This window comes from Aeromonas sp. R5-3 (assembly GCF_040908225.1).
In the GTDB taxonomy this organism is placed as follows: Bacteria; Pseudomonadota; Gammaproteobacteria; order Enterobacterales; family Aeromonadaceae; genus Aeromonas; species Aeromonas dhakensis.
In genome coordinates this window covers 57,672-170,565 of the sequence record NZ_JBFODH010000024.1, presented here as the reverse complement: position 1 = coordinate 170,565, position 112,894 = coordinate 57,672, and the positions used below count along the sequence as shown (strand labels likewise).

The 112,894-nt window shown below is 61.5% G+C and carries 101 protein-coding genes, 1 tRNA gene and 2 pseudogenes (2 of these 104 only partly in view); 48 read left to right on the top strand and 56 right to left on the bottom strand.

Annotated features, from left to right (window positions below; all coding sequences use genetic code 11):
* The 3 genes from argF to arcA form a co-directional block, all read right to left on the bottom strand.
* Positions 1-951, bottom strand: the 5' portion of a protein-coding gene (argF, locus tag AB5Y95_RS17550; RefSeq protein ID WP_005306471.1) for an ornithine carbamoyltransferase. It extends 54 nt beyond the left edge of the window; the window shows 951 of its 1,005 coding nt (coding positions 1-951); the start codon lies at positions 949-951; its stop codon lies off the left edge, out of view.
* A gap of 79 nt (positions 952-1,030) precedes the next feature.
* The gene (arcC, locus tag AB5Y95_RS17545) at positions 1,031-1,957 is read right to left on the bottom strand and encodes a carbamate kinase (RefSeq protein WP_010635806.1); all 927 of its coding nucleotides are present in this window, start codon (positions 1,955-1,957) and stop codon (positions 1,031-1,033) included.
* Positions 1,958-2,019: 62 nt separating this feature from the next.
* A complete protein-coding gene (gene arcA, locus AB5Y95_RS17540; RefSeq protein ID WP_017764826.1) occupies positions 2,020-3,240 on the bottom strand; it encodes an arginine deiminase in 1,221 nt (406 codons plus the stop codon).
* 746 nt (positions 3,241-3,986) lie between these two features.
* Here arcA and AB5Y95_RS17535 point away from each other — a divergent pair.
* The 3 genes from AB5Y95_RS17535 (at position 3,987) to AB5Y95_RS17525 (ending at position 5,279) form a co-directional block, all read left to right on the top strand.
* A complete protein-coding gene (locus AB5Y95_RS17535) occupies positions 3,987-4,163 on the top strand; it encodes a hypothetical protein (protein WP_368161714.1) in 177 nt (58 codons plus the stop codon).
* A 98-nt stretch (positions 4,164-4,261) separates the two neighbouring features.
* A complete protein-coding gene (locus tag AB5Y95_RS17530; RefSeq protein ID WP_005306480.1) occupies positions 4,262-4,909 on the top strand; it encodes an AAA family ATPase in 648 nt (215 codons plus the stop codon).
* Position 4,910: 1 nt separating this feature from the next.
* Complete coding sequence (locus AB5Y95_RS17525) at positions 4,911-5,279, top strand: hypothetical protein (protein WP_005306483.1); 369 nt, start codon at positions 4,911-4,913, stop codon at positions 5,277-5,279.
* Positions 5,280-5,880: 601 nt separating this feature from the next.
* Here the strand turns inward: AB5Y95_RS17525 and AB5Y95_RS17520 are convergent.
* From AB5Y95_RS17520 to AB5Y95_RS17495, 6 genes are all read right to left on the bottom strand, one after another.
* A complete protein-coding gene (locus tag AB5Y95_RS17520) occupies positions 5,881-7,614 on the bottom strand; it encodes a methyl-accepting chemotaxis protein (protein WP_368161713.1) in 1,734 nt (577 codons plus the stop codon).
* A 51-nt stretch (positions 7,615-7,665) separates the two neighbouring features.
* Positions 7,666-8,676, bottom strand: a complete 1,011-nt coding sequence (mglC, locus tag AB5Y95_RS17515; protein ID WP_005306488.1) for a galactose/methyl galactoside ABC transporter permease MglC — start codon at positions 8,674-8,676, stop codon at positions 7,666-7,668.
* A 16-nt stretch (positions 8,677-8,692) separates the two neighbouring features.
* On the bottom strand, positions 8,693-10,213 hold the full coding sequence (gene mglA / locus AB5Y95_RS17510) for a galactose/methyl galactoside ABC transporter ATP-binding protein MglA (RefSeq protein WP_017781206.1): 1,521 nt from the start codon (positions 10,211-10,213) through the stop codon (positions 8,693-8,695).
* A 52-nt stretch (positions 10,214-10,265) separates the two neighbouring features.
* Positions 10,266-11,252, bottom strand: coding sequence for a galactose/glucose ABC transporter substrate-binding protein MglB (mglB, locus tag AB5Y95_RS17505; RefSeq protein WP_005306494.1), 987 nt, complete (start codon positions 11,250-11,252; stop codon positions 10,266-10,268).
* Between the two features lie 234 nt (positions 11,253-11,486).
* Positions 11,487-14,564, bottom strand: coding sequence for a beta-galactosidase (locus AB5Y95_RS17500; RefSeq protein ID WP_368161711.1), 3,078 nt, complete (start codon positions 14,562-14,564; stop codon positions 11,487-11,489).
* A gap of 218 nt (positions 14,565-14,782) precedes the next feature.
* Complete coding sequence (locus AB5Y95_RS17495) at positions 14,783-15,787, bottom strand: substrate-binding domain-containing protein (RefSeq protein ID WP_017764831.1); 1,005 nt, start codon at positions 15,785-15,787, stop codon at positions 14,783-14,785.
* Positions 15,788-15,992: 205 nt separating this feature from the next.
* On the opposite strand from AB5Y95_RS17495, the gene galE reads away from it, so the two are divergent.
* The 6 genes from galE (at position 15,993) to bacA (ending at position 22,467) form a co-directional block, all read left to right on the top strand.
* Entirely contained in the window at positions 15,993-17,006 is a 1,014-nt protein-coding gene (galE, locus tag AB5Y95_RS17490; protein WP_368161709.1) for a UDP-glucose 4-epimerase GalE, read from the top strand.
* 107 nt (positions 17,007-17,113) lie between these two features.
* On the top strand, positions 17,114-18,160 hold the full coding sequence (locus AB5Y95_RS17485; RefSeq protein ID WP_368161708.1) for a UDP-glucose--hexose-1-phosphate uridylyltransferase: 1,047 nt from the start codon (positions 17,114-17,116) through the stop codon (positions 18,158-18,160).
* Positions 18,157-19,305 carry a galactokinase gene (gene galK / locus AB5Y95_RS17480; RefSeq protein ID WP_368161706.1) on the top strand — a complete coding sequence of 383 codons (1,149 nt, stop codon included), beginning with the start codon at positions 18,157-18,159 and terminating at the stop codon, positions 19,303-19,305. The genes AB5Y95_RS17485 and galK overlap by 4 nt, the downstream gene beginning before the upstream one ends.
* 52 nt (positions 19,306-19,357) lie before the next feature.
* Positions 19,358-20,350 carry a galactose-1-epimerase gene (gene galM, locus AB5Y95_RS17475; RefSeq protein ID WP_010635795.1) on the top strand — a complete coding sequence of 331 codons (993 nt, stop codon included), beginning with the start codon at positions 19,358-19,360 and terminating at the stop codon, positions 20,348-20,350.
* A gap of 98 nt (positions 20,351-20,448) precedes the next feature.
* The gene (locus tag AB5Y95_RS17470; protein WP_368161705.1) at positions 20,449-21,459 is read left to right on the top strand and encodes an aldo/keto reductase; all 1,011 of its coding nucleotides are present in this window, start codon (positions 20,449-20,451) and stop codon (positions 21,457-21,459) included.
* A gap of 192 nt (positions 21,460-21,651) precedes the next feature.
* Positions 21,652-22,467 (top strand): undecaprenyl-diphosphate phosphatase, encoded by an 816-nt coding sequence (bacA, locus tag AB5Y95_RS17465; RefSeq protein ID WP_005306519.1) that lies wholly within the window; start codon positions 21,652-21,654, stop codon positions 22,465-22,467.
* A gap of 59 nt (positions 22,468-22,526) precedes the next feature.
* Here bacA and AB5Y95_RS17460 read toward each other — a convergent pair whose 3' ends face one another.
* The 3 genes from AB5Y95_RS17460 to AB5Y95_RS17450 form a co-directional block, all read right to left on the bottom strand.
* On the bottom strand, positions 22,527-23,192 hold the full coding sequence (locus AB5Y95_RS17460) for a ChrR family anti-sigma-E factor (protein ID WP_368161703.1): 666 nt from the start codon (positions 23,190-23,192) through the stop codon (positions 22,527-22,529).
* Entirely contained in the window at positions 23,185-23,754 is a 570-nt protein-coding gene (locus tag AB5Y95_RS17455; RefSeq protein ID WP_201892757.1) for a sigma-70 family RNA polymerase sigma factor, read from the bottom strand. The genes AB5Y95_RS17460 and AB5Y95_RS17455 overlap by 8 nt, the downstream gene beginning before the upstream one ends.
* A 133-nt stretch (positions 23,755-23,887) precedes the next feature.
* Entirely contained in the window at positions 23,888-24,454 is a 567-nt protein-coding gene (locus tag AB5Y95_RS17450; RefSeq protein WP_368161702.1) for an LON peptidase substrate-binding domain-containing protein, read from the bottom strand.
* A gap of 313 nt (positions 24,455-24,767) precedes the next feature.
* Between AB5Y95_RS17450 and argS the strand changes: the two genes are divergently transcribed.
* The 4 genes from argS to hslU all read left to right on the top strand — a co-directional run bounded on the left by argS (position 24,768) and on the right by hslU (position 29,497).
* Positions 24,768-26,513, top strand: a complete 1,746-nt coding sequence (gene argS / locus AB5Y95_RS17445) for an arginine--tRNA ligase (protein WP_368161700.1) — start codon at positions 24,768-24,770, stop codon at positions 26,511-26,513.
* A 3-nt stretch (positions 26,514-26,516) separates the two neighbouring features.
* Positions 26,517-27,356 carry an SPOR domain-containing protein gene (locus tag AB5Y95_RS17440; protein ID WP_017787082.1) on the top strand — a complete coding sequence of 280 codons (840 nt, stop codon included), beginning with the start codon at positions 26,517-26,519 and terminating at the stop codon, positions 27,354-27,356.
* 186 nt (positions 27,357-27,542) lie between these two features.
* A complete protein-coding gene (gene hslV, locus AB5Y95_RS17435; RefSeq protein ID WP_005306539.1) occupies positions 27,543-28,076 on the top strand; it encodes an ATP-dependent protease subunit HslV in 534 nt (177 codons plus the stop codon).
* Positions 28,077-28,168: 92 nt separating this feature from the next.
* A complete protein-coding gene (gene hslU, locus AB5Y95_RS17430; RefSeq protein WP_368161699.1) occupies positions 28,169-29,497 on the top strand; it encodes an HslU--HslV peptidase ATPase subunit in 1,329 nt (442 codons plus the stop codon).
* An 87-nt stretch (positions 29,498-29,584) separates the two neighbouring features.
* On the opposite strand, the gene AB5Y95_RS17425 is transcribed toward hslU, so the two are convergent.
* Positions 29,585-31,009 carry an MFS transporter gene (locus AB5Y95_RS17425; RefSeq protein WP_368161697.1) on the bottom strand — a complete coding sequence of 475 codons (1,425 nt, stop codon included), beginning with the start codon at positions 31,007-31,009 and terminating at the stop codon, positions 29,585-29,587.
* 168 nt (positions 31,010-31,177) lie between these two features.
* Between AB5Y95_RS17425 and AB5Y95_RS17420 the strand changes: the two genes are divergently transcribed.
* The 6 genes from AB5Y95_RS17420 to mgtE all read left to right on the top strand — a co-directional run bounded on the left by AB5Y95_RS17420 (position 31,178) and on the right by mgtE (position 39,103).
* The gene (locus AB5Y95_RS17420; protein ID WP_368161696.1) at positions 31,178-32,089 is read left to right on the top strand and encodes a LysR family transcriptional regulator; all 912 of its coding nucleotides are present in this window, start codon (positions 31,178-31,180) and stop codon (positions 32,087-32,089) included.
* Positions 32,090-32,394: 305 nt separating this feature from the next.
* Positions 32,395-34,941, top strand: a complete 2,547-nt coding sequence (gene nirB / locus AB5Y95_RS17415) for a nitrite reductase large subunit NirB (RefSeq protein WP_368161694.1) — start codon at positions 32,395-32,397, stop codon at positions 34,939-34,941.
* Positions 34,941-35,258, top strand: coding sequence for a nitrite reductase small subunit NirD (gene nirD / locus AB5Y95_RS17410; protein WP_017787078.1), 318 nt, complete (start codon positions 34,941-34,943; stop codon positions 35,256-35,258). The genes nirB and nirD overlap by 1 nt, the downstream gene beginning before the upstream one ends.
* Positions 35,259-35,315: 57 nt before the next feature.
* Positions 35,316-36,128: a nitrite transporter NirC gene (gene nirC / locus AB5Y95_RS17405; protein ID WP_368161693.1), complete on the top strand. Its 813-nt coding sequence runs from the start codon at positions 35,316-35,318 to the stop codon at positions 36,126-36,128.
* Positions 36,129-36,140: 12 nt separating this feature from the next.
* The gene (cysG, locus tag AB5Y95_RS17400) at positions 36,141-37,547 is read left to right on the top strand and encodes a siroheme synthase CysG (RefSeq protein ID WP_368161692.1); all 1,407 of its coding nucleotides are present in this window, start codon (positions 36,141-36,143) and stop codon (positions 37,545-37,547) included.
* 131 nt (positions 37,548-37,678) lie between these two features.
* The gene (mgtE, locus tag AB5Y95_RS17395; RefSeq protein ID WP_041203041.1) at positions 37,679-39,103 is read left to right on the top strand and encodes a magnesium transporter; all 1,425 of its coding nucleotides are present in this window, start codon (positions 37,679-37,681) and stop codon (positions 39,101-39,103) included.
* Between the two features lie 57 nt (positions 39,104-39,160).
* Here the strand turns inward: mgtE and AB5Y95_RS17390 are convergent, their stop codons facing one another.
* Positions 39,161-41,014 (bottom strand): methyl-accepting chemotaxis protein, encoded by a 1,854-nt coding sequence (locus AB5Y95_RS17390; RefSeq protein WP_206866061.1) that lies wholly within the window; start codon positions 41,012-41,014, stop codon positions 39,161-39,163.
* A gap of 146 nt (positions 41,015-41,160) precedes the next feature.
* Here AB5Y95_RS17390 and rraA point away from each other — a divergent pair, with 146 nt between their 5' ends.
* Positions 41,161-41,646 (top strand): ribonuclease E activity regulator RraA, encoded by a 486-nt coding sequence (gene rraA / locus AB5Y95_RS17385; RefSeq protein ID WP_005306574.1) that lies wholly within the window; start codon positions 41,161-41,163, stop codon positions 41,644-41,646.
* 270 nt (positions 41,647-41,916) lie between these two features.
* Here the strand turns inward: rraA and AB5Y95_RS17380 are convergent, their stop codons facing one another.
* The 3 genes from AB5Y95_RS17380 to AB5Y95_RS17370 all read right to left on the bottom strand — a co-directional run bounded on the left by AB5Y95_RS17380 (position 41,917) and on the right by AB5Y95_RS17370 (position 44,449).
* Positions 41,917-42,591, bottom strand: coding sequence for a 7-cyano-7-deazaguanine/7-aminomethyl-7-deazaguanine transporter (locus AB5Y95_RS17380; protein ID WP_368161690.1), 675 nt, complete (start codon positions 42,589-42,591; stop codon positions 41,917-41,919).
* Positions 42,592-42,723: 132 nt separating this feature from the next.
* Entirely contained in the window at positions 42,724-43,011 is a 288-nt protein-coding gene (locus AB5Y95_RS17375) for a DUF3630 family protein (protein ID WP_368161689.1), read from the bottom strand.
* Positions 43,012-43,021: 10 nt separating this feature from the next.
* A complete protein-coding gene (locus tag AB5Y95_RS17370) occupies positions 43,022-44,449 on the bottom strand; it encodes a YdiU family protein (protein ID WP_368161687.1) in 1,428 nt (475 codons plus the stop codon).
* A 103-nt stretch (positions 44,450-44,552) separates the two neighbouring features.
* Here AB5Y95_RS17370 and AB5Y95_RS17365 point away from each other — a divergent pair, with 103 nt between their 5' ends.
* The gene (locus AB5Y95_RS17365) at positions 44,553-44,852 is read left to right on the top strand and encodes a c-type cytochrome (RefSeq protein ID WP_005306588.1); all 300 of its coding nucleotides are present in this window, start codon (positions 44,553-44,555) and stop codon (positions 44,850-44,852) included.
* Between the two features lie 89 nt (positions 44,853-44,941).
* Here AB5Y95_RS17365 and recQ read toward each other — a convergent pair whose 3' ends face one another.
* On the bottom strand, positions 44,942-46,777 hold the full coding sequence (gene recQ / locus AB5Y95_RS17360) for an ATP-dependent DNA helicase RecQ (RefSeq protein WP_368161686.1): 1,836 nt from the start codon (positions 46,775-46,777) through the stop codon (positions 44,942-44,944).
* Between the two features lie 133 nt (positions 46,778-46,910).
* On the opposite strand from recQ, the gene AB5Y95_RS17355 reads away from it, so the two are divergent.
* Complete coding sequence (locus AB5Y95_RS17355; RefSeq protein ID WP_029306122.1) at positions 46,911-47,375, top strand: thioesterase family protein; 465 nt, start codon at positions 46,911-46,913, stop codon at positions 47,373-47,375.
* A gap of 124 nt (positions 47,376-47,499) precedes the next feature.
* On the top strand, positions 47,500-48,027 hold the full coding sequence (locus tag AB5Y95_RS17350; RefSeq protein WP_005306599.1) for a hypothetical protein: 528 nt from the start codon (positions 47,500-47,502) through the stop codon (positions 48,025-48,027).
* A gap of 289 nt (positions 48,028-48,316) precedes the next feature.
* Here AB5Y95_RS17350 and AB5Y95_RS17345 read toward each other — a convergent pair.
* From AB5Y95_RS17345 to AB5Y95_RS17305, 9 genes are all read right to left on the bottom strand, one after another.
* Positions 48,317-48,393, bottom strand: a tRNA-Pro gene (locus tag AB5Y95_RS17345).
* 155 nt (positions 48,394-48,548) lie between these two features.
* Positions 48,549-49,253, bottom strand: coding sequence for an MOSC domain-containing protein (locus AB5Y95_RS17340; RefSeq protein ID WP_368161685.1), 705 nt, complete (start codon positions 49,251-49,253; stop codon positions 48,549-48,551).
* Between the two features lie 49 nt (positions 49,254-49,302).
* Positions 49,303-50,145, bottom strand: coding sequence for an ABC transporter permease subunit (locus AB5Y95_RS17335; RefSeq protein WP_024942068.1), 843 nt, complete (start codon positions 50,143-50,145; stop codon positions 49,303-49,305).
* On the bottom strand, positions 50,145-51,050 hold the full coding sequence (locus tag AB5Y95_RS17330) for an ABC transporter permease subunit (RefSeq protein ID WP_010635771.1): 906 nt from the start codon (positions 51,048-51,050) through the stop codon (positions 50,145-50,147). The genes AB5Y95_RS17335 and AB5Y95_RS17330 overlap by 1 nt, the downstream gene beginning before the upstream one ends.
* Positions 51,047-52,201 carry a polyamine ABC transporter ATP-binding protein gene (gene potA, locus AB5Y95_RS17325; RefSeq protein ID WP_005306611.1) on the bottom strand — a complete coding sequence of 385 codons (1,155 nt, stop codon included), beginning with the start codon at positions 52,199-52,201 and terminating at the stop codon, positions 51,047-51,049. Before potA ends, AB5Y95_RS17330 begins: the two co-directional genes overlap by 4 nt.
* A gap of 75 nt (positions 52,202-52,276) precedes the next feature.
* Complete coding sequence (locus AB5Y95_RS17320) at positions 52,277-53,362, bottom strand: polyamine ABC transporter substrate-binding protein (protein ID WP_017764857.1); 1,086 nt, start codon at positions 53,360-53,362, stop codon at positions 52,277-52,279.
* A 116-nt stretch (positions 53,363-53,478) separates the two neighbouring features.
* Complete coding sequence (locus AB5Y95_RS17315) at positions 53,479-54,576, bottom strand: polyamine ABC transporter substrate-binding protein (protein ID WP_005306618.1); 1,098 nt, start codon at positions 54,574-54,576, stop codon at positions 53,479-53,481.
* Between the two features lie 54 nt (positions 54,577-54,630).
* Complete coding sequence (locus AB5Y95_RS17310; protein WP_005306621.1) at positions 54,631-55,992, bottom strand: aspartate aminotransferase family protein; 1,362 nt, start codon at positions 55,990-55,992, stop codon at positions 54,631-54,633.
* Positions 55,993-56,166: 174 nt separating this feature from the next.
* Positions 56,167-57,498, bottom strand: a complete 1,332-nt coding sequence (locus tag AB5Y95_RS17305) for a glutamine synthetase family protein (protein ID WP_005306624.1) — start codon at positions 57,496-57,498, stop codon at positions 56,167-56,169.
* Positions 57,499-57,966: 468 nt separating this feature from the next.
* Here AB5Y95_RS17305 and AB5Y95_RS17300 point away from each other — a divergent pair, with 468 nt between their 5' ends.
* The 12 genes from AB5Y95_RS17300 (at position 57,967) to AB5Y95_RS17245 (ending at position 69,881) form a co-directional block, all read left to right on the top strand.
* Positions 57,967-58,353: a TraR/DksA C4-type zinc finger protein gene (locus tag AB5Y95_RS17300; protein WP_010635769.1), complete on the top strand. Its 387-nt coding sequence runs from the start codon at positions 57,967-57,969 to the stop codon at positions 58,351-58,353.
* 173 nt (positions 58,354-58,526) lie between these two features.
* Positions 58,527-59,384: a hypothetical protein gene (locus tag AB5Y95_RS17295; RefSeq protein ID WP_024942065.1), complete on the top strand. Its 858-nt coding sequence runs from the start codon at positions 58,527-58,529 to the stop codon at positions 59,382-59,384.
* Positions 59,385-59,437: 53 nt separating this feature from the next.
* Positions 59,438-59,884, top strand: a complete 447-nt coding sequence (locus AB5Y95_RS17290) for a DUF962 domain-containing protein (RefSeq protein ID WP_368161683.1) — start codon at positions 59,438-59,440, stop codon at positions 59,882-59,884.
* 21 nt (positions 59,885-59,905) lie between these two features.
* The gene (locus tag AB5Y95_RS17285) at positions 59,906-60,385 is read left to right on the top strand and encodes a CreA family protein (RefSeq protein ID WP_252376243.1); all 480 of its coding nucleotides are present in this window, start codon (positions 59,906-59,908) and stop codon (positions 60,383-60,385) included.
* A 77-nt stretch (positions 60,386-60,462) separates the two neighbouring features.
* A complete protein-coding gene (locus AB5Y95_RS17280) occupies positions 60,463-61,452 on the top strand; it encodes a 2-hydroxyacid dehydrogenase (protein WP_010635765.1) in 990 nt (329 codons plus the stop codon).
* A gap of 106 nt (positions 61,453-61,558) precedes the next feature.
* Positions 61,559-62,920 (top strand): molecular chaperone, encoded by a 1,362-nt coding sequence (gene yegD, locus AB5Y95_RS17275; protein ID WP_368161682.1) that lies wholly within the window; start codon positions 61,559-61,561, stop codon positions 62,918-62,920.
* 176 nt (positions 62,921-63,096) lie between these two features.
* Positions 63,097-63,516 (top strand): META domain-containing protein, encoded by a 420-nt coding sequence (locus tag AB5Y95_RS17270; RefSeq protein ID WP_017787065.1) that lies wholly within the window; start codon positions 63,097-63,099, stop codon positions 63,514-63,516.
* Positions 63,517-63,596: 80 nt separating this feature from the next.
* Positions 63,597-64,445, top strand: a complete 849-nt coding sequence (locus AB5Y95_RS17265; protein ID WP_017764864.1) for an HDOD domain-containing protein — start codon at positions 63,597-63,599, stop codon at positions 64,443-64,445.
* A 5-nt stretch (positions 64,446-64,450) separates the two neighbouring features.
* Positions 64,451-66,280, top strand: a complete 1,830-nt coding sequence (gene malZ, locus AB5Y95_RS17260) for a maltodextrin glucosidase (protein WP_368161681.1) — start codon at positions 64,451-64,453, stop codon at positions 66,278-66,280.
* Positions 66,281-66,502: 222 nt separating this feature from the next.
* Positions 66,503-67,507, top strand: coding sequence for a UDP-N-acetylglucosamine 4,6-dehydratase (inverting) (gene pseB / locus AB5Y95_RS17255; RefSeq protein WP_043170578.1), 1,005 nt, complete (start codon positions 66,503-66,505; stop codon positions 67,505-67,507).
* On the top strand, positions 67,504-68,667 hold the full coding sequence (pseC, locus tag AB5Y95_RS17250; RefSeq protein ID WP_368161680.1) for a UDP-4-amino-4,6-dideoxy-N-acetyl-beta-L-altrosamine transaminase: 1,164 nt from the start codon (positions 67,504-67,506) through the stop codon (positions 68,665-68,667). The genes pseB and pseC overlap by 4 nt, the downstream gene beginning before the upstream one ends.
* Entirely contained in the window at positions 68,664-69,881 is a 1,218-nt protein-coding gene (locus AB5Y95_RS17245) for a class I SAM-dependent methyltransferase (protein WP_368161679.1), read from the top strand. Before pseC ends, AB5Y95_RS17245 begins: the two co-directional genes overlap by 4 nt.
* On the opposite strand, the gene AB5Y95_RS17240 is transcribed toward AB5Y95_RS17245, so the two are convergent.
* From AB5Y95_RS17240 to AB5Y95_RS17175, 14 genes are all read right to left on the bottom strand, one after another.
* Entirely contained in the window at positions 69,878-70,642 is a 765-nt protein-coding gene (locus AB5Y95_RS17240) for a phosphocholine cytidylyltransferase family protein (protein ID WP_368161677.1), read from the bottom strand. The two genes, AB5Y95_RS17245 and AB5Y95_RS17240, sit on opposite strands and share 4 nt — an antisense overlap.
* A gap of 6 nt (positions 70,643-70,648) precedes the next feature.
* Positions 70,649-71,278, bottom strand: a complete 630-nt coding sequence (locus AB5Y95_RS17235) for a gamma-glutamyl-gamma-aminobutyrate hydrolase family protein (RefSeq protein WP_368161676.1) — start codon at positions 71,276-71,278, stop codon at positions 70,649-70,651.
* Between the two features lie 5 nt (positions 71,279-71,283).
* The gene (locus tag AB5Y95_RS17230) at positions 71,284-73,674 is read right to left on the bottom strand and encodes a PEP-utilizing enzyme (RefSeq protein WP_368161674.1); all 2,391 of its coding nucleotides are present in this window, start codon (positions 73,672-73,674) and stop codon (positions 71,284-71,286) included.
* A complete protein-coding gene (locus AB5Y95_RS17225) occupies positions 73,671-74,393 on the bottom strand; it encodes a formyltransferase family protein (protein ID WP_368161673.1) in 723 nt (240 codons plus the stop codon). Before AB5Y95_RS17225 ends, AB5Y95_RS17230 begins: the two co-directional genes overlap by 4 nt.
* The gene (locus AB5Y95_RS17220) at positions 74,390-74,965 is read right to left on the bottom strand and encodes a hypothetical protein (protein ID WP_368161671.1); all 576 of its coding nucleotides are present in this window, start codon (positions 74,963-74,965) and stop codon (positions 74,390-74,392) included. The genes AB5Y95_RS17225 and AB5Y95_RS17220 overlap by 4 nt, the downstream gene beginning before the upstream one ends.
* Positions 74,962-75,486, bottom strand: a complete 525-nt coding sequence (locus AB5Y95_RS17215) for an adenylyl-sulfate kinase (RefSeq protein WP_368161669.1) — start codon at positions 75,484-75,486, stop codon at positions 74,962-74,964. The genes AB5Y95_RS17220 and AB5Y95_RS17215 overlap by 4 nt, the downstream gene beginning before the upstream one ends.
* Before the next feature lie 2 nt (positions 75,487-75,488).
* Complete coding sequence (locus tag AB5Y95_RS17210; protein ID WP_368161668.1) at positions 75,489-76,550, bottom strand: CDP-glycerol glycerophosphotransferase family protein; 1,062 nt, start codon at positions 76,548-76,550, stop codon at positions 75,489-75,491.
* Positions 76,551-76,641: 91 nt separating this feature from the next.
* Positions 76,642-78,219: a glycosyltransferase family 61 protein gene (locus AB5Y95_RS17205; RefSeq protein ID WP_368161667.1), complete on the bottom strand. Its 1,578-nt coding sequence runs from the start codon at positions 78,217-78,219 to the stop codon at positions 76,642-76,644.
* Between the two features lie 28 nt (positions 78,220-78,247).
* Positions 78,248-79,429, bottom strand: a complete 1,182-nt coding sequence (locus AB5Y95_RS17200; RefSeq protein WP_368161666.1) for an acyl-CoA reductase — start codon at positions 79,427-79,429, stop codon at positions 78,248-78,250.
* The gene (locus tag AB5Y95_RS17195) at positions 79,426-80,484 is read right to left on the bottom strand and encodes an acyl-protein synthetase (RefSeq protein ID WP_368161665.1); all 1,059 of its coding nucleotides are present in this window, start codon (positions 80,482-80,484) and stop codon (positions 79,426-79,428) included. The genes AB5Y95_RS17200 and AB5Y95_RS17195 overlap by 4 nt, the downstream gene beginning before the upstream one ends.
* Positions 80,484-81,854: an AMP-binding protein gene (locus AB5Y95_RS17190; protein WP_368161664.1), complete on the bottom strand. Its 1,371-nt coding sequence runs from the start codon at positions 81,852-81,854 to the stop codon at positions 80,484-80,486. Before AB5Y95_RS17190 ends, AB5Y95_RS17195 begins: the two co-directional genes overlap by 1 nt.
* Positions 81,854-82,603 (bottom strand): SDR family NAD(P)-dependent oxidoreductase, encoded by a 750-nt coding sequence (locus tag AB5Y95_RS17185; protein WP_368161663.1) that lies wholly within the window; start codon positions 82,601-82,603, stop codon positions 81,854-81,856. Before AB5Y95_RS17185 ends, AB5Y95_RS17190 begins: the two co-directional genes overlap by 1 nt.
* Complete coding sequence (locus AB5Y95_RS17180; protein WP_005306726.1) at positions 82,603-82,836, bottom strand: acyl carrier protein; 234 nt, start codon at positions 82,834-82,836, stop codon at positions 82,603-82,605. The genes AB5Y95_RS17185 and AB5Y95_RS17180 overlap by 1 nt, the downstream gene beginning before the upstream one ends.
* Positions 82,833-83,369, bottom strand: coding sequence for a GNAT family N-acetyltransferase (locus AB5Y95_RS17175; protein ID WP_117405386.1), 537 nt, complete (start codon positions 83,367-83,369; stop codon positions 82,833-82,835). The genes AB5Y95_RS17180 and AB5Y95_RS17175 overlap by 4 nt, the downstream gene beginning before the upstream one ends.
* Before the next feature lie 164 nt (positions 83,370-83,533).
* Here AB5Y95_RS17175 and pseF point away from each other — a divergent pair, with 164 nt between their 5' ends.
* The 5 genes from pseF to AB5Y95_RS17150 are packed head-to-tail and all read left to right on the top strand — an operon-like array spanning position 83,534 to position 88,073.
* Positions 83,534-84,229: a pseudaminic acid cytidylyltransferase gene (gene pseF, locus AB5Y95_RS17170; RefSeq protein ID WP_010635737.1), complete on the top strand. Its 696-nt coding sequence runs from the start codon at positions 83,534-83,536 to the stop codon at positions 84,227-84,229.
* Positions 84,219-85,475 carry a UDP-2,4-diacetamido-2,4,6-trideoxy-beta-L-altropyranose hydrolase gene (gene pseG, locus AB5Y95_RS17165; protein ID WP_368161662.1) on the top strand — a complete coding sequence of 419 codons (1,257 nt, stop codon included), beginning with the start codon at positions 84,219-84,221 and terminating at the stop codon, positions 85,473-85,475. Before pseF ends, pseG begins: the two co-directional genes overlap by 11 nt.
* A 6-nt stretch (positions 85,476-85,481) precedes the next feature.
* On the top strand, positions 85,482-86,528 hold the full coding sequence (gene pseI, locus AB5Y95_RS17160; RefSeq protein WP_368161661.1) for a pseudaminic acid synthase: 1,047 nt from the start codon (positions 85,482-85,484) through the stop codon (positions 86,526-86,528).
* A complete protein-coding gene (locus AB5Y95_RS17155) occupies positions 86,521-87,816 on the top strand; it encodes a motility associated factor glycosyltransferase family protein (RefSeq protein WP_368161660.1) in 1,296 nt (431 codons plus the stop codon). The genes pseI and AB5Y95_RS17155 overlap by 8 nt, the downstream gene beginning before the upstream one ends.
* Positions 87,813-88,073 carry a hypothetical protein gene (locus tag AB5Y95_RS17150; RefSeq protein ID WP_368161659.1) on the top strand — a complete coding sequence of 87 codons (261 nt, stop codon included), beginning with the start codon at positions 87,813-87,815 and terminating at the stop codon, positions 88,071-88,073. The genes AB5Y95_RS17155 and AB5Y95_RS17150 overlap by 4 nt, the downstream gene beginning before the upstream one ends.
* 123 nt (positions 88,074-88,196) lie before the next feature.
* On the opposite strand, the pseudogene AB5Y95_RS17145 reads toward AB5Y95_RS17150, so the two are convergent.
* The 4 genes and pseudogenes from AB5Y95_RS17145 to AB5Y95_RS17130 all read right to left on the bottom strand — a co-directional run.
* A pseudogene (locus AB5Y95_RS17145) lies at positions 88,197-88,493 on the bottom strand (winged helix-turn-helix domain-containing protein); the annotation flags it as partial.
* A 20-nt stretch (positions 88,494-88,513) separates the two neighbouring features.
* A pseudogene (locus tag AB5Y95_RS17140) lies at positions 88,514-88,708 on the bottom strand (FkbH domain-containing protein); the annotation flags it as partial.
* Between the two features lie 96 nt (positions 88,709-88,804).
* Entirely contained in the window at positions 88,805-89,338 is a 534-nt protein-coding gene (locus AB5Y95_RS17135) for an ATP--cob(I)alamin adenosyltransferase (RefSeq protein WP_005306761.1), read from the bottom strand.
* Positions 89,339-89,428: 90 nt separating this feature from the next.
* On the bottom strand, positions 89,429-90,571 hold the full coding sequence (locus AB5Y95_RS17130) for a DUF5610 domain-containing protein (RefSeq protein ID WP_362850115.1): 1,143 nt from the start codon (positions 90,569-90,571) through the stop codon (positions 89,429-89,431).
* Between the two features lie 170 nt (positions 90,572-90,741).
* Between AB5Y95_RS17130 and trmA the strand changes: the two genes are divergently transcribed.
* The 4 genes from trmA (at position 90,742) to AB5Y95_RS17110 (ending at position 94,419) form a co-directional block, all read left to right on the top strand.
* Positions 90,742-91,875 carry a tRNA (uridine(54)-C5)-methyltransferase TrmA gene (trmA, locus tag AB5Y95_RS17125; protein WP_368161658.1) on the top strand — a complete coding sequence of 378 codons (1,134 nt, stop codon included), beginning with the start codon at positions 90,742-90,744 and terminating at the stop codon, positions 91,873-91,875.
* Between the two features lie 153 nt (positions 91,876-92,028).
* Complete coding sequence (rstA, locus tag AB5Y95_RS17120) at positions 92,029-92,739, top strand: two-component system response regulator RstA (protein WP_019840333.1); 711 nt, start codon at positions 92,029-92,031, stop codon at positions 92,737-92,739.
* 117 nt (positions 92,740-92,856) lie between these two features.
* On the top strand, positions 92,857-94,182 hold the full coding sequence (gene rstB / locus AB5Y95_RS17115; protein WP_368161657.1) for a two-component system sensor histidine kinase RstB: 1,326 nt from the start codon (positions 92,857-92,859) through the stop codon (positions 94,180-94,182).
* A gap of 54 nt (positions 94,183-94,236) precedes the next feature.
* The gene (locus tag AB5Y95_RS17110) at positions 94,237-94,419 is read left to right on the top strand and encodes a hypothetical protein (RefSeq protein ID WP_010635722.1); all 183 of its coding nucleotides are present in this window, start codon (positions 94,237-94,239) and stop codon (positions 94,417-94,419) included.
* A 76-nt stretch (positions 94,420-94,495) separates the two neighbouring features.
* On the opposite strand, the gene AB5Y95_RS17105 is transcribed toward AB5Y95_RS17110, so the two are convergent.
* The 3 genes from AB5Y95_RS17105 to rpmE form a co-directional block, all read right to left on the bottom strand.
* A complete protein-coding gene (locus AB5Y95_RS17105) occupies positions 94,496-95,752 on the bottom strand; it encodes a malic enzyme-like NAD(P)-binding protein (RefSeq protein WP_126880753.1) in 1,257 nt (418 codons plus the stop codon).
* 180 nt (positions 95,753-95,932) lie between these two features.
* Positions 95,933-97,366 (bottom strand): DUF2867 domain-containing protein, encoded by a 1,434-nt coding sequence (locus AB5Y95_RS17100; RefSeq protein ID WP_095591668.1) that lies wholly within the window; start codon positions 97,364-97,366, stop codon positions 95,933-95,935.
* A 127-nt stretch (positions 97,367-97,493) separates the two neighbouring features.
* The gene (gene rpmE, locus AB5Y95_RS17095; protein ID WP_005306787.1) at positions 97,494-97,709 is read right to left on the bottom strand and encodes a 50S ribosomal protein L31; all 216 of its coding nucleotides are present in this window, start codon (positions 97,707-97,709) and stop codon (positions 97,494-97,496) included.
* Positions 97,710-97,857: 148 nt separating this feature from the next.
* On the opposite strand from rpmE, the gene priA reads away from it, so the two are divergent.
* Complete coding sequence (gene priA, locus AB5Y95_RS17090) at positions 97,858-100,065, top strand: primosomal protein N' (RefSeq protein ID WP_368161656.1); 2,208 nt, start codon at positions 97,858-97,860, stop codon at positions 100,063-100,065.
* Between the two features lie 79 nt (positions 100,066-100,144).
* On the opposite strand, the gene AB5Y95_RS17085 is transcribed toward priA, so the two are convergent.
* Both AB5Y95_RS17085 and AB5Y95_RS17080 read right to left on the bottom strand, forming a co-directional pair.
* Positions 100,145-101,269: a hypothetical protein gene (locus AB5Y95_RS17085; protein ID WP_368161655.1), complete on the bottom strand. Its 1,125-nt coding sequence runs from the start codon at positions 101,267-101,269 to the stop codon at positions 100,145-100,147.
* 52 nt (positions 101,270-101,321) lie between these two features.
* Positions 101,322-101,876, bottom strand: coding sequence for a TetR/AcrR family transcriptional regulator (locus tag AB5Y95_RS17080; RefSeq protein WP_368161654.1), 555 nt, complete (start codon positions 101,874-101,876; stop codon positions 101,322-101,324).
* Between the two features lie 137 nt (positions 101,877-102,013).
* On the opposite strand from AB5Y95_RS17080, the gene AB5Y95_RS17075 reads away from it, so the two are divergent.
* Entirely contained in the window at positions 102,014-102,412 is a 399-nt protein-coding gene (locus tag AB5Y95_RS17075) for an HPP family protein (protein WP_185450496.1), read from the top strand.
* A gap of 50 nt (positions 102,413-102,462) precedes the next feature.
* On the opposite strand, the gene ompA is transcribed toward AB5Y95_RS17075, so the two are convergent.
* The 6 genes from ompA to ilvG form a co-directional block, all read right to left on the bottom strand.
* The gene (gene ompA / locus AB5Y95_RS17070; RefSeq protein WP_368161653.1) at positions 102,463-103,602 is read right to left on the bottom strand and encodes a porin OmpA; all 1,140 of its coding nucleotides are present in this window, start codon (positions 103,600-103,602) and stop codon (positions 102,463-102,465) included.
* Between the two features lie 246 nt (positions 103,603-103,848).
* Entirely contained in the window at positions 103,849-105,369 is a 1,521-nt protein-coding gene (gene ilvA, locus AB5Y95_RS17065) for a threonine ammonia-lyase, biosynthetic (RefSeq protein WP_011707857.1), read from the bottom strand.
* Positions 105,370-105,473: 104 nt separating this feature from the next.
* Positions 105,474-107,315, bottom strand: a complete 1,842-nt coding sequence (ilvD, locus tag AB5Y95_RS17060; RefSeq protein WP_368161652.1) for a dihydroxy-acid dehydratase — start codon at positions 107,313-107,315, stop codon at positions 105,474-105,476.
* Between the two features lie 146 nt (positions 107,316-107,461).
* Positions 107,462-108,406, bottom strand: coding sequence for a branched-chain amino acid transaminase (locus AB5Y95_RS17055; RefSeq protein ID WP_010635712.1), 945 nt, complete (start codon positions 108,404-108,406; stop codon positions 107,462-107,464).
* A 12-nt stretch (positions 108,407-108,418) separates the two neighbouring features.
* Entirely contained in the window at positions 108,419-108,670 is a 252-nt protein-coding gene (gene ilvM / locus AB5Y95_RS17050) for an acetolactate synthase 2 small subunit (RefSeq protein ID WP_005306810.1), read from the bottom strand.
* Positions 108,667-110,313: an acetolactate synthase 2 catalytic subunit gene (gene ilvG / locus AB5Y95_RS17045; RefSeq protein ID WP_368161651.1), complete on the bottom strand. Its 1,647-nt coding sequence runs from the start codon at positions 110,311-110,313 to the stop codon at positions 108,667-108,669. Before ilvG ends, ilvM begins: the two co-directional genes overlap by 4 nt.
* Positions 110,314-110,697: 384 nt before the next feature.
* Here ilvG and AB5Y95_RS17040 point away from each other — a divergent pair, with 384 nt between their 5' ends.
* On the top strand, positions 110,698-112,212 hold the full coding sequence (locus AB5Y95_RS17040; protein ID WP_274181847.1) for a YifB family Mg chelatase-like AAA ATPase: 1,515 nt from the start codon (positions 110,698-110,700) through the stop codon (positions 112,210-112,212).
* 115 nt (positions 112,213-112,327) lie between these two features.
* Positions 112,328-112,894 carry the 5' portion of an acyltransferase gene (locus tag AB5Y95_RS17035; RefSeq protein WP_010635709.1) on the top strand. Its footprint extends 348 nt past the window's final position, so only the first 567 of its 915 coding nucleotides appear in the window; it begins with the start codon at positions 112,328-112,330; its stop codon lies beyond the right edge, outside the window.

Here is a 112,894-nt window from a genome sequence, read left to right as displayed (position 1 = left end):
GGCCTCGTCGAACACGATGCTGTGCTCGGATTCGAACACGTCCTCGGTCACTTCCAGGCCTTTCATGCCGTATTTGTCTGCCACTTCCTTGCCCATGGTGGTCTCGTCGTTGTGGAACGCCGGCAGGCAGTGCATGAACTTCACATCCGGGTTCTTGGTGGCGTTGATGACGTCCATGTTGACCTGATACGGGGTCATCAGTTTGACGCGCTGATCCCAGGCTTCTTTCGCTTCACCCATGGAAACCCAGACGTCGGTGTAGAGGAAATCGGTACCCAGCACACCCTCTTTCACATCTTCGGTCAGGGTGATGCGTGCGCCTGTCTCTTCGGCGATCAGGCGGCACTTGGCAACCAGCTCTTCTTCCGGCCAGAAGGCTTTCGGCGCGACCAGGCGGATGTCCATGCCCATCTTGGCGGCACCGACCATCAGGGAGTTACCCATGTTGTTGCGGGCGTCCCCCAGGTAGGCGAACTTGATCTGATCCAGGCGTTTGCCCTTGCCGTGCTCCAGCATGGTCATGAAGTCGGCCAGGATCTGGGTCGGGTGGAATTCGTTGGTCAGGCCGTTCCAGACCGGGACGCCGGCGTGGGCACCCAGCTCTTCGACGATCTCCTGGCCATAGCCACGGTATTCGATGCCGTCATACATGCGGCCCAGTACCCGGGCGGTGTCTTTCATGGACTCCTTGTGACCGATCTGGGAACCGCTCGGGCCGAGGTAAGATACTTGCGCGCCCTGGTCGAAGGCCGCCACTTCAAACGCACAACGGGTACGGGTGGAGGTCTTCTCGAAGATCAGGGCGATGTTCTTGCCGGTCAGGTGTTTGCGCTCATAGCCACCGTATTTGGCTTTCTTCAGGTCGATGGCCAGATCGATCATGTATTGGATTTCGCGCGGGGTGAAGTCCAGCAGTTTCAGGAAGTTACGGTTACGCAGATTAAAAGCCATGATGAGTTCTCTCTATATTTGTTTCAGACCAATTCAGGCAGTAGTGTTGACTACGCATTCTCAGTACAGATGTAGGTAATTACGCATTCACGGTACGGGTGGCGACGATATTGGTGCCGGCTTCGCCCTTGAGGATGGCCAGGCCATCGTCCAGTGCACCTATGCCGACCATGCCGCCGGTCGCCTTGACGAATTCGCAGGAGGCTTCGACCTTGGGCCCCATGGAGCCTGCGTCAAACTTGACCCCGGCCAGCTCGTCCGGGCTGGTGATCCGCAGCGGACGCTGGGTCGGTTTGCCCCAGTCCAGGTAGACGGCATCGGCATCGGTCAGGATCAGCAGGGCGTCGGCCTTGATCTGCTTGGCCAGGTAGGCGGCAGACATGTCCTTGTCGATGACGGCTTCGATGCCGGTCAGGCTCTGGCCATCCCAGGTCACCGGGATGCCGCCACCACCGGTACAGATGATGAGGTGGCCCTGGGCGATCAGGGTTTCGATGGCGTCGCCTTCGACGATGCGCTGGGGCAGCGGAGACGGCACCACGCGGCGGAAGAACTTGCCATCGGCCTTCACCACCCACTGCTTCTCTGCAGCTAGGGCGCGGGCTTCTGCCTCTTCGTAGACGGGACCGATGAATTTGGTCGGATTGACGAAGGCCGGATCTTGCGGGTCAACCTGCACCTGGGTCAGCAACGCGGTGACGTTGCGGCTCGGCATCAGGTTCTTCAATTCCTGGATCAGCATGTAGCCGATCATGCCCTGAGACTCGGCACCCAGCACATCCAGCGGATAGGGGGATACCTTGGTGTAGGCGCTGTTCTGCAGAGCCAGCAGACCGACTTGCGGGCCGTTGCCATGCACCAGCACCACGTTGTACTCCTGAGCGATCAGGGCGATGGTCTTGGCAGCGGTGGCGATGTTCTTGCGCTGGATATCTGCTTCGAGCGGCTCGCCACGACGGAGCAGGGCATTGCCACCCAGGGCGACGACGACAGTTGGTTTTTTCATGAGTGTTACTCTCGAGTTTGGTGCTGTGTGGCGCCAGCCTCTGCCGGCGCCACGCCGTCTTGTTAGATGCCGTCGCGTTCCATCGGGCAGCTCATGCAGCGGGCGCCGCCGCGGCCACGTCCCAGCTCTTCACCCGGGATGGGCAGCACAGTGATGCCGGCCTTGTCGTACTTCTCGTTGGTGTAGGTATTGCGCTCGTAACCCACCACCACGCCGGGGCGCACGGTCAGCACGTTGTTGGCATCGTTCCACTGCTCGCGCTCGGCCTCGAAGGTGTCGCCACCTGTGGTGATGAGCTTGAGCTGATCGACCCCCAGTGCCTTCTCGATGGCGGTGACGAAGTAGCCCTCTTCCTTGATGTTCATGCCGGTGGCACCGCCCGGAGTCAGGCTCCAGCAGTTCACATCCTTGCGGATGACTTCCGGATAGACGGAGAAGGTGTCTATGTCCATGTGGGTCATGACGGTATCCAGGTGCATGCAGCTGCGGTGTTTCGGCAGTTGCATGGCGATGACCTGTTTGGCCTGGCCGTGCTTGAACAGGCCGCGAGCCAGGTGCTCGACCCCTTGCGGTGTGGTGCGCTCGGACATGCCGATGAGCACGGCGCCACGACCGATGACCAGTACGTCACCCCCTTCGATGGTGGAGTTGTCGTAGTCGCGATCCTCATCACCGAAGTACTTGATGAAATCCTGACCGGCAAACTGCGGGTGCCAGCGATAGATGGCCTTCACGTGGTTGGTTTCGCGACGGCGGGCCGGTTTGGCCATCGGGTTGATGGAGACGCCGCCATAAACCCAGCAGGAGGTGTCACGGGTAAAGAGGTGGTTGGGCAGCGGTTCGATGATGAAGTCGGTCGGTGCGTGCATGCCCACTACCATGTTGACGCCGCTGTAGGGCATCTCGGAGTAGGTCAGGCCACCGGAGAGAATGCGGGCCAGCTCGCGGTGTGGCATGTCAGCCAGGAAGCAGCGTACGTCGTTGGCAAAAGAAGTGCCGAGGCGATAGTCGGAGACCTGATGTTGCAGCAGCCAGGTTTTGGCTTCCGGCACGTCCAGGGTTTCCGCCAGCAGATTGGTCAGCAGGAAAACTTCGACATTCTGATCGCGCAGTACCTGAGCGAATTTGTCGTGCTCCTGACCGGCACGTTCAACGGACAGGACGTCATCGAACAACAGATCCTGGCAGTTGGAAGGAGTCAGACGCTTCAGACTGAGGTTGGGGCGGTGCAACATGACACGGCGCAATTGGCCAACTTCAGAACCTACATAAAATTTGCTCATGATTATATTCCGTCTAGCAGTGGTCCCTGCGAGTGATTGAATAGATTCCTTCTATTCATGCTCGTGGCTAAGGCGGGATATTCTTTATGTAGGGTAATCAGCTTGTGTTCTATCCTGCCCTTGCCTTTCGAGACCGAGGTTAGACCTGCCAATCACGATAAACTTAGACATTGATCACATTCACCCAGAACTGAATAATTTCACGGTTTATTCTTTGATAGGGGTAACAGAACTGACAATCTCCCATTCACCTATCCCGTTTAAATACGCACTTTCTTCGGCACATATTTCATATTTTACCTTGTTTCATTCACGTCAAATATCTACAAAGGGATAAACACAAAAACAAAAATCCTTTAATTTCATGAAGATAAAAACGCAACAAACACAGAGTGAATTTTATATGCAGATATTTGAATTTTCCGCGCTCTTTACGAGGCGCTCGCAGCAAATAAAAAGTCACGGCCAGGCTTCGCGCTGAATAATCTGTTTGTTGTTCCAGATCATGGCATCGCGTCTGTTCCGCTTGCCGGGCCAGACTACAGGCAGTGTTGCCTCTTCACCTCTTATATGGATATGCACGAATTGCGCATCTTGGCCGGCCAATTTTCAACTGGCCGGCGCAGGGGCTTTTTCAAACTTTTTTCATTAGTTGAATTTATTTCAGCAGCTTGCACCGCAAGCCGGCTCGGCTTAACTCAGAAAGTGATCAGGATCACACCTGTTATGTCACCAAGGAGATAGCCATGAAGATGAAGTCACTGCTGCTGCTTTCCACTCTGCTGCTGCCCATGACCCCGGCACTGGTCCATGCGGAGGGTGCCCCTGCCATGCCATTGGTGGTGTGCCATGTCGATCAGGCCCCACAGATGCTGGTACCCGCCTACCTGTGTCAGTGGCATGGCGGCAGCCAGCACTACTGAACGAAACTCCGGGAGGAGGTCTTCTCCTCCTGGCTTGTCATGGCCCAACCCCCTCCTATACTCAATGCAGCTGTTTTTCATAGGGATAGGAGACGGTCATGATCCTGCTGGTCGGTGGTGAGAAAGGAGGGAGCGGCAAGAGTTGCCTGGCCCAGAATCTGGCGGTCTACCTCAGAACCCAGTTTCACGGCGAAGTGCTGTTGGTGGACTGCGATCCGCAGCGCACCACCTCGGACTGGATCCAGGAGCGCAACGACAATCCGGATCTGCCCCAGATAAACTGCGTCCAGCTCTACGGCAACATCCGCAACGATCTGCTCAGCCTGAAGAACCGCTATGACTACCTGATCGTCGACTGTGGCGGCCAGGACAACCGGGCACTGCGTTCCACCATGGCCGTCGCCACCCATGCCCTGATCCCGCTGCGTCCCAAGCGCCGCGATCTCAAGACTCTGCCGCACATGGAAGACCTCATCACCACCTGCAAGATGGTCAACCCGACCTTGCGGGCTGCCGTGGTACTGACCCAGTGCCCCGCCCTACCCAACCAGGCGAAGCGGATACTGGAAGCCAAGGAGGTCTGCTCCTCCTTCGGTGTCGACGTGCTCAATTCCATCACCTATGGCCGCAACGTCTACGACGACAGCGAGGAGAAGGGATTGTCGGTGATGGAGATAGAGCCGGATGGCAAGTCTGCCGAAGAGATCCGCGCCATCGCCAAGGAGTTTCTGGAGCTGGGGGTATGAGATGGGACTTGCCGACCTGAAGAAGAAACACAATCTGCATCACCAAAAGAAGTTCACCATAGACGAGTTCATCGAGGACGCGGATTTTTATGCCAAGGGCAAGCCCAAGGTCGTCAGCCTGGAGCTGACTCTGCATCGGGACGAGGCTCTGACCGCACTCGCCTTCATCGAGAGCGGTGAACATCTCAAACCCAGCTTCAAGAAAGCCACCTTCTCGCTCAGCACCACGGCCATCGATGAGCTTGGCAACCTGACCCAGCAAGACGGCATGAACAAGTCCCTGCTGCTGCGGTTGTTTACCCACTACTTCTCCTCCCTGAGCCCGGAAGAACGCCAGACCATCTATGAGCGGCTGCAGGCACACAACTGACGCTATCTTCCTCCAGCCATGCTTCGTTGCCAGCATGGCCCTTATCTGTTCGTCTCCCCTTTCTGAATCCCAGTTGAACAAGGTGTAAGACATTCGCCATAGCGGATGTAGGCAAAGCGCTAGAAAAGATCCCGCGATAGTCGGAAGGTAAGATCGTAAAACATGAACAAAAAACACCTATCACAATGAAAGTAAAGGATAAATATTGAAACAAGTTTCCTTCGTAACGAGATGCGTAAAAACGTTTTTCACTCTGCAGTTGTCCCGCCCCATGAAATCCTTATAGTTACTCCTGCACGGACGCAATGAAGTCGGTCAGGAAGACTGGCTGCCAGGGTTGGGCAAATGGACTCACCACAGGATGTGGTAAAGGACACCTCCCAGGACGGAGAAAGTGCGACGGGAACGGATGACTCGTCAGGCCATGATGGCTAAAGGACACCCCAAAGGATTGGGAAGGGGAAACCTAAAGGAAGAGGTATAGTCAGGGATTGCAGGGAGCAACTTCGTTCAAGGATATGAGCGATAAGACTATCGGGGGCGACGCAAGTCGCCCCCATCTTTTTTGGCCATTTTTACCCCGGCCTACCTTTCTATCCGCTCATTCCAACCGGAAGTGCCCCACAATCTCCCGCAGCCTGTCATAGGTCTGCTGCATCGAGCCGGCACTGGCCACCGTCGCCTCGCCGTTGTGGGTCAGCTGGCTGATCACCTCGGCAATGGCGCTCATGTTGCGATTGATCTCCTCGGCTACCGCACTCTGCTGCTCCGCAGCCGTGGCGATATGGCTGATGAGATCGTTGATCTCCACCACCTCGCCCGCCATCAGATCCAGTGACTCGTTGACTCGAGTGGTGTTCTCGGCGGCACCCTGACAACTCTGCTTGGTATTGCTCATGGCATTCACCACGGTCCGGGTCCCCTGCTGCAGGCTGGCCAGCATGGTCTGGATCTCTGCCGTACTCTGCTGGGTACGGGCGGCGAGTGAACGCACCTCATCGGCCACCACCGCAAAACCGCGCCCCTGCTCGCCGGCGCGGGCGGCCTCTATGGCAGCATTGAGGGCCAGCAGATTGGTCTGCTCGGCTATGCTGCCGATGACCCCGAGCACCGAGCCAATCTGCTGCACATCCTGCTGCATCGCCTCGATGGAGCGGGCGGTGGTTTCCACCTCATCTACCAGCGCCATCACGCTGGCCATGGCCTGATCGACCACCTGACGGGACTGGCTCGCCAGTTGCTGGCTCTGGCCGGTGAGCTGGGCCGTGCTGGCCGCGCTCTCCGAAACTGAAACCGCGGTGCGGCTCATCTCGTTGATGGCAGTCACCACCTGCTCGGTCTCTCGCACATGATCCGCCAGCAGGGACTGGGCAGCACCGGTCTGGCTGGCCAATCCGGCAATGCCGCTATTGAGCTGGTCGCTGGCCTGGCGTACCTCGTCCATCATCTCCTGCAGCCGCTCGATGAAGCGGTTGATACCGGCCGAGATCTGACCGAGGTCATCCTTGCTGGTCACCGCCAGTCGGCGGGTCAGATCGCCGCTACCGCGAGAGAGCTCCAGCACCAGGTCCCGCAGCGAGAGTATCGGGCGATAGGCCACATTGAGCGCCTGCACGGCGAGCGCCATCACCACCACGGCCACCCCGAGCAGCGCCATGATGATCTGGCCGTTGAGTGCTTGGGTCATGGTGCGGATGTAGTCGAGATCAATGTAGCCGGTCAGGGTCCAGCTGCTGCCGCGAATATCCAGCGAATTGGGGCGCGCTTCGTTCTCCCCCTGCGGCTTGCTGCTATAGAGCTCATTGCCCTGACCATCGGTCAGGGAGAAGTAGCGCCCCTCGCCACTCACCTTCTCCAGCAGGCTCTTGAACTCGCTCATGTCGAGGTAATAAAGGTAGGCAGAGTCGGCACCGCGCGGCACAAGAATCGAGATGACGGGCTTGCCGTCCACCTGCTGCAGTGGGCTGACGGTGATCTGGTTGTTGGCGGCTGGGATAAGCTTGCGCAACGCGTCAACCTTGGCCGCGTCGTTGATGACGCCGCTCACGTCGAACGCCATGTCGCCGATCACTTTGACGATGTTGTGAAAGCCGGTCTCTTCCAGCGTCTTCTTGACGTTGGTCACCCCGAAGTTGAGGTTGGCTGCCAGCAGAATTTTCTGATTGATGTCACCGGCCAGCTTCTCTTTGACCAGAGAGATCTGTTCGTTGATGTTCTTGGTCGCCTGGGTGCGGATGTAGGTGCTGATGAAGTGATTGACGCTGAACCAGGCGGTGCCGATGGTGACCAGGATGGCCAGCAGCAACAGGACGTAAATCTTGACCTTGAATGGCATGGGATCCCTCCAGAAGAGAGGGCCGGCACTGCCAGCCCTCCCTGCCAATCGTTATTTCTTCTTGGCGTACTTCATGGAGTCCAGTGCCACCGCCAGAATGATGATGCCGCCCTTGATGATGAACTGCCAGTAAGGGCTGACGCCGATATAGGTCAAACCATAGTTGATCAACGTGAAGATGAGCACGCCGGTGATCACCCCGGCCACGGTACCCACGCCACCCGCAAACGACACCCCGCCGACCACGCAGGCGGCGATGGCATCGAGCTCGTACATGAAGCCCAGGTTGTTGGTGGCGCTGCCGATCCGGCCCGCTTCCAGCATGCCGCCGAAGGCGTAGAAGACCCCCGCCAGCGCATAGATCATCACCAGGTTGACCGCCACGTTGACACCGGAGACCTTGGCCGCTTCCGGGTTGCCGCCGATGGCGAAGATGTTCTTGCCAAAGCGGGTCTTGTTCCACAGCACCCAGACAAAGACACTGGCGATGGCGGCATAGAAGGTCAGATAGGATAGCTTGAACCCGCCCAGCTTGATGAACCCCTGCGCGAAGCTGGAGAAACGGGGGTCAAAACCGGCCACCGGCGAAGCCCCTACCGAGTCAAAGTAGAGGGAGTTGATGCCGTAGACGATGATCATGGTGCCCAGGGTGGTAATGAAGGGGGTGACGTTCAGATAGGCCACGATGAGGCCGTTAACCAGGCCAATCAGGGCCCCCACTGCGCACACCAGCAGGATCACCACCGGGATGGGCACCTCGCCCAGACTGGGGAACACCTTGTTGACGTTGGTCAGCGCCTGCAGCATGGTCGCCGCGATAAGCGCCGCCAAGCCGACCTGACGACCGGCCGACAGATCCGTCCCCTGGGTGATGATGATGCCAGCCACCCCGAGCGCGATAATGACCCGCACCGAAGACTGGGTCAGGATGTTGCTGAAGTTGGTGAGACTCAGGAAGGAGGGTTCCTTGATCACGATGATCATGAGCAGCACCAGCAGCACCACGTAGATGCCGTTCTCCTTGAGCGCCCGCATCAGATTGAAATTTTTAGCCGACTCCATAAATGTCTTCCTGTCTCTAGAGGTACAGAGATGCCAGGCGCAGTATCTCGCTCTGGTCAGTTTCTTTGGTATTGACGATCCCGGCGACCCGGCCATTGCTCATCACCATGATGCGATCCGTGATGCCGAGCAGTTCGGGCATTTCCGACGAGATGATGATGATGCCCTTGTCCTTCTTCGCCAGCTCCAGGATGAGCTGGTAGATCTCGAACTTGGCCCCCACGTCGATGCCGCGGGTCGGTTCGTCCAGCATCAGGATCTCCGGCTGGGTCAGCAGCCAGCGGCCGATGATCACCTTCTGCTGGTTGCCCCCCGAGAGGGAGCCGATCTGGGTCTGCTGGGTCGGTGTCTTGACCCGCATGGAGTCGATGACCCACTGGGTGTCGCTCTTCATCTTGTTGTCGCTGAGCAACCCCATGGAGCCCTTGTAGTTGTCCATGTTGGCGATCAGGGAGTTGAAGGCGATGTCGAGGCGCGAATAGATGCCGGTGGAGCGGCGCTCCTCGGTCACCAGCGCAAAGCCGTTGCGGATCGCCTCGTGGGCGTTGTGGTTGGCCACCTCTTTGCCGTGCAGCTTGATGGACCCCTCGCTGCGGTCACGAATGCCGAACAGGGTCTCGACGATGTCGGTCCGCTTGGCCCCCACCAACCCGGCCACCCCGAGGATCTCCCCCTTGTGCAGGTTGAAGGTGATGTCCTGTATGGAGGGCTGGTTTTTCGCCGTCAGGTGCTCGACCTCGAGGATCACCTCTTTCGGCTGGTTGGTCTTCTCCGGGAAGCGCTGGGTGAGCTCGCGACCGACCATCATGCCGATGATCTGATCCATGGTCATGCCCTTGAGCGGCTGGGTCGCCACCCACTGGCCATCCCGCAATATGGTGATCTCATCACAGAGCTGGAAGATCTCTTCCATCTTGTGGGAGATGTAGACGATGCCGCACCCCTTCTCCTTGAGCTTGTTGATGATCTTGAAGAGGTGGCTCACCTCTTTCTCGGTCAGCGAGGAGGTGGGTTCGTCCATGATGACGATCTTGGCATCGTAGGAGAACGCCTTGGCGATCTCGATCATCTGCATCTGGGAGACGGAGAGGGTACCGACCTTGACCCGCGGGTCTATGTCGATGTCCAGCTCGTCGAAGATATGCTTGGTGTCCTGATACATCTTGCCGTGGTCGACGAACAGCCCCTTGGTGGGATAGCGACCGAGCCACATGTTGTCCATCACGGAGCGCTGCAATACCAGGTTCAGCTCCTGATGCACCATGGAGACACCGTTCTCCAGCGCCTCCTTGGAGGAGGTGAAGTTGATCTCCTGCCCCTTGAAGAAGATCTTGCCCTCATCCTTCTCGTAAATGCCGAACAAGCACTTGAGCAGCGTCGATTTTCCTGCCCCGTTCTCGCCCATCAACGCATGCACAGAATGAGGACGGACCCGTAAATTGACATTATCGAGTGCCTTGACGCCAGGAAAGCTCTTACTGACGCCAATCATCTCCAACAGCCATTCTGATTGTTGCTGTGTTGTCATATCAGCCATCACATCTGGTTGAAAAAAGGGCAAGGGATCTCCCTTGCCCTGGAGGAGGGAATTATTCGAATTTGGACAGGTTGTCTGCGTCTACGCCGACGTAGGGAACACGCACGACCTTGTTGACGATGTTCCAGCTGGTGCCTTCACCAGCCGGTTTGCCTTCAGCCAGGTTCTTGGTCAGCTCGTAGGTCGCCTTGGCCTGGTTGGCGGCATCGTTCAGCACGGTACCGGCCATGGCACCGCTTTTGACCAGCGCCAGCGCTTCAGGCAGTGCGTCCACGCCGAACACCGGGATGGCGGTCTTGCCCTGAGCCTTCAGGGACTCCACGGCGCCCATCGCCATGCCATCGTTGTTGGCGATGACCACTTCGATCTTGTTGGCGTTCGGGCCGGAGATCCAGGCGTCCATCTTGTCCTTGGCCATGGCGGTATCCCACATACCAGTATCCATGTGCAGCTGCTCGGTCTTGATGCCGCCATCGTTCAGGGTCTTGATGACGTAGGTGGTACGGGCTTCGGCATCCGGGTGACCCGGCTCGCCCTTCAGCAGCACGTACTGGATGACGCCGTCCTTGTTGAGATCCCAGGCCGGGTTGGCTTTCCAGTGCTTGGCGATCAGCTGACCCTGGATGATGCCAGACTCCTTGGAATCGGTACCCACATAGTAGGCCTTGTCATAACTGGCCAGATCGGCGGCATTGGGCTCCTTGTTGTAGAACACCACGGGCACGTCCTCGCCACGGGCTTTCTCGATCACGACCGGGGCCGCCGCCGGGTCAACCAAGTTGATGGCCAGCGCCTTCACGCCTTTGGCCAGCAGTACGTCGACCTGATCGTTCTGCTTGGACTGGTCATTCTGGGAGTCATTCATCAGCAGCTCCACCCCCGGGTTGGCCGCCGCTTCCTTCTCGATTGCCTTGCGCACCACCGCCATGAAGTTGTCGTCGTATTTGTAGACGGTCACCCCGATGCGGGTTTCGGCATGGGCGGTGGCTCCTGCCATCAGGCTCATCAGTACGGCGGCAATGGTCGTGATCTTTTTCATTGTTATGCTCCGATCTCTCTATCTGTTTTTGTAGGGAATGCTGTACACCAAGTGAACTGGCGCCAGCCTAATGTAATCAGTTTGTTGTATATCGATCTGTGATCATGACAACAAAATGAAAACGTTTACACTCTGTTACATAGCAACAAATCAATTAAAAATCATGTAGTTATATTTAACTGGTGACAGCACGGCTCTGAACGGGGCTCTTTCTTGTTAAGCAATCGCTCAGGTTCAGCGTAGAACACAGTTCCAATAGTAGCTGCCTGGTTGCAGCCAATATTCCGGTCGTACGCTCTGGCTCCAGGAGTCATCGCCCCCAATCCCCATATGAAAACCATCAAGACAGAGATGGAGTCCGCCTGCGGCCACCAGATCGGTCTGGTGACGAGCCTGGGCCAGCTGCTGCTGGCTGAAACGGCTCAGGCTGAAATGAAACAGTCCCTCGACCTCGATGGAGCCGAATCGCAGCTGACGGGTGTCACAGCGCAGCCCGTTGTCGGTCGGGAACACATACGCGGTGTGCAGCGCATCGAGCGACGACTGCCAGCGACCGAGGTCGGCAGCCAGCAGGCGATCCGGATAGTTCTCGTGCGGACCACGCCCCAGCCAGCTCACCTCCTCCCCTGCCGCCAGCACCTCGTCGGTCAGCCAGAGCAGGGCGCCGATGCGCGGCAGGGAGGGCATCTCGGCTGCCACCTCCACCTCGATGGCGAGGTGCATGGCCCCATCCTGATCGAAGGAGTGGCGCCAGCAAGTCAGTAGCTTGAGCGCCTCGCCGACGAAGTAGCCGTGGCGTACCGTCACAACCCCTTGGTCAGGGCTCACTACCAGCTCGAGACAGCGGTGCTGCAACTCATTGAGCCCGGCCGCCTGCCAGCGGGCGATCCAGGCGTTGGGATCGGCGTGGTCCGCCTCGCTGGTGCCGATGTCGTTGTCGAGCGGTGCCCGATAGAAGTGATCGGCGATGGCCTCTTTCAGCTGCTCGCGGCCCAGCTTGCACCAGCTTTGGACGCGGCCGCTGGCCTTGTCCAGCAGCCACTCGCTGTTGGCCGCCCGGATCTGCCAACCATCCGCCAGCTCGATGAAGGTGGCCGGCGTGCGGGCGACAGGCAGTGACAGGGGGACAGGCAACATGCATTGCTGGCGCGCCACCTCGTGACCGGCCGCTGACCAGGCCGTGGCGGCGGGCTGCACGATGGCGAGGTCCAGCCAGGCGAACGCCCCCGGCGCAAAGGCCGGCAACCGCTCCAGCAGGGTCAACGTCACGCAGCCCTGCGGTGCCAGGGTGAGTGGGCATTCACCCTGGCTCACCACCACGCCGTCTTCGCACAGCCGCCACTGCAGCCGCTCGTTGTCCGTCTCGCGAAACAGGTATTCGCTGCGGATCTCGACCGTCAGCGGCTGGCGGTGTTGCAAGGTCAGCACGAACGGCTGCTGGGCACGTTTTGCCTCAAACAGGGCGGGATGGGGGGTGCGGTCGGGGAACAGCAGACCGTTGCAGCAGAACTGGCGATCATTCGGGGTATCGCCGAAATCACCACCATAGGCCCAGAAGTGGCGGCCGTCATCGGTCAGCTTGTCCAGCCCCTGATCGACCCAATCCCAGACGAAGCCACCCTGCAAGCGGGGGTGATCGCGAAATGCCTGCCAGTAGTGGGCATAGCCCCCCAGGCTGTTACCCATGGCGTGGGCGTATTCACACAGGATCAGCGGGCGGGTCTCCCCCGGCAGGCCAATCCACTTGGCCAGCGCCCACTTGGGTACCGCCGGGAAGGGTTGATCCTGATGGGTGCGGGCATACATGGGGCAGATGATGTCGGTGGCCGGCGTATCGGCACCACCCCCTTCGTATTGCACCAGGCGGCTCGGATCCGCCCCCTTGACCCAGCCATACATGGCATCGTGGGCCGGGCCGTAGCCCGACTCGTTGCCAAGGGACCAGATGATGATGCTGGGGTGGTTGAAGTCGCGGGCCACCATGCGGGTCACCCGCTCCAGGAAGGCGTTGCTCCAGGCTGGGTCCCGTGCCAGCCGCCCCATCGGAGTCATACCGTGGGTCTCCAGGTTCGCCTCGTCCACCACGTAGAGGCCGAGCCGGTCGCACAGCCGATAAAGCTCGGGGTGATTGGGGTAGTGGGAACAGCGCACCGCGTTGAAGTTGTGCTGCTTCATCAACAGCAGATCCTGCTCGATGGCGGCGGGGGTCACCACGTGCCCCGTTGCGGGGTGATGCTCGTGGCGGTTGGCGCCACGGATCAGCAGCGGCTGGCCGTTCACCCGCAGCAGGCCACCACGGATCTCTACCGCCCGAAAGCCCACATCACAGGCTTCGCTCTCGATGGGCTCTCCCTGCTCGTCCAGCAGGGTCAGGGTGAGGCGATAGAGGTGGGGGGTCTCGGCGCTCCATTTGCGCGGGGTCGCCACCTCGAGCCAGCACTCGGCGCGATCGTCATACGCCCCTTTCTCGTCAATGGCTTGCGTGCCGATTTGCTGGCGCAGGGTCGCCACCCGCTCGCCGCCGTCATAGAGATTGGCCACCACCGACAGGCCGGTCCCATTGGCCACCTGCAATGCGATCTTGAGGCGGGCATCCCGGTAGCAGGCGTCGAGCTCGGGCGTTACCCGGATATCCATCAGATGACGAGCCGGTTTGTGCAGCAGGCTGACGGAGCGGAAAATGCCGCTCATGCGCCACATGTCCTGATCTTCCAGATAGGAGCCGTCGGACCAGCGCAGCACCAGCACTGCCAGCCGGTTGTCGCCGGCCTGCAGGAAGGAGGTCAGATCGAACTCGGCGGGCAGCCGGCTGTCCTGGGAGTAACCGACCCAGCGACCGTTGCAGAAGAGGTGAAAAGCGCTGTCCACCCCGTCGAAGATGATCCGGGTCTGACCGCTGGCAAGCCAGTCGGCTGGCACGCTGAACTCGCGGGAATAGCAGCCGGTGGGATTCTCGGCCGGCACCCGCGGTGGATCGCACGGGAAGGGATACTTGATGTTGGTGTAGATGGGTACATCCGTCGCAGGCCGCAACCCTGGGTAGGCCGCATCCAGCTGCCAGTTGCCCGGCACCTGGATGGGACAGGCATCCGGCAGATCCTGCGCCAGCCACTGCTCCGGCACCCGCTCGGGCGCCGCGAAGAAGGAGAAACGCCACTCCCCATCCAGCAGGGCGCGCGATGGCGAGGCGTGATCATCCCGCGCCGCGGCCTCGCTGCGCCAGCTGAACAAGGGGGTATGGGCGGGCAGCCGATTCACTGCGGTAATCGCCTGGGTCTGCCAGTCCTGACGGGCCACTATCTCCCTGAGCATTCGTCTCTCTCCCTGCATGAACGCCGAAAACGTATGCAGTGTAGGGGAGATTTGCCCGGTGATCGGCGATCCCGCTCACACAGATGTAAACGATTACACTGAATTTGTTAAGTAAAACAGGGTAAAAATGCGCTAAATGCAGGTAAAAGACCAAGGCTCCGGATCGAGCGCCTCAAAAACGGCGATCCGGAGCGATAAACGGAGGTAAATGAAAGGGATCAGCTTCGAACGGGCGCCACCGAGTGGCGGTTGATCAGAGTTGGGGTGTAAATGCGGCTCTGTACCACCTCGCTTTCCCCCGCTGCCAGCTGCAGGGCCAGCTTGGCCGCCTGGGCTGCCATCAGTTCAACCGGGTAGCGCATGGTGGAGAGCTTGGGGCGCAGGTATCTGGCATAGATGATGTCATCGAAGCCCACCACCGACACCTCCTCCGGCACCTTGAGGCCGTTGTCCGCCAGCACCGAGATGGCCCCCGCCGCCATGGCATCGTTGTAGGCCACCACGGCCGTGATGGGCAGCCCCTTGGCCAGCAGGTTGAGCATGGCCCGCTCGCCGCCCTCCTCGTTGGGCATGCCGCTCTCCACCAGCTCGGGGTCGGCGCGCACGCCCGCCTCGGCCAGCGCATCCTGATAGCCCTGCAGCCGCAGGATGGCATCCTCGATGGCGTGATCGGAGCTCAGGAAGGCGATGTGACGGTGGCCCAGCTCCAGCAGATGCCGGGTCGCCGTGGCGGCCCCCTGCCGGTTGTTGAGGGCGATGCAGCGCCCCTTGAGTGCCGGGATGTCGCGGTTGATCAGCACCATGCCGGGTACCCGCAGCGCATAGTCGATCAACTCCTCATCGCTCAGCGCCTTGCTGTGCACCACCAGCGCCTCGCAGCGCTTGCCGATCAGCAGCTCGATGGATTCGCGCTCCTGCCGTGCCGTGTGAAAACCATTACCCATCAACAGGTGCAGCCCCTGTTCCACCGCCACCGCGGCGACCCCCTTGACCAGGGCGCCGAAGAAGGGATCCGCCACATCGCCCACCAGCACGCCCATGGTGTCGCAGGTCTGGCTGACCAGCGCCCGTGCGTTGGCATTGGGGGTGTAGCCCAGTTCGGCCATGGCTTTCAACACCACCTCGCGGGAGGCGGCACTGGCCTTGGGTGAGTTGTTCATCACCCGTGAAACCGTTGCCACCGATACGTTGGCCAAACGGGCGACATCCTTGATGGTACTCATGTTGTTTTCACTTATTTCACGGTTCGGGACGAGGCCATTATACCGAGCAATGTCACTGATAACAGGGGGAAAAACCATATTGCTGAAATGATGACCACCAAAACAAGTGTAATCGTTTACACATATTTGTTAGCCAGTTCACAGTTTGCCCGCCAGCCCCTCGGCTAGACTCCTTCACAGGCTTTTTTTGAGCGTGGAGATGAGGATGAAAGTACTGGTCACCGGCGGCTGCGGTTACATCGGCAGCCACACCTGCCTGGCACTGCAGGCGGCCGGCATGGAGCCCGCGGTGGTGGACAACCTCTGCAACAGCAAGGCCGGCGTGCTGGCCCGCATTGCCGCCATCAGCGGGCGCGAGCCCCGCTTCTATCGGGGGGACATCCGTGACCCGCTCCTGCTGGATCGCATCTTCAGCGAGCAAAGGATCGATGCCGTGATCCACTTCGCCGCCCTCAAGGCGGTCGGCGAGTCCACCCGCATCCCCCTCGACTACTACGAGAACAACCTGAGCGGCACCCTGGTATTGCTGCAGGCGATGAAGCGGGCCGGCGTCCACAACCTGGTGTTCAGCTCGTCGGCCACCGTCTATGGTGACCCGGCCAGCACGCCCATCCGGGAAGATTTCCCGCGCAGCGCCACCAATCCCTACGGCCGATCCAAGCTGATCATCGAAGAGATCCTCGAGGATCTGCAGCGGGCCGAGCCGCACTGGAGCATGACCCTGCTGCGCTACTTCAACCCGGTCGGCGCCCACGAGTCGGGCACCATGGGGGAGGATCCCCAGGGGATCCCCAACAACCTGATGCCGTTTTTGACCCAGGTCGCCATCGGCCGGCGCGACTGCCTCTCGGTCTTTGGTAACGATTACCCCACCGTCGACGGCACAGGTGTGCGTGACTACATCCACGTGATGGATCTGGCCGAAGGGCACGTCAAGGCGTTGCAGCACTGCGCCAGCAAGGGCGGCGTGCACGTCTACAACCTGGGTACGGGCCAGGGCCAGAGCGTGCTGCAGATGGTGGCGGCGTTCGAGGCGGCCAGCGGTCGCCCCTTGCCCTATCGCATCGAACCAAGACGCCCCGGCGACATCGCCGAATGCTGGGCCGATCCCGCCAGGGCCGAGCGCGAGCTGGGCTGGCGTGCCCGGCGGGATCTGGCCGCCATGTGCGCCGACAGCTGGCGCTGGCAATCCGCCAACCCCCAGGGGTACGAGGCGTGATGTCCGTTTTGCTCCCTTCTCCCTTTAGGGGGAAGGGTCACAGATGAGAGGCGCACCCGCCCTCATCAACTGCCCGCATTTTCTTTTATTGAGCTTGAGGAGTGATGATGTTCAACCCGGTTGATCACCCCCACCGTCGTTTCAACCCGCTGACAGGCCAATACGTGCTGGTCTCCCCTCACAGGGCCAAGCGCCCCTGGCAGGGCCAGGTCGAGAAGGTGAGCCAGGCGCCGAGCCAGGCCCATGACCCCGACTGCTTCCTCTGTGCCGGCAACAAGCGCGTCACCGGCGACCAGAATCCCGACTATCGGGACACCTTCGTCTTTACCAACGACTTCGCCGCCCTGATGCAGGACACCCCGGCCGCCAGTGGCGAGCAGGATCCCCTGCTCAAGCTGGAGGCCGCCCGCGGCACCAGCCGGGTCATCTGCTTCTCGCCGGATCACGGCAAGACTCTGCCCGAGCTGCCTCTGCCCGCCATCGAGAAGGTGATCACCACCTGGATGGAGCAGGTGACCGAGCTGTCGGCCCAGTGGGAGTGGGTGCAGGTGTTTGAAAACAAGGGCGCCGTCATGGGCTGCTCCAACCCGCATCCCCACGGTCAGCTGTGGGGCAACGACTTCCTGCCCAATGAAATTGCCCGCGAAGAGCAGCACCAGCGCGCCTGGCTGGCGGAGCACGACCGCCCGCTGCTGGTCGACTACGTGGAGCGGGAGCTGCAGGATCGCTCCCGCATCGTGGTGGAGACCGAACACTGGCTGGCGGTAGTGCCCTTCTGGGCGGCCTGGCCGTTCGAGACCCTGCTGCTGCCCAAGCGCCATGTCCCCTCTCTGCTCGACCTCACCCCCGAGCTGCAGCAGGATCTGGCCATCGCGCTCAAGGAGCTCACCAGCCGCTACGACAACCTGTTCGAGTGCAGCTTCCCCTACTCCATGGGCTGGCACTTTGCGCCGCCCCGCTCCGACTGCCCAGAGGCGTGGCAACTGCATGCCCACTTCTATCCGCCCCTGCTGCGCTCCGCCACGGTGCGCAAATTCATGGTGGGCTTCGAGATGCTGGCCGAGACCCAGCGCGACCTTACCCCGGAGCAAGCCGCGGAGCGCCTGCGTACCCTTTCCCCCGTTCATTACAAAGCCAATGAGGTGACCCCATGACCCCGAGCCAGCGCGTCAGCGCCGTGTTTGCCGAGCAGTTTGAGCAACAACCCGACCTGCTGGTGCGGGCCCCCGGCCGCGTCAACCTCATCGGCGAGCACACCGACTACAACGACGGCTTCGTGCTGCCCTGCGCCATCGACTACGAGACCTGCGTCGCCATCGGCCTGCGCGATGACAGCCTGGTGCACGTGGTCGCCGCCGACTACGGCAACCAGCGCGACCTGTTCGATCTCGGCCAGCCCATCAATCATCATGCCGACCAGCGCTGGAGCGACTACATCCGCGGGGTGGTGAAGTACCTGCAGGAGCGCGGCTATCCCCTGCGCGGCCTCAATCTGGTAGTCTCCGGCAACGTGCCGCAGGGGGCCGGCCTCTCCTCTTCCGCCTCGCTGGAGGTGGCCATTGGCCAGGCCTTCAAGGAGGCGCTGGGGCTCACCATCAGCCAGGCCGAGATTGCCCTCAACGGCCAGCAGGCGGAGAACCAGTTCGTCGGCTGCAACTGCGGCATCATGGACCAGATGATCTCCGCCAGCGGCAAACAGGATCACGCCCTGCTGCTCGACTGCCGCTCGCTGGAGACCCGCCTCATCCCCATGCCCACCGACCTGGCGGTGCTGATCGTCAACTCCAACGTCCGTCGCGGCCTGGTGGACAGCGAATACAACACCCGCCGCCAGCAGTGCGAAGCAGCCGCCCGTCACTACGGGGTCAAGGCGCTGCGCGATCTCGATCTGGCGGCGCTGGAAGCGGGCAAGGCCGGGCTGGATGAGGTCTGCTACCGCCGTGCCCGTCACGTAGTGGGCGACAACAGCCGCACCCTGGCCGCCGCCGATGCGTTGGCGCAGGGGGATCTGGTGCGCCTCGGTGAGCTGATGGCCGACTCCCACGCCGCCATGCGCGATGACTTCGAAATCACCGTGCCCGCCATCGACGGTCTGGTGGAGATCATCAAGGCCAGGATCGGCACCGAGGGCGGCGTGCGGATGACCGGCGGCGGCTTCGGTGGCTGCGTGGTCGCCCTGCTGCGCCCAGAGAAAGTGGCCGAGGTGATCGCCGAGGTCGATGCCGAGTACCCGGCCCGCTTCGGCCTCAAAGCCGACAGCTACGTCTGCCGCGCCAGCGCGGGGGCGGGAAAACTATGAGCCCATGTATGATGCAGGCCTGCCGGATCGGCAACACAGGTACAGGCAGACTATGAACGACGCCATGATTCCGTTCGAGCTGGAAAACGAGGAGGGGCTGCGCCTGCGCGGCCTCGACTTCGGCGCCACCCTCACCTCCCTCACCCTGCCAGTGGCAGGCGGGCGCCGTGAAGTGCTGCTGGGCTGCGCCGATGAGGCCTACCCCGCTCAGCAGGTGTGGCTGGGTGCGGTGGCGGGACGCTTTGCCAACCGCATCGGCAACGCCGAGCTGCTGCGCGATGGCCAGCGCTGGCCGCTGGATGCCAACCAGCCCCCCCACTGCCTGCACGGCGGACGGGCGGGGTTTCATCGCCAGCACTGGCAGATCAAGGAGCGGGAGGCGGACCGGGTCAGACTGACCCTGCTCTCCCGAGCGGGGGATCAGGGCTTTCCCGGCAACCTGCGGGTCACGCTGGAGTACCGGCTGGAGCAGTGCGATCTGGTGGTAGATTTCGTCGCCAGCACGGATGCACTGACCCCGGTCAGCCTCACCAGCCACACCTACTTCAATCTCGATGGACAAGCCGGCGATGGCGATGTGCGCAACCACCTCATCCGCCTCAACGCCGACCGCTTCCTGCCCACCGACCAAAGCGGCCTGCCGCTCGCGATCGCACCGGTGGAGGGGCCGTTCGATCTGCGCCACGAGCGCCTGATCGGACAAGATTGGCTGAGCCATCCCCAGCAGCAACAGGCCAAGGGGTATGACCACGCCTTTGTGCTCAACGGGCCGAGCGCCGAGTGGGCGGCGCGGGTGGTCTCGGGGGATCGCCAGCTGGCCATGGAGGTCTACACCAACCAGCCCTCGCTGCAGTTCTACAGCGGCAACTGGCTGGCCAATACGCCGGCACGCGATGGCCAGCTCCATCGGGATCACGCCGGTTTCTGTCTGGAGGCCCAGCAGCTGCCAGACAGCCCCAACCGCCCCGAGCTGGGCGATCCCTGGTTGCTGCCGGGGCAGACCTATCGCCATCAGACCCGTTACCGCTTTATCGCCACCAGCTGACCCCGGCCCCCTCTTCTCCCACCCAGACATGCCGAGCGAAGAGGGACCGGGGTCACCCCTCGCCTCTGCTCGCAAACAAGTCCACGCAAGGAGTCGTTATGGATGATCACTACCTCGCCGCCCCCGACCGTTACCAGCGCCAGCCCTATCGACCCGCCGGTCGTCACGGCCTGCGCCTGCCCGGCATAGCTCTCGGCCTCTGGCACAACTTCGGCGCCGAGAGCGATCCCGCCACCGCGAAAGCCATGGTGCACCAGGCGTTCGATCTGGGTATCACCCACTTCGATCTGGCCAATAACTACGGGCCGCCGCCGGGGTCGGCCGAGCAAACCTTCGGCAAGCTGCTCAAGGGGAGCCTGGCCCCCTATCGGGACGAGCTCATCATCGCCAGCAAGGCGGGATACATCATGTGGGATGGCCCTTACGGTGACGGCGGCAGCGCCAAATACCTGTTTGCCAGCCTGCACCAGAGCCTGCGCCGGCTTGGCCTCGACTATGTGGACATCTTCTATCACCACAGGCCGGACCCGCGCACCCCGCTGGAGGAGACCTGCCAGGCGCTAGCGCTGATGGTGCGTCAGGGCAAGGCGCTCTACGTCGGCCTCTCCAACTACCCGGCCCCGCTCGCCGCGCAGGCCGCCGCCCGGCTGGCGGAGCTGGGCACCCCCTGTCTGGTCAATCAGCTCAAATACTCCCTGTTCCAGCGCGATATTGAAGCCGAAACCCTGCCGGTCTGCCGCGAGCACGGCATGGGGGTGGTCGCCTTCTCCCCGCTGGCGGGCGGGCTGCTAAGCGACCGCTACCTGGCGGGCATTCCAGCGGATTCGCGCGCCGCCAGTGCCAGCCCCTTCCTCAAGCCCGAGCAGATCACCGCCGGCAAGCTGGCCACCATCCGGGCCCTGCACGCGCTGGCGCAGCAGCGGGGCCAACCACTGTCACAACTGGCGCTGCAGTGGGTCCTGCGCGACTCTGTGGTGAGCTGCGCCCTGATCGGCGCCAGCAGCCCCCAGCAGATTGTCAGCGCGGTGGAGGCCCAGTCCCACCCCCCGCTGGATGCGGCGCTGCTGCAGCAAATCGAGGGGATCCTGGCCGGGCAGGGTCCCGCCTGATCGGAGCCGCTGAGCGCCGAACACTATATAGGCCCGAATGAAAACCAACGACCTCGCCGTCGATCCCGCCGGCGGGGCCTGGCGCCAACACAATATTCACTGGTTGCCTGCCCGATTTTCCTCCATCATTGGTCGCCCCCGGCTCGGCTCGGGGCCGACTTCAACCGGACCAATAATCAAGAGATCTGAAACATGACAGAGTCTTACGCCCTGTTTGTCGCCTTCGTGCTGGGCATAGTGGAGGGCCTGACCGAGTTCCTCCCCGTCTCCTCCACCGGCCACATGATCATCGTCGGCCACCTGCTTGGCTTCGACGGCCCCAAGGCTGCCACCTTCGAAGTGGTGATCCAGATGGGTTCCATCCTGGCGGTGGTCGCCGTGTTCTGGCGCCGCCTGTTTGGCCTCATCGGCATCCACTTCGGCCAGAAGCCGGCGCAGGGACACGCCACCCTCTCGCTGGTGCACATCATCCTCGGCATGCTGCCCGCCGTCGTCATCGGCCTCGCCATCCACAGCTGGATCAAGGCTCATCTGTTTGGCCCGCAGACCGTGATGTACGCCCTGGTGGCCGGCGGTATCCTGCTGATCATCGCCGAGAAGTTTCGCCCGGCGGTACGCTCCGAAACCCTGGACGACATCAGCTACAAACAGGCGTTCGGCATCGGCCTGTTCCAGTGCCTGGCGCTCTGGCCCGGCTTCTCCCGCTCCGGTGCCACCATCAGCGGCGGCATGCTGATGGGGATCAGCCGCCAGGCGGCGGCCGAGTTCTCCTTTATCCTGGCGGTGCCCATGATGGTGGCGGCCAGCGGACTGGATCTCTACAAGAGTCGCGACTTCCTCTCCATGGCCGACTTCCCCATGTTCGCGGTGGGTTTCGTCACCGCCTTCGTGGTGGCCATGATCGCCATCAAGACTTTCCTGGCGCTGATCCGTCGCCTCGACTTCATCCCGTTCGCCATCTACCGCTTCGTGGTGGCCTTCGCCGTCTACCTGGTGTTCGTGGCCTGATGGCCGCGACACCATGCAAAAAGGGACCCGAGAGTCCCTTTTTTTATTGCTTTGTCGGCTCAGTAGAGGCGATGGCTGATGCCGTTGAGCAGCCGCGACAGTCCCTTGGTGAACTGTACCGGCGCGTCCTGCACCGTGTAGCAGAGGCAGCCGTCCGGCGTGTGCGGACTGTGGGCGTGGCTGGCATCGCGCCAGATGAAGTCCCCCGCCTGATAGCGGGTGTCGCCATCTTCGATGGTGCCAGCCAGCAGCAGGGTCAGCTCGTAACCCTTGTGGGTGTGCTCAGGGATGCGGCCGCCCGCCTCTATGTGCAGCAGGCTGGCACGGGCCCCCTGCTCGTCAAGCGGCAGGCTCACCTGCCGGATGGCGCCGATGTGGCGCCAGCTGGGGGCGTGGTGACGGGCCAGTACCCGTGGCAACCGATACGACTGGCCCGCCACCTGCAGCTCGGGCTGAACCGCCGCCGACTGACTCAACGCGGCCGCAGTGGCCACCGGCTGCTGCAGGATGCCGGCCAGCATGGCATCGAACTCTGCCGACAGTGGCTCGCTCTCTTCGGCCGGGGTCAGGTATTGCCGGGCCAGCTCCTCTTCGCAGGCCCGCAACCGGGCCGCACAGTCGGGGCATAGCTCGCAGTGGGCGGATACGCCGACGGCCAGCGGCAGGGGCAGTTCGTCGGCAGCAAAGGCGCGCAACATGGCCTGAACGGGATGGGCTTTAATCATGGCCTTGCTCCACTTGTTCCTTCAATTTCTGTAACGCCAGTCTGAGGCGGGATTTGATGGTGCCGAGCGGCACGCCGAGCCGGTCTGCCAGCTCCTGCTGGGAGAGCTCCTGCAGGTAGATGCCGCGCACCACCTGCTGCTGTGGTTCCGGCAGGGTGCCGAGGTAATGGGCCATCTGACGGGTCAACACGGCGTCTTCGCCGCCGCTCAGGTGCTCCTCTTCCGCCCTGTACTCCAGCATGGGCCACAGCTCCTCGGCGCAAAGCTCCTCTTTGCTGGCGCGGCGCCGGCGTAGCATGTCGAAGCCCTGGTTGCGCATGACGGTGTAGATCCAGGTGGTGGCGGCTCCCTTGTCGGGGTGGTAGAGACGGGCCTTCTGCCACACCAGCAGCATGGTCTCCTGCACCAGCTCCATGGCGTTGGCCTCGCTGCCGAGGTGGCGCAGCCCATAGCTGCGAATACGCGGCGCGAAGTGCTGGAACAGAGCGGCAAAGGCGACCTTGTCGCCATGTTCGGCAACCCTGACGAGCAGGGACTTGAGATCGCCGGCTGGGTCATCCATGGGGGGCGATATCCTGTACGGAGTCGATTGTGATTGGCCAGTATATGCCATTGCGCCATGCCTTGAAGAGGGTGGTGAGTGCCAATACGTGCGGCGCGGCAAAAGGATCACCGGCGCTGCCATCAAGAACGGCTCAGTGACTGGCGACCAGCAATCCGCTCAGCAGGGAGAGTGCCGGCTGGTTGTCTTCCGCCGCCACCAGCCACTGCTTCTGTTCAACGGGGATGGGCAGCACTTCCAGCCAGCGCTGGGCCACCCAGCTGGCATCGTCCCAGTCGGGGTTGCGGTAGAGGGCCGCATATTCCGGGTAGTCGTTGAACACCTCCTGCAGCGCCCTGGCCAGCGAGTGCTGGTCGGCATTGAGCCGGCCGGTGCGCCAGGGGGGCAGCACGTCCACCTCCCCGACCCGCAAGCCGTCCGACTCCTGCCACAGATCGGTGACCCTGACCCGCTCCATGCCGAGCACCGTGATGCCGAGCAGACCGTCCGGCAGCTGATCGAAGTCGACGATCCGTACCCGGGTGGCGATGGGGTACATGTTGCGCAGCGCATCGGGCTGGCGGGGATCCAGCATGCAGATAGCAAAACCCTGCTCTCCCGCCTCGGCGATCATGCGCTGATATCTGGGCTCGAAGATGCGCAGCGGCATGATGCCACCGGGCAGCAGGTGGGCCGAGAGGGGAAACAGCGCCAGTTTCATCGACAGATTCCTCGGTAAAAGGTACCTGTTGATACGACCGGGGCGGCGGGGCAGATCATTCAGAACGAGTTGGAATAAAAAACCCCTTAACAATCAGGGGAAAATAGCCTGGACAAGCCGCTTCAATATGCAGTAGAAATGGATAAGCACCGTAATTTCCGTCCAATATTCTGGGATCTGGTGCCAAATGCAGTGAAATATCCGCCCGACCGCGAGCGGCGGGTCATCCCTATAGTTTTCTCGGGCCGATGCGGGTAAAATTCACGCCCTTATATATCAGTCATTTTTCGACGCGCAACCTTGGTGGTCAGTTATGAAAGAGCATATTCATCATCTACTTGAACAAACGGTAGCCAATCTCAAGTCAGCGGGCATCCTGCCGGCGGACCTGGAAGCCCGCGTGCAAGTAGACCGATGCAAGGAGAAGGCTCACGGTGACCTGGCCACCAACCTGGCCATGCTGCTGGCCAAACCGGCCCGCAAGAATCCCCGTGAGCTGGCCGCTGCCATCATCGAGCACCTGCCCGCCTCCGACCTGATCGCCAAGGTCGAGATCGCCGGCCCCGGCTTCATCAACTTCTTCTTCGACCCGAGCTGGCTGGCCGGTCAGGTAGAGGCCATGGTGACCTCCGCCAACGCCAACGTGAAGCAGCCAACCCCGCAGACCGTGGTGGTGGACTACTCCGCCCCTAACGTGGCCAAAGAGATGGCGGTGCATCACATCCGCTCCACCGTCCTCGGTGACGTGGCTGCCCGTGCCCTCGAGTTCCTGGGCCACAAGGTGGTGCGTGCCAACCACATCGGCGACTGGGGTACCCAGTTCGGCATGCTGATCGCCTATCTGGAGAAGATGGCCAACGAGCACGCCTCCGACATGGAGCTGCGCGATCTGGAAGCCTTCTACACCCAGGCCAAGCGTCACTACGACGAAGACGAAGCGTTCGCCGAGCGCGCGCGCAACTACGTGGTCAAGCTGCAGGGTGGTGATGAGTACTGCCGCACCATGTGGAAGAAGCTGGTCGACATGACCATGGAGCAGAACCAGCGCAACTACGACCGCCTGAATGTCTCTCTGACCAACAAGGACATCATGGGCGAGTCCATGTACAACGACATGCTGCCGGAAATCGTCGCCGATCTGAAAGCGCGCGGCCTGGCGGTCGAGAGTGAAGGCGCCACCGTCGTCTTCCTGGACGAGTTCAAGAACAAGGATGGCGAGCCCATGGGCGTCATCATCCAGAAGAGCGATGGCGGCTTCCTCTATACCACCACCGACATCGCCTGTGCCAAGTATCGTTACGAGACCCTGGGCGCCGACCGGGTGATGTACTTCATCGACTCCCGTCAGCACCAGCACCTGATGCAGGCCTGGACCATCACCCGCAAGGCGGGCTATGTGCCAGAATCCGTGCCCCTCGAGCACCACGCCTTCGGCATGATGCTGGGCAAGGATGGCCGTCCCTACAAGACCCGCTCCGGCGGCACCGTCAAGCTGGTCGATCTGTTGAATGAGGCGGAAGAGCGCGCCGCCGCCCTGCTGGAGAGCCGCAACAGCGACCTCTCCGCCGAGGAGAAGGCCCAGGTGGTGCACGCCATCGCCATGGGTGCGGTCAAGTATGCGGATCTCTCCAAGAACCGCACTACCGACTACATCTTCGACTGGGATCTGATGCTCTCCTTTGAAGGCAACACCGCGCCCTACCTGCAGTACGCCTACACCCGGATCCAGTCCATCTTCCGCAAGGCCGGCGTCGATGCCGACACCCTGGGCGGCAAGGTGGTCCTGAACGAAGAAGCGGAAGAGACCCTGGCCCAGAAGCTGATCCAGTTCTCCGACGCGGTCAACGGCGTGGCGGACAAGGGCATGCCGCACCTGCTCTGTACCTATCTGTACGAGCTGTCCGGCAACTTCATGACCTTCTACGAAGCCTGCCCGATCAACAAGGATGGCGTGGACGAGGCGACCCGTCAGAGCCGTCTGCTGCTGTGCGCCGCCACCGCCAAGGTCCTCAAGCTGGGCCTGGGCGTACTGGGCATCCACACCCTGGAGCGCATGTAATAGATGGCGACCCGGGATTATGTCGGCAGCCGCCCGCGACGTCGGGCGGGTGGTCGCAACACCAAGAAAGCGGCACCTCGCCGCTTTCCTGTTATCCCGGCCCTGCTGGCCGGGGTGTTGCTGGCGGGGTTCGGCGGCTTCCTCTACATGATCAGTGGCAAGGGCAACGACGCCCCCACCATTGAAGAGCAGGTGAAAGCCAACAAGCCCAAGGCCCAGAGCAACGGCCTGCCGCAGGAGAAATGGAGCTATATCGAACGGCTGGAGAACAAGCAGGTCGACATCGTCGAGCCGCCGCCCCAGCCGGGCGTGCTGCCGCCACCGCCGGCGGAAACCATGACCCTGCAGCCGGAGAAGCTGCCGCAGCCGGTGCCGACCAATATTCCCCAGCCCGGAACCCCCATCGGCCAGGTGCAGCCCTACAAGCCGCAACCGGTACAACCGGCCAAGCCGGCGACCGGCGCACCGGTAGCCAGCGCCCAGGAGCAGGTGATCGACCGCAAGGCCGAACGGGATCGGATGGAGCGGGAGCTGCGCGCCGAACTGGAGCGGGAACGGGCCGAGGCCGCCAAGGCCAAGGCGGCGACCCCGCCTGCCGCGGCCGACAACGAGCGCTACATGATGCAGTGCGCCGCCCTGCGTTCGCAGGATTCCGCGGAATCCCTCAAGGCGCGCATCGCCTTCACCGCCGGGCTCTCCTCCAGCCTGCAGGTGGTGAACGGGGCCGGTGGCGCCGTCTACAAGGTGATGGTGGGCCCCTTCAGCGGCAAGGCGGCGGCCGATGCGGCCAACCGCAAGCTGCAGGGCTCAGGCATCAGCGGCTGCATCCCCAAGAAAGGGTGATGGCAGCGTCCATAAACAGGGCCGGGTGGCAACACCTGGCCCTGTTTCTTTTGGTGCCAGTCGCCACCACTCCCAGCCAACCCCGTTGGCCGCGCCAGCGCGCAGGCTTGAAAAGCCGGTTTGCCATCCCCATCTCTCTTGCCATGCACAGTCAGGCCGTCATTCGGCTCAAGCGAGGTAAGTAAAGTGACTACCATAGTTTCAGTTCGCCGCAATGGTCAGGTCGTCATCGGTGGCGATGGCCAGGTTTCTCTTGGCAACACCGTCATGAAGGGCAACGCCCGCAAGGTTCATCGCCTCTACAACGGCAAGGTGCTGGCAGGTTTTGCCGGCGGCACCGCCGACGCCTTCACCCTGCTCGAGCGCTTTGAGGCCAAGCTGCAGGCCCATCAGGGCAACCTGGAGCGCGCCGCCGTGGCGCTGGCCAAAGACTGGCGCACCGATCGCGCCCTGCGCCGCCTCGAGGCGCTGCTGGCCGTCGCCGACGAGCACAAATCCTTCATCATCACCGGCAACGGTGACGTGGTGCAGCCGGAGCACGATCTCATCGCCATCGGCAGCGGCGGCAACTTCGCCCAGTCCGCCGCCATCGCCCTGCTGGAGAACACCGAGCTGGATGCCAAGAGCATCGTCGAGAAGTCCCTCAAGATTGCGGGCGACATCTGTGTGTTCACCAACGGCAACCACACCATCGAAGTGCTGGATTATTCAGCCAAATAAGTCGGCGAAATAGGGCCGCCAAATAAGGCCGCCAGCCAAACCCCATTTTCCAAGGGGTGGGCCCTGCCCGCCCCGGATACAGGAACACCATCATGTCCGAGATGACCCCGAGAGAAATCGTCCACGAGCTGGACAGACACATCATTGGTCAAGCCGACGCCAAGCGTGCGGTGGCCGTGGCCCTGCGCAACCGCTGGCGCCGGATGCAACTCTCCGAGGAGATGCGCCACGAGGTGACCCCGAAGAACATCCTGATGATCGGTCCGACCGGTGTCGGCAAGACCGAGATCGCCCGTCGCCTGGCCAAGCTGGCCAACGCCCCCTTCATCAAGGTCGAAGCGACCAAGTTCACCGAAGTGGGCTATGTGGGCAAGGAAGTGGACAGCATCATCCGCGATCTGACCGATGTCGCCATCAAGCTGGTGCGCGAGACCGAGATGGAGAAGATGAAATACCGCGCCGAAGAGGCTGCCGAAGAGCGCATCCTCGACGCCCTGCTGCCCAACCCGCGCAACAGCTGGGGCGAGGAGGAGAAAGCCGACAACTCCAACACCCGCCAGATCTTCCGCAAGAAACTGCGGGAAGGTCAGCTGGATGACAAGGAGATCGAGCTGGAGCTCTCCGCCTCCCCGATGGGCGTCGAGATCATGACCCCGCCGGGCATGGAAGAGATGGCCAACCAGCTGCAGGGGCTGTTCCAGAACCTGGGCCAGAACCAGAAGAAGAAGCGCAAGATCAAGGTCAAAGAGGCCATGAAGGCGCTGATCGAAGAGGAAGCGGCCCGCCTGGTCAACCCGGAAGAGCTGAAGCAGAAGGCCATCGCCTCGGTCGAGAACAACGGCATCGTCTTCCTCGACGAGATCGACAAGATCTGCAAGCGCGGCGAGAGCTCGGGCCCGGACGTTTCCCGTGAAGGGGTTCAGCGCGACCTGCTGCCGCTGGTCGAGGGCTGCACCGTCAACACCAAGCACGGCATGGTCAAGACCGATCACATTCTGTTCGTCGCCTCCGGCGCCTTCCAGATTGCCAAGCCGTCCGACCTCATCCCCGAGCTGCAGGGCCGTCTGCCGATCCGGGTCGAGCTGACCGCGCTGACCACCGAAGACTTCGAGCGCATCCTGACCGAGCCGAACGCCTCCCTGACCGATCAGTACCAGGCGCTGATGGCCACCGAAGGGGTCAACATCGAGTTCACCCAGGACGGCATCCGCCGTCTGGCCGAAGCGGCCTGGCAGGTCAACGAGCGCACCGAGAACATCGGCGCCCGTCGTCTGCACACCGTGATGGAACGCCTGATGGAAGATATCTCCTACGATGCCTCCGAGAAGTCCGGCGAGACCTTTGTCATCAACACCGACTACGTCAACGCCCACCTCGGCAAGCTGATTGAAGACGAGGACCTGAGCCGCTTTATCCTGTAACAGCTTGATCGAAGACGAGGATCCGAGCGGTTTAATATCCTGCTAACCCCGTAGCAAGACGCCTCCCCTGTGGAGGCGTCTTCGTTTTCAGCGCTCTCTCAGCTCGCAGCCTTCCCGGGTCGCATTGCCCGGCACGTCGCGTTCACCTCTTCCCGCCAGCCAGAGTGCGCTCATCAGCAGCAGAGCCGTCAGGGCGAAGGTGGCCTGCATGGAGAACGCCAGCTCGCTCGCACTGGCGACGGCCGGATTGCCGCCTCCCGCCAGGGCGGCAAACAGGGCCCCCAGCCCCGCCGCCCCCGTCAGCTGGCCCAGATTGCGCGCCAGGGTCAGCAACCCGGCCACGGCACCACGGGTCTGTTCGTCGGCGGCGCCGATCACCAGGCTGTTGTTGGCGGTCTGGAACAGGGCGTAACCGGCAGTCAGCAGCAACACGGGCAGCAGGTATCCCACCGGGCCCCCGCCGCTGCCCAGGGTGGCCAGCAGCACCACCGCCGCGCTCATCACCAGCAAGCCCAGTCGCACCACTGTGGTGGCGCCGACCCTGTCCACCAGCCAGCCGGCTGGCATCCCGCTCAGTGCCGCCAGCAGGGGTCCACCCGAGATAAGCAGCCCGCTGGTCAGCGGGTCGAGCCCGAATACCCCCTGCAGATAGAAGGGACCGATCAGCAGGGTCGCCACCATCACCCCGGCCACCAGCGCACTGGCCGCCAGAGCGCCGCGCAGCCGCCGGGTTCGCAGCAACGCCAGCGGCAACAGAGGGGCGGGGGAGCCCAGTTCGCTGCGCACCAGCCAGGCGGCGGCCAGCAGCGCCCCGCCCCCAAGCCAGAGGGCTGGGACGCCTGTCGTAGTGAGCGCCAGCCCGTAGCCCAGCAGCGTCACCAGCAGCCACCCCAGGCTGGCCAGGTTGAGTCGTGCCCCCTGCCCGCTCGCCCCGTCATCGGGCAGACCGGCACGGGCACAGAGCAGCGCCAGCAGGCCGAGGGGTAGCAGCGCCAGGAAGGCAGCCTGCCAGCCCGCCACCTCCAGCAGCAGGCCGCCAAACGAGGGGCCCAGCGCCGTGCCACAGGCCGACAGGGTGCCGAGCAATCCCATGCTCCAGCCCCGTCTGGCCGGCGACACCAGCTGCCCCACCATGGCCAGCGACAGCGTCAGCATGCAGGCCGCACTCGCCCCCTGCAGCGCCCGGGCGGCGATCAGCCAGCCGATGGTCGGCGCCAGCGCGCAGAGCAGGGAGGCCAGCGCAAAGCCCCCCATGCCACAGAGCAGCAACCGACGCCGGCCGAACCTGTCACCCAGCCGGCCCGCCACCAACGTCAGGCAGGTGAGTCCCAGCAGGTAAGCCACCAGCACCCATTGCAAGGTGGCGAAGGGCAGATGAAAGGCCGCCCCCAATGCCGGCAGCAAGATGCCGCCCATGCTGGCCGCCAGCATGGGCAACAGGGTGGCGAGGCCAAGCGCCAGCAGACCGAGACGAGGCGCCGCCAGGGGCGGGAAATGGGTTGGTGTTGACATGAGCTGGGCTCCACATAGGGGTGATGACGGCAAGGCTAGTGGGGTCGGTGAGCAGGCGGAAGACGCACCAGTTGCAGCTTATCAATGCAGCGGACGCCATATGAGGGTGCCCGTTCTCGGGTATGATGAAGCTGGCCCCTCTGCTCACACTCCGATGAAGGCATGCACATGAGCACTCCCGACCTCAACCTGCTGATCACCCTGGATGCCCTGCTGGACGAAGGCAGCGTGGCGGGCGCCGCCAGACGACTGGGCTTGAGCCCCTCCGCCATGAGCCGGGCCCTGGCAAGATTGCGGGAGACCACCGGCGACCCGCTGCTGGTGCGGGCCGGCCGCGGCCTGGTGCCCACTCCCAGGGCGTTGCTGCTACGCGAACAGGTCGGCCGGCTGGTGCAGGAAGCCGAGGAGGTGCTGCGCCCCCGGCAGGAGGCCGACCCGGCACGGCTGGAGCGCACCTTCACCCTGCGCGCCAGCGAGGGGCTGGTGGAACTGTTTGGCGCCGCCCTGCTGAACCGGCTCGCCACCGAGGCGCCCGGAGTACGGCTCCACTTTCTGGCCAAGCCGGACAAGGAGAGCGGCCCCTTGCGCAGCGGCGAACTGGATTTCGAGACCGGGGTCATCAGCGCCACCACGGCGCCCGAGCTGCGTACCCAGGCCCTGTTTCAGGACCACTTCGTCGCCGTGCTGCGCCCCGGTCATCCGCTCTGCGACAGCCCGCTCACCGCCAGCTGCTACGCCGGAGCGCGCCACGTGCTGGTATCCCGCCGCGGCCAGCCCCACAGCCCGGTCGATGAGGTGCTGGCCAAGCAGGGGCTCTCGCGCACCGTCGCCACCCTGGTGCCCGGCTTTGCCACCGCGCTGGCGCTGGTGCGCGGCAGCGATCTGGTGGCCACTGTGCCTGAACATCACTGCGCCGCCCTGCTGGGGGATCTGGTTGTTCGTCCCCTGCCCTTCGCGCTGCCAGCTATCCGGGTCGCCCTGCTCTGGCACCCCAGGCTGGATGCCGACCCGGCCCACCGCTGGCTGCGCACCCTCATCCGCAATATCTGCGCCCAGGAGCCTTACCGCCCCCTTCCCTGACGCCCCCCGGTTCTGCTGGCAACCCATGGCTGCCGCCATCCCATGAAGGAATTTTTCACGCTTTTTGACGGTACGGGCATTTCTTTGCAGGGTCAGCCAGGCAGCCCCTGCAGCGGTGGCTCCGATCCCCACGCCATAACCAATTGCACCACTGGCATACCTATTTATGTATAGCTTTGAATTATCAGGAATTACCCCTGAGGAGATATATAAATAGACACTTGATTTGCATCAATCGCCCGCCCCTGCCGACTGGGTAGCCTAGCCTCAGAATGATGTTTTATTACTCCAAACTAGAGGCAATCATGAGCAAAGTCAGACTGGTCGTTGTGGGCAACGGCATGGTGGGGCACCGCTTCATCGAAGAGCTGATCGAGCGGGCCGACCCGGGCCGCTACGAGATAACCGTCTTCGGTGCAGAACCCCGTCCCGCCTACGATCGCGTCCATCTCTCCTCCTACTTCTCCCACCACACCAGCGAAGATCTCTCCCTCGTCAAACCCGGTTTCTACGACAAGCACGGCATTCGGTTGCTGCTCGGTGAAGCGGTGAAAAAAATCGACAGGGCCAACCGCGAAGTGCACTCCAACAAGGGCACTGTGGTCGGTTACGACAAGCTGGTGCTGGCCACCGGCTCCTACCCCTGGGTGCCGCCCATTCAGGGCAGTCAGCACCACGAGTGCTTCGTCTACCGCACCATCGAGGATCTCAAAGCCATCCGCAGCGCGGCCAAGAGCGGCAAGAGCGGCGTGGTGATCGGGGGCGGCCTGCTTGGCCTGGAAGCCGCCGGCGCCCTCAAGGCACTGGGCCTCGAGACCCATGTGGTGGAGTTTGCCCCGGTACTGATGGCCGAGCAGCTCGACGGTCAGGGCGGCCAGCTGCTGCGCCGCAAGATCGAATCCATGGGCGTGCAGGTGCACACCAGCAAGAGCACCAGCGAGATCCTGATGCATGGCGGCGAACAGGCGAAACACCGCCTCGCCTTCGCCGACGGCAGCCAGCTTGAAGTGGACGTGGTGGTCTTCTCCACCGGCATCCGCCCGCAAGACACCCTCGGTCGCTACGGCGATCTGGCCATCGCCGAGCGCGGCGGCATCGTCATCGACGATCACTGCCTCACCTCCGATTCCGACATCTATGCCATCGGCGAGTGCGCCGCCTGGCAGGGTCGCTTCTTCGGCCTGGTGGCACCGGGCTACAAGATGGCCCAGATCACCGTCGACCATCTGCTCGGTGGCGACAGCCGCTTCGAAGGGGCGGACATGAGCGCCAAGCTCAAGCTGCTCGGCGTCTCCGTCGGCTCCATCGGCGATGCCCATGGCCGCACCCCGGGCAGCCACAGCTATGTGTTCCAGGACGACCAGGCCGGCGTCTACAAGAAGATCGTGGTGAGCGAAGACAACAGCCGCCTGCTCGGCGCCGTGCTGGTGGGTGACGTGGATGACTACGGCAACCTGCTGCAGATGATGCTCAACGCCCTGCCGCTGCCGAGCCACCCGGACACCCTGATCCTGCCCGCCTACGCCGGCGCCAAACCGACCCTGGGGGTGGATGCCCTGCCAGAGAGCGCCCAGATCTGCTCCTGCTTCGACGTCTCCAAGGGCGACATCGCCCAGGCCGTCGCCGAGGGTCACACCACGCTGGCCGCCATCAAGCAGCACACCAAGGCCGGTACCGGCTGCGGCGGCTGCGTGCCCCTCATCAGCCAGGTGCTCAACGCCGAACTGGTGAAACAGGGCATCGAGGTCAACAACCACCTCTGCGCCCACTTCCCCCACTCCCGTCAGGAGCTGTTCCACCTGGTCAAGGTGGAGGGGATCAAGAGCTTCGACGAGCTGCTGGCCAAACACGGCCAGGGCCATGGCTGCGAGGTGTGCAAACCGACGGTCGGCTCCATCCTCGCCTCCTGCTGGAACGACTACGTGCTGAGCCCGCTCAACACCCAACTGCAGGACACCAACGACATCTTCCTCGGCAACATGCAAAAGGACGGGACCTACTCCGTCATCCCGCGCATGGCCGGTGGTGAAGTGACTCCGGAAGGGCTGCTGGCAGTGGCCGAAGTGGCCCGCGACTACAAGCTCTACACCAAGATCACCGGCGCCCAGCGCATCGGCCTGTTCGGGGCCCAGAAGGATGATCTGCCCGCCATCTGGCGCAAGTTGCTGGCTGCCGGCTTCGAAACCGGTCAGGCCTACGCCAAGGCGCTGCGCATGGCCAAGACCTGCGTCGGCAGCACCTGGTGCCGCTTCGGCGTGCAGGACAGCGTCGGCCTCGGGGTCTTCCTCGAGAACCGCTACAAGGGCATTCGTACCCCCCACAAGATGAAGTTCGGCGTCTCCGGCTGCACCCGTGAATGTGCGGAAGCCCAGGGCAAGGACGTCGGCATCATCGCCACCGACGCGGGCTGGAACCTCTATGTGGGCGGCAACGGCGGCATGAAGCCGCGCCACGCCGATCTGCTGGCATCTGACCTCGACCGCGAGAGCCTGATCAAGCTGATCGACCGCTTTATGATGTTTTACGTCACCAGCGCCGACAAACTGCAGCGCACCTCGGTCTGGCTCGGCAATCTGGAAGGGGGCGTCGACTACCTGCGCGAAGTGATCGTCGACGACAAGCTGGGACTGGCCGAGACCCTGGAGCGCGATATCCAGACCCTCATCGACAGCTACGAGTGCGAATGGTCGCGCACCCTCAACGAAGAGCAGGCGCTGCAGCGCTTCAGCCACTTCATCAACAGCGACAAGCGCGACCCGGACGTCCAGTTCGTCGCCGAGCGTGACCAGCACAGACCGGCGACCCCGGCCGAGCGCATCCCCGTCTACCAGATCGAGGTGGAAACCAAATGATGAAACTTGCCTGCCAACTCAACGACATACTCCCTGGCACCGGCGTCTGTGCGCTCATTGAGGGTCGCCAGATCGCCCTGTTCCGCCCGAGCGCGGCGGCCGAGGTATTCGCCATCGACAACCGGGATCCCTTCTTCGCCGCCAACGTGCTGTCGCGCGGCATCGTAGGTGAACACGAGGGTGAGCTCTGGGTCGCCAGCCCGCTCAAGAAGCAGCACTTCCGTCTGCGCGACGGCCACTGCCTCGAGAACGCCGCCATGTCGGTGCAAAGCTATCCCGTTGAAGTACGCGACCAGCAGGTCTGGGTCGCCGTCTAAAGCCGATTTCACTCTCTTTCGGGCTGCCTGCGGGCGGCCCTCTTGAAGGAAACAAAGATGTATACCGAAACCATCAACAAGTGCGCCGCCAACGCGGCCCGCATCAACCGCTTCGAGCGCAGCGACAAGCTCGGCTTCTGGCTCAGCTCCGCCATGGCAGGGGCCTATGTGGGCCTTGGCATCATCCTCATCTTCACCCTGGGCAACCTGGTGGATCCGAGCATCCGTCCGCTGGTGATGGGGGCCACCTTCGGCATCGCCCTGACCCTGGTGATCATCGCCGGTTCCGAGCTGTTCACCGGCCACACCATGTTCCTCACCTTCGGGGTGAAGACAGGCAAGATCGCCATGGCCGACCTGCTGCGCATCCTGCCGCAAACCTGGGCTGGCAACCTGCTCGGCTCCATCGCGGTGGCGCTCATCTACTCCTACGGCGGCAGCCTGCTGCCGGACGCAGGCAGCCTGGCCCACAAGGTGGCGCTGGCCAAGACCCAGGCACCGGCCCTGACCCTGTTCATGAAAGGGATCCTCTGCAACTGGCTGGTCTGCCTCGCCATCTGGATGGCACTGCGCACCGAAGGTGCCGCCCGCTTCATCGCCATCTGGTGGTGCCTGCTGGCCTTTATCGCCTCCGGCTACGAGCACTCCATCGCCAACATGACCCTGTTCGCCCTCTCCTGGTTCGGCGCCCACTCCGAGGCCTACACCCTGGGCGGCATCGGCCACAACCTGTTGTGGGTGACCCTGGGCAACACCGTCTCCGGCGCCCTCTTCATGGGTCTGGGCTACTGGTATGCCACCCCCAAGACTGAGCGCCCGGTCGCGGTGAGCGACGCCACCAGCACCACCAGCCAGACCCAAACCGCCTGATCAGGAGGCCCCATGGACTACTTGCCCATCTTCTGCAGACTCGACAACAAACCCGTGCTGCTGGTCGGCGGCGGCGAGGTAGCACAGCGCAAGGCGCGCCTGCTGCTGGATGCCGGTGCCCAGCTCACAGTAGTAGCTCCCGAGCTCGACCCGGAGCTGGCGGAACTGGCTGCCAACGACAGCATCGAGTGGCTGGCCGGTGAATTCGCGCCGCAGCAACTGGCGGGCAAGTGGCTGGTGGTGGCCGCCACCGATCGGCGCGAGGTAAACGCCCTGGTCTACCAGAGCGCAAATCAGGCGCGGATCTTCGCCAACGTGGTGGATGACCCGAAGCGCTCCAGCTTCATCATGCCGTCCATCATCGACCGCTCGCCGCTGATGGTGGCCATCTCCTCCGGCGGCAAGGCCCCGGTGCTGGCCCGGCTGCTGCGGGAAAAACTGGAAGCCCTGCTGCCCCAGCACTTGGGCGCCGTGGCGGCCTTTGCCGGCAGCCTGCGGGATCGGGTCAAGGCGCGCTTCGCCACCATGGGGGAGCGGCGCCGCTTCTGGGAGCGGCTGCTCGGGGCCGATCGCCTCGGTCAGGCGCTGGCGCGGGGGGATAGCGCCTCTGCCCACCAGCTGGCCGACAGCCTGTTTGCTGACGAGAGCAAGGCTCACGGCGAGGTGGTGCTGGTCGGTGCCGGCCCCGGGGATCCGGGCCTGCTCACCCTGCACGCCCTGCGCCAGATGCAGCAGGCGGATGTGGTGGTCTATGACCGCCTGGTCTCCGACGAGGTGATGGCACTGGTGCGCCGCGACGCCAAACGCATCTTCGTCGGCAAGCAGGCGGGCAACCACTGCGTGCCCCAGGAGGGGATCAACCAGCTCTTGCTGGAGGAGGCGAAGAAGGGTCAGCGGGTGGTGCGGCTGAAGGGGGGCGATCCCTTCATCTTCGGCCGTGGCGGCGAGGAGCTGGAGACGCTGGTGGGCAGCGGCATCGGTTTTCAGGTGGTGCCGGGGATCACGGCGGCGAGCGGCTGCGCCGCCTACGCCGGCATTCCGCTGACCCACCGGGATCACGCCCAGAGCGTGCGCTTCGTCACCGCCCACGGCAAGGGGGGGGCACAGGATCTCGACTGGCCGTTGCTGGCAAAAGACAGGCAGACCCTGGTGTTCTACATGGGGCTTTCATCCTGCGCCACCATCCGCGAGCAACTGCTGGCCCACGGCAAGGGGGGCGACACCCCGGTGGCGCTGATCGAGCGCGGCACCCAGCCGAGCCAGCGGGTCATTCGCAGCACCCTTGACCAGTTGCCCGAGCTGGCCATCGGCGTCGAAAGCCCGGCCCTTATAATGGTGGGCTCGGTGGTAACCCTGGCTGACTCCCTCGCCTGGTTCGGGCAAGGGGCTGCCACGGAGAGGGCGCTGGCTTCGGCCTGATATCACCTCATATGCAAACGCCACCCAGGGGTGGCGTTTCTTTTCCTGCATTTACTGTCATAACCTCTTGTTTTGAGTCTGGTATCCTATGGGTGTGTCAGCCGGACCACCGAATTCAGGAATTCAGTTTCATGTCTCTCCCCGCCAAGAACAACGCCAAGCAGCGTGAACAGGACAGAGCACGCATCCTCACCCTGCTGCTCGCCGACGACGCCCTCACCGACAGCCTGCTAGACCCGCAAGGGGAGCAGGACGCCGAACTGCGGAACCAGACCAGCGAGCTCACCCGACTGGTCAACAGCCTGCCCGCCGCCGATATCGCCGATGCGCTGGAGTCCCTGCCACCGGACGAGCGCCATGTGCTGTGGCAGCAGGTGGATGCGGACAAGCACGGCCAGATCCTGGTGGAGGCCTCGGAGACGGTGTGGGACAGCCTCATCAGCGGTATGAGCGACAAGGAGCTGCTGCATGCCCTGAGCACCCTCGACATCGACGATCAGATCTATCTGGGCCAGTACCTGCCTCGCAATCTGATGGGGCGGCTGCTCACCTCCATGGCCCCCATGGACAGGGATCGGGTGCGGGAGGTGATCCGCTACGGCAAGCACACGGTTGGCGCCATGATGGACTTCGACCTGGTGACTGTGCGTCCGGATGTGACCCTGGCTACCGTGCAACGCTACCTGCGCCTGCGCGGCCAGATCCCCGACAACACCGACAAGTTGTTCGTCATCGACCGTCGCAACCGGCTGCAGGGAGAACTGCCGCTCACGACCGTGTTGCTGCACAGACCCGAGACCCGGGTGAGCGACGTGATGGAGAAGGATCCGGTCACCTTCGATCCGGAGGACAACGATGAGGCGGCCGCCCGTACCTTCGAGCGGGACGACCTGGTCTCCGCCGCCGTGGTGGATGCCAGGGGCAAACTGATGGGCCGGCTCACCGTCGCCGAGGTGGTGGATCTGGTCTATGAGGAGAGCGACACCGACCTGCGCCGGATGGGGGGGATCAGCGAGGAGGAGGACGTGTTCGCGCCCGTCTCCAAGGCGGTCAAGACCCGCTGGGCCTGGCTCGCAATCAACCTCTGCACCGCCTTCGTGGCGTCGCGGGTGATCGGTCTGTTCGAGCACACCATCTCCCAGCTGGTGGCGCTGGCGGCACTGATGCCCATCGTCGCAGGCATCGGCGGCAACACCGGCAACCAGACCATCACCATGATAGTGCGGGCGCTGGCGCTGCAGCACATCCAGACCGGCAACGTCTCCTTCCTGCTGTGGCGCGAACTGGGGGTGGCCCTGATCAACGGCCTGGTGTGGGGCGGCACCATGGGGGTCGCCACCTACATCCTCTATCAGGATGCGGCGCTGGGCGCCGTGATGACGCTGGCCATGATGCTCAACCTGCTGGTGGCTGCGCTGATGGGGGTCATCATCCCCATGACCATGAGCCGGCTGGGCCGCGACCCGGCGGTGGGCGCCAGCGTGATGATCACCGCCATCACCGACACCGGCGGCTTCTTCATCTTCCTGGGGCTGGCCACCCTGTTCCTGCTTTAATCCGGTCTGCAGCAAAAAGGGAGCCTTAATGGCTCCCTTGTTCATTCGGTGCGGCCGCTATACCCGGTATTTGGCCACCGCCTGGTTGAGCAGCTTGGCCTGCTCGGTCAGGCCGTGGCTCGATTTGGCGTTCTCCTCCGCCATCAGGCTCGACTCCTGGGCGATGTCACGGATGTTGTTGACGTTGCGGTTCACCTCGTTGGCCACCAGGCTCTGCTGCTCGATGGCGGCGGCAATCTGGGTGCTCATGTCCATGATGTGGGTGACGTCCTGGGTGATCTGCTCCAGCAGTTCACCCGCCATGCTGGCCTGCTCCGAGCTGCTGTTGCCCTGCTCGCGGCAGGTCGCCATCATGCCCACTATGTTGCCGGTCTGCTTCTGCAACGAGCTGATGATGCCGGCGATCTCCTGGGTCGACTTCTGGGTACGGATGGCGAGGCTGCGCACCTCGTCCGCCACCACCGCAAAGCCGCGGCCCTGATCCCCCGCCCGCGCCGCCTCGATGGCCGCGTTGAGGGCCAGCAGGTTGGTCTGCTCGGCAATGCCGCGGATCACGTCCAGCACAGAGCCGATGGTTTCACTCTCCTGCTGCAGCTGGGCCACTTCGCGGGAGGAGTTCTCCAGGTTGTCGGCCAGGGAGCGGATCTGGCTGACGGTGTTCTCCACCGCACTGCGCCCCTCCATCGCCTTGTTGTTGGTGGTCTGGGCATTGTTGGCGGCCTGCTCGGTGTTGCGGGCGATCTCCTCTATGGTGGAGCCCATCTCGGTGGAGGCGGTCGCCACCATGTCGGTCTCCTGCAGCTGGCGAGCAGCCCCCTCGCTGGTGCGGCGGACGTTGCCTGAGAGGTGATCCGCCGCCTCGGTCAGGGTGTGCACGCTCTGCTTCACATCGCCGATGAGGTGGCGAAAACCTCCCAGCATCACGTCCAGGTTGCTCGCCAGCTGCGCCATCTCGTCCGCCCCCTGCAGCTCGATCTTGAGGCGCAGGTCATTGTCCTGCCGAATGCGGTTGACGGTGTCGTTCACCCGCGAGATGGGGCGATCGATGCTGCGGCCCAGCAGCATGCTCATGATGCCCATCAGCACTATGATGACGCCGCCACAGACCAGCATCAGGGTGTTGAGGCGCGAGGTCTGCCGTACCAGCTCGTCGGCGATGTGCTTGTCGACCGCGGCGAACCCTTGCTCGGTCTGGTGCACCAGATCCCGCATCTGGCTGCGCAGCCCTTCCCCCTCATTCAGCCCCAGCACCTGCATTCCCTGCACCAGGGCGATGAAGTCCTGCTTGTACTGCTCGCTGGCCTGCTCCAGCTTGCCGCGTTCAGCCTCCGGCAAGGTTGCCAGCCGCTGCTGGAAATCCTTGTGCAGGGTCTGGAAGCGCTCCAGATACTGGATGTCGGAGCGCAGCATGAAGTCTTTCTCCGCCCGCCGCAGCTGCAGCATGGTGATGAGCAGCCCCTGCTCATCCAGCTGCTTGAGCCCTTCCTCCACCTCGTGCACCGCCGTCCGCAGGCGACCGTAGAGCCCATCCTCCGGCCCCAGCCCGATCTTCTGCTGCTGGACCACCAGCTCGTTGAAGGCCTTGCCATAGGCCCCCATCTGCTGATCCAGCATGGTCAGCTCGCCCTGCACGGCACTCAGGTTGTCCTCCTGGCTCAGGGTCTGGTTGAGCCGGTGAAAGTCAGCCAGCACTTCATTGAAGCGGGCAACGAAGGTCGGATCCTTGCGGATCAGGAAGTCCTTCTCCGCTCGTCGCAGGTTGAGCATGGCGATCTCGAGGCTGTCCACATTGCGCTGGGCCTCGGTCAGATGGCGACTCACCTGGTTGGAGTAGAAAAACAGGCTGCTCAATACCAGCATGGCCACGGCGACCAGCGCGGTATTCAGGATCAATTTATGACGGATGAGCACGATGAACCTCTCACAAACATGGGGTGGCATGCATTGAGCTTATGCAGAAAACGTTATCCCTGTTGTTGTTCAAGGAATATTCATTGAAATGCCAGTCCCACTCCTTATACTGGATCCCACCTGTTTCCAGCGGTGGATTTGACACAATGGAATACAACACTTCAGAACTGTGCGACATCTATCAGGACATGGTGGATGTGCTCGAACCCATGCTCTGCTCCTTCGGCGGCCGCGCCTCCTTCGGCGGCGTCATCACCACAGTCAAATGCTTCGAATCGAACGGCCTGATCCGTGAACTCGTCAAAGAGAACGGCGTTGGTCGGGTACTGCTGATCGATGGCGGCGGCTCCATGCGCCGTGCCCTGATCGACAGCGAGATCGCCACCACTGCGGCGGAGAACGAGTGGGAAGGGATCGTCTGCTACGGCTGCGTGCGCGAGGTCGACATTCTGGAAGATCTGGATATCGGCATTCAGGCGCTGGCGGCCATTCCGGTGGGGGCCGACAGCAAGGACGTAGGCGAGACCGATCTGCCGGTCAACTTCGGCGGTGTCACCTTCCTGCCGGACGACCATCTCTACGCCGATACCACAGGGGTGATCCTCTCCCCCGATGCGCTCGACATCGAGTAAGCAGAGCAGAGTGAAAATGGGAGCCAAGGCTCCCATTTTTTATGCCCGCGTGCTGCCGGACGCGGACAAAAAAAGAGGGCCAGTAAAAACTGGCCCCTTAACTGGAAGCAATGTGAGCAATGTCGTGCCTTCACAAGAAGTCCATCACGTTGGAACGAATGAAGTCTTTCCCGGAAAACAAGGTAACAATAATCATTCTCATTTAACTAAGCAACCCTTATTTGCCATAAATGCAAAAAAATTGACCGCCCCGAGGGGTGGTCAATGTCGTCAGGCTTGCCGTGTGGCCGTTTGCAGGCCGCTCAAGCCGGCCTCGCCCACCAGCTTGCGGCTGAGATAACGCAGCAGCACGCCGTAGAGCGGCACAAACAATCCCAGGCTGATCAGCAGCTTGAACACGTAGTCCACGGTTGCGATCTCGACCCAGTGCTCGGCCATGAAGGGATCCGTGCTGCGCCAGAAGGCGATGGTGAAGAAGGTGATGGTATCCACCAGATTGCCGAACAGGGTGGAGGCCGCCGGTGCCACCCACCAGGCTTTCAGCAGCCGCAGCCGGTTGAACACCACCACGTCCATGAACTGGCCCACCAGATAGGCCATAAAGCTGGCCAGGGCGATGCGTGCCACGAACAAGTTGAACTCGGCCAGATTGCCAACGCCCTGGAAGCTGCCCTCGAAGAACAGCACCGACAGGGCATAGGAGATGGCCAGCGCCGGCAACATCACGGTCTGGATGATCTTGCGCGCCAGGCTGGCACCGAAGATCCGCACCGTCAGATCGGTGGCCAGAAAGATGAACGGGAAGCTGAAGGCACCCCAGGTGGTATGGAAGCCGAATATGGTGATCGGCAACTGCACCAGGTAGTTGCTGCTGGCAATGATCAGGATGTGGAACAACGAGAGGCGCACCAGCGCCGTCTGGTGCTGAGCAGGGGTCAGATTCATATTGTGACCTTTTTGGTTAATGGGGTTAGGGAACCCATACCGCCACCATTGGCGATAATTGAGGGGCGAGATTATACGCCCCCAAATTGATAGTTCAATCTTTATGCGGTGGGTTGAGGCTGCGACGCCTGCTCAACCCTGATGCTGGCGGGCCAGCCAGAGCAACACCTCGGCATCGGCCGGCTGCTCCGCCGCCAGCCAGCAGCCGCTGTAGTGTTCGTACTCGAGCCGAAAGCGGCTCCCCTCGAACTCCAGCAGCCAGCTGTGACGATCGGCGCCACACTCACGCTCGAGCGCCACCAGCTCCCACTCCTGCAACAGGGCATCGGCCAGGGTTGGAAAGCTGTCCCAGTCGAGCGCGGGGTGCTCCAGCGTCACCACCCCGGCCTTCCTGTCTATCTTAGCGATACACCAGTTCATCGGCTGCTCCTCAACTGCTGCAAGAGAGCTCGCCACCGCAATACCATGCGGGGGATGGGGTGGCGAGATCCTCGTACTCGGGTTGCTCATCATAGGGGTGCTGCAGGGCCGCAAACAGCCGCTCAAACGGCGCCATGTCGCCCTGCTCGGCAGCCTCTATCACCCGCTGGGCCAGCGCGTTGCGCAGCACATACTTGGGATTGACCGCATCCATCTGCCCCTTGCGCACAGCATCCTCGCTCCCCTCCCGGGCGAGGCGCGCCCGATAGGCCTCAAGCCACCCTTGCCAGGCGGCAGGCTCCGGCAGCAGAGCCAGCAGGCTGGCGGGCCAGTCGCCCTGAGCGGTCAGCGCCCCCAGCCGACGCAGGAACAGGTGGTAATCCACCTTATGCGCCGCCAGCAACCTGAACAGCTCGCGAAACAGCGCCGGATCCTCCTCTTCCCACACCGCCAGCCCCAGCTTGGCGCGCATCAGCTCGGAATAGTGCAGCATCAGCTGGTGTTCGTACTGGGCCAGGGCCGACGCCAGCGCGTCGCCATCGACGTGGCCGGCCAGCGCCTGTGCCAGCTTTTGCAGGTTCCAGTAACCGACTGCCGGCTGCTGATCCAGCGCATAACGACCGCCCGGATCCGAGTGGTTGCAGACAAAGTCCGGCACATAGGCATCGATGAAGCCGTAGGGGCCGTAATCCAGGGTCAGCCCGAGTAGCGACATGTTGTCGGTGTTCATCACCCCGTGGCAAAAACCTGCCGCCTGCCACTTGGCGATGAGCCGCGCGGTGCGGCACACCACCTCGGCAAACAGCTCGGCCCCGTTCGCAAGCTCCTGGAAATGATGACGCAGCGCATAGTCGATAAGGGCCGGGATCTTCTCCCCCTGCCCACTCCAGGCGAAATACTCGACATGGCCGAAGCGCAGATGACTCGGGGCAGTGCGCAGTACAGTCGCGCCCGTCTCCACCTGTTCGCGGTAAACCGGCTCCTGACTGCCCACCAGCACCAGTGCCCGGGTGGTGGGGATGCCGAGGGCATGCAGTGCCTCGGAGGCGAGATACTCGCGAATGCTGGAACGCAGCACGGCACGGCCATCGCCGAAGCGGGAGAAGGGGGTCTTGCCCGCCCCTTTCAGGTGCAGGTCCCAGCGGCTGTCATCCGGCGCCAGCTGCTCCCCCAGCAACAGGGCACGGCCATCCCCGAGACGCGGGCTGTAGCCGCCGAACTGATGGCCCGCATAGACCTGGGCCACCGGCTGCATGCCGGGCAAAGGCTGGCCATAACCACAGCAGGCCAGCCAGTCGGCCTCGCTCACCGCCCCCAGCCCCAGCTCGCCGAGCAGCGCACGGTTGAGGTGCAGCAGGCCGGGGGCATGCAGTGGTTGGGGGGCGACGGGCTCACAGGCCCAGGGCAGTTCGGTGGCAAAAGTGTTGATCAGCTTCATGGTGGTGCGGTTCGTCCCTGCGTATGCTCGTGTCACTCTTTATACCGCCGTCGGCCAGCAGTGGCTAACGGGCGATGCGCTATTTCATTTCAAGGAGAAGAATATGCAAAGATGGCTGGGCGCCCTGCCCCTGTTGCTGTTGTTGTGGGGGCCGGCCCAGGCGGCCGATGTCGAGGCTGGCAAGGCCAAGGCCGCCGTCTGCGCCGCCTGTCATGGGGCCGAAGGCAGGGCCCTTGTCCCCAACTATCCCCATCTGGCTGGGCAAAACGCCGCCTATCTGGTGAAACAGCTGAAGGCTTTCAAGGATGGCAGCCGCAAGGAACCCCTGATGGTGCCCTTCATGGCGCCGCTCACCGAGGCAGACATGGAGAACCTGGCAGCCTATTACGCCAGCCTGAAATAATTCACGGCGTCCGGCCAACGGGCGCCATTCCCCTGATGTGCCGCCCAGGCCTGAGTCCGCCGCGGCCGATGACGCCTTGCGAATCTCCCCTACCGGCGGCAGTAGTCGATGATCAGGTCCATAAAGGCTTCCCCGAAACGCTCCAGCTTGCGGTGACCGACGCCGTTGATCGCCAGCATCTCGTCTTCCGTCATCGGCATGAGCTGCGCCATCTCCACTAGGGTGGCGTCGTTGAACACCACGTAGGGCGGCACCTCTTCATCCTCGGCGATCTGCTTGCGCAGCGCCCGCAGCTCCTTGAACAGCCGCTTGTCATAATTGGCGTTGTCGAGCAGGCCGTTGCGCTTCTCCTTGCGGCTGGAGATGGGTTGCAGGCGGGGTACCGCCAATTCCAGCTTCACCTCGCCGCGCAGCACGGGGCGGGCAGCCTCGGTCAGCTGCAGCACCAGGTTGCGGGTGATGTTCTGGGTCAGCAACCCCTTGTGGATCAGCTGGCGGATAACGCTCATCCAGTACTCGTGGCTCTGATCCTTGCCGATGCCGTAGGTCGAGAGCTTGTCGTGGCCGTGATCCTTGATGCGCTGATTGAGCGAGCCGCGCAGCACCTCCACCACATAGCCTACCCCGAAGTTCTGCCCCACCCGCCAGACGCAGGAGAGCGCCTTCTGGGCGTCTTCGGTGCCGTCATAGCTCTGGGGTGGATCGAGGCAGATGTCGCAGTTGCCGCACGGCTTGTCGTTGTACTCGCCGAAGTAGTTGAGCAGCACCTGACGCCGGCAGGTCTGCGCCTCGGCGAAGGCCGCCATCACGTTGAGCTTGTACTGCTCCACCTGCAACTGCTGGGGATTCTCGATGTTGTCGAGCAGCCGGCGCACCCGACCGATGTCGGCGGGATCGTAGAGCAACAGCGCCTCGGCGGGGGTGCCGTCGCGCCCGGCACGGCCGGTCTCCTGATAGTAGGACTCGATGTTCTTCGGGATGTCGTAGTGCACTACGAAGCGCACGTTGGGCTTGTCGATCCCCATGCCGAACGCCACCGTCGCCACCACTATCTCGATATCATCCTTGAGGAAGGCCTCCTGGGTCTGCTGGCGCAGCTCTAGGGGCAGACCGGCGTGATAGGGGGCCGCCTTGCAGCCGTGACGGGAGAGCCGCTCGGCCACCTCCTCCACCCGGTTGCGGCTGGAGCAGTAGACGATGCCGCAGTTGCCCTTCTGGCTCTGCACGTAGCGCAGCAGCTGCTCCGCCGCCTTGAACTTCTCCACCAGGCTGTAGCGGATATTGGGTCGGTCGAAGCTGGCAGTGTGGATAAAGGGATCCTGCAATTCCAGCCGGTGCAGCATGTCGCTGCGGGTCGCCTCGTCGGCGGTGGCGGTCAGCGCCACCACGGGCACCAGGGGGAACCACTGCTTGAGCCGACCGAGCGCCGCGTATTCGGGGCGAAAATCGTGACCCCACTGGGAGACGCAGTGCGCCTCGTCGATGGCGAACAGGCCGAGCGGCAACTCCGCCAGCCGGTCCATGAATTCGTGCTGCAGCAGGCGTTCGGGGGAGACGTAGACGATTTTTATCTCGCCGCGCCGCATGGCGGCAAAGTTCTGGATCATCTCCTCCCGGCTCAGGGCCGAGTTGATGTAGACCGCCGCCACCCCGTTGGCACGCAGGCTGTCCACCTGATCCTTCATCAACGAGATGAGGGGAGAGACCACCACCCCGAGCCCGGGTCGCAGCAGCGCCGGGATCTGGTAGCAGAGCGACTTGCCACCGCCGGTGGGTTTGAGCACCAGCGCATCGCGCCCCGCCACTATCTGCTCGATGATCTCGAGCTGACCCGGCCGAAACTGCTGATAGCCGAACACCGCCTGCAACAGGGCAAGGGGGTTCTCTGGCTGAGGGTCAGGCAGGGTTTCGGCAATGACGGTCATGGGCTCTCCTTTGGGGTCGCCATTCTAAAGCAGCCGCCGCCCACAATAAACCTGCCATTGCGACTGTTAAGGAAGTGTTGCAGACTGGCTGGAGTTTTTACTCGGCTATGCCGACAGGGATTGGACTCAAGGAATGAAACAGATGCTCAAGAAGATGGCGCTCAGTGGCATTGCCAACCTGTTCGCCGAGAGGATGCCCTTCAACAAGCTGATCGGCATGCAGGTCACCCACTACGACTTCGACAAGGTGGAGCTGCGTATCAAGATGGAGGAGAAGCTGATCGGCAACCCCTTCCACAACATACTGCACGGCGGCGTCACCGCCAGCCTGCTCGACGTGGCCGGCGGCATGATAGTCGCCGCCTCCTGCATCGACGAGCTGGAAGACTTCTCCCCCAGCTATCTCAAGGAGCGCTTCTCCCGCCTCGGCACCATCGATCTCCGGGTCGACTACCTGCGACCGGGGCGCGGCAACGAGTTCATCGCCACCGCCCACATCATCCGGGCCGGCAGCAAGGTCGCGGTTGCCCGCATGGAGCTGCACAACGAAGAAGGGACTCATATCGCCTTCGGCACCGGCACCTATCTGGTGGGCTGAGCCAGCCTATTGCATAAAAACCACGCTGCTAATCTGATTTTAATCATTAGAAACCTTACCCCCTCTGCCGCCACCAGGTTCATACTGAAAGTCGGGATTGTGTGCAGAGGGAGGATTGCAGGCGATGAGTGCGAAACTGGCCACCAAACCATCCAGAGCCTTGTTGAGGCAGCTCGAGTCCATGCTCGACGAGGTGCAGACACCCGAGTGTCGCCACTGGCTGGAACAGGAGCTTGAGGGATACTCTCTCTGTTCGCCCCTGCCCTGGTATCGCATCATAGCCTGTCGGCAACGCGGTCACTTCTTGGATCTGAAGACGGGAAAATACCTGACCTGTCACATCAACAGTCAAACGCTAAGCCAACGCGATCTGGCCCAGATTCAGTTCATCTATGCCCGTGAACCCGCCGCCCACTATTTGCTGCAACGCAATTCCGGTATTGAGCCCTGGCCAGAACAGCTGCTGGAAGATTATCAGGAGCAGCTGATCCCTGGCCATCTGTGCCTGCAAGCCTGGCATGAGCCCGTGTCTTCATTACGCGAACAACTGATGGAGGGAATAGAACATTTCATTAGTGAGTACCCCAAGCACGCGGCCTTGCAACCTCAACACAGCTTCAAGGCATTGCGGCATCAGCACTGGCATATCTAACAGGCGCCTGGCGCGCAAGGAGGGCACCATAGACAGAACCCAACGAGAGATTGCCACAATCTAGAGTGCCGGAGTCAGGATCAGACTCCACCCTGGGCCACCGAGCGGTGGCCCTTTTATTGTCAGGTTGTCTTGCACAGAACAACCCAACAAACGAGACAGCGAGGCAGCGAGGCAGCGAGGCAGGAAAGCAGGAAAGCATCGTACGACTGCCAGCGCTGGAGCCAGCCTCTGTTGAGGCGAAAGCCAAATGCGAAAAGGCCGCTCTATTGAGCGGCCTTTTCTAATGTGGTCGGTGTGAGAGGATTCGAACCTCCGACCCCTTCGTCCCGAACGAAGTGCGCTACCAAGCTGCGCTACACACCGATGTCTGCGGGACGGGAATTTACCTAAAGCCCCGACCCGACACAAGCCTTTTTTGCATTAAAAAGGAAAAAAAGTGCTGTTCGCTCAACTATTCAGCACTCCCCCCTCCGTTTTACCGAAATGCAGCCGGACGGTGACATTTCGCTAACCCAGTCTTAGGGCAGACGAAGCGACTCAGGCCCCAGCAACCGGCGTTGCCAATCCGCAATCGTGCCGTGCTCCAGCCAGTCCGCCGCATGCTTGCGCCAGTTGGGCGAGAGGGCCGGATTTTCCAGCAGCAACAGCAGGTCCGCCTCGTTGCGTAGCTGATTGAACAGGATATCGGCAGTACGCTTCACCGTGAGCTCAGGGTAGGGTCTGTCCACCAGCTCCAGTCGCTCCTGCGGCATCACCATCCCCTCCTCCAGCACCCGCAACAACCAGCCGCAGCGGCCACTGAGCTGCATCACCTGCGACATCTGGCCATAACCGAAACGCTGATTGAGCTTGAAACAGGGGGATCTGGGCTGGCTTATCTGGATCAGCGCCTCGCCGAGTCGATAGACATCGCCGATGCAGGCCTGCGCCTCGGTCAACCCGACCCCGGAGAGGTTCTCGCCGAAGGCGGCTGGCTGCCAGGGGGTACGCGGGGCCGCTAGGCCCAGCGCCGTCTGCCAGTTGTGCCACCAGGGGTAGTGATCGGTGGGATAGTAGTGCAGCGCCCGATCCGGGCCGCCATGGTGACGCTGGTCGCACTGTTCGTCGCCCGCGAGACCGCTGACGCCGCACCAGAGCGGTATGGTGGTGGCTTGTTTGTGGATGGCACTGACAAGACCGGGAACCAGTTCGGCACCCTGGCCGCTAAAGATGGAGATCCGCATTCTCATCCTCCGGTTTGACGAGAGAATGCGGATCTTATCATGTGAGGGGTCAGGCGACTGCCTGCATCTGGGTGGTCATGGCGATCTCGGCACGGCGGCGTTTCTCAGCCTTGGCCATCAGATACCAGCTGCCGAAGGTGAACAGCGATACCGACAGCAGGATCAGGCTGGCCACCGCGTTGATCTCGGGTTTCACCCCGAGCCGCACCGCCGAGAAGACCTCCATCGGCAGGGTCGTGGAGCCCGGGCCGGAGACGAAGCTCGCCAGCACCAGATCATCCAGCGACAGGGCAAACGACATCATGCCGCCCGCCGCCAGAGAGGGGGCGATCATCGGAATGGTGATCAGGAAGAACACCTTCCAGGGTTTGGCCCCCAGATCCATGGCCGCCTCCTCGATGGAGAGATCCAGCTCCCGCAGCCGTGCCGACACCACGATCGCCACATAGGCGGTACAGAAGGTGGTGTGGGCGATCCAGATGGTCACCATGCCCCGCTCGGCAGGCCAGCCCACCAGCTGGGCCATGGCCACGAACAGCAGCAGCAAGGAGAGACCGGTGATCACCTCGGGCATCACCAGCGGCGCCGTCACCATGCCGCCGAACAGGGTCCGACCGCGGAAGTGCGGGATCCGGGTCAGCACGAAGGCCGCCACCGTCCCCAGCGCCACCGCCGAGACGGCGGTGTAGAAGGCGATCTCCAGCGAACGCAGCACGGAGCTGATCAACTGCTTGTTGTCGAGCAGGCCGAAGTACCACTTGAGCGACCAGCCCCCCCATACCGTCACCAGCTTGGAGGCGTTGAAGGAGTAGATCACCATGATGATCATGGGCAGGTAGATGAACAGCAGCCCCAGCCACAGCATCAGCTTGGCAAAACCGAAACGTCTCATCATGCCTTGCCCTCCAGCTCTTTGGCCTGGTTACGGTTGAACAGGATGATGGGGATGATCAGCACCGCCAGCATCACCACCGCCAGCGCGGAGGCCACCGGCCAGTCGCGGTTGTTGAAGAACTCCTGCCACAGCACCTTACCTATCATCAAGGTCTCGGGGCCGCCCAGCAGCTCCGGAATGACGAACTCGCCCACCACCGGAATGAACACCAGCATGCAGCCGGCGATGATGCCGTTCTTGGAAAGCGGTACCGTGATCCGCCAGAACCGGGTCAGGTTGCGGGCGCCGAGGTCGGAGGCCGCCTCCAGCAGGCTCTGATCATGCTTGACCAGGTTGGCGTAAAGCGGCAGCACCATGAACGGCAGGTAGGAGTAAACGATGCCTATGTAGACCGCCAGGTTGGTATTGAGGATCTGCAGCGGCTCGTCGATGAGGCCGATGCCCATCAGCAGGCTGTTGAGCAGGCCGTTGTTGCTGAGAATGCCCATCCAGGCGTAGACCCGGATCAGGATCGCGGTCCAGGTCGGCATCATGATGAGCAGCAGCAGTACGGTCTGGGTCTCCTTGTTGGCCCGCGCGATGGAGTAGGCCATGGGATAACCGATCAGCAGGCAGAGAATGGTGCTGACCAAGGCCATCTTGAGGGAGCCGAGGTAGGCCGCGATGTAGAGCTCATCTTCCCGCAGCAGCAGGTAGTTGCCCATGTTGAGCAGTATGGTGAGCTGATTGTCCGCCCAGCTCACCACGTCGGTGTAGGGCGGGATTGCCACGTCCGCTTCGGCGAAGCTGATCTTCACGACGATGATGAAGGGCAGCAGGAAGAACAGGAACAGCCAGAAGAACGGGATGCCGATCACCAGCTGCCGCCCTCCCAACGACTTCAGTCGTTTCAATGCCATCATGATTGCAGCACCACGCCGCTGTCATCTTCCCAGTAGAGGAACACCTGGTCATCCCAGGTCGGCCGCTTGCCGTGGCGTTCGGCGTTGGCGATGAAAGCCTGAACGATTTTGCCCGAGGGCAACTGGATGTAGTAAACCGAGTGACCGCCCAGATAGGCGATGTCGTAGACCTCGCCCTTGGTCCAGTTGAAGTCCGGGTGCTCGATCTCCACCGGCTTTTGCAGGCTCATCAGCAGCTTTTCCGGCCGCAGGGCATAGGTCACCTTCTTGTTCTCGGCGCGGGAGCTGATGCCGTGACCCACGTAGATGGGCTGCTCCAGATCGGCGCAGGCGATGGTGGCGTGGTCCTGCTCATCCTCCACCAGCAGGCCGTCAAACAGGTTGACGTTGCCAATGAACTCGCACACCAGCCGGCTGGCCGGGGTTTCGTAGATGTCCATCGGGCTGCCGATCTGCTCGATGCAGCCCAGGTGCATGATGGCGATCCGCTCGGCCATGGTCATGGCCTCTTCCTGGTCGTGGGTTACCATGACGCAGGTAACTCCGACCCGTTCGATGATCTCGACCAGCTCCAGCTGCATCTGGGAACGCAGCTTCTTGTCGAGCGCCCCCATGGGCTCATCCAGCAACAGCAGCTTGGGCCGCTTGGCCAGCGAGCGGGCCAGCGCCACCCGCTGACGCTGCCCACCGGAGAGCTGATGGGGCTTGCGGCGGGCATACTGGGTCATCTGCACCAGCTTGAGCATCTCCTCCACCCTGGCGTCGATCTCCGCCTTGGGCAGGTTGTCCTGCTTGAGACCGAACGCGATGTTCTGGGCCACCGTCATGTGGGGGAACAGGGCGTAGGACTGAAACATCATGTTGATGGGACGCTCATAGGGCGGCATGTCGGTGATGTCGACGCCATCGAGGAACAGCCGTCCCTCGGTGGGGCGCTCGAACCCCGCCAGCATCCGCAGCAGGGTCGACTTGCCGGAGCCGGACCCGCCCAGCAGAGCGAAGATCTCGCCCTTGTGGATGTTGAGGGACACGTTGTCGACCGCCAGCGTTTCATCGAACTGCTTGCTTACCCTGTCTATCTTGACCAGCACTTCTTTGCGTTGCTGGCTGCCCTCGAGGGCTTTCTTGTAGGCACTGGAGGCTATCGCCATTACCAAACTCCCAAAGGTAATACCGGCCGGGGCCGATCCATAAAACAGTCTGGCGCCCCGGGACGGGCGCCAAGGTTAGGTTCCGGACTTGATCCTGGTCCAACTCCGGGTGATCAGACGCTGCACCGCACGGGGATGTGCCTGCTGCACATAGAGCCGTTCCAGCACCGCCTGGGGTGGATAGACGGATTCGTCTTCGCGCACGCGTTTCTCCATGAACTCTCCTGCCCTGCTGTTGGGGTTGGCATACCCCACGTAGTCGCTCACCTTGGCGATGACGTCAGGCTCGAGAATGTAGTTGATGAGGGCGTGCGCCTCTTTCACGTTGGTGGCATCGGCCGGGATCGCCATCATGTCGAACCAGAGGTTGCCCCCCTCCTTCGGAATGCTGTAGGCGATCTTGATCCCCTTGCCCGCCTCCTCGGCCCTCGCCGCCGCCTGCAGGATGTCGCCGGAGAAGCCGGCCGCCACGCAGATGTTGCCATTGGCGAGATCGCCGATGTACTTGGAGGAGTGGAAGTAGGCCACGTAGGGGCGCACCTTGAGCAACTGCTCTTCGGCACGCTTGAGGTCTGCCGGCTCATGGCTGTTGGGGTCGAGCCCCAGATAGTTGAGCGCCGCCGGGATCATCTCGTCCGCCGAATCGAGGAAGGCCACCCCGCAGTGGGAGAGCTTCTTCATGTTTTCCGGCTCGAAGATGGTCGCCCAGGAGTCGATCTTGTCGACCCCCAGCACCGCCTTGACCTTCTCGACGTTGTAACCGATGCCGTTGGTGCCCCACAGATAGGGCACGGCGTATTGATGGCCCGGATCCACCTTGTCGAGCTGCTTGAGCAGCACGGGATCCAGGTTGGCCAGATTGGGCAGCAGGGCGGGATCCAGCTTCTGGAAGGCCCCCGCCTTGATCTGCTTGGCCAGGAAATTGTTGGAGGGCACGACCAGATCGTAACCGGTACGGCCGGTCAGCAGCTTGCCTTCCAGCGTCTCGTTGGAATCAAACACGTCATAGACGGTCTTGATCCCGGTCTTTTGCTGGAAGTCACTGAGGGTGGTCTCGCCGATATAGTCGGACCAGTTGTAAAAATGAACCACAGGGGCTGCCTGGGTCAGATTTGCAAACCCCAGGGTCAGGGCCAGCGTAGCTATCTTGGTCATGTGCACTTACTCAGTCCTCTTTATGTGTGATTTGCCAGTGCGCATCCATACGCGCCGTCCAACCTGTCGGGTGGGTCACCACCCTCCCGGCCGAACTGCGGACCGGGAGGGGCACTCTTCACTTACTTGCCTGACTTGATCTTGGTCCAGCTACGAGTCATCAGACGCTGCACCTTGGCCGGCAGATCCGGGAAGGTGTAGATCTTCTTGAGGGTCTCGTCGCTCGGGTAGATGCCCGGATCGTTGCGGATCTTCTCGGACACCAGCGGCACGGAGGCCTTGTTCCCGCTCGGATAGCTGACGGCGTCGGAGATCTGGGCGATCACCTCGGGCTTCATCAGATAGTTCAGGAATACATGGGCCGCTTCCACGTTCTTGGCATCGGCCGGAATGGCCAGCATGTCGAAGAAGCTGCCTGCCCCCTCTTTCGGGATCACGTAGGTCAGATTGATGCCGTTCTTGGCCTCGATCGCCCGGGACTTGGACTGCTGCAAGTCACCGGAGTAACCGACCGCCACGCACAGGTTGCCGTTGGCCAGATCCGAAATGTACTTGGAGGAGTGGAAGTAGGCGGTGTAAGGACGGATGGAGAGGAACAGCTCCTCCGCCTTCTTCAGCTCGTCCGGCTTCTGGCTGTCCGGCTTGAAGCCCAGGTATTGCAGGGCGGCCGGCAGCATTTCAGTCGGCGAGTCGAGGAAGGAGACACCGCACTCCTTCAACTTGGCCATGTTTTCCGGTTTGAACACCAGATCCCAGGAGTCCACCGGCGCCTTGTCACCCAGCACGGCTTTCACCTTCTCCGGGTTGTAGGCATAACCGATGGTGCCCCACAGGTAAGGAATGGAGTACTGGTTACCCGGGTCGCTCGGTTCGAGCGCCTTGAGCAACGAGGTATCCAGGTTTTGCCAGTTGGAGAGCTTGGACTTGTCCAGTTTCTGGAACACGCCCGCCTTGATCTGCTTGGCCAGGAAGGGGTTGGACGGCACCACGATGTCATAGCCCGAGCTGCCTGCCAGCAACTTGGCTTCCAGCACCTCGTTGCTGTCGAACACGTCGTAGACCACCTTGATGCCCGTCTCTTTCTGGAAGTCTTCCAGGGTGTTTGGCGCGATATAGTCGCTCCAGTTGTAGACGTGCAACACCTTGTCTTCGGCCATCGCCGCGCCGCTCATCATGACCAGCGCCACCGAGGCTGCAATCATTCCCGTTTTGAAAGACATCGTCCTTGTCTCCTAAGCAAATTGTATGCGCAAGCCAACCTGCCCGGCGCCCGCCTATCCCCGCAGCTTTGCCGCCGTCAGATCCAGACTGAGCCTGGCCAGATTGACCAATTCATCCACCTGTTCCTCGGTGATCACCAAGGGGGGCGATATGATCATGGTATCGCCGACCGCCCTCATCACCAAGCCATTGTTAAAGCAGAACTCCCGACAGGTCATACCGGCCTGCAGCTCAGCCGGGAAGCGGCTGTTGGTCTGCTTGTCCTGCACTATTTCCAGCGCGGCCACTAGGCCTTTGCCACGGGTTTCGCCCACCAGCGGATGGTCCGCCAGCTCCGCCCAGCGACGCTGCAAATAGGGGCCGATACTATCATGAACTCGCTTAACTATGCTTTCGTTTTGCATAAGCGTAATGTTGGCAATGGCCACGGCGCAGGCCACCGGATGACCGGAGTAGGTGAAGCCGTGGTTGAATTCGCCCCCCTCTTCCACCAGCACCTTGGCGACCCTGTCCCCCACCATCACGGCCCCCATCGGCAGGTAGCCGGAGGTGATCCCCTTGGCCAGGCACATGAGGTCCGGCTTGATGCCAAAACCCTCGCTGGCGAACCAGTGACCGGTGCGGCCAAAGCCGCAGATCACCTCGTCGGCGATGAGCAGGATGCCGTACTTGTCGCAGATGCGCTGGATCTCGGGCCAGTAGCTGTCGGGCGGGATGATGACGCCGCCGGCGCCCTGGATCGGCTCGCCAATGAAGGCGGCCACCTGGTCCACCCCCAGCTCCAGAATCTTCTCCTCCAGCTGACGGGCTCGGGCCAGCCCGAATTCGTGGGCGCTCATCCCCTGCCCCTCGCCGAAGTGATAGGGCTGATCGATGTGCACTATGCCGGGGATCGGCAGCCCGCCCTGGGCGTGCATCCCCTTCATGCCGCCCAGGCTGGCCCCAGCCACGGTGGAGCCGTGGTAGGCATTGTGGCGGCTGATGATCACCTGCTTCTCAGGCTGCCCCTTGCTGGCCCAGTAGTGGCGCACCATGCGCAGCACGGTATCGTTGCACTCGGAACCCGAGCCGGTGAAGAAGACGTGGTTGAGGTGGGAGGGCGTCACTTCGGCCAGCAGGGTTGCCAGCTCGGCGGCAGGCGGGTGGCTGGTCTGGAAGAAGAGGTTGTAGTAGGGCAGTTGCTGCATCTGGCGGGTGGCGGCGTCCACCAGCTCCTGGCGACCGTAACCCAGGTTGACGCACCACAGGCCGGCCATGCCGTCCAGAATGCGCTTGCCTTCGGAGTCTTCCAGATAGACCCCCTCGGCACGGGTGATGATGCGGCTGCCTTTCTTGTTCAGCGCCTGAAAATCGGTAAACGGATGCAGATGATGGCTGGCTTCCAGTTGCTGCCACTCACGGGTGGTGTGCTGCATTGCTTGCTCCTCGGTTCCTTCGATGTAAGCGATGTTTGTTCGTCAACGGATGAGGGAGGGTGCTCCCCCACTCACGCGTGGGAGAGCCTGACCTTGGCCCCGGCATTGTCGATATGAGCGGGAACGCCCTCGGGCGCTCCCGGCAGGCCGATGCGCGTCAGGCGCGCATCCGGGTCACACGTTCAGCAATAGGAACTCCCGTTCCCAGCGGCTGATCACCCCGAAGTAGGTTTCATACTCCTTGCGCTTCACCGCCACGAAGGCGCGGGTAAAGCGCTCGCCCAGCATCTCCTTGATGGGGTCGCACTGCTCCAGGTGGCTCAGCGCCTCCTCCAGCGAGCGGGGCAGGCTGTAGGGCAGCTCGTAGGCGCTCGACTTCATCTCCGGCAGCGGCTCCAGCTTCTCCATCATGCCGAGGTAGCCGCAGGCCAGGGTGGCGGCCAGCGCCAGATAGGGGTTGGCATCGGCGCCGGCGAAGCGGTTCTCCACCCGGCGGGCGCTGGCCTCGGAGAAGGGCACCCGCAGCCCGCAGGTGCGGTTCTCCACCCCCCACTGGACGTTGCGCGGCGCGCTCTCGCCGAAGGTGAGGCGGCGGTAGGAGTTGACGTTGGGGGCCAGCAGCGCGGTCACCGCCGGGGTGTATTTCTGCAGGCCGGCGATGAAGTGCATGAACAGCTCGGAGTTGCCGCCGTTCTCGGCCCCGAACAGGTTGCGACCGTTCTCATCCTCCAGGCTCTGGTGAATGTGCATGGCAGAGCCGGGCTCGTCGCTCATCGGCTTGGCCATGAAGGTGGCGTAAATCCCGTGACGGTGGGCCGCCTCGCGCATGGTGCGCTTGAACAGGAACACCTGGTCGGCCAGATCGATGGCATCCCCGTGCAGGAAGTTGATCTCCATCTGGGCGGCACCGGATTCGTGGATCAGGGTGTCCACCTCCAGCTCCTGCGCCTCGCAGTAGTCGTACATGTCCTCGAAGATGGGGTCGAATTCGTTCACCGCGTCGATGCTGAACGACTGGCGGGCCGTCTCGGGGCGACCGTTGCGGCCGGTGGGCGGCACCAGCGGATAGTCGGGGTCTTCGTTGCGCTTGACCAGGTAGAACTCCAGCTCGGGGGCCACCACCGGCTTCCAGCCCTGCTTCTCGTAAAATGACAGGACCCGACGCAGCACGGAGCGCGGCGCTATGTCGATCAGCTTGCCATTGATGTCGAAACAGTCGTGGATCACCTGGGCGGTGGGCTCCAGTGCCCAAGGTACGAAACGAATGGTGTTGGGATCTGGATAGAGCTGCATGTCCCGCTCCAGCGGGTCGATCATGCTGTCGTCATCCGGATACTCGCCGGTCACCGTCTGGGTGAAGATGACCTCGGGCAGCCGCATGCCCCCTTCGCGCAGAAACTTGTTGGCTGGAATGATCTTGCCTCGGGCATTACCGGTGAAATCCGGAAACAGGCACTCCACTTCCGTGATGCGATTGCTCTCCATCCAGCCCTTGATACTGTCCATGTTAAACCCCGACTCTACGGTTGCCATTGGCAAGGGTGTCTAATATATGGAACACCCTTGTTATCAAATTGTAATCAACACCACCATAAAAGCCCGCCATCAGGGGCAATGTCAAGCAGTGGTGTTTAAAAAACTATAAATAACGGCGCATATAATGACCATGGCGGGGACAAATACTAAACACCCTGTCATGGTAACGACTCACTGCAAAGCCGGTGCCAACGAGGCGTGTTACCCCCGTATGTTCTCAGTCAGACCCTGTCGGAATCGGGCCATTTTTTTGCAAGGGCGCACAATCCTTGTCCTCTTTGCTTTGCATGCCTGCATTTTTTTGGTACAAGGCCCGCCCTGATTTGCACTCTCCTGCATGGATTTGGTGCAAATACAGGACACAGGGCTTGGTCTGCAGGCAGACAGCCCCCATAAACAGGGATAATTGGGTTAGTAAACTGACTGGTAGTAAATCGTATGTGTGATTTCATGACTGAAGACCAACTGGCCTTTTACAAGGGACAGATCGAGCGCCAGATCCTCGAACTCGAAGATCGCCTCAACTCCCAGGCCAGCCAGGCCATCGCCACCGATACCAACGAGATGGCTGATGAAATTGACCGTGCCAGCATCGAGGAAGCCCGCCGTCTGGAGCTGAACCGCATCGAGCATGACAAGCTGCATCTGCGCAAGCTGCGTGGTGCGCTCAAGCGCATCAGCGAAGGGGATTTCGGTTACTGCGAATCCTGCGGTGACGAGATCTCCCTCAAGCGGCTGCAGGCGCGTCCCGAGTCCCGCTTCTGCGTCGAATGCCAGAGCACCAAGGAGTTCAACGATACCCACGTGTATCGTCGCGTCGCCTGACGCCTCCCGGCACCGTCACTGGCGCTCGCCGGCGGGATGACGAGCAGGCCCTGTCTGCCTCGATGCAGGCGGGGTCCCTGCCTCGCCGCTCCCCGCGCCATGGCGGCGCAGCAACAGAGTGACAAGTTCTGTTAGACTCCGGGCAAGCCCCGGAATCTACAGGAGAGCAGAGAGTGAAATGGTTCCTCAAACTGTGCTTGTGTCTGCCGTTGCTGGCACAAGCACAGACCCTCACGGTCAAGGTGCCCAGCCGACCGATCAACGACCTCGACAAAGAGTACCAGCTCAAGCTGCTGGAACTGGCCCTCACCCATGCCGACCAGCCGTTTCGCATCCAGCAGGTCGAACTCAACCTCAACCAGTACAGCCTGCAGCAGCAGCTCAGCAAGGGCAAAACCATCAATGTGTTCTGGATGGGAACCTCAAGCGCCCTCGAATCCTCCCTCATCGCCGTGCCGATCCCGTTGTTTCGCGGTCTGGAAGGGCTGCGGCTCTCCTTCATCCACGCCGATGCCCAGGAGAAGTTCAACCAGATCAACTCGCTGGCCGATCTCAAGAAGCTGAAGGCGGCGCAAGGGGTGGGCTGGGCCGACAACAAGATCCTGGAGAACGCGGGCATCCCCACCTATTCGGGGCGCTACAGCAACCTGTTTCGGCTGATCAACGACGGTGACAAGCTGGACTTCTTCCCGCGCAACCTGGTGGAGATCTTCGCCGAGCGCAGCGAGCTGGTGGCGCAATACCCCAACCTGGTCATCGATCAGCATCTGCTGATCCGCTACCCCTTCGCCGAGTTCTTCTTCGTCAGTCCCGAGGCGCCGAAACTGGCCAAGGCGATTCAGACCGGGCTTGAGCGGGCCTATGCCGACGGCAGCTTCATGAAATTCTTCCGGGAGAACCCCAAGATCCGCGAGGCGCTGGCCAGTGCCAAGCTCGACCAGCGGGTCACCATCGCCCTGCCCAATCCCGACATGACACCCTTGCTCAAGAGCATTCCGGCCCAATATTGGGAGTATCCCCCGCAGGGATGACGAATCGGCCACCTCACAACGAGGTGGCACACACAGCGCGCCAGGGAGGTGCCATGAAGGGAATCGAGGAGTGGTTTGAACTGTACGGCCAGAGCCACCAGCACCCGGTCAATGTGGCGATCCACAAGCTGGCGGTGCCCGGTATCTATCTCTGCGCCCTGGCCCTGCTCTGGTGCCTGCCGGCCGGGCCGCTGCCGCCGTCGCTCAACTGGGCCGCGCTGGTCGCCATCCCGGTGCTGGCCTTCTATCTGCGGCTGTCGTTTGCGCTGTTTGTAGGCATGACGGTACTGACCGCACTGGGGCTGGTCATTTGCCACAGCTGGCAAGGCCCCTTGCTGTGGCCGGCGCTGGCCGGGTTCGTGCTGCTCTGGATAGCCCAGTTCGTCGGTCACAAGATCGAGGGCAAGCGTCCCTCCTTCCTCGCCGACCTGCAGTTTTTGCTGATCGGCCCCGCCTGGGTGCTGGCCAGCCTCTATCGTCGTTTGGGCATTCCCTACTGAGGGAAGCCAACAGGAGAGACCATGAGACACCCTCAGATCCTTGCTCGCGCCCTGCCGCTGCTGCTGGGCGTACTGATTACCGGCCCGGCCCTGGCCGACAAGGCCGACCCCGTCGGCGAGGTGAGCACCGCCTTCAAGTTGTTTGGCCCCAACCACAAGATCCTGGTGGAGGCGTTCGACGATCCCCGCATCGACGGCGTCGCCTGCTACCTGGCGCGCCCCAAGACCGGCGGCGTCAAGGGCGGACTCGGGCTGGCGGAAGATCCCTCCCATGCCTCCCTGTCGTGCCACCAGATCGGCCCCATCACCCTGCCCGCCAAGCTGAAGGCGGGGGAAGAGGTGTTCGACGTCAGCACCTCGCTGGTGTTCAAGGAGCAGAAGGTGGTGCGCTTTTACGATCAGAAGCGCAATGCCCTGGTCTATCTGACTTACAGCACCAAGCTGGTGGATGGTTCTTACAAGAGTGCGGTCAGCGCCGTGCCCATCATGCCGTGGGGCTGAATCCCCACCATTTATCCCGTGATGACGACCCATATTTGTTGTAATTTAACTACATCATAATCTGCGGAGAGCGCACCATGAGAGTCGCCGTTTTCAGTACCAAGAGCTACGACAAAGAGCACTTCAATCAGGCCAACAGCCAGTACGGTTATGAACTTGAGTTCTTCGACGTGCGGCTGGAGGCCAAGACTGCCCGGCTGGCCCACGGCTTCCCCGTGGTGTGCCTGTTCGTCAACGACGATGCCGACCGCGAGGTGCTGACCGAGCTGGCCGCCAACGGCACCAAGGTGATCGCCCTGCGCTGCGCCGGCTACAACAACGTGGATCTGGCCGCAGCCAAGGAGCTGGGGCTGAAGGTGGTGCGAGTACCCGCCTACTCCCCGGAAGCGGTCGCCGAGCACGCGGTGGGCCTGATGATGACCCTCAACCGTCGCATCCACAAAGCCTATCAGCGCACCCGTGACGCCAACTTCTCGCTGGAGGGGCTGGTCGGCTTCAACATGCACGGCCGCACCGCCGGCATCATCGGCACCGGCAAGATCGGCATCGCCACCCTGCGCATCCTCAAGGGCTTCGGCATGCGCCTGCTGGTGAGCGATCCCTATCCGAACCAGGCGGCCATCGATCTGGGCGCCGAGTACGTGGATCTCGATACCCTGTTCCGCCAGTCAGACGTCATCAGCCTGCACTGCCCGCTGTTCAAGGAGAACTACCACCTGCTGAACAAGGAGGCGTTCGCCAAGATGAAGGACGGGGTGATGATCATCAACACCAGCCGGGGTGGCCTGCTCGACTCCAACGCCGCCATCGAGGCGCTCAAGACCGCCCGTATCGGCGCGCTGGGGCTGGACGTCTACGAGGAAGAAGAAGATCTCTTCTTCGCCGACAAGTCCAACGAGGTGATCACCGATGACGTGTTCCGCCGCCTGTCGGCCTGCCACAACGTGCTGTTCACCGGTCACCAGGCCTTCCTGACCCGAGAGGCGCTGCACGCCATCGCCGACACCACCCTCAGCAACATCCGCGCCATCGACAGTCAGGGCCGCTCTGACAACGAGGTGGAATAAGGGGCCTCCCCTGCCCCTCAGCGGTTCATTGCCGTGCGCCGGGTTGTGAGACCCGGCGCCTTCGGGTAGGCTACCAGCCCTTTTTTGCTCAGGAGTCTGGCTGCCCATGTTTATCGGATTTGATTACGGTACCTCCAACTGTGCCGTCGCCGTGATGGAACAAGGCAGCCCCCGGCTGCTGAACCTGAGCGGTGCCCACTACCTTCCCTCCACCCTGCACGCGCCCCATCGGGATGCCATCGCCGGCCTGCTGGCCGAAGGGCTGGCGCCTGCCCAGCAGAGCGAGTACCTCAAGCTGCGCGGCCCCGTGGTGACCAGAGCCCAGGCGGTACGCCGCCAGATGCGCGAAGAGGGGCTGATCGACGAGCTCAGCTTCGGCGCCGCGGCGCTGGAACGCTATCTGGAAGAGCCGGACGACGGCTACTACATCAAGTCGCCCAAATCCTTCCTCGGCGCCTACGGCCTCAAGGCACAGCAGATCGCCCTGTTCGAAGACATCGTCTGCGCCATGATGCTGCACGTGCGGCGCGAGGCGGAGCAGCAGCTCGGCGCACCTATTCGCCGGGCCGTGGTTGGCCGCCCGGTCAACTTCCAGGGGTTGGCGGGGGAAGAGAGCAACCGTCAGGCCATCGCCATCCTGAGCGAGGCGGCGCGCCTCGCCGGGTTCGAGCAGGTGGAGTTTCTCTATGAGCCGGTGGCAGCCGGCTTCGAATTCGAGGCACGCCTGACCGAGGATGCGGTGGTGCTGGTGGTGGACATCGGCGGCGGCACCACCGACTGCTCGGTGCTGCGGATGGGCCCGAGTCATCGTGCCCAGCTCGATCGCAGCGGCGATCTGCTCGGCCACAGCGGTCAGCGCATCGGCGGCAACGACTTCGACATCCGGCTGACCGTGGAGGGCATGATGCCGCTGCTCGGCATGCACGAGACCCTCAAGACCGGCAAGCCGCTGCCCCATCCTCTGTTCTGGGATGCCGCCGCCATCAACGACGTCAGTGCCCAGAGCCGCTTCTACAGCCTGGAGACGGGCCGCCAGCTGCAGGATCTGCAGCTCGACAGCCTGCCCGGCAGCAAGCTGGGGCGCCTCGCCAGTCTGCGTGCCCACAAGCTGAGCCACCAGTTGGTGTGGCGCGCCGAGCAGGGCAAGATCGCCCTCTCCCAGGAGGAGTCGGCCCAGCAATCTCTGGCCGAGCTGGAGCGCGGGCTGACGGCCGAGCTCAGGCGCGATCAGCTGGCCAGCGCCTCCACCCCGCTGCTGGAGAAGATCGGTGAGCTGATGGACGAAGCCATCACCGCCGCCGGCGTCCAGCCGGACCGGGTCTTCATTACCGGCGGCAGCGCCCGCTCGCCCCTCATCCAGGCCTTCATCCGCCAGAAGCTGCCCCAGGTACCGCTGGAAGGGGGCGATGACTTCGGCTCGGTCGCCTCCGGTCTGGCCCGTTACGCCGAGCGGCTGTTCGGCAACTGACGCCCCGGTGGGGGTGCCGGCGACGACGCAGGCACCCTTTGCAAGGCTGGTGTTGCCATTTAACGACACAGGCCCAATCCGCGGGACGACAGAAGCGGTCGGGGGCACTCCCCCTTGCCCTGCCTGGGGGGCCGCACAGAGGGTATGCTTGTCACTCCCACTACCGGAGCCCTTTCATGCCCAGATTCTTGCTACTGTTGCTCGCCCTGCTTCTGCTCAGCGCCTGCAGCAGTACTCCCCGCTTTGCCTCGCAAGACCTGCAGCACCACCACTGGGTGCTCGACAAGCTGGATGGCCAGCCCGTCACCGCGGCGCGAGACAATCCGCCCGATTTCGAGATAGGTGAGCACTTCACCGTCAACGGCATCGCCGGCTGCAACCGCTACTTCGGTCAGGGCCACCTCGAGGGGAACAAGTTCTGGGTGACCAGTCTGGGCAGCACAGAGATGGCCTGCCAGGCCCCGCTCGATGCGGTGGAGCAGGCGGTGCTGACCACCCTCACCGAAGGGGCCACCCTGGACGGCACCACCCAGACCCTGATCCTGCAGGGCAAACGGCATCGTTTGGAATACACCCTGCGCGACTGGGTGCTGTAACCCCCCCTTCGCATCACAAAGCCGGATCACAAACAGGAACATGTGCCCCGCCTGTGGCACAATATGAGGCAGTGCTCGCAATGGAGGCTGCCTCAGCCATGTCGATGGACCGTCTGTTTGACAAGATCAAACAACTCCCCACTATTCCACAGCTGCTGCATGAGTTGATGCAGAGCTTCAGCGATGAAAATGCCCGCATCGACCAGATCGCGGCTAAGATCGCCATGGATCAGGTGATCAGCGTCAAGGTGCTGCGAATGGCCAACTCGGCCGCCCTGCGCCGCGGCAACGAAGTCACCTCCATCGAACAGGCGGTGATCCGCCTCGGTTTCAACCGGTTGCGATCTGTGGTGGTCGCCTCCGGCATCATCGGCAGCTTCAAGGCCCCTCCCAGCTTCGACAAGAACAAGTTCTGGACCGAGACCTTCCAGGTCGCCACCATCGCCAAGACGCTGGCCCAGGAGGCCAAGGTGCTCGACCCCGAGACCGCCTTCACCTGCGCCCTCATCCACAACATCGGCGAGCTGCTGATCCAGAGCACATTGCCGGAAGAGGCAGAGCTCATCAATCTGGCGATCCAGAAAGGGAGCAGCCGGGTCGAGGCCCAGCGCGAGATGCTGGGGTACGACTACGCCCAGCTCGGTGCCGAGCTGGCACGGCGCTGGAACCTGTCGGAGGCCTTCGTTGACGCCATCTCCCAGCAGCTGGATCCCCTCTCCCACGATCCGGTCAGCAAGGAGGCGGTACTGATCCGCCTGGCGGTCTTCATCTCCTTCGCCTGGAACGCCGGGGTGCCGGCCCAGGCCATCATAGCCCGCTTCCCCAAGCCGCTGGCCGACCAGCTGGGACTGGATCCCAAGTCCCTCGCCGGCCAGCTCGAAACACTGCATGAACAGGGTAATGCCCTCGCCGATCTTCTGACTCAATAAGCATCATGACCCATCCGTTTCTGTTTCATCCCCAGGTGGCGCCCTGGTTCAAAGAGAGCGCCGACGCCCTGCAACTCACCCTGTTCAGCGAGCTGGACGCGCCGATCCGCGAGGTGTGGCTGCGCCACGAGCCGGACAACGAGGAGTATCTTGTGCCGATGACGGCGGTTTCCACCCGCGATCGGCTGCAGGTATGGCAGGGCACCCTGCCGCTTCACAAGGGGCAGGATATCCACCTCTACTGTTTCAAGTGTCTCACCGACGAGGAGCAGTGGTGGCTGCACGGTGCCGGCGTCAGCTCGGCCATGCCGCCGCGGGAACAGCATTTTCGCTTCAACAGCCTGCACCAGCCGCCGGCCTGGGTGCAGGACCAGGTGTTCTACCAGATCTTCCCGGACCGCTTCTGCAACGGCGACCCGTCCCTCAGCGTCAAGCATCACGAGTACGAATATCGCGGCAAGGCGGTGATCAGCAAGGCGTGGGGCGAGCCGGTCAGCCGCCACGAGGAGGGCCACGGCGCCTGCGAGTTCTACGGCGGCGATCTGGCGGGCATCGATGCCAAGCTGCACTACCTGCAATCCCTCGGGGTGACGGCGCTCTATCTCAACCCCATCTTCGATTCGCCGAGCAACCACAAGTACGACACCCAGGACTACTTCAAGGTGGATGCGCATCTGGGCACCAACGCCCAGTTCGCCGAGCTGACCCGCAACCTGCACCAGCGCGGCATGAAGATCATCCTGGATGCGGTGGTCAACCACACCTCCACCGAGCACCCCTGGTTCTGCCCGCCGCTGGGGGCCCAGTGCAACCCGGACTCACCGTGGCGCAGCTTCTACACCTTTGACAACGAAGGGGATTACGTCAGCTGGAAGGGCATCCGCAGCCTGCCCAAACTCGATTTCTCCAGCGAACAGGTGCAGGACGCCATCTACCGCGCCGACGACGCCATCCTGCGCTATTGGATGCGCGCCCCCTACCAGATCGACGGCTGGCGCTTCGACGTCATCCACATGCTGGGGGAGCGCGGTACCGCCGAGGGCAACCGCGGCCACGTGCGCGCCATTCGCGGCGCGGTGAAGCAGGAGAACCCGGACGCCTACGTGCTGGGCGAGCACTTCTTCGAGGCGAGCCAGTGGCTGCAGGGGGATCAGGAGGACGGCGCCATGAACTACTACGGCTTCGCCCACCCGATCCGCGCCTTCCTGGCGGGCCAGGACATCGCCTACCACCCCATCAAGATCAGCGCCGAAGAGCTGGATCGCTGGCTCAAGCTGGCGCGGGCCCACATCCCGTTCAAGAACCAGCTGGCCCAGTTCAACCTGCTGGACAGCCACGATACCGCCCGCTTCCTCCATCTGCTGGGGGAGGACAAGCAGCGGATGCGGCTCGCCGCCACCCTGCTGCTCACCTATATCGGCGTGCCGTCCATCTACTACGGCGACGAGGTGGGGCTCTCTGGCGGCAACGATCCGGACTGCCGCCGTTGCTTCCCGTGGGAGACCACCGCCTGGGACCATGTGCTGCACGACCACTACCGCCGGCTGATCCAGATCCGCCGGCAGCGTCCGGCCCTGCGCCGCGGCGACATCCAGACCCTCTATGCCGGCCCGCACAGCTATGTGTTCGCCCGCACCCTGCAAAGCGATCAGGTGGTGGTGGCCTGCAACCGTCACCCCAGCGAGCCGCGCACCATCAACCTGCCCCTGTGGCAGACCGCCAGTCCCGCCAGCCGATTCACCGACGCCTTCAACGGCGACAAGTTCGAAGTGGTGCAGGGAGAAGTACAGCTCACCATCCCCGCCAACTCGGCCAGAGTACTGCTCTCCAGCTAGGCGTCAAAAAAGCGGAACCCTGTGTTCCGCTTTTTGTTAAAGCCCCCCGAGATCGCATAAAGTTGTTTGAGCTGGGTTGGATTTCTCTATGAATCATCTAGTTAGTTCACTCAGAGTGGAATAAAACTGGCATCATACAAGACCGCTTTCGACCCTTTTCGGCTAAACTGGCCCAAGGCACATAAATTGCTTGTCACTTGGCATCACTAGCGAGAATCCGTCATGTTCGACAATAAAACCCTATTGATTACCGGCGGCACTGGCTCGTTTGGCAAGATGCTGGTCAAGACAGTGCTGGAACGCTACAAGCCGAAACGGCTGATCATCTACTCCCGCGACGAGCTGAAACAGTTCGAGATGCAGCAGGTCTTCAACGCCCCCTGCATGCGCTATTTCATCGGCGATGTGCGGGACGCCAACCGGCTCACCATGGCGATGCGCGGGGTCGACTATGTGGTGCATGCAGCGGCGCTCAAACAGGTGCCGGCCGCCGAATACAACCCCATGGAGTGCATCAAGACCAATATTCACGGGGCCGAGAACGTCATCCAGGCCGCCCTGCTCAATCAGGTCAAGAAGGTGATCGCCCTCTCCACCGACAAGGCCGCCAACCCCATCAACCTGTATGGCGCCACCAAGCTGGCCTCCGACAAGCTGTTCGTCGCCGCCAACAACATCGCCGGTCAGGATCCAACCCGTTTTGCGGTGGTGCGCTACGGCAACGTAGTGGGATCACGTGGCTCGGTCGTGCCCTTCTTCCAGAAACGGATCGATCAGGGCGCCACCACCCTGCCCATCACCCATGTCGAGATGACCCGCTTCTGGATCACCCTGCAGCAGGGAGTGGACTTCGTGATGAACAACTTCCCGCGCATGAAGGGGGGGGAAATTTTCGTGCCCAAGCTGCCCTCGGTGCGGATCACCGACCTGGCTACCGCCATGGCCCCTCAGCTGGAGCAGGAGATCATCGGCATCCGCCCCGGTGAGAAACTGCATGAAGTGATGTGCCCGTGTGACGACTCCTACCACACCTTCGAGTTCGACGACTTCTTCATCATCGGGCCGACCATCAACTTCAACAACCGCAACAATGACTTCTCCGTCACCGCCTCGGGTGAAAAGGGAACCATGGTGGCCCAGGGATTCGAATACAACTCCCGAGACAACGATGATTTCCTGACGGTTGAGCAGCTGAAAGAGTTGAACAGCAAGGTGGTAATGGAATGATCCCGTACGGCAGACAGTCGATCAGCGAAGCGGATATCGAAGCCGTAGTCGAAGTATTGAGGTCAGATTTTCTGACCCAGGGGCCTGTGGTGCCGCGCTTCGAACAGGTAGTGGCGGATTACTGTGGTGCCCGCTTCGGGGTGGCGGTCAACTCAGGTACGGCCGCCCTGCATATCGCCTGTCTGGCACTGGGTGTCGGCCCGGGTGACTGGGTCTGGACCTCCCCCATCAGCTTTGTCGCCTCGGCCAACTGCGCTCTCTATTGTAGAGCCCAGGTCGATTTCGTCGACATCGAGCCCGATACCGGCAACATGTGTGCCATCGAGCTGGAGCGCAAGCTGATAGCAGCCAAGGCTCAAGGATGTCTGCCCAAGGTGGTCATCCCGGTACACTTCGCGGGCCTGCCCTGCGACATGCAGGAGATCCATCGCTTGGGACAAGAGTACGGCTTTCGGATCATCGAAGATGCCTGCCACGCTCTCGGCGCCCGCTATCACGGCGAACCCACCGGCAACGGCCGCTACAGCGACATCACCGTCTTCAGCTTCCACCCGGTGAAGATCATCACCACCGGCGAGGGTGGCATGGCGATGACCAACGACCCTGCGCTCGCCAAAACCATGCGCATGCTACGCAGCCACGGCATCACCCGCGAGCCGGAAGACTTCATCAATGAGCCGGACGGCCCCTGGTACTACGAGCAGCAAATGCTGGGCTTCAACTACCGCATGACCGATATCCAGGCAGCATTGGGGTTGAGTCAGATGCAGAATCTGGACGATTTTCTGGACAAACGCCGAGCAATTGCCGCCCGCTATCAGGCTGAACTCCCCGAACTAAACATTGAGGTGCTTGCTAATCGAGAGGATCACCTCAGTGCTTGGCACTTGTTTGTCATCAAAATACCGGCAGAAAAAAGAAAAGCTCTATTTGAGCAACTAAGAGCAACGGACATCGGGGTGAATGTGCACTACATGCCGATATTTTTTCAACCGTACCATCAACCGGGGTCCGGAGCCGGTGTGGAATCTTCACGAGATTTTTATCAGACCATCATCAGTATTCCCCTGTATCCCATGCTAGCTGAAGACCTACAGGGGAATGTAATCCAAGCCCTCTCCCTCTGGTTTAATCCATTACAACTGAGAAAACCGACATGAATGAATCCCTGATATCACATGTCCCGCAAGCAAAGACAGCGATGACCATACTTCAATTGCTTCTGAAAATTGCTGAACGTCACAAAAGGGAATACGATAAAAATCAAGTACAGCTGCTTGAAAAATTCATTGATTTTGAGCAGGAGAAATATCCTTATCATGAATTTTTAAACACATGGGACAAACTAACCGCTACACTGTTTTCTGCACCGCACTGGTTTTCACTTTTGATGGATGACATGGATAATGAGCTATCAAAATGCATTCGTCTTTTTTGCAATAAAAAATGGCTTCCAGACCTTTCTGGCCAAGATGATTATTTAGCGTGGAATAATAAAATAGAAAGTGTTGAATATAGAAACCTGAAAGTTATACCTTTACTACGGCAAATGGCAGAAGGAGAATTAACCAATGCCAACGCACTTCTTAGATTACGCCAATTTTACTTATTCAAAGACCTATTAACTGTTTTCTTCATAAATCCAGAATACATACTATTGCATAATGATATATTTTCAATCTGTGCTCAACAGCTCAAGAATTGGAATTTTAGTTATGTTTCAGGCTACCCCTATCAAGGGCTGGAGAAAATAGGTATTGCTGGAGCAAAACCGACTGAGGAACGGCTCCGACGTTATCGGATTGAGACCTATCTATCACCAAGTGATGATATACTTGATATAGGTTCTAACAACGGATTCTTTAGCATGGAAATAGCTAAAAGAACAAAATATGTCGATGCTATAGAGTTTAATCCTTATTTAAACCTAATCGCAGAAAGAGCACGCCAAGAATTGGGGGTGAATAACATTCGCTTTCACCAATTAGACTTTTGTGAATATGAAACAAATAAAGTCTACCAAGCCATTTTCTCTCTTGCCAATCACTGTACGATCGATGGAAATCTATCAATAAACTTTGTGGAATACATAGCAAAATGCTTTAGTTTACTCGATATCGGTGGTTATCTTTTCTTCGAAAGTCATAATGTATTCGGACCAGGAACGGGTAGCGTCGGTGACGATGGTGATATAAACGCTAAATTTGATGTGGTTGAACAATATTTTGAAGTTATAGACTTTTATATGACACGAAAATTTGTTCCATTGATCGATATTGACAAGCTATTCGTCATTTTGAAACGGCGGTCAGCTCATCAGCCAACCGCCCCCAGAACCTTCGATCTCGAACGAGCCAAGCAGGTTTATTACTAGACTGGTTGATCACCAGTACGCCAGTCATGACTCCAACCAGGCTCGCGAATCCGTTGTTCATACAAAACGATGTCTGACGGATTGTCCACTTCGACCCAACCTCCCGAGATGGCAACCGTCGCGATAGGAATGCCCTGAGACAACAACAAGCGCAGCAGGCTTGTCATGTCCAATTCATCAACTTGCTCGGCGGTAAGATTGGATAGAAGCGAGGATACTCGGCGCCAACCCTCGGGGGTAAACTTCAACAAGCCCATGTACTGCCCTTCGATCTCCTCTCGACACTGAACTCGTTCGCCAATAGTAATCAATTGCCCCTGTTGCTGCCGAAAGCTCTCTGCATCAAGCAACGGCTCCTCAAAACGGGCCGACCAAAGCGACCACCATTCCTTGTCATAGCTGATGGATAAGGGCGCATCGGAGGCCATCAAAGTCTGAATGATCAGAGGCCGATATACAATATCACCGTAACAAATGAGAGTCGGAGCCTCTGACAGCACGTCATCGGCGCACATCAAACTACGAACCATATTGGAACTAGCCCAGTGGGGATTCACAATACGACTACCCCCATAACCCTGAAGTGCATCACTGCAGTATCCACAGACCACATGAACATCGTTGATGCCTGCTACAGCCAGAGCCGCCAACTGCCACTCGATCAATGGTCTGCCTGCCAACTTAGCTAACGGTTTAGGTTGGTTCTCGGTCATGGGTCCAAGCCGGGAACCCCGTCCAGCAGCAAGAATAATGGCTTGCATATCACCTCACTGAAAAAGCCACCGGCACAGCTGCCGATCAAATTCATGACCCAATACTTCACGCTCCGGATGCCACATGACCCCTGCCAGTTTCATACTCTGATGGAGAAAAGCCTCACAATATCCCTCCGCATCGATCGCCAAAGTCCGTAAGCCGGTTGGTAGGGGCAAAGAAATCCGGTTGGCATGATAGGAATTGACCTCACGGTATGACTCTTCATTCACGCCATGCCATGATAACTCGCGGCATAAAGAAACTGTGTGCCGGGTTGCCATATGATGTGCTCCACCAGCAACAGCCAGCTCCCCCCCAGAAAACCGCTGTATCAACTGCATTCCCCGGCAAACCCCCAGCACAGGTAAGCGCTGCATTATTGCATATTTCAGCAGGGCAAGCTCACTCTCGTCCCGCAAGGGGTCCGAACCAACATCCTCTCCACCGCTTAAAATGAGCCCCTCAATGTGCTGTGCCTGTGCATAGGCCACACTCTGAGCACCGAGATTAGGTAACAAAACCCAGTTCCATCCCCAGTCCATTTGTTGCAGGAAGCGATACCAATCCCGAGCCAGACCATCACGGGCTTCCTGGTAACCTAGAGCTTGGCATGTCCGTAACGTGATACCTATTCGTTTCATGTGTCTCAGACCAGATTAATTGTCTTGTCCTGACAGTTCAGGACGATACCCCGACAACGCAACAGGCGGCTGAATAACTGCTCGCCACACCCGATAGCCGCCGGGATGCCGAATTCAGCACAGCGAATAGCCATGTGGGAATTCGCTCCTCCGTATTGTGTTACTAGACCAGCAATGCCTCGTGTAAATACCCAGTCATAACCTGGATCCGCATTCTCTATGCAAACAATTCGCCCCTGCAACGCAGTTGTAACTGGCGTATCTTGTTTCAGCAGTATCCCTTCCGCTTCTACACACTTATGCGTAATAAAATTTGGCATGCTACGGTGTAATGGCACCACAAACACATCATCTGATCCCGCAATCAGATGCCCGAGTTTCAACGACATTGCTTGCTGATGCTCATGTCGTGCCTTATTAACCTGATTCAACAAGACACGATCAATATCATCGAACAAAGGGGAAACCAAAGTATCCAGCAACGGAAATATATCCAGGTAAGAAAGATCCTCTCGTGACAAGCCAACCTCACCACCCCAACGAGTCAGCAATGCCAATGCATCCGACAAGTCACGGGTAAAGATCAGCTTGGCATACTCCCGGGCCTGGACCGCCTGGCTGGCATAGACCAGTAAAGCGGTTGCGGTAACGGGCCAGCCCCGTTCATCCAGCAATCGCTGCAGCGCCTCTTCCTCTTCTGCACGTAATTCAAAATGCGGAGTATCGTGGTCCTGCTCGATAAAAACAGATGCTGGCGCAAACAAATCATGACGCTCATCATACCGCAGTGATGTAATGTCATAGGTACCCGGGCGTAAGTGACCAAATCGGGCAAGGAAATCTCCCACGGGGAGCGTACCCTCGCAAACAGCAGCATAGTCAGTGGTGAGTTCAGTCGTCACAGTGTGAAAAGATTGCTTCCAGAGCTGTAATCGTTCAGAGGTAAGAGCTCCTCGGCAACACGCCGAGCGCAACAATGCCTCAGCAATAAAGGCATGTCGAGCTAGGATCGCAAAATTCACCGTGCCACTATCTCGACACTCGAGTAACAAGCGTCTGACGGATGATAAATCGGCCTTCAGCCCATCAACGGCTCCTCGCTGCTGTTGGATATTCGCACGAGCATGGATGTTCGTCATCGCGGAGACTATCGACCCTTCACCATCACTGACTATCGCCCGACACGTCAATACATCAAGAGCCTGTCGATAGACAGTAAAAGCATCTGGAGTCAGACAACCGGGATAGCGAGCCTCGAAAACAGCCTCGAAGTTAAAATCCAGGCAGGTTGGCACCACCTCAAACTCTACTTTGTCATGCCATTCAGGGTGTTCACACAAGCGCTCCAACCAAGCATTCACCAAGCGGTCACAGGTCCCCTTATCAAGGCCAGCTGGCAGGAAGGAGTTAAAACTACTGCGCACATCAATGTAGGGATGATGCCCCAGCATCACCATCAGCATTTGATGACTAGGATCGTGATAGCCCATCTTGGCTCTGGCCTCACGCCATGCCGAATCCGTTACCAATAGGCGATAAAGAGAAGAAGCCAATGGTCGTGGTGTGGTCCCGATGATTTCAGCAGGATTCCAGTCTGGCATGACACCAAGTATCGTATGGTCACCTGATAGATCGCATTGTGGGGCTAGGCGTTGTTCGAGATAGTTGCGTATATGCGTCAGTTGTCGAGCGACTCGCCGTTCAGTGACCGGGTGCCAAGTATTGCAAAGGGTAATGCGTCTAACCTGAAGGATATAGACCTGCTCGACATGACCCATAGCAAACTCAATATCCAACGGAACCGATCCGCACAGAAACTCCAGCTCACGACAGGCGGCCAACACAGCCCGTATCCGACGCGAGCGGATAAGGTTACTATTGGTATCCCGATAAATCAGCACGGTTTTCTGGATTCCGATCCCTCCGGTAATGGTATCAGTCAACCCACTCTCATCGTCATAATTGAAGATATAATAGGGTGCACCATGCTCCAGATCATGAGTCATCACGACGCCGCTCATCTGGATATCTTTCAGCATGGGTTGCACCAGTATCTGGTTATACTCATGCTGATGTTGCCCGAACGAAGTGATGACACGGTCAATCGCCAGCTCCAGAGCCGATTGATCATCTACCGATACATTCAGGCAACTGGCAAATGCCCCCGCCATGGAGTCTTGCTGGCTATCTTCATTCTGTGCGCTACTACGAATGATCACACTGCCGTTATGCTCCATGCCAACAATGGTCGCCAAAATGGCTGCTTTCTGCTTGTGCCACTGAGAGGCGGTGAAATAATACAGTGGCAAAATTTGTGAGCAGGTAACTAGAGGCTTCAACTGAGCTAGCGTTTCGGACTTAGTGCCAAAGATAAAATCCGGAGCAGGCGAATTCATGAGGATCGATCCTTCTTATCAATGGCCAACAGGGCCATGTGCTTGAGCAGGGGATGGATGATGAAATAGGGAGGCGAGTCCGTTTGGTGTGATATCAGGGACCACGGCAATCCAGCCTGCCACTGAGTCAGAACAATCACCAGCAGATCGGCACGAATCATGTTGTCATAGAGGTAATCCACATCAACGCTAGGAGGAGGCAACGGATACTTTTTGCGCGCCAGAATTGGCCCCGTATCGATAAATTCATCCAGCAGCAGAGCACTGGCTGCACAGACGCCCTGTTCAATAACCTGATAATAGAAGGTCGTACTCCCCCGATAATCGGGAAGCCAGCCAGAATGTATATGTAAAAATGGCACACATTGTAATAATTCTTTAGGCACCAGCTGGCCACCATACCCCGAATAAACTACTAAGTCAGGAGTTTGGGCTACAAGTGAAGCAAGTAAGTCAATATCAGAGAGAGACTCGCTTAGACATTCTTGATAAGCCCAACCCAGCTCCTCGAGGCAATTCACTAATTCTAGACATGGGTCAACGCTGACAAGCCCAGGTACAGTTACATTTTGCAACTTACGTGTTGATTGGATACAACTCTTTCTCTTGCCATATACCAAGACGGCATCAGGTACAATACCGACCTGCGCTAATGTCTGCACATACACCGACGAGCGTACCGTGTGGCCACAAAGTAGGACCAAACGTTGCTTATTCACAAGCTTATTTCCTCGTATAATTTAGCCAGAGACTGTTGTTCAAATTTCAATATCCAAGCTAGATGTGAGCCTTGGACACTATCGAGATATGAAATCTGTGAGACCAATGTATCATTAAGTTTAAGAGCACCACTCAGTAAATAAGTAGCAGAATCGCGCTGCCAAGCACGAAGTAAATTTTCTGCCAGCCAAAGATAAGAATCGACAGAAAAATAGTTACTGTCTGGTAACGGAGGGTGTGGCTCTTGATCCTGATAACCAGAATATAGATGTTTACTTACTTCGAACTTCTTCAATAATCTTAGCAACCAATAATCTAGCACTTTCTTGTCTGATTCATGTACAATAGTATTACGTAAAGCTCTGCACATGGCCATCAATAAAGACAATGTATTTCCGGCACTGACAACACCGACATCTTTCAATTGTGGTAGTTTAGGCACAGGTAACTTTTCAATAGCTAACTCTCTGGATATACGCCACGAAGATATGAATTCCTCTCCCATGAAAAGAGTATAATGATACCCTTGAGGTGTTTTTATTAAATCACCTTCAGAATAAGAGTATATCATTTAACCTCCCTCTCACAGAGATTTATGATACTATTCACGTACTCAGGTAACAGCACTTCTTCGAAACTGTTTAAAATAACCAAATCAGGATATTCTGGTGGAAAATATTCAATATCTACTCCAACAACATTACATTGGAGACCACTGAGTGCCGCCTGATAAATACCTTTATTGTCACGTTCCATCAATACAGAAAGAGGAACATCAATGAAAATCTCACGATACTCAGAAAATATATCCCTATTTTCATCACTGATATCTTGGAATATGGAAAGAATACAACACACTACATTTAGACCCTGCGCATCCAGCCAGCGACAAATGGATTGAATACGTTTTGCATTGATTTTTCGTCCTGCAAGGGTATATGCATCATCTACTTTATCATGATTGAATAATGAACGAATTTCATCACCATCAACAAAAACTGTTCCTGGTTTGTTTTTCCTCAAATTTGAATAGAGACATCTTCCTATTGTACTTTTTCCTGCACCGGACATGCCCACCAACCAAATAACCATGTTTACCTCTGCTTTATAAGATGCTCAATATTTTTCAAAGCAACTATAGCCATCTCAGCAGAGAAACCATAGCTGGCGGTAAAGTATTTACGACGCAAGTGCTGACGAACCCTCTTTTGATTATCCCAAATCGTTTCATCTAACAGCATTTCTGGCAGTCTATAACGCGATGAATAATCAAGGTGAACAATGTCACTTCTTAAGTTAACATCAGGCGACCCTGCACCAGTCAATTCATTTTTCTCGGCATCCTGAATATCCAACAATAACAAATTTTTATCTAGATAAATTGCTCCAAAAGGTGTGCCTCCATAGTCACAAACTACAAAATCAGCACACCTAAATAACTTTATATTATCATAAACATCTGTAATCACAGTAGTGAAATGGTATTGTTTAAGTCTCTCCAGAACATCAGGTTCACTTGTAGCCGACAATGGGTGAGTTTTCACAATAACATTATATTTTTCACAAAGTGTGGACATTACGTCTGAATATAATGCTAATGATGACAATTCAAGCCAAGTCGGTAACCACAAAATCGTCTTTTTATCTGGTTCTAGCCCCAGCTCTGCTGAGTATATATTCTTACAATCAAGCTCACGAAAATAATCATCGTAGCGTGGGTAACCCATTTGAAACGTTGCAACTGAGTACAGGTCATTCATTCTATCGGCCTGCCATGGTCCAAAGCAAAGTACTAGATCATAATGTTTGTTCCAATCAGAAAAATTATGTTTTTCCTTTCCTAAGGCATACATGAATCTAACTTGCCTATCGCCGATGGCGTGTATTAGTGGTTTATCACCATAATCAAACATGCTATGGTTAGAGACAACGATGTCATACTTATGGCTATTATCTATTATTGTTTTGCTTTCGTAACATGTATAACCCATACTCTCAATCAAAGATCTGCTTTCAGCTATTTCGCTCACAGTCCCATGTAAAACAGTATCAAATTCATCCCGCCCTAACAGTCGCCATACAGATTTATAGTGATTGCACATCTCTGCAGCATGAACAAGAAAAGCGATTGGTTTAAATTTATTTTCAGGCTTCATTTATGCACTCTCTTAGTATATATTTAGACCTAATTTAAACATACCAAAAATAATGCATGTTCATATCCAGAGAAAAAATATATCATCATTTTTAAAATTTACCTTTTGGCATGTTAATCGCGTCGATAACCCAACCTACAACCATCTCTATATCTATACTGTATGATGCATAATATATCTTTCTCGTATCTGTCGAGCCCGCACTATAGTTAATATAAGTGAGATCAATGTCTAGTGCGTTAGCTATATTAGAAAAGCAAGATAAATCACCAGCTTCATCAGCCATCCAGCATAATGCTTTCGTCCCTGGTGAAGAAAACAATATATTTGTCCATGCTGCACCGGTTGGCCCAACTATTATTTCCGCTTTCGAAATAAAAGCTACTTGATCATCAAAACTAAAATCCTCCATGTAAATTGCTTGGAACCCGAATTTAGATAATGCAGTAAAGAGAGCATCTTGATTATACTTTCTTATGAAGTTTTTCCTTGCTAAGAAAACCCTTTTGTATATAGCCCCCCCCACACACTTAATATTTTTTGATGCTGTCCTCCGTAAATAATATAGGGACTCGCTTCTTACATATGAATTCCTAACATTACTCCATGAAATATTTTTAAGATTTGGAACAAGGTTGTTTGGGGGGGTGATCATCAATAAATCTCCCACCTGATAATATGAAAGACTATCTATATAGATAAAGTCCCGATAAATTCCTGCCTTATCTATAAAAGATTTAACCGCAGAAATTCTTTGGCTAGAGGAAGAAATAATAATTGGGTAATCATCATACTCCTGTGGAAGCTCGTCGACAAATTGCAGTTGACTCAGGATTTCTAACATCCAATGATAGTAATTTGTCTCACTACCGCCACTGATTAAAACACCCTTGTTGAGGTATATCGATTTCTCCGTCCTTATAATAGCTAACTTATCACCGTGATATATTAGTCTCGAGCTACTATAATCCGCATTGTTCACTTCTGCCGTTTTAACACGTTCAATAACAAGGTTATTATCTGGTAGCAATACCGAGCGTGAAACGGAAGATATATATCCATCGGTGAATCTGTAAAGTGCCACTTTAGGAATGATTATTTTTTCAATAGCCTGTGATTTATTAATATAGAATGGTCCTACAGCAACACCTTCTATCTCCTCACGAAAGACATGTATCTGGTTTTCAATTCTAGTGTCCAACCAATCAAAACTGACTAACTTTAGCTTACTTTCTCCACCACTATGTCTCCTTACATAAAAATACTCAAAGAGTATTCTAGATAGTCGACTTTGCCTCTTACAAATAACTGCGCATAAATATATATCAAGCCAGTTTTCTAATCTCCGCTTTAAAGACGTCTTATCAAGACTAATAGAATGAAAGATTTCTATTCTCTCTTCAGGAATTTCCAGTTTTTTTGTAAGCTGCTCATGAATATCAGCATAATAATCACTGGCAATATATATTTTATGAAAAACTAAAGATGGGATCGTCTCGGGACTATATATTTCATGACCAAAGAGTCTAGCGCCATGCTTATTTTTATTATTATCCAAAAAACCAGAAATAATATATTTATCTCTGAACTGCTTATAGAAGTTAACCCCCCCAGACCCAGTCCCGAATATTAGTATATTTTCCTTGTTTTTTTTCTTAAAAAATAACATTTAGAATACTCCATATTGCTATAAACAATTAACTCCTAATGTAACGACTACAACATAGCAATAGATCCAACCCATCCCAGTGCCATTCGAATGCGAGCGCCTGTCCAGGCGCCACCACCCGGTCAATCCGGCAGGTGGGGGCAGTCGGCAGCGCCGCTTCGACCCCGCCCCTGTCACCGCCGACCCAGACGCAAGTCTGCATGTCCCAGGGCTGTGCCAGCAGCTCATTCAGGGTATCGGCCACAAATTCGGCAACTGTACCTCCTCCGACGTGTGCGAGCCGCAGCGTGCTGATCGGAGTCAATAAGGTGACGCCGGGCAAGCTGGTCACCTGCATTGCCCCCTGCTCGGCGGCATTTTGTTGACTGTGGATGAGCCTCTCCATCGCCAGGGCGGGATCGGCGGCAAAGGGGGCAAACAGGGCCTCCAGCAAGCGGCGGCGCAGTCCCTCGTCGGGTTCACCCAGCCAGCAGAGGGTGGTTGGCGAGGCGCAGGCCTGCTGGTTGAAACGGGTGCAGTCCTGTTGCAAGGCTTCCAGCGTCCGTTGCCACTCCTGCGGATCCAGCCCGGCCAGCCAGCGGCTGTCGAGCACCGCCATCGAGCGGCGATCCGGAAACACCACTTCCTGCGCCGTTGGTGCCAGGGGAATGGCCCGCACCTGGCGGATGGTCTCGTCGCCGCCCCAGATGATGCGCAGCCGGCAGCGCGCCGACAGCCAGGCGGTGATGCCCTCGTCGTGCTCATAGCGAATGAAGCGGGTACGGGCGGCGATCGCTTGCCATTCACCGAGGCTGAACAGTTCGCTGAGGATCGCCAGCATGGCCTCCTGCTGCGGATCGCGGCGTGACGACAGCCGCACCACGCAGGGGTTGCCCATCAACAGAGCCATCAACCAGGAGTAGAAAGCCACCGTCGGCACGTTGGAGGGCACCAGGTGAAAGGTGACCCCCAGCGGCCCCCGTCCCTGCAAACGCTGCTGTTCTCTGGCCAGCTGGCGGGGCCGCAGCCAGAAACCGAACGCGGCCAGATCGGGATGACGACGCCCCTCCTGCTGCAGGCGGGCCGACAGCGCCTCCACGAAGTCGCAGATGACGGGGGCAAAGCAGGGCAAGGGCTGCGGGCAGAAGGTTGGCCAGCCCGTCGTCGGGGCCACGAAGCTGACCGCCGGCCCCTCCTGCCAGAGCACTGTGGTCGCCCCAGACAAGGTCATTGGAAGGTGTCGCTGCATCCCCTCACCTCGGCGCCGTGCTGGCGTCCCGCTACGTGAAAATAACGGCCATGGCGGCCACAAGGGCAGTCATCCTCCCCCAGCAGCACGCCGAGATCCTCGCTCAGCAGGCTGTGGCCGGGATAACTGCCGGGAATGGCGGAGAGCACCTGCAGCAGGCCTGGGCTGCCAATCCCGAGCGGCTGATGGGTGAGCGGATCGCGCACCTGTACATCGGCAAACACGGGAGCATGCAGGTGTCCCTGCTCGCACTCGACGAAGATGGAGCCCACCTGCTCCACCATGCCGTAGAAGTTGTGTACCCGGCCCAGCCCCAGCTGGTCACGGCAGCGGGCCTTGAAGGCGGGATTGTCCACCGCCAGGTGCTGCAGCTTCTTCCAGCCGCCGCTGTGAAACAAAATGCCCTGCGTCAGCGGCAGTTGCAGGCCGCGCTCGCGCAGCGGCTCCAGCAGGCATTGCCAGACCATGAAGGTGAAACCGAACAGCAACACCGGCTGGCCGGCATATTTGTCACAGAAGGCCTCGATGACAGGCCAGTTGGGCCGCATCTGCTCGTCGAGGGCATAGGTATGGTCACGGCCGAGGAAAGAGAGTCCCAGCGCGCCCGCGCCGCGCGCCGAAAAGCCGCTGCGGTTCTGGATGAGGGCGGGTTGCTCCACCAGCAGCATGGGCAGGCGCTGCTTGCCGACAAACTCCTGCAGGATCTTCACCAGCACCTTGCTCTGCAGGGCGGCGGTCTCCCTGTCCAGCACGATCCGTGATGGCGAGCCCGTGGTGCCCGACGAGGTGAGCACCTTGAACACCTCGCTCTGCGGCACGCTCTGCCATTGGGCCAGTTTGAACAGCCGGGCCGCCAGGTAGGGCAGCGCATCGTAGTCGGTCGCCGCGGCCGTCCAGCCGAAGGCTTGCAGCACATTGTTATAAGCCGTGCAGTGGGCCTGATGGTGCGCAGTCAACGCGTTGAGCCGCGCCAGCAGCAGCGCCTGTTTGGCGGCCTGGGGCAGGGCGAAGACCGGCGCGCTCAGCAACTGCTCCATCACGCCTCCCCCGCCAGTCTGGCCAGGGCGGCGTAGTCAATCTTGTGATTGGCGGTGCGCGGCAGTTGTGTCACCTGCACCACCTGCACCGCCCGCGGCGGGGCCTGCAGCCACTGCGCCAGCTCGCGCAGCAAGCCGTCGGTCGTCAAGTCATCGCGGGGCTCGACAGCCACCAGCAGGCAGTCGTCACGCCCACCGCAGGCCCCCGTCCAGCCCCAGCGATGGAGCTGGCTCTCGACCTCCGCCAGGCTGACCCGCTTGCCGAACAGCTTGAGAAAACGGCTGAGCCGGCCACAGATGTAGTAGCGGCCCGCCTCATCGCAGCGGGCCAGATCGCCGGTGGCCAGCTCCTGCAGCTGGGCGCCCAGCGCCAGATCTGCGGCCGCACCGGCGTAACCCAGCATGACGTTGTCGCCGCGATAGACCAGCTCCCCCTCCCCGGGCTTGCCCCCCTCCAGCGCGCGCAAGGCGAACTGGCCGCCGGGAATGGCGCGACCGATGGCATCGGGATGGGCGGCCACCTCGGGCGCCGCCAGCCAGGCCATGCGGGCGGTGGCCTCGGTCTGGCCGTACATGACGAAGAAGCGCCGCTCCAGCCGCAGGGCCTGCTCGGCAAACTGCTGCGCCAGCGCGGGTTCGAGACGCCCGCCCGCCTGGGTCAGGGTCTGCAACGAGGGGTAGCGGGCCCAGTCAAAGCGCAGCCGGGCCAGCATCTGATAGGTAAAGGGCACCCCGGCAAAGCTGCTCACGCCGTGCAGATCGACCAGCTGCCAGAAGTCGCGCTCCAGCACGCTCCCTTCATGCTGCACCAGAGAGGCCCCCACCAGCAGATGGCTGTTGAGTACCGACAAGCCATAGGAGTAATACAGCGGCAGGCTGGTGATGGCCCGCTCGGCCGCAGTCAGCGCCAGATAGTCGGCGATGGAGGCGGCGTTGGCCGCCAGATTGCGCCCCGACAGCCGCACCCACTTGGCGCTGCCGGTACTGCCCGAGGTTGGCAGCATTACCGTCAGCGCCGGGTGCAGGGCAGGCGTCGCCGCGGCGAGCCGCTCCAGCTGGCCGACGTCATTGACCCGCCAGCGCACACCAAACTGCCGGCAGCTGGCATCGTGCTGGCTCGCTGGGAGGGCCGGGTCTGCCAACATCACGACATGCCCCAACTTGAGCGCCGCCAGATAATGCAGCAGGTGGGCGGTGCGGGTGAAAAAGGGCAGATAGACCAGGCTGCGCTCGTCCGGATAGCTGGCCGCCAGCCGCGCCACCCGCCGTGCCAGCTCGCCGTAGGAGAGCCAGCCCTCTTGCGGATCGCGCCAGGCCGGCGCCGGGTTGTCTTCCCGCAGGTGGACGAGCAGTGCGTGCGCGTGATCCATCAGACCGCCATGCCTCCATCCACGCCGATGACCTGGCCGGTCACATAGCTTGCCAGGTCGGAAGCGAGAAACAGCGCCACCTTGGCCACCTCGTCCGGGGTGCCGATGCGCCCCATGGCGATGCTGGCGAGCCGCTCGGCAAACTTGTCGTCCGGGATGGCGTGAGCCATCTCGGTGTCGATGAAACCGGGGGCGATGGCATTGACCCGGATCTGGCTGGCAGCCAGCTCCTTGGCCAGCGACTGGGTGATGCCGATCACCGCCGCCTTGCTGCCGGCATAGCTGCAAAGGCCGGCGGCACCGACCCGCCCCATCAGGGAGGCGAGATTGATGATGCTGCCGCCACCGCTGCGCTGCATCAGGCGGGCGGCATACTGGCTGCAATAGACCACGCTGAAGGTGTTGTGGCTGAAGGTCTGCTCCAGCTGGGCCTGATTGACCATGCCGAGCAGCCCCTCTTCCAGCATGCCGGCATTGTTGACCAGCACGTCCAGCATTCTGGTCTGGGCAAACAGCTGCTGAAAGGCCTGCTTGACTGCCTGCGGCTGCGCCACGTCGACATAGAGCGAGTGACAAGGTACGCCGAACTCGGCGCCGAGCTCATCAGCCAGCCGGCTCATGGCCGCCTCGTCACGTCCCGCCAGCCACAGCTCGGCCCCCTGCGCGGCAAACAGCCGGGCAATGGCAAGCCCGATGCCGCGCCTAGCGCCGGTGATCAACACCCGCTTGCCTTGCAGCAGCCCCTGCATCAGAGGGCGACCCCGTACTTGGCGAGGATCTCCCGGGCCTTGGCGACCGAGCTCATGTCGATGATGTCATCGGTATCGAGCAGCACGCCGTAGCAGTCCTCCAGCTGGGCGATCAGGCCCATGTGGGCGACGGAGTCCCACTGGGGAATGCTGTTGTAGGCCAGCTGGTCGCTGACGCTGCCGACGTCGATGCCGAGGGCATCGGCAAAAACCTGTTCCAACGCTGTAGTCATCTGAAAAATCTCCGTAGCCGTTCTCGGGCGGCATAATAGTCGGCGGGCAGCAGTTCGAGGGCGATGAAGTCGCCCTGTTGCCCCTGTTGGCGATAGCCGAGCTGTGCATTGAGGCGCAGGGCGGCGTCGTTGCCGGTGCGCACCAGGGTGCGGATGCAGCCGAGCCCGAAGGTATCGAAGCCCTGATCGAGCTGTGACAGGGCGGCGGCGACGGCCAGCATGGGGTGACGCACGCTGGAGCGGCCCAGATAGAGGCCGGCATCGGCCACCGGCTGCCCCTGCAACGATTGCCGCGTCTCCCCTTTCAGATTGACGTAGCCAGCCCGCAGGCCGCGGCACCAGAGCACCCAGTGCTGCTGGTCAGCCCGTTCAAGGCTGCTGACGAACCACTGCCGTTGCTGGCGGGGGGAGATGAGCGCCTGCTCCACCATCTGCAACCGCACCTCGTCCAGGTTGCGCCAGCGTCGCAGGGTGGGCAGATCCCAAGGCTGGAGCGGGCGTAATTCGACACCATAACTCATGTTCAATACCAATGACGTCCCATCACTTGCCCATGTTATCGACCATCACCGGGCAATTCCGTAGCAAAGCTCAATAATATAAGATGAAAACTCGGTATAATCTCAAAAATAATCAACGAGTTGTCATCAATTATCCGGCTCGGCGACCACGTCGGGCTCCTCAGGGAGAGAGCATCATGGCCATCGCCATCATCCCGGCACGGGGCGGCAGCAAGCGCATTCCCCGCAAGAACATCCGCCCCTTCTGCGGCTTGCCCATGATTGCCTACGCCATCGGGGCAGCCAGAGACTCGGGCTGTTTCAGTCGGGTGGTGGTCTCCACCGATGACCCTGAGATCGCCGAGGTGGCCCGTCGCCTCGGGGCCGAGGTGCCTTTCCTGCGCGGCGCGGCGCTGGCCGATGACCATACCGGCACCACCCCTGTGGTGATCGACACCATCCAGCGGCTCGACCAGCTTGGCATCCAGGCAGAGCACTACTGCTGCATCTATGCCACCGTGCCACTGATCCAGGCCGCCGACCTGCGCGCCGCCCACCACCGCCTGCTCGCCAGCAAGGCCCCCTTCGTCTACACGGTGGCCGAATTCGGCTTCCCGATCCAGCGGGCGGTGCGCATGGACGCGCAAGGCAGGGTCACACCGTTCTGGCCGGAGCAGATGGCGAAACGCTCCCAGGATCTGGAGCCCGCCTACCAGGATGCCGGCCAGTTCTACTGGGGCAGTCGCGCGGCCTGGCTGGGCGGGATCAGCCCGGTGGGGGGAGAAGGGATCGGCCACATATTGCCGCGGCACAGGGTGGTCGACATCGACACGCCGGAAGATTGGCACCTGGCCGAACTGCTCTATCAAGTGCTGGCCCAAGATGACGTTTAAGGTTGCCTTCCGGCTCGACGCTGGCGCCGATATCGGCTTGGGCCACCTGATGCGCTGTCTGGCCATCGCCGATCGGCTGCACGCCGCCGGGGCCGAGTGCCACTTCCTCTGCCACGATCTGCCGGCGCACCTGCTGCCACTGCTGCGGCCCCATCACCACCATCCCCTGAGCGCGCCGGATGACGCCGGCCCGCTGCCCGGCTTGCTGCCCGACTGGCTGGTGTTCGATCACTACCAGATTGACCAGCGACTCGAAACCCAGCTGGCCGCCCACTGCGGCCGCATGCTGGTGATCGATGATCTGGCCGACCGGCCGCACCACTGCGAGCTGCTGCTGGATCAGGGCCCCTTGCGCCGCGTCGCCGATTACCAGCCCCTCACCCCCGCCGATTGCCGGCTGCTGCTGGGTACCGACTACGCCCTGCTGCGCCCCGCCTATCGCCAGCTGGCACGTCAACATACAGACCGGTGGCAAAGGGGGCTCGTCTGCTTTGGCGGCGCCGACCCGGCGGGTGCCTGCCTCGTCACCCTCAACAGCCTGGCCAAGCTGCCCTGGGCCCGCACCATCCAATGGACCCTGGTGGCGGGCGGCGCCAATCCCTTCTGGCCCGAGCTGGAACAGAGGGTGGCCGAACTGGCCGACCTCGACCTGGCGCTGCTGCGCCAGAGCGACCAGATGGCCGACCTGATGAGCCGGCACGACTTCGCCATCGGCGCCGCCGGCGGCATGACCTGGGAGCGGGCCTGTCTCGGCCTGCCGACCCTGGCGGTACCCATCGTCGACAACCAGCAGTTCAACGACCAGGTGATCGCCCGCTTTCAGCTTGCCGAGCGGCTGACCCTGAACGAGCTGGCCAAGCCTGAGCGGCTGCTGCAGGCCCTGCAACGCCTTGAACAACAGTCAGACGACTACCGCCGCCGCGGCCAGCAGCAGGTGGACGGGCTGGGGCTGGATCGGCTCACCGCCTGGTTGTTGCCCCAAACCGGCAGCCGGCTGCAGCCCGATGGCCAGCGGTGGCACTTCCTGTACGATGACCAGCCGCTGCTCACCCTGACGCTGAACGGCCAGCAGCTGACATGGCAGGCCACCCGGCCACTGCAACCAGCGGAGTGGCAAGAGCTGGCACATCGCTTGCAAACAATTTTCTCCCAATTTCCCCTCTATCTTGCCGAGCCACCGCAGATAGCGCCCCCTGCCCCCTGGCAGCCGGCGCCGCAAGGCTGGCAACTTGGCACAGGAGTCTGAACACAGATGCAGATCGCCCATCAATCCATCGGCCCGGCGCAGGCTCCGTACGTGATCGCCGAGCTGTCGGCCAACCACAACGGCAACCTGGAGCGTGCACTGGCCATCATGACAGCCGCCAAGGAGGCCGGGGCCAGCGCGGTCAAGCTGCAGACCTACCGGCCCGACACCATCACCCTCAACAGTGACAGGCCCGAGTTCCAGATCCACGGCGGCTTGTGGGATGGCCGCAACCTCTATGACCTTTACGAGTGGGCGCACACCCCCTGGGAGTGGCATCAGGCCCTGTTTGCCAAGGGGCGCGAGCTGGGACTGACGGTTTTCAGCAGTCCGTTCGACTTCAGCGCGGTGGATCTGCTGGAATCCCTTAACTGCCCGGCCTACAAGATCGCCTCCTTCGAGCTGGTGGACCTGCCCCTCATCCGCTACGCCGCCCAGACCGGCAAGCCGCTCATCATGTCCACCGGCATGGCGAACGAGGCCGAGATCGCCGCCGCGGTCGAGATGGCGCTCAAGCACGGCAACGGCCAGCTCGCGCTGCTGCACTGCGTCAGCGGCTATCCGGCGCCGGCCGCCGAATACAACCTGCGTACCATCCCCATGTTGCGCCAGCGCTTCGGGGTCGAGGTGGGGCTCTCCGATCACACCCTGGGGTCCGCCACGGCCATTGCCGCCACCGCGCTCGGGGCCACCCTCATCGAGAAACACTTCACCCTGGCCCGCGCCGACGGCGGGCCGGATTGCGCCTTCTCCATGGAACCGGCCGAACTCACCGAGCTGGTGGCCTCGGTCAATACCGCCCATGCCGCCCTCGGGGTAGCCGATTACCAGCTCACCGCCAGTGAACAGGGCAACCGCGCGTTTCGCCGCTCCCTCTATCTGGTCAAGGAGATGGCAGCTGGCGAGGTGCTCACCGCAGAACATATCAAGTCGGTGCGCCCCGCCCTCGGCCTGCCTCCCGCCGATTACGATCGGATCATCGGCAAGCGGGTCAACCGCAGCCTGAGCGCCAATCAACCGCTGAGCTGGGAGTGGATAGACAAAGATGAGTGATGATCTGTTCAACCAGCACGGCAGGCTCATCAGTCAGCGCTGGCCCGCCCTCTGGCCCCGCCTGCTGGCACAGGACGTGGAAAGCCTGCCGGCCGAGCTGACCGAGGGGCTCGGCTCCACCCTCAGCCTCCACGGCATCCAGCTCACCAGCCGGCACGACCGGGTGAAAGAGGCCGAGCTGCAGGCCGCCAGCCTGCCCGAGCAAGCTGTGCTGCACCTCTACGGCACCGGGCTTGGCGATCTGCCGCGCGCCCTGCTGGGGCGCAGCAGCCTCAAGCGGCTGGAAGTGAAGATCATGAATGGCGCCCTGTTTGCCCTGGTGCTGCGGCTGCTGGACCAGCAGGACTGGCTGGCGGATCCCAGGGTCGAGCTGATGATGGCCGGCGACGAGGGGGAAGTGCGGCTGCCCTTTTTCGCTCTGCCGCCCGAGCTGCTGCTGGTGGAAGATGCCGCCGCCCGCATCCGCGACCGGCTGGTGAGTGAAATCGACTTGCCGTTCGCCCGGGCCAGGTTCGACGCCGAACACCCCGACGTCACCCGGCGGCTGGCCGAAAATCGCGAACTGGTGGCCGGAGACGGCGATGTGGCCTCCCTGTTTGGTCTGGCTCAGGGCAAGCAGGCGCTGATCGTGGCGAGCGGCCCGACCCTGCAGCACAACCTGGCCACCCTGCAGGCCCAGTTGCAGAGCCGTCGGCAAGACTACCTGCTGATCAGCGTCGATACCGCGCTGGCGTTTTTGCTTGGCAACGGCATCCGGCCCGACATCGTCGTCACCATAGATGACGCCATCCACGGCAACCGGCTGCCCGCCGCCCAGTCGGCCCAGACCACCCTGGTCTATTACCCCACGGTACCCACGGCAGCTTTGCTGGCCTGGCAGGGGCCGCGCAAGACCGCCTACTCCCGCAGCCCCATGTATCAGCAACTGCGACAGACGCTCCCCAAGGGCGTGCTGCACTCGGGCGGCAGCGTCATTCATCCCGCCGTGGATCTCGCCGTGCAGATGGGTTGCCGCCAGGTCATCCTGCTGGGCACCGACTTCGCCTTTCCCGGCGAGCTCACTCACTCGGGCTGGGCCGATGGCGCCCTCGGCCCCAGCGCCGCGCTGGCACTCAGCTGGACCCTCGACGGCCATGGCCGGCGGGTCAAGACCAATCCGAACTTTTCCGCCTACCGCACCGAGCTCGAGCGCTACATAGCGCGCCACCCCGAGGTGCAATTCTGGAACTGCAGCAGGGAGGGAGCGGAGATCGCCGGCTGCCACTATCACCCGGAGTACGTGCAATGAAAAACGGCCAGATCACCCGCCTCACCGCCCTGGCGCACCAGTTTCGGCTGGGGCAGTCGGTCGCCGCGAGTCAGGCACTGCCGGAACTGCTGCAAGAGGTGTTCACCGAGCAGGGCAACCTGCCGCCCGGACTGGTAGCCGCCCTGCTGCAGTGCCAGGAACGCCAGGACTGGCTGGGACTGGCCGACTACCTCGAATATGAAGTGGTGCACTGCCTGTCGACCCCGGCCGGCGACACCACAACAGGAGACCATTGATGATCAAGGCCATTTCCAACGCCTCCGAGCAGGAGCTGTCACGCCGCCAGACCTTCAGTGAGTTGCTGCACACCAGCCCGCTGCCCGCGGCCGAACTGCAGAACGCACCGGGGCCGGCCTATCGGTGATCGAGTAGTCCGGTTGCGGGCTGAGGCGACGCAGCAGCCCGGCCTCCAGCAGCATTCGCGCCAGCGGCTCCACCCGCCAGAATGGCGCCCCTATGGTCTCGGCAATCTCGAACAGGGTCAGCTTGCCGTCGCTGTAGGCCAGCAGATTCATCATCTCCCGCACCTGCCAGCCCGAATAGCGGGTCGACAAATCCGGGTAGAGCCCCCGCTTGCCGAGCTGGGGTTCGCCCAGTACGGTGACCTCGCAGCGCTCATCTCGCTCCAGACACTCGATGGCGCGGCGCAGCGCCAGGCTGGCGAGTACGGCAGGGTCCGGGCGGGCACCAGATCTTCCCACAGCCAGATGATGATGTGGGTCCCGGCCGCGGCATCGGCGCCCTGGTTCATCAGGGTCTGCAACCACTGGCCATGGGGGGCCACCTGCACTTCGCCATATTCAGCCAGGGGGCGCCAGGCGAGGTTGCCCGGCATCAAGAACGAACTGCCACTGAGATGAAGCATGGTCATGACCTTCCCCCTGCACTACCGGGACCATCCCGGCGACCGACAAATGGGATGATCGTGTTTGATCTTCATGAAAAACAAAAGCTTTTTTGGCCGTATTCAGTAGTTGATGCTGACGTAGGGCACCTCGTCCACCTGCCACAGCTGCTTGAGGTAGACAGTCAGCACGAAGAAGAAGTTGGCCAGCAGGTTGGCGAAACGATAGAGGATGGGGTCGAAGCGCACCCCGCTCTCCTCCAGCCGCACCAGCAGCCGCACCACCTTCTTGCTGCCACAGCGGCACAGGTGCAGGGTCGGGATCGGCTGCGGCCCTTGCGGCAGCACGAAACCGGTCACCCGGCCGCGGCTCGCCTCGTTGTAGTGATCGTAACGCCCCTTCAGCCACGCCAGATCCTCCTCGAAGATGCCGAGCCGGCCGCGCACCGAGCCGTTGAGGTTGTAGATAAGCCGCTGCAGCGCCGCGAGATCCGCCTGCATAGGCGCAAGCTCGGCATCCGGAGCCAAGTGTGACAACACGGCGCCCACCTGGCAGCAGAGCTCGTCGGTGGCGATCTCGTAGTCACACTGGAACTGGGTTTCGAAGATGAAGGGGTAGCAAAGCTCGCGCTTGTCTCTGGGCTTTTTCGGGTTCATGGGGCGGCCGGATCGGGAAAAAGGCCAGTTTGCCAGCCCCCGCAGGAGCTGGCAAACGGCCGGTCATGGTCCTTCTCGATCCAAAACGGTTCAAACGCTCTTGCTGCTGGCATCCGTCGCCGGCTGGAACTGGCCGATCATCCGCAGCGCATCCAGCATCCGCTGGTTGAAGCTGGTGAAGCTGCCCACCTGGGCCGGATCGCTCTGACCACGGGCCGCCAGCACCGCTGGCGTCAGCGCCTGCTGCTGGGACGCCGGCAACAGGGCATCCGCCTGCTGCTGCACCTGATCCAGCTTGGGTAGGTAGTCCGCCAGCGGCTTGAGCATCTCCTGCAGGGAGTGCGCCCCCTGATAGGTCTGGCTCAGCTTGAGGCTCTGCTTGAGCTTGAGCGAATAGGAGGCCAGCTGGCTGTCATCCAGCTTCAGCTCGCCCGCCTTCTTCAACAGGTCGTCGAAATTGCCGGAGAAGAAGCTGCCGGCCAGATCGTCGATCCCCTTGACCAGCTTGCCGATGGAGTCCATCTCCTCGCTGCTCAGGTTGCCCTCCAGCGAGAAGCTGAAGCTCTGGCTCGACTTGAGGCTGAACTGGCTGCCGCTGTCATCCTTCTGGGACTTGGTCTGCCAGCTGTCGTTGAAGCGCAGCACCACCTTGTCGCCATCCTTGGTCTGGATCTCCAGCGAGCCCTGCTGGCGGCTGGCCATCTCGGCCTGCCCCATGTCGGTGGTAGAGACCTTGCCAAAGAACTCCTTCTCGAACTGATCGAGCCCCTCCTGGATCAGCTTGTAGCTCTGATCCATGCCGGTCTTGATGTCTTCGTTGTCCGCCCAGTCGCCAAGCTGTTTCCTGGCGTCACCAAAGCCCTTGTCCACCCCCTTGCGGGCCTGCTCCATCATGCCGGTCAGGCTGTCGTCCGACTTGCCGTCGGCCCGGGCAGCCCCCAGCCGGCCGGTGACGAACTGCAGCACGTTGTCGGCCACCGACTGGAAGTCGAATAGGGTATCCGGGGTCACCGCCTCCGGCTGATCCTGTACCTTGGGCGCCTTGTAGCCCTGGCCGTTGATCTCCAGCGCGAACTGCAGCGCCTGCTGCACCAGCACCTGCGCCCATTTCGGCGCCTTGTGCAACGAGACTTCGTCCCCGTTGTTTACCGGCTTCGAGTCCGCCTGCTGGGGCGATTTGGGAGCAACACCCACTCCCTTGGGTTGGGCCGCGCCCACTCCGTCGATCTGCATAATGTGTCCTCCCACCATGCCTGTAGATCAGCTATCGGCCTGACTGCACACTTCTTGACCACAAAATGCTGGACAATCCGCAGCGGCCTTTTAAAATCGGGCCCCTTTGGGTGGCCGCAGGCTTCCCCCGATTTCGTCCCGGCCAGACCGGTGTGCATGTGAGGTAAATCATGACCCAATCCCAGCAGGTTTCCGCCGACCCGGCGCCCCTTCGAACCCCGGCCGACTACCAGGCCCAGCTCGACGAGAAGCGCGAGCGCCTCTGCGGGTTGTTTGCCGACTTCACCCTGCCTGCGCTGGAAGTGCATGCCTCCCCCGCCAAACACTACCGGATGCGCGCCGAGTTTCGCATCTGGCACGACGGTGACGACCTGTACCACTGCATGTATGCGCCGGCCACCAAGGAGATCATCCGGGTCGACCAGTTCCCCACCGCCAGTCGCCTCATCAACCGGCTGATGCCGGTGCTGCTGGAGGGGCTGCGCCCGCACCCCGTGCTGCGCCGCAAGCTGTTCCAGATCGACTACCTCTCTACCCAGTCCGGCCAGATCTGCGTCAGCCTGCTCTACCACCGCAAGCTAGAGAGCGAGTGGCAGCAGGCCGCCGAGGCGCTGCAGGCCGACCTGCGGGCTCAGGGGTTCGAGCTGCAGCTGATTGGCCGCGCCCACAAGCAGAAAATCTGCCTGGGGGAGGAGTTCGTCATCGAACGGCTGACCGTGCAGGGGCGCGAGCTGGTCTACAAGCAGGTGGAAAACAGCTTCACCCAGCCCAACGCCGCCATCAACGAACAGATGCTGAGCTGGGCGCTGGACGTGACCAAGGGGAGCGAGGGCGACCTGCTGGAGCTCTACTGCGGCAACGGCAACTTCTCCATCGCCCTGGCGCAGAACTTTAGCAAGGTGCTGGCCACCGAGATCGCCAAGCCGAGCGTGGATTCCGCCCAGTTCAACATCGCCGCCAACGGCGTCGACAACCTGATCATCCTGCGCATGTCGGCCGAGGAGTTCACCATGGCGATGCGCGGCGAGCGGGAGTTCAACCGCCTCAAGGGGGTCGATCTCTCCGCCTACCAGTGCAACACCATCTTCGTCGACCCGCCCCGGGCCGGCCTCGACGACGCCACCGTCAAGCTGGTGCAGGATTACGACAACATCCTCTACATCTCCTGCAACCCCGAGACCCTGCAGGCCAACATGCAGGTGCTGGGCGAAACCCACGAGATCGCCCGCTTCGCCCTGTTCGATCAGTTCCCCTGGACTCACCATATGGAAGCCGGCGTCTATCTCAAACGCAAGGCGGGTTGATGCTGTCGGGGCAGAGCCCCCGCTCGACCAGCAAGACAAGACAAGACAGGGCCCGCGGGCCCTGTTTGATTATTTATCCCAGTGCATGGGGCGGCCGGAGCCGCTATGCTGGCGGCACGCGCATCCGCGCCACAGTCTGGGTGTCATGCCACCATGCAACGCATTCTTTTTGTTGAAGATGATCCCGAGATAGGCCAACTCATCAGCAGCTGGCTGGCCCGCCACGACATGGAAGTGCTGCTGGAGCCGAGGGGCGATCGGGCGCTCGCCAGGGTCGAGGCCGAGCAGCCGGACCTGGTGCTGCTCGACATCATGCTGCCGGGTCAGGATGGTCTCTCCCTGTGCCGGGATCTGCGCCCGCGCTTTGCCGGCCCCATCGTCATGCTCACCTCGCTCGACAGCGACATGAACCAGATCCTGAGCCTGGAGCTGGGGGCCAACGACTACATCCTCAAGACCACGCCGCCCCCCGTGCTGCTGGCCCGGCTGCGGGTCCAGTTCCGCCAGCAGGGGCAACAGGCCCCGCAGCCCGTGGTCGCCGGCACTCCACCCCAGCGCCTGCAGTTCGGCCGTCTGCAGATCGACGGCCCGGGCCGGGACGTGCGCCTCGACGGCGACAGCATTCCGCTCTCCACCGCCGATTTCGACCTTCTGTGGGAGCTGGCCTGCCACGCCGGCCAGATCCTGGGGCGGGAGGCGCTGTTTCGCAGCCTGCGCGGCCGTGACTACGACGGCCAGGATCGCAGCATGGACGTTGCCATCTCCCGTCTGCGCCGCAAGCTGGGGGACGACACCAGCAACCCGACCCGCATCAAGACGGTGCGCCAGAAAGGCTACCTGCTGGTGCCCCAGGCCTGGGAATAAGCCCCGCCGAATGACCTTGATGCTCTCTGCTCCCTTATCCCCTTGCGGGAGAAGGGTTGGGGATGAGGGGGCAGCAAGGCAATGCCCAGACGTAATCCAGGCAAGAGGAGAGCCCCCATGCGCCGCCTGTTTATCCAGTTCTATCTGCTGCTGATCGGCTGTTTCACCCTGGCCATTCTGCTGGTCGGCATGGTCTATCAGGTCACCGCCGAACGGGCGGGAGATCGCTATCTGGAGCGGATGATGCAGGGCTCTCTCGGCCTGCTCACCGGCGAGCTGGCCCGCTTGCCGGCCGAGCACTGGCCCGCCCGCATGGCGGATCAGAGCCGCCAGCTCACCCTGCCGCTGCAGATCGGCGCCCTCGCCAACCAGCCGCTGGCCAACGAGGATCAGGCCTTTCTGGAGGCCGGCAACATCGTCATCGTCGAGGAGGATGACACCTTCCTGCAGCGCATTCCGGGCACAGATCAGGTGCTGATCGTCGGCCCCGTCCCCTATCTCTCCTACCTGCACGAGCTGCACTGGGTCGACGTGGGACTGCTGCTGGCCATCGGTCTCTCGCTGGGACTGCCGATCCTGCTCTGGCTGCGCCCGCACTGGCGCGGCCTGCAGCAGCTCGAACAGACCGCCCGTCGGGTCGGCGATGGGGATCTCTCCTGCCGCACCCGCTTGCCCCCCGGCAGCAGCCTGGGCCGGGTCGGCCGCACCTTCGACCAGATGACCGAGCAGCTGCAGGCCATGCTGGCCAGCCGCAAGCAGCTGACCGACGCCATCGCCCACGAGCTGCGCACCCCGCTGGTGCGGCTGCGCTACCGGCTCGCCATGCTGGCTCCCGCCCCCTCGGCCGAGGAGCAGCAGGGGCTGGAGCGGGATCTCGGCGCGCTGGACGCCCTCATCGAGGAGATGCTCACCTACGCCAGGCTCGATCGTCCCGAGCTGCCGCTGCAGTGCAGCGAGCTGGAGCTCGGCAGCTGGGCCGGCAGCCGCCTCGCCGACTGGCAGGCGCTGCGACCGGACAAACGGCTCGACTTCGTGCGCCCGGCCATGGCCCTGCCCTGGCGCGGCGACATCCGCCTGCTCGATCGGGCGCTGGAGAACCTCATCGGCAACGCCCTGCGCCACGCCGCCGGCCGGGTGACCCTCAGCATGGCGCGCCAGCAGGATCTCTATCTGCTGGAGGTGGCCGACGACGGTGCCGGCATCGATCCGGCGCTGGCGCCGCAGATCTTCGAGCCCTTCGTGCGGCTGGATCAGAGCCGCGACCGACGCACCGGCGGTGCCGGGCTGGGGCTGGCCATCGTACGCAGCATCGCCCGCCACCACGGCGGCGAGGTGCAGCTGCTGCCAAGCAGCAGCGGTGCCCGTTTCTGCCTGATGCTGCCTGTACATTTGGATACAAACCGTCACCAGTCACTCACTGAACCGCAAGTCGAACAGCCCTAGGATGAAGTCATGGAGAAACGCTCCATGTCATCAACCCGAATGAGGAACTGGAATATGAACAAGCTGATCCCCCTGAGCCTGGCTGCTGTCTTCGCCCTGACCTCCGGCTTCACCATGGCTGCCACCCCGACCAAGGCTGCCGCTCCCCAGGCTACCCAGACCAAGGTCGTGAAAAAACACCACAAGGCTGCCCACGCCAAGGCGCCGGCCGTCAAGGTTGCTCCCAAGACCAAATAATTGACCAGCAAGCTTCCCGTAATGAAAAGGGGCCCCGAGATGGGGCCCCTTCTGTTTTCTGCGCGCTTGCCGTGACTCAACCCAGCATGTAGTCCGCCGGCAGGGCGATGCGGGCAACACCGGATTCCACCGCTGCCAGCGCCACGGCGCGGGCGACGTGCGGCAGCAGACGGGCATCCATCGGCTTGGGAATGACGTAATCCTTGCCGAAGGCGAGCTCGCTCACGCCGGCAGCGGTCAGCACCTCGGCCGGTACCGGCTCCTTGGCCAGGCCACGGATCGCCTCGACCGCCGCAATCTTCATGGCATCGTTGATGCGGCTGGCACGGGCGTCGAGGGCACCGCGGAAGATGAAGGGGAAGCAGAGCACGTTGTTGATCTGGTTCGGGTAGTCGGAGCGACCGGTGCCCATGATGAGGTCACCGCGCACTGCGTGAGCCAGCGCCGGCTTGATCTCGGGGTCCGGGTTGGAGCAGGCGAAGATCACCGGGTTGGCGGCCATCAGCGCTACCGCCTCGGCGGGCAGCACGTCAGGGCCGGAGACGCCGACGAACACGTCAGCCCCGTCCATCACCTCCATCAGGGTACGCAGAGGGGTGTCGTTGGCGAAGCGCTGCTTGTACTGGTTCAGATCGGTGCGACCGCTGTGGATCACGCCCTGACGGTCCAGCATGAAGATGTTGTGCGGCTTGGCGCCACACTTGATCAGCAGGTCCATGCAGGCGGTGGCGGCGGCGCCGGCACCCATGCAGACGATGCGGCTGTCGCCAATCTGCTTGCCCTGCACTTCCAGCGCGTTGAGCAGGCCGGCGGCGGTGACGATGGCGGTGCCGTGCTGGTCATCGTGGAACACCGGGATGTCGCAGCGCTCGATCAGCGCCTGTTCAATCTCGAAGCACTCGGGGGCCTTGATGTCTTCCAGGTTGATGCCGCCGAAGGTGTCGGCGATGGCGGCGACCGTGTCGATGAACTGGGCGCTGGTGTCGTGCTTCACCTCGATGTCGATGGCATCGATGCCGGCAAAGCGCTTGAATAGCAGGGCCTTGCCCTCCATCACCGGCTTGGAGGCCAGCGGGCCCAGATTGCCCAGCCCCAGGATGGCGGTGCCGTTGGAGATGACGGCCACCAGATTGCCCTTGCCGGTGTAACGGTAGGCATCGGCCGGGTTGGCGGCGATCTCGCGCACCGGCTCGGCGACGCCCGGGCTGTAGGCCAGTGCCAGATCGCGGGCGGTCTCGGCGGGCTTGGTGAGGGCGATGGCGATTTTGCCCGGCACGGGCTGGGCGTGGTAGTCGAGTGCCTGTTGGCGGAGATCGTGCTGCTGATCGGACATGGGGGACCCCGATACGGTAGTGAATGAGTGGTGCATTGGCTCGCCCACGGGCGAGGGCTGGGGATCATAAAGAAAACCACCGGGCTTTCACAGAGGAAAGTATCGCCAACCCGCCAATGACAAGCCAGTAATTAGCATGTCATACCACCCACCAATACCTATTTAGTTATAGATATGGTTTCAATCCATGACGGGGATTCCCGCCCTGGCCTCCGCCTTCCGGGCGATCGCCTCCGTCATCCCCTGGAAGATGAAGAGGTGAAACGGCAGCATGGCGAGCCAGTAGGCCAGCCCCCAGGCCCCCTGCGGATGCCAGTGGGCCGTCACCTTGAGCCGGGTCAGCCCCGACTCCTCCGGCAGTATGTTGAACTCCAGCCGGCCGACACCGGGGGCCCGCATGTTGAACAGCAGATCCAGCCTACGCCCCTCGTCCACCCCGAGGATCTGCCAGGAGTCCAGCATGTCCCCCTTCACGAAGCGATCCGGATTGGTACGGCCGCGGGTCAGGGCCGGGCCGCCGATCAGGTGATCCATCCATTCGCGCACCACCCACAGCTGGTTCATGTAGAAGTAGCGCTGCTCGCCCCCCAGCTGCTGCAGCACCTGCCACACCACCTCCGGCGAGGCGAGACTGAGGGCATCGCCACTGGCGGTGCGGTCATAGAAGCCGTACTCAGGATGACGCCAGCGCAGGCCGAGCGGGGTCTCCTCTCCCTGCTGTTCGGCACCGAGCCGCTGCTCCAGAGAGAGGCTCTCCGCCAGCGCCTCGTCGAAGCTGAGCAGGGTTTGCGGCAGCAGGGCCCGCAACGGGCCGTCATCGGCCGGAATGTCGTGCTTGAGGCCGCCCACCAGCGCCTTGGCCACCGGTTGCGGCACCGAGGTGACGAATTGCAGCCACCAGGCGGAGAGGCGCGGGCTCAGGAAGGGGATGGGAATGATGGGGCAGCGCTTGCCGATATGGGCGGCAAACTTCTGCAACTGCTGCTGGTAGCTGAGCAGCTCGGGGCCGGCGGCGTTGAAGATCTGGCCGTCCACCCCGTCGGCCTCCACCAGCCCGCCCAGATAGTGCAGCAGGTTGGACAGTGCAATCGGCGGCGTGCGCGAGCGCACCCACTTTGGGGTCACCATCAGCGGCAGGTTGAACACCAGATCCCGCATCACCTCAAACGCCGCCGAGCCGGGGCCAATGATGATGCCGGCGCGCAGCTCCACCGTCGGCACGCCGGCGCCCCGAAACAGCTCGCCACAGTGACGGCGGGAGTTGAGATGGCGGCTGTTGCAGGGCTCGGGCTGGATGGCGCCGAGATAGATGATGCGGCGCACCCCGGCGGCGCGGGCAGCGGCGGCGAAGTTCTTCACCCCCTGCTGCTCCAGCCGGTGAAAGTCGGCCCCTGCTCCCATGGCATGCACCAGATAGAAGACGGTGTCGATGCCGGCCAGGGCGGGCAGCAGGGTGATGGGCTTGAGGCTGTCGGCGAGGCGAAACTCCACCCCGGGCGGCAACCGGCAGGGGCGCCGCGCCCCGGCAATCACCCGATAACCCAGCTCCTGCAGATGGGGCACCAGGTAAGAACCTATGTAGCCCGCCGCCCCCATCACCAGACAATTCCTCATTCACTCGCTCCTGCTCTGCATCCCTCGTCAACCACACCACCATAGGGCAAAGCGGGCCCTGACAGAACGCCGACCAATAAAAAAGGCGCCCATTGGGCGCCTTTTTCAGAATTCTTCAGAAGTAAAATTACTTCTTGGTGGTCATCGCACCGAAACGCTTGTTGAACTTGTCTACGCGGCCGCCGCTAGAAACTTCTTTCTGCTTGCCGGTGTAGAACGGGTGGCACTCGGAGCACACGTCCAGGTTCAGATCTTTACCAACGGTAGAGAAAGTGTTGATGACGTTACCGCAAGAGCACTTGGCGGTGATGGCTACGTAGTCAGGGTGGATACCAGCTTTCATGGACAACCTCAAAGTAATAGGCCGTGTCGCCATCCGATCTTCTGTCGGACACCACACGATTGTTGAACACAGTTTCAAAGGCTGCGAATAATATAGGAAATGCCTGAGATCAGGCAAGTGGCTTCGCAGAAAAAATAGGCAATCTCTGGTGAATTCTTCCCAAACGCTGGATCTGGTTCGTGTGGCTGTGCCGGTACCGTTACGCCGTCATTTCGACTATCTCTCCCCCCTGCCCTTGCCTGCCCCCGGCTGCCGGGTCGAGATCCCGTTCGGCCCGCAAACCCTGGTCGGACTGGTGGTGGATCACCCGGCCGACAGCCAGGTACCGCGCAACAAGCTCAAACCCATCAAGCGGGTATTGGACGCGACGCCGGTGCTGGGGCCAGATATTCTGGCGCTGATGGCCTGGAGTGCCAGCTATTACCAGCATCCACTGGGGGAGGTACTGCCCCACGCCCTGCCGGTGCTGGTGCGCAAGGGGGAGCCCGCCGCCTATCGGGAGCTGGAGTTCTGGTTCGCCACCGAGGCCGGCATGGCGGTCGATCTCAACGAGCTCAAGCGGGCGGCCAAGCAGCAGCAGGCCCTCGCCTTGCTGCGCAAGGGGCCGCAGACCCCCTCCGCCCTCAAGCAGGAGGAGATCCAGAGTGCAGCACTCAGCGCACTGGAGAAGAAGGGGCTGCTGGAGAAGCGCTCGCTGGAGCCGAGCCATGAGGGTGACTGGGCCGCCCGCTTCGAGCCGGGCGAGGGGCTGCGTCTCAACGGTGAGCAGGCGCTGGCGGTCTCCGCCGTCACCAGCCAGAGCGACAGGTTCGGCGCCTTTTTGCTGGACGGCATCACCGGCTCCGGCAAGACCGAGGTCTACCTGAGCATCCTCGAGCCCCTGCTCAAGGCGGGCAAGCAGGCGCTGGTGATGGTGCCGGAGATAGGCCTCACCCCGCAGACCATCAACCGCTTTCGCCGCCGCTTCAACGTGCCCGTGGTGGCGATGAACTCGGCCATGAACGATCGGGAGCGGCTCGACGCCTGGCTGGCCTGCCGCGACGGCGGTGCCGCGATACTTATCGGCACCCGCTCCGCCGTGTTCACCCCGTTTCACGACCTCGGCATCATCATCATCGACGAGGAGCACGACGGCTCCTTCAAGCAGCAGGATGGCTTTCGCTATCACGCGCGGGATCTGGCGGTAATGCGCGCCCACCGTGCCGGCATTCCCATCCTGCTGGGCTCAGCTACCCCGTCGCTGGAGACGCTGCACAACGCCCGCAGCGGCAAGTATCACCACCTCAGCCTGACCCGGCGCGCCGGCAACGCCCAGACCGCCCGCCAGGTGATCCTGGACATCAAGAACGTGCGGCTGCAGGCGGGGCTCTCCCCCCAGCTGGAACAGCTGATGGCAGAGCATCTGGCGGCCGGCAACCAGGTGATGCTGTTTCTCAACCGCCGTGGCTATGCGCCGGCCCTCATCTGCCATCAATGTGGCTGGAGTGCCGCCTGCGAGCGCTGCGATGCCTGGTACACCTGGCACCAGGCCGGGCGGCGGCTGCACTGCCACCACTGCGACAGCGTGCGCCCGCTGCCCCACCACTGCCCCGAGTGTGGCAGCAACGAACTGATCGGATCCGGGGTCGGCACCGAACAGCTGGAGCAGCTGCTCGGCACCGTTTTCCCGCAATATCCGGTGGTGCGCATCGATCGGGACAACACCCGACGCAAGGGGGAGCTGGAGACCCACCTCGGCGACATCAAGGCCGGCAAGTACAAGATCCTGATCGGCACCCAGATGCTGGCCAAGGGCCACCACTTCCCGGACGTGACATTGGTAGGGCTGCTGGATGTGGATGGTGCCCTGTTCAGTGCCGATTTTCGCGCCGCCGAGAAACTGGCCCAGCTCTACACCCAGGTGGCGGGTCGTGCCGGTCGCGCCAGCAAGCCGGGTCTGGTGGTATTGCAGAGCCATCACCCGGAGCACGCCCTGCTGCAGGATCTGACCCAGAACGGCTACGGCCACTTCGCCGACACGGCGCTGAAAGAGCGCCGCCTGCTGGGACTGCCCCCGTTCAGCTATCAGGGGCTGTTTCGGGCCGAGGCCAACGGCCGTGACGAGGTACAGCTGTTCCTCAGCCGCCTCGCCGAGACGCTACGCAGCGCCCGTTATCCCCATGTGCAGGTGCTCGGACCTATCAGCGGTTTTATGGAGCGCAAGGCGGGCAAGTTTCGCATGCAGTTGCTGGTGCAGGGACCCAGTCGGGCAACCCTGGCCCAGCTGCTGGATTGGTCGGTGAAGGAGTTGGATAGCTGGCCCGAGACCAAGCGGGTACGCTGGAGCCTCGACATAGACCCCACCGAGCTGAACTGAGTCAGGTTCTGGTTGCTGAGGGTGAAGCGGTCGCTGGCGCGCTTCGTCAGCGACCTAGTTTGCCATGCGGTGGCGGGGTTCAGACCCGCAGGTCGACCTGCTGCACCCAGCCACCCTTGCCCTGCTCGGTCACATAGAGACCGGACTGGCGCAGTACCCCCTGATTGCCGCTTTCCCCCAGATGGTTGAAGGGGGTGTCGAGGGGATGCAGCAGGATGGCGCCGATCCCCAGCTCCACCAGGGCGATGGGGGACTGTTCCGGCTGCCAGAACTGCAGCGCCGAGAACTGGCTGTCCCGCTCGTCCAGCACCCCGTTGCCATCCTCATCCAGAGTCGCCAGCTCACCAAAACCGTTGCCGGAACGGGCCCCGAACAGCTCGCCGCCGTCATCTATGGTGCCGTTGCCGTTGCGATCCAGCGCCACGAAGCCGCTCCCTTCACTCAGGCCAGGCAGGCTGTCCGCCTTGCCATCCTGATCGAGGTCGAACTTGACCCGGGCGTCGGTCAGGCCGGCGATTTTTCCATCCAGACTGAGCACCAGCGGATCCTTGAGGGCATTGAGGGTGGTGCGGCGCTGGCTGATGTCGAGCTGGCGCCAGTCCAGCACAAAGCCCAGATCCAGCTGCAGGGTCTGGCCATCCTGGGTCTGCAAGTTCGCCGCCGCCACCACGTTGAGCTGCTCTTTTTGCAGCAGGCTGTCGGTCACCTCCACCAGCTGATCCGGCTCGGCGGCAGGCTGGGTCCCCTCACCCGTCGGGGCACTCACCCCCTCCGCGCCCTGCTCGGCCGGCTTGATGGGCTCCGGCAGCTCTATCTTGTGGCCCAGCATGGCCTCGATCATCAGCTTGATAAGCCGCTGGCGATTGTCGAGTCCGTCGTTAGGGATGCCATCCTGTTCGCTCTTGCCGGTCTCGGCGGGCTTGGCCGACGCCGATTCAGGGGCACTCTGAGCCGCACCGGCGGCGCTGCGGCTGGCCATCTGCAGCGTCAGCAGGCTGCTGCGGGTGAAGGTGAGCTGGCTGCCGCTGGCAGCAGCGGGTGCAGAGTCCGCCGGCGCCGTGGCAGGGGACTGCACCTGGCTGGCTGGCGGCACGGGGCCGAGCCGGCGCACCTTGCGGGCCTGGGCCTGTTGCTGCTGGTATTGCACCTCCCCCTGGAGGTCGTAGTGATCGATGCGCATATCTTCGCCCTCGGCGCCATACATCTGGTCAGTTATCGACCAGCTGCCGGGGCGGGCTTAACACCGATTGGCTATATCAGCCGGCAGGCACCTCGCCGTCGGCGCATAACAGCGCCAATGCCAGCGACCTTGCCTGCACCAGTGCCAGCGGTTGCTGATAGCTGTGTGCCATCACCACGGCCCCCTCCAGCAACAGGCAGATGCCGGTGGCTTGCGCCTCGTGGCAATCGAGCCTGGTGCTGACCCAGTCCAGCAGCGCCTGCTTGTGCGCGACCACCAGCTTGCGAACCGGATGGCGAGGATCGGCAAACTCGGCGCTGGCGTTGATGAAGTTGCAGCCATAGAAGTCGCTGCGGCCAAACCACTCCCCGAAGCCGTCGAACAGGGCATGCAGCCGGTTCTCCCGCCCTTCCAGCCCCTGCAGGCGCGCTTCCAGCAGGGCGAAAAACTCCCGCTCGCGGGACTGCAGCACCTCCTCGATCAGGGCATCCTTGGTGGGAAAATGGCGGTAGAGGGTGCGCTTGGTACTGCCGGCCTCCGCCCAGATGCGGTCGATGCCGGTGGCGTGAAAGCCATGGCGGTTGAACAGACGGTAGGCCGTCTCCATCAGCAGCTGCCGTTTTTCGCTCATCGCGTTTTTCCCCTTGAAGTACACCGATCTGTCTACCTAATGTGCCTAATCACGGCTGACAAACCAAGAAGGAAACCGTGATGACGAGATGGTATGGCCCCTTGTGGGCAGGAGTGGGGGCGGCACTGGCGATAGGTGTGCTGGGCTGGTTGAACATCAGCTGGCATACCGCCCTGATCATGGCGCCCTTCGGGGCCAGCTGCGTGTTGCTGTTTTCCCTGCCGGCGAGCCCGCTGGCACGGCCGTGGAACGTACTCGGCGGCCATCTGCTGACGGCCACCGTCGGTTTGCTGGTACAGGAGCTGCCCCTGCCGCTGGAGCTGCAACTGGCCCTGGGCGTGGGGCTGGCCATCGCGTTGATGCAGGGGCTGGATCTGATCCACCCGCCCGCCGGCGCCAACCCCCTGCTGGTGTTGATGACGGGGCAGCAGTGGCCCTTTCTGTGGCACACGGTACTGCCCGGCGCCCTGCTGCTGATCCTGCTGGGTTACGGCTTCCAGCGGGTCAAATGGCAGCGACGGCTTGGTACCGGCTAAACAGACGAGGGAGGCCTGGGCCTCCCTCGTCGTTCATGCTGTCACCCTGGTCATTGCGCCGGTTGGGAGACCCCTTCCAGTCGCACTTCCACCCGTCGATCCGGTGCCAGACAGGCGATCAGCGCCGGTTTGGAGCCGCCGCTGCAGTTGTTGCCGGTGACCGGTGAGGACTTGCCACGCCCCTCGACCCGCACCTTGTCGGCAAACAGCCCCTTGGCAATCAGATAGTCTGCCACGCTGCGGGCGCGCTGCTCGGAGAGCGCCTGGTTGTAGGCGTCAGAGCCGATGCGATCGGTGTGGCCGATCACGGTCGCCACCCCGTCTTTCGGATTGGCCGCCACTATCTGGCTGAACAGATTGTCGAGCGCCTGGCTGGCAGCCGGCTTCAGGGTCGCCTTGTTGAACTCGAACAGCACGTCCGAGCTCAGGCTGAAGGTTTTGGGCACCACCACCACGGCGGGAGCAGGTGTCGCCGCCGGGGCCGGCGCGGGCGCCACCACCTCGTCACCCTGCTGGCCGAAGCGATAGAGCATGGCGAAGGCCAGCAGGCCGTTGTCCATCTCGATGCCTGACTCCTCGGGAGAGGTCTTGCCAAGCGGCGTTGTGTATTGATATTCGAGACGAGCTGCCCAATCACGATCGATCGCGTATTCAATGCCCAACGCGCCCACAAATGCGGCACCATGATATTTGTGCCCCTTGCTATCGAATGAGAGATCGTTGGCCGGATTGGCGGAGTCTCTATACCACCCGGAATAAGCGCTCTCGGTCCAGGCATAAGCCCCCCCCAGCCTGCCATACACATCCAGCACCGGGGTTGCCGGCAGGCTCATTTTCATCGTGGCCTGCACCATCTGCGCCTTGGCTTCGCCATTCAGCCCGGCAGACTGGCTACCCTGTGATACCGTCTTGTCCAGTTTGTACTTGCCCAGCCAGTCATAGCCCAGCTCGAAACCCAGATTGGGATTGAGCTGGTAACCGACAAATGCCCCCACGCCAAGATCACTGTGCTTCTTGTCTGGTTCAACAAGGTCGACAACGGCTTTGACCTGCTCGTTGTAGTCCACACCGTAAAAATTGGACCAGCCGGCCTTGCCGCCGACGTACCAGGTGTTGTCCTGAGCGGCAGCCTGCACGGCCCCGCTGACGAGCAGGCCACTGACCAGCACGGCAAGTATCGATTTGTTCATGGTAAAAGCCTCTGCAATGAGTCGTGATGGGCGCTCTTGCGCCTCTCTTCCCTGATGGGGCAAACCCGGCCCCGCCCATCAGGTTATCCCATCTGTTGTCAGCCTCAAATGACTTGGGACTCAAGAGTGTGAAGCGCCCGGCATTCCCGGCAGCAAAAACGCCCCATGCAGGGGTATCCACGGGTGCGCCGGCAACACCATGAAAAAGGGAGGCCGATGGCCTCCCTCTTGTTGCTTGCAACGCACCTAGCTGGCCAAAAACAGCCGGTAGGCGGGGTCGTCGCTCACCTCTTTCCAGCCGTAACCAATCTCGTGCAGGTAGTCGTGGAAGGCGGCCACGTCCTCGTCCGGCAGCTCGAAGGCGCACAGCACCCGGCCGTAGTCAGCACCGTGGTTGCGGTAGTGGAACAGGCTGATGTTCCAGCGACAGCCGAGGGTCTCGAGGAAGCGCATCAAAGCGCCAGGCTGCTCCGGAAACTTGAAGCTGTAGAGACGTTCACCGAGGGGCCGGGCCGGGCGGCCGCCAATCATGTAGCGCACGTGATTCTTGGCCAGCTCGCTCTCGGTCATATTGACCACCGGATAGCCGTTGCCGCCGAGCTGATCGATGATCTGGCCGAGCTCTTCGTCACCGCCGGTGAGGCGCACCGAGACGAACAGCGACGCCTGCTCGGCATCGGCGTAGCGATAGTTGAACTCGGTCACCATGCGGGGCCCGAGCTGACGGCAGAAGTCGAGGAAGGCCCCCTTGCGCTCGGGGATGGTCACCGCCAGCATGCCCTCACGCTTCTCGCCGATCTCGCAGCGCTCCGACACGTAGCGCAGGCTGTGGAAGTTGACGTTGGCGCCGGACAAAATGGCCGCCATCCGCCCCCCTTTGACCTGCTCCCGCTCGCTGTAGGCCTTGAGGCCGGCCAGCGACAGGGCCCCCGACGGCTCGGCGATGGCGCGGCAGTCGTCGAAGATGTCTTTCAGTGCGGCGCAGATCTGGTCGTTGGAGACGGTCACCACTTCGTCCAGATACTGGTTGCACAGGCGGAAGGTCTCCTCGCCGATGCGCTTGACCGCCACCCCGTCCGCAAACAGCGAGACCCGCTCCAGATTGACCGGCTCGCCAGCCGCCAGCGCGGCCTTGAGGCAGGCAGAGCCCTCCGCCTCCACCCCGATCACCTTCACATCCGGCAACAGCTGCTTGATGTAGACCGCCACCCCGGCAGCCAACCCGCCGCCGCCCACCGGTACGAAGACGTGGGTGAGGTGGGTATCCTGCTCCAGCAGCTCCTTGCCGATGGTGCCCTGCCCGGCGATCACCTCGACGTCGTCAAACGGCGGGATCAGGGTGTAGCCCTCCAACTCGGCGAGGCGGCGACTCTCGCCATAGGCCTCGTCGAAGCTGTTGCCAAACAGCATGACGTTGCCGCCCTGCCGGCGCACCGCATCGATCTTGATGTCCGGCGTGGTCTTGGGCATCACGATGATCGCCTTGATGCCGAGCTTGGCGGCCGACAGGGCGACCCCCTGGGCGTGGTTGCCGGCGGAGGCGGCGATGACGCCGCGCGCCTTCTGCTCCTCGGTCAGAGTGGCGATCTTGTGGTAGGCGCCGCGCAGCTTGAAGGAGTGGACCGGTTGCAGGTCCTCCCGCTTCAGGCTGACGTGATTGCCGAGCCGCTCGGAGAGTTTCTTCAGGGTTTGCAGGGGGGTGACCCGCGCCGCCTCGTAGACGGGGGAGAGCAGCACCTTGCGTAGATAATCCGCTGCAGAGACCATGATTTATTCCCCCAGCATCGAGCGATCGCGCCACATCAACCCTTTGTCGGCGCAAAGACCGACCAGTCGGGTCGACTGCTCATAGTTCATATTGGAATTCATCTTTATTCCCCCAACAGGGTGCGATCGCGCACCGCACCTTTATCGGCGCTGGTGGCGAACATGGCGTAGGCGCGCAGGGCAAAGGAGACCTGACGCTGGCGATCGAGCGGCTTCCAGCCACGGGCTTCGACGGCGACGCGGCGGGCAGCCAGCACGCTGTCGGCCACCTCCAGCACCATGCTGCGAGCCGGGATGTCGATGTTGATGATGTCGCCATCCTCCACCAGACCGATAGTGCCGCCGGAGGCCGCCTCCGGCGAAACGTGGCCGATGGAGAGGCCCGAGGTGCCGCCGGAGAAGCGGCCATCGGTGATCAGCGCGCATGCCTTGCCGAGTCCCATGGATTTCAGATAGGTGGTGGGGTAGAGCATCTCCTGCATGCCGGGGCCCCCTTTCGGGCCCTCGTAGCGGATCACCACCACTTCACCGGCCTTGACGGTGCCATCCAGAATGCCGACGACCGCCGTGTCCTGGCTCTCGAATACCCGGGCCGGGCCGCGGAAGGTGAGGTTCTCCTCATCCACCCCGGCGGTCTTGACGATGGCACCATTCAGCGCCAGGTTGCCGGCGAGCACGGCCAGGCCCCCCTCCAGGCTGTAAGCGTTGTCCAGCGAACGGATGCAGCCCTCGGTGCGGTCCAGATCCAGCTCCGGCCAGCGGCAATCCTGGCTGAACGCCTTGGTGGTGCGGATGCCGGCCGGGCCGGCGCGGTAGAAGTCCACCACCTCCTGACTGGGCTGGCGGCTGACGTCATACTCGGCCAGCAGCTCCACCAGCGAGGTGCCCAGCACGTTGCGGGCGTCGCCGTGCACCAGACCCGCTTTCTCCAGCTGGCCCAGGATGGCGATGACGCCACCGGCGCGGTGCACGTCTTCCATGTGATATTTCTGGGTAGAGGGCGCCACCTTGCACAGCTGGGGCACCTTGCGCGACATGCGGTCGATGTCGGCCATGGTGAAGTCGACGCCCGCCTCCTGGGCCGCCGCCAGCAGGTGCAGCACGGTATTGGTGGAGCCGCCCATGGCGATGTCGAGCGCCATGGCATTCTCGAACGCCGCCTTGGTGGCGATGTTGCGCGGCAGGGCACTCGCATCATCTTGTTCATACCAGCGCTTGGCCAGGGTCACGATGCGCTGGCCCGCCAGCTTGAACAGCTGCTCGCGATCGCTGTGGGTCGCCAGCAGCGAGCCGTTGCCCGGTTGGGAGAGACCCAGCGCCTCGGTCAGACAGTTCATGGAGTTGGCGGTGAACATGCCGGAGCAGGAGCCGCAGGTGGGGCAGGCACTGCGCTCCACCTGTTCGCTCTGGGCGTCGGAGACCTTGGGGTCGGCGCCCTGGATCATGGCGTCCACCAGATCCAGCTTGATGATCTGGTCGGAGAGCTTGGTCTTGCCCGCTTCCATGGGGCCGCCGGAGACGAAGATCACCGGGATGTTGATGCGCAGGGCGGCCATCAGCATCCCCGGGGTGATCTTGTCGCAGTTGGAGATGCAGACCATGGCGTCGGCGCAGTGGGCGTTGACCATGTACTCCACCGAGTCGGCGATAAGCTCGCGCGATGGCAGGGAGTAGAGCATGCCACCGTGGCCCATGGCGATGCCGTCATCCACGGCGATGGTGTTGAACTCCTTGGCCACCCCGCCGGCGGCTTCGATCTCGCGCGCCACCAGCTGGCCCAGATCCTTGAGGTGGACGTGGCCCGGCACGAACTGGGTGAAGGAGTTGACCACGGCGATGATGGGCTTGCCGAAATCCTGATCGGTCATGCCGGTGGCACGCCAGAGGGCGCGGGCCCCGGCCATGTTACGTCCGTGGGTGGTGGTGGCGGATCTCAACTTCGGCATTGTCTCTACTCCCTGAATGCCCAGCGGGCTCATTATCTTTGGAAATGAAAAAGTGACTCTCGGATCGGGAATCGATCCTGGTGAGGGCACCGCGCAGTGCCCTCACCGGAAGCGACTCGGGGAGGCACATCGCCTCCCCTCATTTGTCAGTCAGCCACCGGGGTCAACCAGCCCCACTTGTCTTCGGTCTGGCCGTTGAACAGGCCGAAGAAGGCGTTCTGCAGCTGCTCGGTCACCGGACCGCGGCAACCGGCACCTACCTGCATGCGATCGACGGAGCGCACCGGGGTCACCTCGGCTGCCGTGCCGGTCATGAAGATCTCGTCTGCGACATACAGGGCCTCACGGGGCAGCGCCTGCTCGCGCACCTCGTAACCCAGATCGCGGGCCAGCGTCATGATGGTGTCGCGGGTGATACCGGGCAGGATGGCGGCGGTAGCGGGCGGGGTGAACAGCACGCCGTTCTTCACCAGGAACAGGTTCTCCCCCGCCCCTTCGCTCAGGTAACCGTTCACGTCCAGCGCCAGCCCCTCGGCGAAGCCGTTGCGCTTGGCCTCGCGGCTGATCAGCTGGGAGGAGAGATAGTTGCCGCCCGCCTTGGCGCCGGTGGGAATGGTGTTGGGAGCGAGCCGGTTCCAGGAGGTGACGCATACATCCACCCCGTTCTTCAGTCCCTCTTCCCCCAGATAGGCGCCCCAGGGAATGGCCGCAACGATCACGTCGGCCTTGGCATCCTTGGGAGGATGCAGGCCAAGGCCCACGTTACCGATGAAAGCCAGCGGGCGCAGGTAGCCGCTTTTCAGGCCGTTCTCGCGCACCACGGTGCGGCAGGCCTCATTGATCTCGGCCTCGTTGTAGGGAACCTCCATCCAGTAGATCTTGGCGGAGTCGAACAGGCGGCGGGTGTGCTCCTGCAAACGGAAGATGCAGGTCCCCTTGGGGGTGTCGTAGGCGCGAACCCCCTCAAACACCGAGGAGCCGTAGTGCAGGGCGTGGCTCATCACGTGCACCTGGGCATCCTGCCAGGGCACCAGTTTGCCGTTGAACCAGATGTATTGCGGGTGAGTGGCGGATTGGGAAGGCTGTGACATTGGCTTGGCTCCTTAAGCTCTGATCCGGGGTTGCTGTTCCAGTGCATCGACCCGGGAGACGTCCACCAGCTTGACCAGCTGGCTCCACAACTGCTGGATGGGACGCACCGACTCGACAGTAACCGTGATCCGCAGTTGTTGGCAATCCTGCTCCATGTTGAGGGCGCAGAGGTTGAAACCGCGGTGACGCACCACCCGCAGCACCCGCTCCATCACTTCGGGTCTGGGCTGGGCATGGATTTGCAAGGTATTGAACTGACTCATGGGCGTTGCTCCATCATCTGGTGGTTGGCGACTCCTGGCGGAACCAGGGGCCAGACGTTTTCTTCCTCTGAAATGGCCACATGCAGCAGATAGGCGCTCTCACTCGCCAGCAGGCGGTCAAGGGCCGGGGCTATCTCCTCCTTGCATGTGATGGTCTCGCCCGGAATGCCGAAGGCGGCGGCCAGGGCGACGAAATCGGGGTTGTCGGAGAGGATGGTCTCGCTGTAGCGGCCGTCGAAGAACAGCTCCTGCCACTGGCGCACCATGCCGAGGCGCTGGTTGTCCAGCAGCACCATCTTCACCTTGAGCTGGGCGCGGCGGATGGTGCCGAGCTCCTGCACGTTCATCATGAAAGAGCCGTCGCCGCTCACCAGCACCACTTCATCTTCCGGGCGCGACATCTTGGCGCCGATGGCGGCCGGCAGACCAAAGCCCATGGTACCGAGGCCGGCGCTGGAGAGGTGGTTGCGCGGGCTGGTGAAGCGCATGTGCTGGGCCACCCACATCTGGTGCTGACCGACGTCGCAGGCCACCACACTGCTCTCCGGCAACCTGGCGGAGAGCTGCTTGAGCAGCGCTGGGGCATAGATGGGCTGGCCGGGATGGTCGTAGCGGAAGGCGTACTCGCGGGCCATGTTCGCGCAGTGCTCACGCCAGGGCTCGATGGCCAACGTCATGGCGAGGTGCGGCAGCACCTGTTTCAGATCCTGGGTGATGCCCACTTCGGCGGCGCGGCGCTTGCCGAACTCGGCGGCATCCACATCGAGATGGATGACTTTTGCCTCGGGGGCGAACTCCTCCAGCTTGCCGGTCACCCGATCATCGAAACGGGCACCCACCACCAGCAGCAGGTCGCACTGCTGCACCGCATAGTTGGCGGCCTTGGTGCCGTGCATGCCGAGCATGCCCAGATAAACGGGGCTGTCGGGGTCGAGCGCGCCTATTCCCTTGAGGGTGGTGACCGCAGGCATGCCGGTGGCGGCAGCAAAGTTGCGCAGCTGCTGCTCGGCGTTGGCCATCCCCACCCCGCCGCCGACGTAGAGCACCGGGCGCTCGGCGGCGGCCAGCAGGGTGCGAGCGGCCGTCAGCTCGGCCGGATTGAGATGCTCGGGCTCCGCTACCGCAAACAGCGGGCTCTGGGCCGGCACTGCGGCCAGTTGCACGTCCTTGGGCAGATCGATCAATACCGGGCCGGGGCGCCCTTCACTGGCGATGGCGAAAGCCTCGGCAATCACCTGAGGCAAATCCGCCACGTCCGTCACCATAAAGGAGTGCTTGGTGCAGGAGAGAGACATACCGAGCACGTCCACTTCCTGGAACGCATCGGTCCCCACGGCGGCGCAGGGCACCTGACCGCTGATGGCCACCAGCGGTACCGAGTCGAGCAGCGCCTCCGCGAGGCCAGTCACCAGGTTGGTGGCCCCCGGGCCCGAGGTGGCGATGCAGACCCCCACCTGACCGGAGGCGCGGGCATACCCCACCGCCGCCATGGCGGCCCCCTGCTCGTGGCGGCAGAGCTGGTGCGCCAGACCGCCGTCATACAGGGCATCGTAGACCGGCATGATGGCCCCGCCCGGGTAACCAAACACCTGGGTCACACCCTGTTTCTTGAGAGCCTGTACCAAAAACTGCGCGCCGTTCATCTGGAAAATCCTGTCCTTTGGTCGAAAAAAAACCCCCGGGCCGTGAGGCTCGGGGGTCGCTTGTTTCGTTCTGTCCGGTGGTGGGTCTATCCCTTGTTCCGTGCAGCTAAACGAGCCCCGAGCGGTGAGATAATAATCACCACTAGGACCACAATAATGCTGACGAAACGGGAGGCCATGTTCATAGTTACAACCGGAAATCCTGTGAAATTGGGGCGGTTTTTACCGCGAATGGCTATTAGAACTAGCACGGTGAATTTTATTGGGCAAGCGTTTTTTGCCTGACAAGACTCTGATTTTCACTGAGTCCAATCGCGTCAGTTGGAACAAAAAACTAATAAAAAACGGTTAACCAGCATATACATCAAACCAAGGACGGGATTTATGTCATTAGCTGTGGTTTATAGCCGTGCCAGCCTGGGAATAGCGGCCCCGCAAGTCACGGTGGAAGTGCACCTCTCCAACGGTCTGCCCGCCTTCAACATGGTGGGCCTGCCGGAAACCTCGGTGAAGGAGTCGCGGGATCGGGTGCGCAGCGCCCTGCTCAACGGCAATTTCGAGTTCCCGAGCAAGCACATCACGGTCAATCTGGCCCCCGCCGATCTGCCCAAGGAGGGGGGCCGTTTCGATCTGGCCATCGCCATCGGCATTCTCGCCGCTTCCAAGCAGATACCCGCAAAATACCTGCTTGATCACGAATTTTTAGGCGAGCTGGCCCTGACCGGCGAGATCCGCCCCGTGCTCGGTGTGCTGCCCGCCGTGCTCGCCTGCCGGGACGCGGGGCGCACCCTGCTGGTACCGCGGGAGAACGGCCCCGAGGCCTCGCTGATCCAGGACGCCGAAGTGCGCACCGCCCATCAGTTGCTGGCCGTCACCGCCTGGCTGGCGGGTCAATACGAGCTGCCGATGCCGGCCCCCCAGAGCGCGGAGAGCCTGCCAGACGTGCCGGATCTGCAGGATGTGATCGGCCAATCCCAGGCCAAGCGGGCGCTGGAGATCGCCGCCGCCGGCAGCCACAACCTGCTGTTCATCGGCCCGCCCGGCACCGGCAAGAGCATGCTGGCCAGCCGCTTGCCCGGCATTCTGCCACCGCTGAGCGAACAGGAGGCACAGCAGACCGCCGCCATCCACTCCATCGGCGGCCTCACCCCTCGGGCCGGTCACTGGCATCACAGGCCCTATCGCACGCCGCACCACAGCGCCTCGGCGGTGGCGCTGGTGGGGGGTGGCAGCCACCCGCGGCCCGGTGAAATATCCCTGGCCCACAACGGGGTGCTGTTTCTGGATGAACTGCCGGAGTTCGAGCGCAAGGTGCTCGACTCCCTGCGCGAGCCGCTGGAAACGGGCCACATCACCATCAGCCGGGCCGCCCGCCAGGTGGATTTTCCCGCCCGCTTCCAGCTGGTCGGCGCCATGAACCCCAGCCCCTGCGGCCACTATGGCGATGGCCAGACCCGCTCCAGCCCGGATCAGATCCTGCGCTACCTCGGCAAGCTCTCCGGCCCCTTTCTCGACCGCTTCGACTTGACGGTGGAGGTGCCGCTGCTGCCCAAGGGGAGCCTGACCGGCAAGGCCGAGCGGGGGGAGTCGAGCCAGCAGATCCGCGAGCGGGTGCTGGGCGCGCGGGAGCGCATGCTGAGCCGCAACGGCAAGCTCAACAATTTGCTTGATAGTCGTGAAATCGAAGAAATTTGCCGATTATCGCCGCAGGATGCCGAGTTTCTGGAGAACGCCATCCAGAAGCTTGGGCTCAGCATCCGGGCCTGGCACCGCATCCTGCGGGTATCGCGCACCATCGCCGATCTGGCGGGGCACGCCGCCATCGAAAGAGAGCACCTGATTGAGGCGCTCGGCTATCGGGCAATGGATCGGCTGCTGTCACGGCTGCGCAGCGGCTGATGGGTCGCAAGCGCACCTGGCGGCCCTGCATGGTCTCGCGGGCCATCGGCTGATATTATGGCCACAGATCTGACCACTTGATGGCCCTTTATCGACAGCAAGACGGACCCGACCCATGCCCAACAAGCTGATTGAGCGACTGCGCGGCAGCCTCTCGACCCTGCTCTATTTTCTCAACACCCTGTTCTGGTTTATCCCGATCCTCTCGCTGGGCCTGCTCAAGCTGGTGCTGCCCCTCAAGGGCTGGCGCACCTTCTGCAATGCCCTGCTGGATGGCAGCGCCGGCTGCTGGATCGGTTTCAACAACCTGATCCAGAAAACCATCATCAGAACCCCTTTCGATGTGGTCGGAGTGGACAAAGGGCACCGGAATGAGTGGTATATGGTGATTGCCAACCATCAATCCTGGGTCGACATACTGGTACTGCAGCGGGTTTTTAACCAAAAAATTCCCTTCCTGAAGTTTTTCCTCAAGAAAGAGCTGATTTGGGTACCTTTTCTCGGTCTGGCATGGTGGGCGCTCGACTTCCCCTTCATGCGGCGATATTCCAGGAAATTTCTGGAAAAGCATCCCCATCTGAAGGGAAAAGACATAGAGACAACCCGTAAAGCCTGTGCCCGGTTCCGCCACATTCCAGTGAGCGTGATGAACTTTGTCGAGGGCACTCGCTTCACCGCCCGC

What these genes read in the sequence shown, in the direction of transcription:
- AB5Y95_RS17270 (WP_017787065.1), top strand. Translation starts at nt 63,097, where the DNA reads ATGCCCAGATTCTTGCTACTGTTGCTCGCCCTGCTTCTGCTCAGCGCC.
- rstB (WP_368161657.1), top strand. Translation starts at nt 92,857, where the DNA reads ATGCGCCGCCTGTTTATCCAGTTCTATCTGCTGCTGATCGGCTGTTTC.
- AB5Y95_RS17185 (WP_368161663.1), bottom strand. Translation starts at nt 82,603, where the DNA reads ATGCAGGGGCTGCTGCAAGGCAAGCGGGTGTTGATCACCGGCGCTAGG.
- ilvD (WP_368161652.1), bottom strand. Translation starts at nt 107,315, where the DNA reads ATGCCGAAGTTGAGATCCGCCACCACCACCCACGGACGTAACATGGCC.
- AB5Y95_RS17350 (WP_005306599.1), top strand. Translation starts at nt 47,500, where the DNA reads ATGAGTGCGAAACTGGCCACCAAACCATCCAGAGCCTTGTTGAGGCAG.
- ilvG (WP_368161651.1), bottom strand. Translation starts at nt 110,313, where the DNA reads ATGAACGGCGCGCAGTTTTTGGTACAGGCTCTCAAGAAACAGGGTGTG.
- AB5Y95_RS17450 (WP_368161702.1), bottom strand. Translation starts at nt 24,454, where the DNA reads ATGAAACTGGCGCTGTTTCCCCTCTCGGCCCACCTGCTGCCCGGTGGC.
- nirB (WP_368161694.1), top strand. Translation starts at nt 32,395, where the DNA reads ATGAGCAAAGTCAGACTGGTCGTTGTGGGCAACGGCATGGTGGGGCAC.
- rraA (WP_005306574.1), top strand. Translation starts at nt 41,161, where the DNA reads ATGGAATACAACACTTCAGAACTGTGCGACATCTATCAGGACATGGTG.
- rpmE (WP_005306787.1), bottom strand. Translation starts at nt 97,709, where the DNA reads ATGAAAGCTGGTATCCACCCTGACTACGTAGCCATCACCGCCAAGTGC.
- AB5Y95_RS17330 (WP_010635771.1), bottom strand. Translation starts at nt 51,050, where the DNA reads ATGATGGCATTGAAACGACTGAAGTCGTTGGGAGGGCGGCAGCTGGTG.
- mgtE (WP_041203041.1), top strand. Translation starts at nt 37,679, where the DNA reads ATGTCTCTCCCCGCCAAGAACAACGCCAAGCAGCGTGAACAGGACAGA.
- AB5Y95_RS17200 (WP_368161666.1), bottom strand. Translation starts at nt 79,429, where the DNA reads ATGACCTTGTCTGGGGCGACCACAGTGCTCTGGCAGGAGGGGCCGGCG.
- AB5Y95_RS17195 (WP_368161665.1), bottom strand. Translation starts at nt 80,484, where the DNA reads ATGGAGCAGTTGCTGAGCGCGCCGGTCTTCGCCCTGCCCCAGGCCGCC.
- mglB (WP_005306494.1), bottom strand. Translation starts at nt 11,252, where the DNA reads ATGAAAAAGATCACGACCATTGCCGCCGTACTGATGAGCCTGATGGCA.
- AB5Y95_RS17290 (WP_368161683.1), top strand. Translation starts at nt 59,438, where the DNA reads ATGAAGGGAATCGAGGAGTGGTTTGAACTGTACGGCCAGAGCCACCAG.
- AB5Y95_RS17085 (WP_368161655.1), bottom strand. Translation starts at nt 101,269, where the DNA reads ATGTATGGCGCCGAGGGCGAAGATATGCGCATCGATCACTACGACCTC.
- yegD (WP_368161682.1), top strand. Translation starts at nt 61,559, where the DNA reads ATGTTTATCGGATTTGATTACGGTACCTCCAACTGTGCCGTCGCCGTG.
- AB5Y95_RS17535 (WP_368161714.1), top strand. Translation starts at nt 3,987, where the DNA reads ATGAAGATGAAGTCACTGCTGCTGCTTTCCACTCTGCTGCTGCCCATG.
- AB5Y95_RS17375 (WP_368161689.1), bottom strand. Translation starts at nt 43,011, where the DNA reads ATGAACTGGTGTATCGCTAAGATAGACAGGAAGGCCGGGGTGGTGACG.
- potA (WP_005306611.1), bottom strand. Translation starts at nt 52,201, where the DNA reads ATGGCGATAGCCTCCAGTGCCTACAAGAAAGCCCTCGAGGGCAGCCAG.
- galK (WP_368161706.1), top strand. Translation starts at nt 18,157, where the DNA reads ATGACCCCGAGCCAGCGCGTCAGCGCCGTGTTTGCCGAGCAGTTTGAG.
- AB5Y95_RS17285 (WP_252376243.1), top strand. Translation starts at nt 59,906, where the DNA reads ATGAGACACCCTCAGATCCTTGCTCGCGCCCTGCCGCTGCTGCTGGGC.
- malZ (WP_368161681.1), top strand. Translation starts at nt 64,451, where the DNA reads ATGACCCATCCGTTTCTGTTTCATCCCCAGGTGGCGCCCTGGTTCAAA.
- AB5Y95_RS17315 (WP_005306618.1), bottom strand. Translation starts at nt 54,576, where the DNA reads ATGTCTTTCAAAACGGGAATGATTGCAGCCTCGGTGGCGCTGGTCATG.
- AB5Y95_RS17130 (WP_362850115.1), bottom strand. Translation starts at nt 90,571, where the DNA reads ATGCAGATCGACGGAGTGGGCGCGGCCCAACCCAAGGGAGTGGGTGTT.
- AB5Y95_RS17265 (WP_017764864.1), top strand. Translation starts at nt 63,597, where the DNA reads ATGGAGGCTGCCTCAGCCATGTCGATGGACCGTCTGTTTGACAAGATC.
- AB5Y95_RS17495 (WP_017764831.1), bottom strand. Translation starts at nt 15,787, where the DNA reads ATGAGTACCATCAAGGATGTCGCCCGTTTGGCCAACGTATCGGTGGCA.
- AB5Y95_RS17220 (WP_368161671.1), bottom strand. Translation starts at nt 74,965, where the DNA reads ATGATATACTCTTATTCTGAAGGTGATTTAATAAAAACACCTCAAGGG.
- AB5Y95_RS17340 (WP_368161685.1), bottom strand. Translation starts at nt 49,253, where the DNA reads ATGCGGATCTCCATCTTTAGCGGCCAGGGTGCCGAACTGGTTCCCGGT.
- AB5Y95_RS17210 (WP_368161668.1), bottom strand. Translation starts at nt 76,550, where the DNA reads ATGAAGCCTGAAAATAAATTTAAACCAATCGCTTTTCTTGTTCATGCT.
- AB5Y95_RS17155 (WP_368161660.1), top strand. Translation starts at nt 86,521, where the DNA reads ATGAGTGATGATCTGTTCAACCAGCACGGCAGGCTCATCAGTCAGCGC.
- AB5Y95_RS17100 (WP_095591668.1), bottom strand. Translation starts at nt 97,366, where the DNA reads ATGAGGAATTGTCTGGTGATGGGGGCGGCGGGCTACATAGGTTCTTAC.
- AB5Y95_RS17455 (WP_201892757.1), bottom strand. Translation starts at nt 23,754, where the DNA reads ATGGATGACCCAGCCGGCGATCTCAAGTCCCTGCTCGTCAGGGTTGCC.
- AB5Y95_RS17365 (WP_005306588.1), top strand. Translation starts at nt 44,553, where the DNA reads ATGCAAAGATGGCTGGGCGCCCTGCCCCTGTTGCTGTTGTTGTGGGGG.
- ilvM (WP_005306810.1), bottom strand. Translation starts at nt 108,670, where the DNA reads ATGAGTCAGTTCAATACCTTGCAAATCCATGCCCAGCCCAGACCCGAA.
- AB5Y95_RS17525 (WP_005306483.1), top strand. Translation starts at nt 4,911, where the DNA reads ATGGGACTTGCCGACCTGAAGAAGAAACACAATCTGCATCACCAAAAG.
- AB5Y95_RS17370 (WP_368161687.1), bottom strand. Translation starts at nt 44,449, where the DNA reads ATGAAGCTGATCAACACTTTTGCCACCGAACTGCCCTGGGCCTGTGAG.
- trmA (WP_368161658.1), top strand. Translation starts at nt 90,742, where the DNA reads ATGACCCAATCCCAGCAGGTTTCCGCCGACCCGGCGCCCCTTCGAACC.
- galM (WP_010635795.1), top strand. Translation starts at nt 19,358, where the DNA reads ATGAACGACGCCATGATTCCGTTCGAGCTGGAAAACGAGGAGGGGCTG.
- AB5Y95_RS17335 (WP_024942068.1), bottom strand. Translation starts at nt 50,145, where the DNA reads ATGAGACGTTTCGGTTTTGCCAAGCTGATGCTGTGGCTGGGGCTGCTG.
- arcA (WP_017764826.1), bottom strand. Translation starts at nt 3,240, where the DNA reads ATGAGCAAATTTTATGTAGGTTCTGAAGTTGGCCAATTGCGCCGTGTC.
- hslU (WP_368161699.1), top strand. Translation starts at nt 28,169, where the DNA reads ATGTCCGAGATGACCCCGAGAGAAATCGTCCACGAGCTGGACAGACAC.
- ompA (WP_368161653.1), bottom strand. Translation starts at nt 103,602, where the DNA reads ATGAACAAATCGATACTTGCCGTGCTGGTCAGTGGCCTGCTCGTCAGC.
- arcC (WP_010635806.1), bottom strand. Translation starts at nt 1,957, where the DNA reads ATGAAAAAACCAACTGTCGTCGTCGCCCTGGGTGGCAATGCCCTGCTC.
- AB5Y95_RS17500 (WP_368161711.1), bottom strand. Translation starts at nt 14,564, where the DNA reads ATGCTCAGGGAGATAGTGGCCCGTCAGGACTGGCAGACCCAGGCGATT.
- AB5Y95_RS17110 (WP_010635722.1), top strand. Translation starts at nt 94,237, where the DNA reads ATGAACAAGCTGATCCCCCTGAGCCTGGCTGCTGTCTTCGCCCTGACC.
- mglA (WP_017781206.1), bottom strand. Translation starts at nt 10,213, where the DNA reads ATGGCTGATATGACAACACAGCAACAATCAGAATGGCTGTTGGAGATG.
- argS (WP_368161700.1), top strand. Translation starts at nt 24,768, where the DNA reads ATGAAAGAGCATATTCATCATCTACTTGAACAAACGGTAGCCAATCTC.
- AB5Y95_RS17180 (WP_005306726.1), bottom strand. Translation starts at nt 82,836, where the DNA reads ATGACTACAGCGTTGGAACAGGTTTTTGCCGATGCCCTCGGCATCGAC.
- mglC (WP_005306488.1), bottom strand. Translation starts at nt 8,676, where the DNA reads ATGGAGTCGGCTAAAAATTTCAATCTGATGCGGGCGCTCAAGGAGAAC.
- AB5Y95_RS17310 (WP_005306621.1), bottom strand. Translation starts at nt 55,992, where the DNA reads ATGCAGCACACCACCCGTGAGTGGCAGCAACTGGAAGCCAGCCATCAT.
- AB5Y95_RS17240 (WP_368161677.1), bottom strand. Translation starts at nt 70,642, where the DNA reads ATGCAAGCCATTATTCTTGCTGCTGGACGGGGTTCCCGGCTTGGACCC.
- AB5Y95_RS17420 (WP_368161696.1), top strand. Translation starts at nt 31,178, where the DNA reads ATGAGCACTCCCGACCTCAACCTGCTGATCACCCTGGATGCCCTGCTG.
- AB5Y95_RS17215 (WP_368161669.1), bottom strand. Translation starts at nt 75,486, where the DNA reads ATGGTTATTTGGTTGGTGGGCATGTCCGGTGCAGGAAAAAGTACAATA.
- AB5Y95_RS17105 (WP_126880753.1), bottom strand. Translation starts at nt 95,752, where the DNA reads ATGTCCGATCAGCAGCACGATCTCCGCCAACAGGCACTCGACTACCAC.
- AB5Y95_RS17190 (WP_368161664.1), bottom strand. Translation starts at nt 81,854, where the DNA reads ATGGATCACGCGCACGCACTGCTCGTCCACCTGCGGGAAGACAACCCG.
- cysG (WP_368161692.1), top strand. Translation starts at nt 36,141, where the DNA reads ATGGACTACTTGCCCATCTTCTGCAGACTCGACAACAAACCCGTGCTG.
- pseB (WP_043170578.1), top strand. Translation starts at nt 66,503, where the DNA reads ATGTTCGACAATAAAACCCTATTGATTACCGGCGGCACTGGCTCGTTT.
- AB5Y95_RS17440 (WP_017787082.1), top strand. Translation starts at nt 26,517, where the DNA reads ATGGCGACCCGGGATTATGTCGGCAGCCGCCCGCGACGTCGGGCGGGT.
- nirC (WP_368161693.1), top strand. Translation starts at nt 35,316, where the DNA reads ATGTATACCGAAACCATCAACAAGTGCGCCGCCAACGCGGCCCGCATC.
- pseG (WP_368161662.1), top strand. Translation starts at nt 84,219, where the DNA reads ATGACGTTTAAGGTTGCCTTCCGGCTCGACGCTGGCGCCGATATCGGC.
- AB5Y95_RS17300 (WP_010635769.1), top strand. Translation starts at nt 57,967, where the DNA reads ATGTGTGATTTCATGACTGAAGACCAACTGGCCTTTTACAAGGGACAG.
- AB5Y95_RS17205 (WP_368161667.1), bottom strand. Translation starts at nt 78,219, where the DNA reads ATGTTATTTTTTAAGAAAAAAAACAAGGAAAATATACTAATATTCGGG.
- rstA (WP_019840333.1), top strand. Translation starts at nt 92,029, where the DNA reads ATGCAACGCATTCTTTTTGTTGAAGATGATCCCGAGATAGGCCAACTC.
- AB5Y95_RS17235 (WP_368161676.1), bottom strand. Translation starts at nt 71,278, where the DNA reads ATGAAACGAATAGGTATCACGTTACGGACATGCCAAGCTCTAGGTTAC.
- pseI (WP_368161661.1), top strand. Translation starts at nt 85,482, where the DNA reads ATGCAGATCGCCCATCAATCCATCGGCCCGGCGCAGGCTCCGTACGTG.
- AB5Y95_RS17280 (WP_010635765.1), top strand. Translation starts at nt 60,463, where the DNA reads ATGAGAGTCGCCGTTTTCAGTACCAAGAGCTACGACAAAGAGCACTTC.
- AB5Y95_RS17470 (WP_368161705.1), top strand. Translation starts at nt 20,449, where the DNA reads ATGGATGATCACTACCTCGCCGCCCCCGACCGTTACCAGCGCCAGCCC.
- AB5Y95_RS17245 (WP_368161679.1), top strand. Translation starts at nt 68,664, where the DNA reads ATGAATGAATCCCTGATATCACATGTCCCGCAAGCAAAGACAGCGATG.
- AB5Y95_RS17460 (WP_368161703.1), bottom strand. Translation starts at nt 23,192, where the DNA reads ATGATTAAAGCCCATCCCGTTCAGGCCATGTTGCGCGCCTTTGCTGCC.
- pseC (WP_368161680.1), top strand. Translation starts at nt 67,504, where the DNA reads ATGATCCCGTACGGCAGACAGTCGATCAGCGAAGCGGATATCGAAGCC.
- AB5Y95_RS17150 (WP_368161659.1), top strand. Translation starts at nt 87,813, where the DNA reads ATGAAAAACGGCCAGATCACCCGCCTCACCGCCCTGGCGCACCAGTTT.
- AB5Y95_RS17055 (WP_010635712.1), bottom strand. Translation starts at nt 108,406, where the DNA reads ATGTCACAGCCTTCCCAATCCGCCACTCACCCGCAATACATCTGGTTC.
- AB5Y95_RS17135 (WP_005306761.1), bottom strand. Translation starts at nt 89,338, where the DNA reads ATGAACCCGAAAAAGCCCAGAGACAAGCGCGAGCTTTGCTACCCCTTC.
- AB5Y95_RS17230 (WP_368161674.1), bottom strand. Translation starts at nt 73,674, where the DNA reads ATGAATTCGCCTGCTCCGGATTTTATCTTTGGCACTAAGTCCGAAACG.
- AB5Y95_RS17040 (WP_274181847.1), top strand. Translation starts at nt 110,698, where the DNA reads ATGTCATTAGCTGTGGTTTATAGCCGTGCCAGCCTGGGAATAGCGGCC.
- bacA (WP_005306519.1), top strand. Translation starts at nt 21,652, where the DNA reads ATGACAGAGTCTTACGCCCTGTTTGTCGCCTTCGTGCTGGGCATAGTG.
- AB5Y95_RS17530 (WP_005306480.1), top strand. Translation starts at nt 4,262, where the DNA reads ATGATCCTGCTGGTCGGTGGTGAGAAAGGAGGGAGCGGCAAGAGTTGC.
- AB5Y95_RS17080 (WP_368161654.1), bottom strand. Translation starts at nt 101,876, where the DNA reads ATGAGCGAAAAACGGCAGCTGCTGATGGAGACGGCCTACCGTCTGTTC.
- AB5Y95_RS17380 (WP_368161690.1), bottom strand. Translation starts at nt 42,591, where the DNA reads ATGAATCTGACCCCTGCTCAGCACCAGACGGCGCTGGTGCGCCTCTCG.
- pseF (WP_010635737.1), top strand. Translation starts at nt 83,534, where the DNA reads ATGGCCATCGCCATCATCCCGGCACGGGGCGGCAGCAAGCGCATTCCC.
- ilvA (WP_011707857.1), bottom strand. Translation starts at nt 105,369, where the DNA reads ATGGTCTCTGCAGCGGATTATCTACGCAAGGTGCTGCTCTCCCCCGTC.
- AB5Y95_RS17520 (WP_368161713.1), bottom strand. Translation starts at nt 7,614, where the DNA reads ATGCCATTCAAGGTCAAGATTTACGTCCTGTTGCTGCTGGCCATCCTG.
- AB5Y95_RS17305 (WP_005306624.1), bottom strand. Translation starts at nt 57,498, where the DNA reads ATGGACAGTATCAAGGGCTGGATGGAGAGCAATCGCATCACGGAAGTG.
- AB5Y95_RS17485 (WP_368161708.1), top strand. Translation starts at nt 17,114, where the DNA reads ATGTTCAACCCGGTTGATCACCCCCACCGTCGTTTCAACCCGCTGACA.
- galE (WP_368161709.1), top strand. Translation starts at nt 15,993, where the DNA reads ATGAAAGTACTGGTCACCGGCGGCTGCGGTTACATCGGCAGCCACACC.
- nirD (WP_017787078.1), top strand. Translation starts at nt 34,941, where the DNA reads ATGAAACTTGCCTGCCAACTCAACGACATACTCCCTGGCACCGGCGTC.
- AB5Y95_RS17425 (WP_368161697.1), bottom strand. Translation starts at nt 31,009, where the DNA reads ATGTCAACACCAACCCATTTCCCGCCCCTGGCGGCGCCTCGTCTCGGT.
- recQ (WP_368161686.1), bottom strand. Translation starts at nt 46,777, where the DNA reads ATGACCGTCATTGCCGAAACCCTGCCTGACCCTCAGCCAGAGAACCCC.
- AB5Y95_RS17355 (WP_029306122.1), top strand. Translation starts at nt 46,911, where the DNA reads ATGAAACAGATGCTCAAGAAGATGGCGCTCAGTGGCATTGCCAACCTG.